The organism is Endozoicomonas sp. GU-1 (assembly GCF_027366395.1).
In the GTDB taxonomy this organism is placed as follows: domain Bacteria; phylum Pseudomonadota; class Gammaproteobacteria; order Pseudomonadales; family Endozoicomonadaceae; genus Endozoicomonas.
The window spans coordinates 57,672-173,014 of sequence record NZ_CP114771.1 but is presented as its reverse complement, the minus strand read 5'-3'; the positions used below and the strand labels follow the sequence as shown (position 1 = coordinate 173,014).

The window sequence follows — 115,343 nt, the reverse complement described above, 5'->3', positions numbered from 1 at the left end:
CATATCCAGGACCACAGTCGTTCATCATTTGCCCGGCCCTACCCCGGCATACTGTCACTGATCGGGGAACTTGAACGTCGGGATATCGCCTGGGGTATTGTCACCAATAAACCCAGACCCTATGCCCTCTCATTGATCCGGCAAATTGGTCTGCTGGAACGAAGTCATGCCATTGTCTGCCCGGAGGATGTCATAAAGCCGAAACCAGACCCGGAAGCCCTCTTTCTTGCCTGCCGACAGTCCGGCAGTTCACCGCAGCTCAGTGTCTATATAGGCGACCATATTCGTGATATCGAAGCTGGAAAACAAGCAGGCATGATCACCGTTGCCGCGCATTATGGCTACATTTCTGAGGGTGAAGATCCTGCACAGTGGGGTGCGGACCTGAATATCGACCATGTCCAGCAGCTGCACCGCTGGTTTGAACAGCACAACTGGCAAATCATCAAAGACAGGTCCCATGCCTGACAGGCTGTTTGAAAATCGCGCAGCAAACTAAAAACCAGGGAGTAACATCATGTTTACCTACCAGGCTCCGAAAGACCTGCTGAAGGATAAAGTCATACTGGTAACCGGAGCCGGCAGTGGTATTGGCCGGGTCGCCGCCCTTACCTATGCCCGCCACGGTGCCACCGTCATTCTGCTGGGCAGAAGCACGGAAAAACTGGAAGCGGTGTACGATGAAATTGAACTCAATCAGTGGCCGCAACCAGCCATCTATCCACTAAACCTGGAAAGCGCGGGTGATATCGATTTCAGTAATCTGGCTGAAACCATTGAGAACGAATTTGGTCGCCTTGACGGTCTGTTGCACAACGCCAGCCTTTTAGGTGAACTGAAACCCATCAGCCAGTTTCCCACAGAAACCTGGCTGCGCATCATGCAGGTTAATCTGAATTCAGCCTTTATCATGACCCGGGAACTGCTGCCCCTGCTCCGCCTGTCAGAAAAGGCGTCGATCATTTTTACCTCGTCCGGCGTGGGTCACCAGGGACGGGCGCACTGGGGAGCCTATAGCGTGTCAAAATTTGCCACTGAGGGTCTGATGCAAATCGTGGCAGATGAGGAAGACGGTATCAGCTCTGTGCGTGCCAACAGCATCAACCCCGGTGGCACCCGTACCTCAATGAGAGCGGCGGCCTTTCCGGGAGAAAGATCCTGAAACACTCCCCACACCGGAAGACATCATGCCGGTTTACCTTTACCTGATGGGGGACGAAAGTAAGGACATCAACGGCCTCGCTTTTCATGCCCAACAGTAAAAAACTCACTTCCTGGCCCTGACTGAACGTCGGGGCATCAAACGATGGTTTCAACGGCGTTGTCAATAAAAAAGAACTTATTCATCAGTACACTGAGAACAAACACTTCCATAGACTCTGTTTCTTTTCGTCTATTCTGATGCGGTCATTCTTATCTTAAATAGAATTATCACAATCAGAATTATGAAAATTCGACGTTTTAAAGAAAAGAAAATGGACATGAAAGTTTTGGCCGCCCTATTACTTTCACCATTACTCATACAGCCCCTATTTGCTGATAGCGTTGGTCAGAAAGCTTTAAACAATGAAGTTATCATTGCCGCAAACTGGCAACAGCATTCCGGGGAATACTGCGCTTACTTTTACCAGAGTTTTAACGGCGCAACTGATCAACTGGAAGCGCTTTTGACAAAGACGCCTGAAGGTAAAAAGCCTGCAATAATTACCGATATTGATGATACTCTGATATCAGGCACCCGCTATTTTACCAGTTTGGTTGACACCCATGAATCCCGAAGTATCGAGCGGTCCAGGTTCTGGTGGAATCATCAAGAGACGAAAGCACTGCCAGGGTCCGTTGAATTCCTGCAAAAAGCCAATAGTCTGGGCATTGAAATTTTCTATATCAGCGGCCGTTTTAACGATGTAAAAACCATTACTATTAATAAACTGAAGCAATTGGGTTTTCCGGTTATCAGTGAAAGAAATGTGATTCTCCAGGCAGAAAAAAACATGACCCTCAGCAAAGAGGACAAGCGCCAGCACATCATAAAAGCGGGCTACCACCCGATCATGCTGTTTGGTGACCAGCTGGAGGATCTTGGTGAGGTAGCTAAAGGCCTCTACCCTGAAAAGAAAAAGTGGGTCAGTCAGCATCAGGACAAACTTGGCCGCCAGTGGTTTATTCTGCCAAACACTGTTTACGGATTCTGGGAAGAAGCCATCAGCAAAGACTACCGAACACTGAGCCCGGCAGAAAAACACCGGGCTCGCATCCGCCAGGTTAACGACACAGAGTTACCATTGCCTGTTCCCGAGAGCTACCGGCAGCATATTATCATGGCCGATCTCTGGGTCAGAAAATCTGCAGATTTCGATGCCACCGCTATTCAAGCTTATAACCTGGCCAACAAGGCTCTTGAAGCCCCTGAAAACCGCCACGCCACTGATCGGGCAATTATTGTTGATATTGATGGCACGCTAATAGACTACTCTCCAAATCATTTAATCCCACCTCTTTGCAAAGCGTTCCCTGAACCTGAAGCGAAGATGAGGAACTACGAAAAACAGCTTCAATCCACCTCCATTCCCGGTGCCAGAGAGTTTTTAAACAAAGCGGCTGCCCTGGGTTATGAAATCTTTTATCTAACTGCCCGGGAGCACTCTTCTGGTCGCCACGGCCATAAAGGGGATGTAGAAAAATTCACCTTAAAACAACTGGCAGCCAATGGCTTCCCCAAAGTTACTCAGGCCAATTTGCTGAACCGCTCCAAATATTGTCCGGTCAATAAAAAAAGCTGTGATAAGGAGCACCAGCGAAAAGCCATTATGTCCGGGAGGATCAATGGAAAAAAATACGATGTCAGACTGTTTGTCGGTGACCTTCTGGATGACTTTGATTTAAAGGAGCAAGGGTTATCACCTTTTGACCGGGCTTCCGTTGAAAAAACCAGAAACCTGTACGGAAGAAAATATTTTATTATTCCCAATCCGGTCAACAAAACCTGGATGCGGCAGTACTATTCACAGATTGCAGGAAAAGATATTTGCCAGTTGAGTGATCAGGAACGTTCTGACATTCGCAAAAGCTTAATAGAAGATTGGCCTGAAAAAGATCTGCATAAAGCGGCACAGCGCTAGAACATGGTTTCAATGTAATTGATGGTTCTTTTATTGCCCCCCAAACTCCGTTCGTCTTGAGCGGAGTCGAAAGGCGTAAACCCCATACCCTGAATTCTGTGCCAATCACCCTTCGACCGTGCATCCTGAGCCGAGTCGAAGAGCGCTCAAGGTGAGCGGAGATTGTACACATCAAACTCATCGAACAAGGTTTGTCATTACCATTTGATCAAACTGCCGTTTTCCATTCGAAAGACCTGATCCATCTTTCCCAGGGCCGTTCGCTTATGGGTGATCATAATGATGGTACTGTCTTTGAATTGCCCTAAAACGGTATCCATCAATACCTGTTCACTTTGAACATCCAACCCTTCCCCCGGCTCATCCATCACCAGTACCGGGGCCGGTTTCAGCAAAGCCCGGGCAATGGCCAGACGACGCTGCTCTCCGCCGGATAAAGCAATGCCACCCTGCCCCAGCCAGATATCCAGCAGATCACCATCGTTTTCCCTGGCAGCAGCAAGCCCTTTCAGACCTGAATCGTTAACGACTGTTAACAGCTGTGCATCCGTTGCCGCAGGTGCAGCCAACAGCAGATTCTCCCTGAGCGTGGCACTGAACACATGCGTTTTCTGAGGGACAAACGTGATGCCACGGTAAAGTGCCTGTTCTGACAATTCCTGAATCAGCTGCCCATCCAGTAAAATCTTGCCACCAGAGGGCTCCAATCCACGGCTCAATAACTTGATCAGCGTTGATTTACCGCATCCGGTTTTACCGAGCAGAGCAATATGGCTGCCTGCAGGAATGCGAAGTGATAGCTTATTAATGACTGGTTGATTATTGGTACCGCTGTTACTGGCATAGCGACAGGAAACCTCAGTAAACTGAATCTCACCTTTTAATACTTCTCCGGTTGCCTTTTCCGGAAATACAACCACCGGCGACTTCACCACCTGTCTCAAACGACTGGCCGCCTGTCGTGTACGACTGAGAAACTGAAAAGCAACGGGCAACGGCATCAGCGCTTCAAAACTGGCCAGCATCCCAAACACCATCATAACCATAACCGGCCCACTGAACAGGCCTGCACTCATCTCACCACTGGCGATATACAATACCAGTAATGCCGCCGCACCGGAGCCGGAAACAAACAGGGCGGAGCCGAAGCCTTCCATCACGGCCATGCGGGACTGGTCGGCAACCAGTTTCTGTTCCGATTCAGCCATCGAGGCGCGACTATTGGCATCACTGCCATAGATCTGCTGTTCCGCCATACCCTGCAGATAATCCAATACCTCCTGGCGCAAACGTGCCTGCCTGACCCCCATTGACTCCCCGGTCCTGCGACCCAGGACATAAAACAGCAACGGCATGGAGATAATCCAGAGCATCATCACCAGCAACACCACCATGGCCACTGCAGTACTGAAAAAAGAGATAAACAGTGAAAACAGCAGAGCAACACTAACAGCAGACAGCAATGGGCTGACCAGCCTCAGATAGAGCTGATCCAGGGCATCAATATCAGCCACCAGCCGATCAAGCAGCTCGCCTTTACGGTACTGTCCGAGCTGCTCCTGGGAGAGTGGAATCAATTTACTGAAAAACCAGCTGCGCAGGCCTGACAACAGCCGGAACGTGGCGTCATGGCTGACCAGACGTTCTGCATAGCGGGCAGCGGTACGGGCAATGGAAAAGCCCCGAACACCCGCCCCCGGGGTAAAGAAGTTAAAGGTCTGGGCCGTGGTAAAGGTCAACCCGGCGATGGCGGTGGCAGTGATAAACCAGCCGGACAGTGAGAGCAGGCTGAGGCTCGCCAGCAGGGTAACTATTGCCAGCAGAATTCCCAATGACAGCATCCCCAGATGCTGACGGTACAATTTCAGGAAAGGCCACAGGTCATTCATCATCCAGACTCCCCTGATTACGATGCATACTGATAAACTGCTGATACTGAGCACTTTCCCTCGCCAGCGCTGCCGGAGAGCCGTCAGCCACCAACCTCCCTTTTTCCAGCATCAGGATCTGATCCATGGCCTTGAGCTGGCTGATTCGGTGAGTAATGGTGATAACAGTGCAATCGTCAGGTATGGCATCCAGGGCATCCAGCACCAGGCTCTCACTGACAGAATCCAGGCTGGCTGTCGGTTCGTCCAGAATTAATAACCGCACCGGCAACACCAGGGCTCTTGCCAGGGCAATCCGCTGGGCCTGACCAACCGACAGGTTACCGCCCTGCTCTTTAAGGACACTGTCCAGCCCATCCGGCAGGTTTGCCAGAATATCCATACCCTGAGCCCTGGCCAGGGCGTCGAGACAATGTTCACGGGAAACTGCGCGTCCAAAGGAAATATTGTCATAAACGGAGCCATGGATAATCAATGGCTGCTGGCCCAACCAGGCAATCGCTTTACGCCAGCTGTCGAGCCGGGTATCCGCCAGCGATTGCCCGCCTGCCTTTATTTCACCCCGGTAGTTCCAGAAGCCCATCAGCGTATTGATCAGCGTTGTTTTACCGGCACCGCTGCTGCCAATAATACCGACCCGGGTTCCGGGTTCGATCTTAAACGACAGACGATCCAGCAACAGTGGCTGTTTGTTGTCTGATGCGTTTGTCGACAGCGGGTTAACTGCGGACTTTATGGTTGCCGACACGGATAGCTCTTTTACCTCCAGAGTCAGCGGCATTGCCTCTGGCAAAGACAACCCGCCATGGTGTGCCTCCGATTCTTTCCGGGATAATATGTCCAGAATCTCTTCCGTCGCACCAACCGCTTTGGCCCTGGCGTGATAATAGGTTCCCAGCTCCCGCAGCGGCTGATAATACTCAGGAGCCAGCAGCAACAGAAACAGCCCGGTATACAGTGTCACTTCACCACCAAAGGTAATATGACCCAGAAAACTCATCCCCAGAAACACCGCCACCAGCGCAATGGACACCGAAGCAAAAAACTCCAGCACCGTTGATGACAGAAACGCCAGACGGAGCACCTGCATGGTCTTTATCCGAAAGTCTTCACTGGCATCGGCTAACTGTGTTTGTGCAAAACTTGTTCGCTGAAAGAGTTTCAGCGTTTCCAACCCTTGCAGCCGATCCAGAAAGAAGCCCCCCAGGCGTGAAAGTGCCTGAAAGTTTTTCCGGTTCGCCTGTGCGGCTTTCATTCCTACCAGAACCATAAAAACCGGAATCAGTGGCGCTGTTCCCAGAAAATAATGCCCACTACCCAACTTCGTGGGAAAGCAACCACCAGCATAATGGCCGGTAACATCACCGCCAGAGCCATCTGAGGCAGGTATCTGGCAATAAATTCCTGAAGCTCTTCCACCTGTTCCACAACAATCGCCGACCAGCTACCGGCAGGCCGCTCAGCAATCACCAGCGGCCCAAGGCGACGTAACTTATCCAGCAATAGTTTACGCACTTCTACCCGAACACAGGCACCTGCCCGAAAACCACAAAACTCACGCCCCCAGGTGCAGGCACCACGGGCAACAACCAACACCAGCACCCGGAAAAAATCGTCCGTCAGCACCTCCCGGGTGGCTCCCTCCATCACCAGCTGATGGATCATTCCTGCCATGATCGAAGCCTGAATAATCAGCAAGACGCCATTGAGCAAACCCAGGCCCATGGAGATCAGCAGCCAGTGCCGGGCCGCCCCGATCTGCCGTAACAACCAGCGATAGGCTTGCTTTTGTGTAGTTTGACTCATCTTTTCAATGTATTTCCCGGACTACTGACCACTGCGGCGCATTGTACATAACTCGATCGGTACTCACCACGAAGACTGGTTTTCAAGTACTTTCGCCCCCTATAATTACGGGTCAAATTTATTTTGTGGTTCAGCTCTTGCTAAAAGAGTGTCCAAAAGGACAGCCTCTTCTGTTATTCAACCATTGGTCACCATGCTTCAAAATATTCGCATCATCCTTATCAATACCTTCCACCCCGGCAACATAGGCTCCGCTGCCCGGGCCATGAAAACCATGGGCTTGAGTGACCTCTGCCTGGTAACACCGCAACGATTTCCCGCACCGGAGGCGGACTCCATGGCGGCCGGTGCCCTGGATGTGCTGGAAAACGCCCGGGTCTTTGACTCACTGGATGCAGCCATTGCCGATTGCTCCCTGGTCATCGGCACCAGTGCCAGAACACGCACCCATTCGTTTTCACGCCCGATGCTGGGGGCTGAAGCGTGTGCGGAGAAACTTCTCTGTGAATCCCGCCAATCACCCGTTGCCCTGGTATTTGGCCAGGAAACCATGGGCCTGACCAACAGCGAGCTGGAAAAGTGCCACTTCCATACCAGTATTGATGCGAACCCGGAGTACCCGGTACTTAATGTCGCCTCAGCCATTCAGATTCTCTGTTATGAGATCTTCAAGGCATCGCTGAATAAAGAGAACCACTGGCACGGTGCAACACCGGAACAGGAATACCCGCTGAATCAGGAGCTGGAAAAGTTCTACGAGCACCTGGAAACCACCTTGACCGACATCAATTTTATTATTCAACAGCACCCGGGGCTGGTCATGACCCGGCTGCGTCGCTTGTTCAACCGTGCCCGCCCCGAAGCCAAAGAGCTGAATATGTTGCGGGGCATTCTGGGAGCCGCCCAGAAAGCATCCGGAAACAGCCGTGACTGAGTGTGCTGTGCATACCGTTGAGGAACTCAGCCCCATTGCCTTTCCCCTGGTTAACCGCTTTTTTAAAGAGAACGGGCACAAGGGAAAAGCGTCGGGTGAGGAGCGGGTCTGGGTAGCCCGCTGTTTGAAGGGAAACATTATCGCAGGCCTGAGGGCCAGTCCAAAATCCAACGGTTATCTGTTGAGAAGCGTCCAGGTCGCCAGCCATGCCCAAAGAAAGGGTATTGGCTCGTTCTTTTTGAGCGAAGTCCTGAAGGATCTAAACGCTGTCAACTGCTGGTGCTACCCCTACGTTCACCTTACACTCTTTTACCAGAGAGCAGGCTTTTTCAGCCCGGAGCCGACCAGTGTACCTTCTGATATCCTGGCTCCTTACCTGAGGTACCGGCAACAGGGACACACTTTCTTATTGATGGCCCGTTGCCCGAAGCGGCCTGAAATTTCTTCGTCCCGAAGCAATCGATGCTATTCGATCAATATGCAATCCCGGCCTGCCATTAACCAGCACACACCCGCTTTCTATCAGTCGTGAAGCCTGCCGCCGTGAACAATAACCAGCATCCGCAATAAATTTGGAAAGGCGAATCATAAGTAATTTTCAGGTATTATCCGCCTTTTCAATCAATAACAATTCATAGATACGGATATGTTAAATCAGATTTTCAAGATTTCAGGCCTGCTCAGCATCCTGTTCACTCTGGTCATAACTTCGCTGCCTGCAGCGGCAACCATCAATGATGCAGAAGCCATTAACAAGGCAGGTCGCCAGCGAATGCTCAGTCAGAGGATCGCTAAAAGTTACATTATGATTGGCTCCGATGTAAATCCGGATCAAGCGACAGCTGACCTGGATACCAGTATGGCCCTGTTCGAGCAGCAATTTCTTGAACTTATGGATTACGCCCCTAACGATCAGATTCGCAACAGCTTGAATGATGCCGCCATCACCTGGCAGGAGTTCCGTTTAAAAGTCCTTGAGACCCCAACGCGCGAAAAAGCGTTGACCATTCTGGCACTGAGTGATGAACTTCTGGCTCGCAGTGAAACCGTGGTTAAAACCATTACTGAACACGCCGGACATAAAGCCGGTCAACTGGTGAATATTTCCGGCCGACAGCGAATGCTCAGTCAGCGTATCGCCAAGCTCTATATTACCCGGGCATGGGGCGTTAAGGATCTGTCGGTTGATCAATCTTTGGATCTGGCCATTGATGAATTTGGCAGCGCACTGACAACGCTCCGTCAATCAGAGTTGAACTCCAGTGATATCAAACAAAAGCTGGCGAAAGTCCAGAGCCAGTGGGATTTTACCAATGCCGGATTCAAAATCAGTCACCAGGGCCATTTTGTTCCCACCGTGGTCTCAGTAACAACCGAATCGATTTTGAAAAAAATGAACGCCCTGACCTACGACTATGAACAGCTAATGATAAAATCCAATGGCTGACAGAACATAACCTGCCTCCGGTTAACAACGGAGGCAGTTTCTCCAGTCTCATTGTTTACACTGCTGCCAGTAGCTCTCCATCTCTTCCAGCGTCAGCTGTTCAAAACGTTCCTCATGTTCCGTAGCAAGAGCTTCCATTTTCCGGAACCGATGATCAAATTTATGGCAGGCTTTACGCAATGCCATATCGGCATCAACACCGAGGTGCCGGGCAAGATTGACACAGGCAAATAACAGGTCACCCACCTCTTCCGAAATCCGCTCCTGACTTTCACTTCTGGCGACACGGATTTCATCCAGCTCTTCGTGAATCTTGTCAAACACCGGCTCTGGCTCCGGCCAGTCAAAACCCACTCTGGCCGCTGCTGCCTGAATTTTTTCAGCACGCTGCAAGGTTGGCAGCATTGTCGGCAAATCATCAGGCATGGCTGAGTGACTCTCTTTGGGGCCTTTCAGTGTTTTTTCTTCGGCCTTTATTTCCTCCCACGTCTGCTTGACCTGTTCAGGCGTCAGCTGTTGTTCGGTAGCAAACGACTCCAGACTTCCATCAGGAAAGACATGGGGATGTCGGCGCAGCAATTTTGCCAATATCCCCTCACTGATGTCGGCAAAGTCAAAAAAGCCGTTTTCTCTGGCCATCTGGGCATGGAAAATCACCTGAAATAACAGGTCACCCAGCTCTTCTTTCAGATTGTCGTAATCTTCCCGCTCAATGGCTTCGGCAACTTCGCAGGCCTCTTCCAGTGTGTAGGGGGCAATGGTGGCGAAAGTCTGTTTCAGATCCCATGGACAACCATGTTCTCTATCTCTGAGTCTGGCCATCAAAGTAATCAGATCATCAATGGAATGTGACAAACCCGGCTCCTTGAAGAGTGTAAAAGCATTAAAACGAAAGGGATCCCTACGTCAGGTGATGGTGCTTTAAAAGGCACAAAAGCCTTGAACCACAGAGGCACGAAGACACAAAGGAAGCCTTTTTGTTTGCTGAGCGTAGCTCAGGCAAGCCCGGAAAAAACTTTGTGTCTTTGTGGTTCCCTTCTTTTAAAGCCTTTGGCAACACCCTCCAAGCCTGGAAACCAATAGATAACTTAACTCATTTTACGATGACGAACAGCATCGATAACATTGGGCAACTGACTGACCTTGGCCAGGATGCGTCCCAGGCTCTCCAGACTGGGAACTTCCATAGTCAGCAGCATGCTGGCTAAATGCTCTTCCTTGCTGGTCCGGGTCTGCATAGACAGAACATTCACCTTATCGTTAGCCAATACCACGGTAATATCTCTTAACAGGCCCGGGCGGTCATAAGCCGTAATGATAACATCAACCGGGTAACTGTAGTCCGGACGGGTTCCCCAGTTAACTTCTATCAGGCGCTCCGGCTCACGACTGCGCAAAGAGAGCGCCGTGTTACAGTCTTCCCGGTGAATGGTTACACCACGGCCAACGGTGATATAACCGATGATCGGATCCCCCGGCACCGGCTGGCAGCAACCCGCCATCTGAGTCAGCAGATTACCGACACCATCAATGGTAATGGTGCTGTCCGATAACCGTTCCTGTTGTGGTTTGGTGCGAATTTCAAACGTCTTCTCCTCTTCCGGCGCAACCTGCTTCTGTGCCAGGGAAACCACATGGCGAAGTTTTATGTCACCGGCACCGATACCGGCAAACATATCATCCGGTGACAGGCAGTTAACCGCCTGGGCAAGCTCCGGGTAATTAACACTCTGCAACGCCTGACGCTTAAGCTCCAATTCCAGCAGGCTCTGACCATCGGCGATATTGGCGTCCCGATCCTGTTTTTTGAACCAGCTGGTGATCTTGGCCCTGGCACGACTGGTGGTGACATAACCAAGATCAGGGTTCAGCCAGTCCCGGCTGGGGTGGGCATTGGGAGCAGTAAGGATTTCCACCTGATCGCCGGTTTTCAGTTTATGGGTTAACGGGACAATACGACCGGCAACTTTTGCGCCTCTGCAGCGGCTGCCCACTTCTGAGTGAATCCGGTAGGCAAAATCGATCGGGGTGGCTCCCACCGACAGATCAACCACATGCCCATCTTTGGTAAACACATAGATTCGGTCTGGCTCGACATCCGCACGCCACTGACCACCCAGCTCACCCAGATCACCAAGGTCTTCATGCCACTCCATCACCTGACGCAGCCAGGAAATTTTTTCCTCGTAGCTGTCACTGCGGCTATTAACGTCAGTGCCCTTGTACTTCCAGTGTGCGCAAACACCCAGCTCTGCTTCCTCATGCATATCATGGGTGCGTATCTGAACTTCAAGGGTTTTGCCTTCAGGGCCAAACACCGCCGTGTGCAGGGAGCGGTAGCCATTCTCTTTCGGAGTGGCAATGTAATCATCAAATTCCTTGGGAATATGATTCCAGAGCGAGTGCACCACCCCCAGTGCCGCATAACAGTCACGGACTTCATTGGTGAGAATACGGACCGCACGAATATCGTAGAGATCACGGAAATCGACGTTTTTCCGTTTCATCTTCCGCCAGATACTGTAGATATGCTTTACCCGGCCACTGACATCCCCCTCAATCCGTGCATCCGACAGCGACGCTTTCAGGGCATCTACGACGTTGGTAATGTATTTCTGGCGATCCAGTCGTTTGCCATCCAGTAGCCTGGCAATTTTCTTATAGTCCTGGGGTTTAAGGTAACGGAAGGAGAGATCTTCCAGCTCCCACTTGATATAACCAATACCCAGCCGATGGGCCAGCGGCGCATAAATTTCAAACACCTCCCTGGCAACCCGCTGACGTTTCTCCTTACTGGCATGCTGAACAGCCCGGATAGCGCAGGTGCGCTCAGCCAGTTTGATCAGGGCAACACGGACATCGTCAATAATGGACACCAGCATCTTGCGAACTTTTTCCAGCTGGTCCTGACGATGATCGAGAACCTGCTTTCTCGGGTTCTGGATATTGCTGATGGCCGCCATGCCCTGAACGTCTTTGATCAGACCGGCAACCACCTTGCCAAAATTCTCTTCCACCTGGTCAAGAGAGAGCTTGGTTTCTCGGACAGCCCGATAGAGGACCGCAGCAACCAGGGTATCCATATCCAGTTTCAGCTCGGCCAGAATCTCGGCCATTTCCAGACCGGTCCGGAAACACCCTTTTCCCGTAGGCCAGACTGTTTCTTCAGATTCGAGAGACCGCTGCAATGCCAGCAGCTCAGCCTGTTGGGCCAGCTCACAGGCCTCCCTCAGACTATCCGTATCACCAACGCCGTAACGTTCCTGCAGGCGATTCAGCCAGGCACCCAGGTCGACACTGCCGTCGTAGAGCTGGGGCTGATCCTCTCTGACCTTGACCATCTATTCCATTCCATCTCTTTATTCAAAAATGATGCCCTGTCAGGCGTCGGGCTAGGAGCCTGTCCGAGAATAGCGCCCGTAGCGAGGATTGCGAGAAATTGAGGATAAAAATTTCTGATTCTGAGGAGAATAGCGGGGCTATTTGACGAAGAAGCAGGAATTTTTAGACCAATTTATCGCAACCGCAGTAGGGCAGTCTATTCTCGGACAGGCTCCAAGACTACTACCCCAAAGCAGCCATTAACAGGCTACTTTCCAATAAATTACTTTTTGACTATGACCTGACAAAAAGCGCCATGGACTCAACATGAGAAGTTTGCGGAAACATATCCATTACACACAAACGCTCAAGCCTGAAGCCATGGGAGACCAGACTGCCTGCATCCCTGGCAAGGGTTGCCGGATTGCAGGAAATATACAACAGTCGGTCAGGCAATAAACTGGCCAGTTGCTCAATCATAAAATCCGCACCGGCCCTTGGGGGGTCGAGAACCACTATATCGTAATGCTCTTTTGCCCAGGACTCAGTGGTGAAATCACTGGCCAGGTCTGCGCAGTGAAAACTTACATTACTCAAACCATTCAGACCGGCATTTCTTGACGCCTGGGCAACTGAACCCGGTGAACCCTCAACCCCCGTCACATGGCCTGACTTTTTCGCCAGTGGCAGAGAGAAATTACCCAGGCCACAGAACAGGTCAAGCACTTTATCGGATGCCTTCGGAGCAAGCCACTGGATAGCCTGCTCAACCATCGCCTGATTAATCACCCGGTTGACCTGGGTAAAGTCCTGTGGCCGGAAGTACAGCTGCACCCCCGGTTCAGGCAGCGAGTAATGCAATGCAACGGCGGCATCGTCGTCAGATCTGGCAGGATATAAAAGCCGGATGTTCTCCGGACTATCCTGCAGGTACAGCAACAGCTGATGGGCAGAAGCAAACGCTGTCAACAGGGTTTGGTCTTCCTGAGACAGAGGACGAATATGACGCAGCAGTAACCCGCGCCCCTGCTCTGCCAGAAAGCACTCCACGTGGGAAATGGCTTCCCGGCCGGTTAACGTTGGCAAAAATGACTTCAGCAGTACGGGCATATCCTGCAAAGGCTCTGCCAGTATGGGGCATTCATTAATGTCACAGATGGCATTACTGCCCTTTTCCCGAAAACCAAGGCTCAGTCTGCCTTTACGCCAGCGGATGGCAAAACGGCAACGATGACGATAGCCGTAGGGGGGAGAAACCAGTGGTTCTTCAATGTGCTCAGGCACAACCCGGGCAAATCGCCTTAACTGATCGAGAACGATGTACTGCTTGCTGTCAAGCTGCCCTTCGTGGGACCAGTACTGCAGGCTGCAGCCTCCGCACTGACGAAAATGGGCGCAGGCAGGCTCACGGCGCTCGGGTGATGCCGACAGCACTTCTGTGACACGGGCATTGATAAAACGACGTTTGTCTTCCAGAACCCGGACACGAACGGTTTCGCCCGGCAGTGCACCGTCAATAAAGAGGGTCTTCCCATGGTAGCGGGCAATCCCGCGACCATCATGGGAAAGCCCGTCAATACGCACATCCTCATGAATAATAACAGGGGTTGAGGCAGCACGTTTAAAGCGCATAGAGTACTTCCAACATTCTCTTGAAACCATGGCCCATGGCCGTTTAAAAGCGCAATGTTACCTTGGATATCGAGCACAACAAACCCGGATTCATACCTGCATACATGGAAATTCAATCATGGCCCGAGAAACCGTTGAACGGTTTTCCTATGGCAGAAATACGCCCGTGGAAAGATAACGATCACCACGGTCACAGATAATCGCCACAATGGTGGCATGCGCTACGCTTTTTGACAGTCTCAGGGCAGCAGCAACGGCTCCCCCTGAAGAAACACCGCAGAATATGCCTTCTTCCCGGGCCAGCCGCCTCATGCATTCTTCAGCTTCTGTCTGACCAATATCCATCACCTCATCAACGGCGGAACGGTGAAAAATCGCAGGCAGGTATTCGGGACTCCAACGACGGATGCCTGGTATCTGAGCTCCCTGTTCCGGTTGCAGGCCAACGATCTGAATGGCAGGATTCTTCGCTTTCAGATAACGGGAGGTTCCCATTATCGTCCCGGTAGTGCCCATGGAACTGATAAAATGCGTGACCGTACCCTGAGTCTGCTGCCAGATTTCAGGCCCGGTGGTCCCGTAATGCGCCAGGGGATTATCCGGATTGGCAAACTGGTTAAGTACTTTGCCCAGGCCCTGTTGCTGCATTTCCAACGCTTTATCCCGGGCACCCTCCATGCCATTGCTGACCAGAATCAGTTCTGCTCCATAAGCACTCATTGCTGCACGACGCTCGGCGCTCATATTGTCCGGCATAATAAGGATCATCCGGTAACCGCGGACGGCCGCTGCCATGGCGAGCGCTATACCGGTATTGCCACTGGTGGCTTCAATTAATGTGTCCCCCGGGCTGATGGCATTGCGGCGTTCCGCCTCGGCGATCATGGACAGGGCTGGTCGGTCTTTCACGGAACCGGCCGGATTTTGTCCTTCCAGTTTCAGTAGTATGGTATTTGAACTCTTCCCCTGCATACGCTGCAGACGAACCAGCGGGGTGTTGCCAATAATCGACTCTATTGTCGGATATTCCATGGACATATAACTTACGTAGACTTTATTATTCCGGCAATAATACAGAACAAAAGCCAAACAGGGAAAGGCAGTACCATGAAACAGCACCTTACGGCATTCCGCCAACGGATTCTTCTGCTCGCTTTTCTTCCGGGCATTGTTGTTTCCCTGCTGATGGGCGGTGTCTATCTGGTTAAGCGGTATCAGGAACTGGACAACCAGCTCATGGCCAAGGCATTGACTCAGTCTGAACGGCAGGCAGCCGCTGCCTCACTGCTGCTGGATAACACCCGACATGAAGAACTGCAAACCCTGATCAGCATGCTGCTGGATGACAGGGATATTCGTGCGGTAAGCATGATCGATGCGCAAGGCAAGGAGATTCTTCATGCAGGCCCAAAGCTCACGGCCACCGAAAACTTATCCTCGCTGTTGGAATCAGGCCAGAGCTGGTTCCGGAACGATCAGGTCATCCAGGTTGCCGATCCAATCATCAGTCCGGATACGACCAAAATTACTGGCTGGCTGATTACCGATTACGCCTACGCAGAAACTCATCTGACCCAATTTCGCTCTCTGGCGTTCAGCATTATTGTTGTTTCTATGGGGTTATTGGTGGCATTGATCACTAGCCTGAAGCTGGGCCACGGTGTTACCCGCCCCCTGGACCGTATGGCAAGGGTCATTGATCGTATCAAGGATGGCTTCTTCGATACCCGACTGCCGGACAATCCGGGCAGCCTGATGTATGAACTGGAATCGTCTATCAACGTTATGCTCAATGGCCTGCAGAGCAAACATCAGAAGATGACCAGTCATATTGCCCAGTACAACGATGAATTGCAGGAAACACTGGAAACCATTGAAATTCAAAATGTTGAGCTGGATCTCGCCAGAAAGGAAGCACTTGAAGCAAGCAGAAGCAAGAGCGAATTTCTGGCCAATATGAGCCACGAAATCAGAACACCGCTGAATGGCATTATTGGCTTTTCCAACCTAATGCTGAGTTCAAGGCTCACACCGCAACAATACGACTATGTCAGTACCATTGAGAAATCCTCTCAGGGACTGCTGACGATGTTGAATGACATTCTTGATTTTTCCCGTATGGAAGCCGGTAAGCTGGTGCTGGATCCCCAACCCGTCTGCCTACGGGAGATCGTTGAGGATGTTATGACGTTTATGGCACCTGCCGCCTATGGTAAATCGTTGGAAATTGTCCACTTTATCTACGACGATGTTCCTGAACATATCATCATTGATGGACTGCGGTTTAAGCAGATCCTCACCAACCTGATCAGCAACGCCATTAAATTCACCAGTTATGGTTCCGTTGCTGTGCGAGTGATGCTGGATCAGGAAGGCAAACCTGATCAGCAAGAAAGTAATGCCCCCCTGCCCCTGAGAGTTTCAGTGGCGGATACCGGCATTGGCCTTACCCGGGAGCAACATCACAAACTGTTCCAGGCTTTTGCCCAGGCAGACTCCAGCAGAACACGCAAGGCTGAGGGAACCGGGCTTGGCCTGTCGATTTGCAAAAACCTGGTTGAGCAAATGGGTGGCGAAATTGGCCTTGAGTCCGATCTGGGGCAAGGAGCAACCTTCTGGTTTACCTTTAAAACAACCCAGAATAACCAAAATGGTGAACCAGCTGTTGCTGATGGTTGTGAGCAGGAAGACCTGGTACCGACACCGCTGCACGGCCAGAAAGTACTGCTTATCGAACCCCATGAGCTGACCCGGCTATCTATTTTTCACTTACTGGATAAACTGGGCGCAACTATCACCGCAGCAGCCAGCATCCGACAGGGAATGTCAGCAAACAAGACACATGTCTCCTACGACTATGTTTTCATCAACCCTGATAATATTGAACCGGTTCAGGGAATCACGCAGTTAACAGCCTCCTATAGCAATGCCAACATTATTGTACTCAGTTCAGCAGGAATAACAGGTGCTATGGACCCTGCTCTTCCTGACGGTACTGATACGCTTCTGAAGCCCGTTGGACTGAACCGGCTGAAAGCACTGCTGACCCGTATAAACGGGAATCATGAAGACAAAAAAATTCAACAACAGATCAACAAATCCCTGAGTATTCTGGTCGTTGATGACAACCCGGTAAACCTGAAATTGCTGAAAACCATTCTTGGCAACCTGGAGCAAGATTTGCAAACCGCAGAAAATGGTTTTGATGCCATTGAACTGTGCAGGCAGTTCACTTTCGACATTATTTTCATGGATGTTCATATGCCGGTCATTGATGGACTCGAAGCCACAAAACGAATTCGCAGTGAAATCCCGAACCACCAGCGCACCCCAATTATTGCAGTAACTGCCCATGCGCTGCCCGAGGAGAAAAAGGTGCTGCTGCAAAGTGGCTTTGATGACTACCTGAGTAAACCGGTTAGTGAAAAACACGTCATCAGCATGATCAATCAGTGGGCAAAGAACCCTACCGAGACAATAGAGCATAGAGAATATTTTCCACCATCAAAGCCCGACATCTATCCGGCAATAGATCAATCGGAAAGTCCTGTGGATATCAACCTGGCGACGCAACTGGCTGCCGGAAACCGGGAACTGGCTCAGGAGATGCTAGTGATGATGAAAGAGGGACTTGATGACGATCTTGTAACTCTCAGAGATGGCTGGACTGCCAATAATTATTCGGCTGTACTGGAACGGGTACACCGATTACACGGTGCCTGTCGTTATTGTGGAGTGCCGGAACTGGAGCGTATTTGCAACCGGCTGGAAACACGACTGAAGAAATACAACACCCTGGCCCATAATCAAGTCACCGAAGACTTTCAATTATTGCTTCAGTCCATCACCCGTCTCAATCAGTGGGAAATGGAGAGTCTGTAAACGGCTGAGGAAGTATGATATCACGTTCAAAACCGTTTATGAGGGTGGTGAGTCTGCGATGAGCAAGAGAGCTGATTCAGCTCTCCAGTACTACAAAGGCAATCGCATTATCCTGCTCATCAGAAAGACTGAGGTGAAGCCGCTTAACCCCTCTTTGCTGCTGCAATTCAAGACCATAATCAGATAAAAACAACTCAGGTGCACCTGAGGCATTATTTCTTACCTCGATGTGCCGGAATGACAGTTTTCCGATTCCTGTACCAAACGCTTTGGCAACAGCCTCTTTCGCCGCAAAGCGCTTGGCCAGCCAGGCCGGTGAGGATGAACGTTGTTGCCATTGTGACAGCTCATGGTCCGTGAGAATTCTTCTGGCAAACGCCTCACCCAGCCGACTGAGTGAGCGCTCAATCCGATCGATACGGACAATATCTGTCCCTATGCCAACAATCACTTAAAACGCAGTCCGTGCAGCTGCCAACATAAGGGCTTTCATCTCACGCACCGCTGGTTTCAATCCCGTAAACAGGGCACGGGCAATGATCGAGTGACCAATATTCAGCTCATTGATACCGGCGATCAACGCAACAGGCTCAACATTCTGATAATTAAGGCCATGGCCGGCATTGACGATCAGTCCCTGTTCCAGACCAAATACCACCGCATTTCTAAGACGGTCAAGCTCATCCTGCATGGCTTCAGCCATCGAAGCTTCAGCGTAAGCGCCGGTATGCAGTTCAATTGCAGGCGCTCCGGCCCTGACAGCAGCTTCAATCTGATCCAGATCAGGATCAATAAACAGCGAGACTTCAATCCCCTGTTTTCCCAGGCGCTCACAGGCGGGAGCCACACTGTCAAACAGGCCTTTCACATCCAGTCCGCCTTCAGTGGTGACTTCTTCCCGCTTCTCCGGAACCAGGCAGACATGTTCGGGTTTGAGCTTTTCCGCAATGCCAACCATTTCATCGGTCACTGCCATCTCCAGATTCATTCTGGTCTGCAGAACGTCACGAATCCGGAATACATCATGGTCCTGAATATGTCGGCGGTCCTCGCGCAGGTGCAATGTGATGCCATCTGCCCCGGCCTCTTCAGCTTCAATTGCCGCCTGAACAGGATCAGGATAACGAATCCCCCTGGCCTGCCGGATGGTTGCAATATGATCAATGTTGACACCCAGCAAAATACGCTGATGAGGAATCATAAATACACCTGTTGTAGAAAATGTAGAAAATGGCGCAGTGAATTGTGCGACCGTTATCGGGGTTTGGAGAGTGCGCCATTTTCTACTAATGGCCTCTCCGGTGGCGTTTGAGGTTTTCTGCTAGTAAACAGCATGCGGCTCTGCATAGGCCTGTCTCCGATAAGCGGTTTCATGGCCTGCCTGGTAAAGCGCTTGAAACCAGGATAGAAATCAGCATTGGTGAAATCTCTGGCCGAAAGTGCTTGCAGCAACTCTGTGGTGTAGCAAAACGCTCGCTCATGGTAGCTGACTTGTCCATGGGTCGGTACCAGCCCATGCTCAGGTTCAAAGCGGTAGACCATGCCTTCTTTTAAAGGCGCGCCGCTGAACACGTCCCAGTCAAGCGGTGGAGCATAGCCGCACAGTTCCAGCAAATCCAGTTCAAAGGAACGGAGCAATGGCTCAAGAGGCACGTTCTGATGAAGATGGGCCAATAGGTCCCGGTATAAATCCGTCACGCCATCCACCAGCTGCCCCGGAATCATTGATCGCATCAACAACTCATTGGCATAGAACCCGCAATAAAGCCGTTCACCGGTCAGAAAGGTAAAGCGGTCAAGCTCCAGGTCAACCAGTGTTTTCAGCTCACTTCGCCCTTTCCAGCGCACCAGTACCTGATGAAAAGGCTGTAACAGCGAAGCCAGCCGGGACTTTGACTGCCGTACTCCCCGAACCACTATGGCCACACGGCCATGACCTGCCACTAAAAACTCAGCAATCACTGAACGCTCTTTATAAGAGCGCCGATGCAGCAACCAGGCTTTATGGAATTCATTACCAATCACAGGTTGTGATCATACCCCAGACTTTTCAGGGCACGCTCATCGTCAGACCAGCCTGCCTTGACCTTAACCCAAAGGTTCAGCATGACTTTTGAGTCGAACATGTGCTCCATATCTTTACGGGCCTCCTGTCCGATTTTTTTCAGTCGTGCTCCCCGGTCACCAATAACGATGGCTTTCTGACCCGCTCTTTCCACAAGAATCAAGGCGCTGATGGTCAACAGTGGACCTTTCGGCCGCAACTCATGCTTGAACTCTTCAATCTCCACCGTCACTTCATAAGGCAGCTCATCACCCAGCTGACGCATGACCTTCTCCCGCACCAGCTCAGCGGCAAGAAAACGGGAACTGCGGTCCGTCAGCTGATCTTCAGGAAAATGATGGACACCTGCCGGAATCAGCCGGGTAATCATTTCATCCAGCTGTTTCAGGTTATGGCCGTGCTGCGCAGAGATGGGCACCACCCCATGAAAATCCATTTTTGCCGACAGAGACTCAAGGTGCGGGATCAATTGCCCCTTATCCGTGATCTTGTCCACTTTATTAATCGCAAGAATAACCGGACAGCGGGCACCCTGTACCTTTTCCAGGACCATCTGATCCTCTTCATTCCAGGTCAGGCGGTCAACCACAAAAACAATGGCATCAATACCCGCCAGGGCACTGCTGGCCGCTTTATTCATATAGCGGTTGATCGCCTTTTTCTGCACCTTGTGCATGCCCGGCGTATCAACATAGACCGTCTGAACCTCCTGCTCCGTCTTGATACCCAGAACCTGATGGCGGGTAGTCTGGGGGCGGCGGGAGGTAATGGAAAGCTTCTGGCCGAGAAGGTGATTCAACAGGGTTGATTTGCCAACATTGGGTCTGCCAACAATGGCGACGTAGCCACAGCGGCTGTGTTCCGAAGCGGGATCGGAAAGGCTGAGTTCATGAGCAGCGGGCTCTTCACGATTTACATCAGATGTCATCTGTTTTCTGCGCTCTTAATGATCAACGCCAAGCAACTTCAATGCATTGCGAGCCGCCTGCTGTTCAGCACCACGACGACTCGACCCTTCCCCCTTCGACGGCTCATCCAGACATTCCAGTTCACAAATCACTGAAAAGTGCTGGTCATGAGCTTCCCCCTGAATATCTGTCACTTGATATTTTGGCAGTGACTGCTGCCGCGCCTGCAGATATTCCTGCAAGCGGGTTTTCGGATCTTTATTCTGCTCATCCGTCGTGGTCAGTTGATCCAGACGAGTGGTAAACCAGGTGCGAATTCGCTGGTGACAAACGGCCATACCGGCATCCAGGTAAATCGCACCAATAATGGCCTCAACCGCATCCGCAAGAATGGACTCCCGCCGGAAGCCACCACTTTTCAACTCACCGGAGCCAAGACGAAGAAAGTCGCCCAGTTCAAACTCCCGGCCAAGCTCGGCCAGGGTTACACCGCGCACCATTCGAGCCCGCAGGCGGCTTAACTGCCCTTCTTTGGCATCGGGAAAACGCTCATAGAGGGCTTCAGCAATAACAAAGTTGACAATCGAGTCGCCAAGGAACTCCAATCGCTCATTGTTACGACTGCCAAAGCTGCGATGGGTGAGCGCCAGCGCCAACAGGCTCTGATTGGAAAATTCATGCCCTAACTTTTTCTGCAGTCGGGCAAGTTCAAGCGTTTTCACTGAGTTCCAGCTTTCCAGTTATGTTCAAACGTTAATACCAGATCAACGTTATGGAAAAAATGAATCCGTCGCTCGTAGTCAATATCGACAGCGACAACACCGTTTTCGCGGGTGACCTTAACCTCATTGCGATCAAGCTTGATCAGGTTTAGCTGCAAGCCTTTATTTATCCAGGTTCTCACCTGGGTAACGGATGCAGTGGCAGAGCCTGGCCGGTCAGTTAATGAAGATACCACCTGCCTCACAGAGTGGTCATCCATATAAAAGGGCACAACCTTAACCGCAAAAGACAACAATAGTCCACCAATTAACAGGTAAAACAGCCAACTGACTGCACTACTGCCTCGTTGTCGGCTCTTCATACCATACATAAGATTCTCTCCTTGGACAGCTTATACCAATTCCACCTTCTAAATATGAACTGCGCAGCCATTTTGAACAGCTGGATCTTCGTTGGAATTCCTCGCAATAGCCCTGCTATTACTCGTCATTCCGCCTTGCCCAGCTGTCCAAAATGACTTGCTCGATCTCATATTTAGAAGGCGGAATTGGTATTACTCAATCACCCCGTTGTTCTTAAAGCCGGGAAGTTGAGTCCAGCTCGGCCAGTGCATCCAGATGTAAACCGCCTTACCCACAATATTCTGTTCAGGAACATAGCCCCAATACCGGCTGTCATTGCTTCGGTCACGGTTATCCCCCATGACGAAGTACATGCCGTCAGGCACAACCCACTCTCCTTCAGCCCGAAAATCATGACTGGTCAGCTCTTTTCGAACCTGGTAGCGCTTGCCTTCATCACCTTCGTTATAGAGACGATAAATGGATCGGGCATCACTGAGTTGTGCCACAAACTCTTCAGGAACCGCCTGACCGTTCACCGTCAGCCGCTTGTCCATATATTGCACAACGTCGCCAGGTAAACCGATCACACGCTTGATAAAGTTGATATTTTCTTTCCCTGGCTGTTTAAACACCATCACATCGCCACGATCAGGCTCACCGATGGCAAGCACCTTGGTACCTGACACGGGCAAACGCAAACCGTAACTGTATTTATTAACCAGAATAAAATCACCCACTTCCAGGGTCGGAATCATGGAGCCAGACGGAATTTGAAAAGGTTCGAACAAAAAGGATCGAATCACCAGAACAAACAGCAAAACCGGGAAGATAGACTTGGAAGTCTCAACCACGGCCGGCTCCCTGGCCAGCTTCTCAAGGGCGTCATCGTCTCCGCCCTCGGCACCGAGCCTGGCAACAGCAGCCTTTCGCCTTGGTAGCAAAAAAAGTCGGTCAATCAGTACGATGATACCTGTAACAACAACCGACAGTACCAATAGCAGTGGAAAGTTAAAATCCATGGCTGTTTTTCTCTTATGTAATCAATGGTGAATTATTTGTCGACCTTTAGAACTGCCAGGAAAGCCTCCTGAGGAATTTCCACACGCCCAACCTGCTTCATCCGTTTCTTACCGGCCTTCTGTTTTTCCAGCAGTTTACGCTTACGACTCACATCACCACCATAGCATTTCGCAGTGACGTTCTTTCTGAGCGCTTTTACCGTGGTCCGGGCAATAATCTGCCCACCGATGGCCGCCTGAATGGCAACATCAAACATCTGGCGATGAATGATCTCTTTCATTTTTTCCGTCAGAACCCGCCCGCGGGAAACGGCATGATCCTTGTGCACAATAACCGCCAGTGCATCGACTTTTTCACCATTGATCAGAATATCCACCCGAACCATTTTAGCGGTTTCAAAACGATCAAAAGAGTAGTCCAGGGAGGCAAAGCCCCTGCTCACCGATTTCAGTCGATCAAAGAAATCCAGCACCACCTCGTTCATCGGAATATCGTAGGTCAGTGAGACCTGACCACCCGTGAACTGCATATCTTTCTGCACGCCGCGCTTTTCAACGCAGAGAGAAATCACATTACCGAGATATTCCTGGGGTACCAGAATATTGGCCCGGGAGATAGGTTCACGAATTTCGTCAATACCTGCGGGGTCAGGCAGTCTGGAGGGGTTATCGACTTCCACTACACTGCCATTTTTCATATAACACTGGTAGATTACCGTGGGAGCCGTGGTAATCAGATCAAGGTCATATTCCCGCTCAAGTCGCTCCTGAATGATTTCCATATGCAGCATGCCCAGGAAGCCACAGCGGAAACCAAAGCCCAGCGCATCACTACTCTCCGGCTCGTAAAACAGGGAGGCATCATTGAGACTCAGTTTTTCCAGCGCATCACGAAAATCTTCAAAGTCATCCGCGCTGACTGGGAACAAGCCGGCATAGACCTGCGGCTTAACATGTTTAAAGCCTGGCAGCGCTGCGACATCCTGGGTTTTCAGATGAGTCAGGGTGTCACCGACGGGAGCACCGTGAATATCTTTGATACCGGCAACCACATAACCAACTTCACCGGCTTTAAGAACTCCGGTGGGCGTCCGCTTGGGCGTAAAGATACCGACATTATCCACAACATGAGACTGCTTGGTGGATTTAACGACGATCTTTTCTCCCTTGCGCAACGTACCGTTTTTCACCCGCACAAGAGACACGACACCCAGATAGTTATCAAACCAGGAATCGATGATCAGTGCCTGCAATGGCCCATTGATGTCACCTTCAGGGGCAGGAATAGTGGACACCAGTCGCTCAAGGACATCTTCAATGCCCAAACCACTCTTGGCAGAGCAGCGGACAGCATCGGTTGCGTCAATGCCGATAATCTCTTCAATTTCCTGGGAGACCCGGTCTGGCTCTGCCTGGGGCAGATCCATTTTATTCAGCACGGGCATGACTTCCAGCCCCTGCTCTATGGCGGTGTAGCAGTTAGCAACGGATTGCGCCTCAACCCCCTGGGCCGCATCCACCACCAGAAGCGCACCTTCACAGGCCGCCAGGGAGCGTGAAACTTCATAGGAAAAGTCAACATGCCCTGGTGTATCGATAAAATTCAGCTGATAGGTATTACCATCTTTGGCATGATAATCCAGCGTCACACTCTGGGCCTTGATGGTGATGCCACGCTCGCGCTCAAGCTCCATGGAATCAAGCACCTGGGCCTGCATTTCACGATCACTGAGCCCACCACAGGTTTGGATAAAACGGTCAGCCAGGGTTGATTTCCCATGATCAATATGGGCAATGATGGAAAAGTTCCTGATTAAGCTTAGGTCGCTCACGATAGTATCTACTATAAAAACGTCACAAAAAGCGATCCCCGCAATCGCGGGGACCGTCTTGAATTAGGGAATTGGCCTGCGGATCAAACTGACTTACCGGCTGTTAAACAGCATGAATCGATTTTATTCATGCCTGTGGCTAAAACTCCGGCAGCAATTAACAAGTGTCTGACCTGCATAAATGATTCCATAATATTCTATAACATGTCAGCACACTACTCCATGGTCATATACCGTGCTATCCACATTTGGTCACTCCTGTAACCGGAAGGTGATGTAGCCGGGATTCCCACCGCGAATAACCCGCATTGAAATTGAGCGGTTCCTGGGCAGTTTGGCGACCACTTTTTTGAATTCCGCTACCGTTGTCACACTGCTATTGTTCAGGTCCGTGATAACATCGCCCTGACGCAACCCAATGGAACGGCCAGCACCCCGGTTAACGCCGATCACCACCAGCCCCTGAACATCCTCATCCAGACGCAGCTTACTGCGATAATTCTCATCAAGCTCAGCTACCTGAACACCAAGAGGGTTCTTATCAGAAGGTGTCTTATCTCCCCTATGTTCAGGGGCACCACTATTTTCATCCGGCAGCTCACCCACTACAACATCTACGGTCTTGCGCTTGCCGTTGCGGATATATTCAAGCCTGGCTTTTTCGCCGGGTTTTATCACCCCCACCGACATTGGCAACACGCCTGAGCTGCTGATGACTCTTTCATTAAATCTGACAATAATGTCGCCGGGATGAAGCCTTGCCTTATCAGCCGGACCACCGGGAACCACCTGACTGATCAGCGCCCCCATGGGTTTTTCCAGACCAAACGATTCAGCAAGATCCCGATCCACATCCTGAATGGCGACCCCCAGCCATCCCCGGGTGACATAACCCTTCTCTTTCAATTGATCAACCGCCCACATAACATGATCAACCGGTATGGCGAATGACAGCCCCATAAAACCGCCAGAGCGGGTAAAAATCTGAGAGTTAATTCCGATGACTTCGCCGTTCATATTAAACAGCGGACCACCCGAGTTACCCGGATTGATAGGGACATCGGTTTGAATAAACGGGACATAGGAGTCACTGGGCAGGCTTCTATTCAGAGCACTGATAATGCCTTTGGTAATCGAGTATTCAAAATTAAACGGAGACCCAATCGCTGCTACCCACTGACCAGACTTAACACTCTCGGAATCACCAAGCTTAACGACGGGCAGACTGCGGTCATTGTTAATTTTTAACAGCGCCAGATCCGAACGCTTATCGGCACCGATAAGTTCTGCAGCACGCTCACTCCTGTCACTGAGTCTGACAATAATCTGATCAGCACCTTCGATAACATGGTTATTGGTCAGAATGTAACCGTCTGACGAGATAATAAAGCCAGAACCGAGTGACATCGGTTGAGAACGTCCGGAAGGGTTTTCATCAGGCAGCGGGATACCAAAGTAACGGCGGAAGATTTCAGGAATCTCCTCCCCGCCCGGGCCATATATTGACGGTCTTGCTTTTGGCGTGGCCAGAGTACTGATATTCACTACCGCTGGTGATGCCTGTTCAAACAATGTCGCAAAATCTGGCAAGCCGGAACCCCTGACGGAAGCACTTGCCAGTGTTGCGTAAAACAAAAGCAGGGAAAACCCAACGTTATAAAGTGACTTTTTGCAGAGAAAAAACACCCTACTCATATTATGTTTTCTCCAGTATTCGACTATTGAAAAAACTCACCGCAGCTATACGCTCCTGCGATATTATTTATAATTACGTGATAACAAGGCGACCCGGCAGCATCAGAAATAAAACAAGAAAACTCATTCCTGCCTGGAAGAAAGCGTTCGCCCGGAGAAGCTGCCTGATAACGACAAATTGTCAGAGGGTAATACCCTTACCACATCAACACGGCACATATCCGCTGACCTCTTCCCAAATAACTTTACTGCACCAAAGCCACATGCCAGGAGCAAACCAGCTGAGACAAGCAGCAGCCAATCTGCAGCCCCCATCACAGAGGACAACCAGATGCCAGCCATCATAAGCAGAAGCGGGAAGAGATAAATCAGAAAAGAAGCCTTTAGCAAGGAGCCCTCCGGAATACCGACCACAACCATGTCACCCTCTTTCACTACCCAGGGACAAAGCGCTTTGATATATGAAAAGGATGAGCCGACCCTATACTTTTCGGAGAGATGCTGCCCACAACCATTTCGGGCACTACAGCTTGAACAACCGGACTGTCTGATGGTTTCAACCCAGACAAAATCACACTCTACAGCCACAACTCGTCCCTGCTCTTCTATCATATTCCTGAAAACCTGATATAGATCGGTAACGAAATAATACAAAAAAAACCAGTCTTCAAGTCCAGCAAACTTACTTGATCATTACATCAAGGCTTCATTTTTACCGGACGAACAGATACAGCAACCCTTTCTGCCGTACTCAGAGGAATATCACCAACAACCGTCACATGGAAGTACTGATTACCCTCTCTGTAAATCTTTGAAACCGCCGAAAGAGCACCGATTTGTTCAGAAGCCTGACTTAGTACCCGAGTATCATCCTGCTCAACAAAGACAGAGAAACTGGCAATTCCATCAGAAAAAATCAAAGCATCTACATCGTGCTTGCTCACCGGAGAAGGACGGACGGTGCTGTTTTCCAGCACAAAGCCATCAGGCAGCCAGCCCGTTTCCCATTCCGGGGGCACATCAGGTTTCTCTGAGTGTTCCGGGTTGCTTTTTATCTGAATAGTTTCATCGACACCGGAGGGCTTGCGGTCCAGAAGTGCCAGAACATCATCTGACAGCTGACCAATATTCAGGGAAGTGAATTGCAGTCGCTCAATGATTTTACCCTGATCATCAACCAGCACTGATTTCAACAACAGTGAGGACACCCGATCAAGCCATAACTGATAGCCATAACGGAAACGATCTTTCGGCAGCACAAGCAACAGCACGGCTTCTCGACCAGCAACGCGGCCAATACCGACAATTTTCAAGTCATAGCTACGCTCAGATACACCAGACTGAAACTTGCTTACTACCGGCATCAATGAACCATGCTGAAACCTGGTCACCCCTTCGTGATAACTGGAAAAGAAAAGTTCATTTCCGGAGCGTATGACTTCCCGGGGAGCGCCATCCAGATAGAGGATACGTTCTTTTTCCGATATATTCTCAGCTTCAGCCTGATGAATAACACTTAATGTCTGCAGCTGCGCTCCCTGCTGATAAACAAACTCTCCCTGAAAGCTCAGACTTTTGGCAGAAGCAGCCATTCTTTCAAGCAGGTAACCTGCATCGGGTGATGTTTCTGCAGACACAAAGCCACTGACAAAAAAACACAGAACCAGTAACTTTCCGGTAATCCATTGCATCTGTTTCATAAATTTATTGGTTGTCAAAACTGGTCAATCTGGCAAATGACAAAATACTCTGGCCGCTTCCCATTGCAGAAAGCTCTGCATGCTGAAGTGCATAGGCATGAAAACGTTCCCTGGTTGCCCTGTCAGCAAGACTTTGGGCATAAGCAAGTTGTTCAGGGGTAATGCCGTCATGCTGCCTTGAGTTGTACCCGGCACGAATACCCAATGCACCGTAATCGTTATGACCCGATTGCGCCAGCTGCACTGGCTGAGTCAGGGTAACCGGTTCATTTTCAGCCAGAACCTGCAAATCAGGAGACGGATTACTGTTTCTGACCCCTACAACAATGGCAAAAGCCACCGAGGCTGCAACCGCAACCTTACCCAAAGAAGCCCAGACATCCTCAAAAAAGCGACCGGATACGGGGCTGATCGCAGAAGAACCTTCTGTTCCAGAGACATTCTGCGCACCGGTAGTACCGGCCTCTTCCTGCTCTATGGCATTCATCACGCCCCTGGAAATATCGACACTGGCAAATTTGCTGCTATTACCACGGAGTGTCTCACCAATCAGCTGATAACGACCCGCAAGCGCCCGGAGGTCATCGTCCTTGCCGATGCCATCAATCACTCGACGCAATTCCAGCTCACTGGCCTGCCCATCCAGAGAAACCGATAAAGATTCTTTCAAATGTTCTCTGGCACTGTTTTGAGAACTCTTTTCACTCATAGACAAACCTCTGGTATTCATGCCGACCTTCACTCTGTCGCACATGAGTTAAACCCTGTTTAACCACTTTGCCCTAATAACGGTCTGATCTCACGATCAATGGCTTCACGAGCCCTGAAAATTCTGGACCGTACAGTACCTACCGGGCAATCCATAACATCGGCAATTTCTTCATAGCTGAGGCCATCAAACTCCCTCAGCATTACCGCTGTTCTCAGTTCATCGGGTAAACGCTGAATGACATCATGGATAACCTGCTCGATTTCATTACAGTACAGGTTGCGCTCAGGGGTATCAACGACCCTCAAGGTTGTCGCTGTTTCCAGGAAGTCTGCATCATGAACATCGATATCAGACTCTGGCAATCTTCGCCCCTTGGATACCAGATGATTTTTGGCTGTATTGACAGCAATACGGTACAACCAGGTATAAAAAGAGCTGTCACCACGAAACTTATCCAGTGCACGGTACGCCTTTATAAAAGCCTCTTGCGTAACATCCTGAACTTCCTGAAAGTCACTGAGATAACCGCCAACCAGCCCAAGAATGCGGTGTTGATATTTAATAACCAACACATCATAAGCTCTCTTGTCACCCCGCTTTACACGATCAACCAACTGCTGATCAGTATCCGGACTATCAACCATTCAGGCATCTCCACCCATGCATGGCAGGAACACCATAAAAGGCACCATCGTGCAATAAAGGGTTTAGCTCAGCAGCAAGTATATAGACCATCAAAATGAAGAAAAGTTCCTGATATTTTCAATTTTTTACTTCAAAAGGTATCTGTCCACCACAACCCGGTTTATCCGGGTGTTGTAATTATATTGGAAAACCGACAGGTTATTTTTAGCACGTCAACGACACTACAGTAACTTCCAGACATTCTATATAATGCCCTGACAATGAACATTTCAGGTACCCGGCTGGCCCGGTGGAGAAAATACACAGGTCAGACAAGTTTACTCGGGCCTCTTGATTCAGGTCAGCAGCAATTTTAACATCGACCCGTAAAATAGCCTCTTTAGCCCGATGCACATAACCAGTAACTGTCATTAATCATACCGATAAATAGCTAAGCCACTCAATAAAGAACTCATCATGTTACTTATCCAGACATGTACAGTTCCACAGGCTAGCACATTAAACCACACTGCATTCATTTTCCTTTGGATTATAGGAAGGATAAAAGATGTCAGAGTGACTTGATGACCGGGGAGCCTTATGCAACAGCCCTACAATTACGATGTAATCATCATTGGCTCTGGCGCAGCCGGACTGACCACGGCACTGCAGCTGCCTGATGATGCCAGAATAGCCATTTTCAGCAAAGACTCATTAAGCGCTGGCTCAACCTATTGGGCGCAGGGAGGCGTGGCAGCAGTATTGGACCAGACCGGTGACAATATTGACCAGCATGTGAAAGACACCCTGACCGCAGGCGCAGGCCTGTGTAACGAGTCGGCTGTTCGACATATCGTGGAGAATGGCAGAGAGAGTATTGAGTGGCTGATCAGCCAGGGCGTACCATTCACACCGGATCATACCGTTGACCGGCCCTTCGACTACCACCTGACACGGGAAGGTGGACACAGCTCCCGCAGAATCATTCACTCCGCAGATGCCACTGGCCGGGCTATTTCAGATACCTTACTGGAACAGGCAAGGCTAAAGCCGAACATAGACCTTTACGACCATCACCTGGCTGTAGACCTGATCACCACCAGCAAACTGGAACCTCAGATTCACCAGCATGAACCGCGCTGCGTTGGTGTCTATATACTCGACCTTCTATCAGACCAGGTGCATGCCTTCAAGAGCCGCTGTACCGTGCTTGCCTCCGGAGGTGCCAGTAAAACCTACCTTTATACCAGTAACACCGATGGCGCATCCGGAGACGGCATTGCCATGGCCTGGCGGGCAGGCTGCCGGGTTGCCAATATGGAGTTTAATCAATTTCACCCGACCTGCCTCTACCACCCAAATGCCAAGTCGTTTCTGATTTCAGAAGCCGTTCGGGGCGAAGGCGGCCTGCTCAAACGGGCCGATGGCAGCCGGTTCATGCCAGACTACGACCACAGGGAAGAGCTGGCTCCCAGGGATATTGTGGCACGGGCCATTGACCATGAAATGAAGCGTTTGGGGTCAGACTGCCTTTACCTGGATATCAGCCATAAGCCGACGGAGTTTATTCGCTCTCATTTTCCAACCATTTACGAACGTTGCCTCGGCTACGATATCGACATCACCAGAGACCCAATCCCTATTGTTCCTGCTGCCCATTATACCTGTGGTGGAATACTGGTTGATAAAAACGGTCAAACCGACGTACAAGGCCTTTTTGCCGTTGGTGAGTGCAGTTTTACCGGCCTGCATGGTGCTAATCGGCTGGCCAGTAATTCACTGCTGGAGTGCTTTGTCACTGCCAAAAGCTGCGCCCGGATGATACGCGATACCATTGATCAATACCCACAACCACCCTCTCTGCCGAACTGGGATGAAAGCCAGGTAACAGATTCCGATGAAAATGTGGTTATCTCTCACAATTGGGACGAACTTCGCCGCTTTATGTGGGATTACGTGGGTATTGTCCGCACCACAAAACGTCTGCAAAGAGCAATGAATCGCGTTGAGCTGCTCCAATCGGAAATTCATGAGTTCTACAGCAATTTCAAAGTCAGCAATGACCTGATAGAGCTGCGCAACCTTGCCCAGGTATCTGAGCTGATTATTCGATGCGCCATGGCCAGGAAAGAGTCCCGCGGTTTGCACTACACGCTGGACTACCTTCATACGAATCCTGTTCCTGAAGACACGATTCTGGTTCCAGAGAACTTCAGGGGCTGTTGACGTTTTATCGATGCTCAGCGTATCCAACCCTGAAGAATAACTTCAGGGATTACAGAGGCCTTAGTTGATAAAGACAGCAATGTCACAATGAAGACATTCAGGCCGAACACGATGGGCATAAACTATACGTGCCCCTCGCCCTTGCCACCAAACAGAGAGTGAGACTCAAGCATCAGCCTCAGCCGGAAACCATGCAACTCAACCGGGTCAGCACTGTCTGGAAACAGAATCAGGCAGGAAGGGTGCCGCTTACCCTCAACTCTCAGCTTAAAGCAAATCAATATTGAGGTGACAACAATCTCACCCTCAGGCCAGGCGCGATACCAGGCACCGGCAAGATTCACCCGCCACTGATCTTCCAGCAAACGAATGACAGAAATACTGGTCGGAAGACTCTGAGCAATAAATTGAAGGTAGTGTCGATAGAAATGCAAGGCGAGAACCATGGCCAGGGCAAATTTGACAACAGGCCAGACTGAACAAAGCCACAGCGCAACACAAGCGGCACCGTGGCTGATAAGCATCAAAACAAGGTGGTAACGGGAACTTCTTACATTAACTTCACAAAGACTCGCCTTTGTAGCGCCCACGCTCCAATACTCTGTCAACCATGCGGCTAAGAGCCTGATCTTCAGGCCTTGTACCACTCATAAACCAACTGAAGAGGTCCGGATCTTCACACTCCAACAGGCGAACATAGGTTAGCTGATCAGCTTCACTGAGCTCGGACAGCGCCTCCCTGGTAAAAGGTTCCAAAAGCACGTCTAGCTCAAGCATCCCACGACGACTTCGCCACTGCAGGCATTTCAGCTCATTTTCACCCAGCATCTTAGAATAACTCCTATTATGGATTTTGCCGGTTATTATACCTTTAAATTCGCAGCAATAATCTTCTATTATGCCAGCAACTATTAAATGCAATTGCGGCAACCAGATAACAAGGTAATCAGATGGCCACCGACTGGAAGACCTACTTAACAACTCAGGGCGCTGTTTATAAAGAAGAGCGGTTGACAGGCTTTGCCGAAACACCACAGGCACTGGATGAAAATTCTGTCTCAGTACTCTCTGGCCACAGCATTATCAAAATCGATGGCACCGATCGCCAGAAGTTTTTGCAGGGACAGATTTCAACACATATGCTTCAGCTGGCTGCTCATCATTACAGCACCGGGGTGGCATGCTCCCCTAAGGGACGGATGTATACCAGTTTCAAAATCATGGACAATGGTGAAGACTACCTGTTGACCATGAACTCAGGTCTGACTGAAACCACTCTCGACACTCTGAAAAAGTACGCGGTTTTCTTTAAGGTTAATCTCACCAGTCAACCAGAGCACGTGGTTCTCGGCCTGTCCGGAGCCCATATAGACACCCTGCTGACCAAAATATTCCCCGACTCATCACTTCCAGAGCAAAACGAAGTCATTAAAGTCTCCGGCAATGGCTACCTTATAAAAGTCCCTGGTGTCAGGACTCGTTATGAGCTTTGGCTTCATCAGGATGACCTTCCTTTGTTATGGCCAGAACTGACCAAAGAGCTTACACCTGCAACGGAAGACTTCTGGACGTTACTGAATATTGAGTCAGTCATTCCAGAGCTTTGTCAGGAAACCATCGATAAATACATTCCCCAACATCTCAATCAACCCTCCCTTGGCGGAGTCAGCTTCAGAAAAGGGTGCTATACCGGGCAGGAAATTGTGACCCGAATGCAAAACCTTGGGCAGCAGAAAAGCCGGTGTTACTGGTTGAGTCTGGAAAGCGCCGAACAACCTGACATTAACACCCGACTTTACAACAGTGATGGCAAACCGGTTGGTGAAATCATTCAGCGTGCCCGTAATGTCGAAAACGGCAACATTGAATTACTGGCTGTCATCAGGATTGAAGCGGCTGAAGCCAACGATGTCTTTCTGGACACAGAAAAAAGCCATCAACTGCAGGTTCATGAAATACCCTATGCAATAGATCCAAAGGCCGAACTGCAAAAATAGTCGCCCCAGCCAATGCCATTCACCCAGAGTCATGACTGGGTGAGTGGCAAGCTATCCGCTGATATTCTTTTTGATTTCCACCAGCACCCCATAGGCTTCGTCAAAGTCATAACTGATAACAGCATCCTGAAGTAACGTCAGCTCTTTGTGGTCAATCTGATCTTGCAGCCCCTGAATGATCGTTGGTAGCAGAGAAACCACATCCACATCACCTTCACTGAGCTTTTGCTCCATCTCATCAAGCAGTTCATTCAGCTCACCAACGGCAATAGATCCCTCCCCAGCGGGTTCCAAAGCTTCTTTTACCGGAGGCAAATGTTCAAGGCCTTCCATCACCTGCTCAAAGGCCAGCACAAACGAGTCCATCAAGCTGTTGTCAGGCATTTCAAATTGTCTGCGTAAACTCTGCTCAAGTTGAGCAGCCTGATCATGCAGGCTGCTTGCCCCTAAATTACCGGCAACCCCTTTCAATGCATGCACCAACTGGCAAGCCTCATGCCATTTGCCGGTTTCCAGAAGCCCTTCTAATTGGATCAGATCTTCCCGCTGGCCATGATAGAAGTCAGTCAACAGCTTTTCATAAAGCGCCCGATTACCCTGAAGTCTCTGCAAACCATCGTCCACGTCTATTCCCGGCAGTTTCAGGCAGGACGTATTCTCTGATGCCTGTGGTAACGCAACAGTCTGATGCACATCGGTTTCTCCTGCCTGCAACCAATGGCGCACCATCTGCTTGAGAGCAGCAGGACTTAATGGCTTGGAAATATGATCATTCATTCCAGCCTGCAAACAGCGCTCCCGATCACCGGTCATGGCATGTGCAGTCATGGCAATAATAACCAGCTTATCCTTGCCAAGCTTTCGCCTGATCCTCCTTGTTGCCTGATACCCATCCATTTCAGGCATCTGAATGTCCATAAAGACCAGGTCAAAGTCTTCGTGCTTCACCCGCTCTACCGCTTCGGCACCGTTCGTGACCATGACGACCTCAAGCCCCATGCCCTGTAACAGCTCACGGGCAACCTGGCGGTTGATTTCATTATCCTCAGCCAGCAGTATGCGGCCTTTAGGCATAATCTCGCAAAATCGAGCTTCTTCGATGATTTCAGTTTTTGGATTATTCTGACACTGCAACAGGCGCAGAATAGTCTCTATCAAAACGCTATGATTGACCGGTTTAATCAGAAAAGCATCCACTGTACCTGAGGCTTTTGCCATCAGCTCTTCCCGACCGTAGGCCGAAACCATCATCAGTTTGGGTTCCGGGGCAAGATTGAGTTTATGAATGCGTTCTGCCAGTTCAATGCCATCCATATCCGGCATTCTCCAGTCAAGCAGCACCAGGGAAATGGCCTTATCAGCACTAAAGTTCTTCTCTTTCAGCAACGCCAGCGCTTCGTCACCATGGTCACTTTCCAGGGTTTCGCACCCGGATGTTTGCAAATGACTGATCAGAAGTGCTCTTGCTGCCGGGTTATCATCCACCACAAGCACACGAACCCCGGCAAGTGACTGCTCCAGTACCTGAGTCTGATGGGCAACACCCAGTTCAACGGTAAAGCAAAAAGTACTGCCCTTGCCGGGCTCTGAGGCAACAGAGATATCCCCGTTCATCATGTACACAAGGTTTTTACAGATAGCCAGCCCCAGCCCGGTACCACCGAACTTCCGGGTTGTTGATCCATCAACCTGAGAAAATGACTGAAACAACTTACTCTGCTGCTGTTTACTGATACCAATACCCGTGTCGGTCACCGAGAACTGCAGTCTGACCACATCCTGTCGGCTACTGACCAGCGTGACAGACACATTGACTTCGCCTTCACTGGTGAACTTGAGGGCATTATGGGTCAGGTTGATCAGTATCTGCCCAAGCCGGAGCGGATCACCCCGTAAATGTCTGGGCACATCCGACTGAATATCGTAAGTCAGTGTCAGGCCCTTTTCCCTGGCCTTGATGTTGCTGAGGTTATAGACATTGTCAAAAACGCCCCCAAGGTCAAATTCAATATTTTCCATATTGAGTTTGCCTGCCTCAATTCTTGAGAAGTCAAGAATATCGTTGATGATACCCAGAAGGTCATGGGCAGATGACTGAATTTTACTGATGTAATCCCGCTGCTGATAAGAGAGGCTGGTTTCCTGGACCAGATGACTCAAGCCAATAATGGCATTCATCGGCGTGCGGATCTCATGGCTCATGTTGGCCAGAAAGTTACTTTTCGCCTGATTGGCCTGGTCCGCCACTTCTTTCGCCTTGCGTAACGCTTCTTCAGTCTGTTTTCGATCAGTAATATTGCGCCCGGAAGCAAAAAGGTACCCTTCTCCCTCATACTCCATATAGTTCGCAGTAATCTCCACTGGAAAAACAGTGCCATCGGATGTTTTTCGCAGCGTTTCGTAGGTCATACCTTTTCTCAGCACCAGCTGCTCCCAGAGCTTTTTCCAGGAACTCCGGGTAACCGCCGGGTTAATGTCCATGATGGACAGTTTCATCAACTCTTCCTGGGAAAATCCCAGGGCTTTACAGGCAGACTCATTGACATACTTGTGGTAACCATCCCTTCTGAACCAGTGAATATGATCACCGGCACTATCGAGGGAGAAACGGGCCATCGACAGCTCACGTTCCCGTTCAATCTGGTGCGTAATATCCACGGTTGTACCGATGACCCGCACGGGTTTCCCAAGCTCATCCCTGAACACCACCTTCCCTTTGCTGCGAACATTACAATAACTGCCGTCTTTCCTGCGGATACGGTAAACAAACTGGAACGAGTTATCGGAAGTCTCCAGCTGTTGTTCAAAAAAATGAATGGTGGAAATTTTATCCTCTGGATGAAGCTGCTGTCGCCAGGTCCGGATATTGCCCAACAGTTCCCCGGGCTGGTAACCCAGCATGCTTTGATATCGGGGGCTTAAATACATGTTATCCCTGAGGACATCCCAGTCCCAGAGACCATCGGAAGCCGCGTCCATTGCCAGCTGGTAACGTTCCTCACTGACTCTTAAGGCATCTTCCGCATGTTGACGATCACGGGCAACCGCCACCAGCTCACCCATTCGATGCAGCAAATCCATTTCATGGATATAGACCTGATATTTTTCCGGCGTATTGATCAATCCAATACCACCAACCACACGACCAAACAGCAACATAGGGGCATAGACCGCGATGGAAATCCCCAAATCATCCAGAATGGCAGCACCTTCAAGGTCCCCCTTCTGCAATATTTCATCACGAATAAGAATGTTGCCCTGATCCTTTTTCACCTCGCCATAAACACCGGTAAAGTCATGGTCAAACAATGACTCAAAGGCCGCAGGATCAGAATCAGGCTGGATGACCAATAATGTTCGATACGAGCCCGGGGCTCCCAGGAGAAGATACAGACAGCTTCAGCGTTGAGATGGAGCCCAAGCCGACTCAGAAAATAGTCATTGGCCCGATGCACCGGCTGGTCCATGAAATGCCTGGAAATATCACTCAGCAGCCGGTCCAGTTCGGAACGAATCCGCAGCCCTTCTTCTGCTTTTTCACGGTCAGCAATCTCGATGGTTAAACGACGATTCCAGTAAACAATGAGAATCAATGTCACAAGAATCAATACCAGACCAATAAACAACTCTTTATTAGGCCGCCACATGCCTCCCTGAATCGATAGCCAGCTGCTTTCAAGAGCCTCCCGGTCTTCCGGAGTAATGGTATCCACCGCTTTTTCCAGGATAGAGGCCAGTTCAGGAGAGTTGTTTCTCGATGCCATACTGAAGTCATAGTTAAAACCCGCTTCAGCAACCACCTGCAAGTTGGTGATTTTCATGCGCTCTATTTCATAACTTGCAGAAGCCAGGTTGACCACCATGGCATCAAGAACTCCGCTGGCAACCTGATTCAAGCCTGTGGCGATATCCGGCATCTTGACAAAATTGATACCCGGGTAGTTCTGTTGAAAGATTTCATAAGTGACATAACCTGGCGTAAAGCCAACCCTTTTCCCATTTAAATGGCCCGGAGAACGGATGCTTTTGTCGGAAACACGGGCAAGGATCACGGCCGGCACACTGACAAATGGTTTGGTAAAATTCAGATAACGGCTGCGTTCTTCCGTTTTCTGTAACATCGCAACGGCGTCAACATCATGCCGATACGCCTGAATCAGGGCATTGGTCCATACGGGATCCTGATGAAGCTGAAAGGTGATGCCCAACCTGTCTTCCAACAACTTGAGGTAAGCTATGGTCATTCCCTGCCATTGGCCCCTTCTATCAACATAAGAAAATGGCGGTTTATTATTATCAACCAGAACACTGATGACCGGATTTTCACCTAACCAGCGGCGCTCGGAATCACTCAGTTCAACCGCTGAGCCGCTGTGGCGAAAATAGCGGTCTCGGCTACTGATAATCCAACGGTTTTCAATGGCACGGTACTCATCCGGAGTGATGGCCCGAAAGCCATTATTCAACTCCGGCAATAAGTCCGCCGACCTGTTCAGCAAAAGACCAGCCCCAACTGCCTCATTCAGATTAAAGTACTCGCTGGAGTTCACCTCACCCACCAGACCATGGCGATTCAGGGCGGACTGGACAATCACCGGTTCGCCAAGAAATGCGTCTATTTCTCCGGAGAACAGGCTCTCAATCATCTCGGAGACAGTATCATGTTCAATGGGATACGCATCGGGTAACCAGCGGCGAACGAATTCCTCAGGGCTTGAAGAACCGATCACACCCAGCTTTTTACCACTTAACTCCGACCCGGGATCACTCAGGTTGCTGTCAGGGCGAAAGTAAATTCGGGTATTCAATCCATAATAGGGATTTGACAGCGCCATCCACTGACTTCGTTCCATCGTCGGAGACACGGCAGCAATAACGTCGACCTTACCTTCTTGCAAAGCATCTATGTTTTCACCGACAGGCCCCATTCTGAATTTAATTGGCATGCCTGTTTTTCTGACCATAAGTTCCAGATATCAACAAACAGGCCTGAGGGTTTACCCAGTGCATTGATAAAAGACAGCGGGGAAAGGTCGGTCTCCAGGGCAACGACCAGACTTTCAGGGTGACAATGCGTAAACCTGAACAGCTCTTCAATAAGATCCAGTCTGTCCTGATCAGGAATTTTCGCCACCCCATGTTCAATAACACGCACAAGATCCGGTCGACCCGGGGCAACAACGGCCTTGACTTCAACGAGCGGCAAAGGCGTTGGCACCACCTGAAATTCATCGTTAACACCCAGATTATGCAAGTAGTAGCTCAAGCTTGTACGACCCCCAAGTATCGCGTCGACCTCATGTTTGGATGCTGCTATGGCCATTGATGAGCTTGAAGTGAAGGGCACATTAACAGCGTCTGCATTAAAGCTTGTGAGACAGGGCTGACAGTTATAACCTTTGATATAGCCAACCCGGAGTTTTGCAAGCACCTCCTCAAAGCTACTTATCTGACTGCTTTTTCTGACAAAGAGAACTGGAGTAAACGAGTGAATCGGTACACTCTCCAGACCAGTCTTGCGCAACTGATCCTCCATGCCCGATGGCGTGTAAGCCAGAACATCAACTTCGGAACCCTTAAGCTGTGCCTCAATTTTTTCCGGAGAAGACACCACAAACTGGATATCAACGTTGCTTTTTTCCGACCACAGTTCCCAGAGGTCATGCAACACACCGTCGGCCACTCCCTCATTATTGGTAAACATCCAGGGCGCATCATCGGCAAAATAAGCAATTCTGATCGGCTTTTTATTATCCTCTGCATAAATCCCCGTGCTGATGGGCAATATCAGGAAAAACAGCAGGAGTGATATCAAAGTCCGGGAAATCGTTCGGGAATAACGGCTCGGTGAGAAGGGCATAGTAATTCGGGATAAGTCAGGGAACCGGAAAGCGGGCTTATCTTACCCTGTATCCAGACAATCACCTATCAAAGAAAAGATAAATTCGGTTATTTGCTAAAATAATCGTGAGAATAACTATCAGGTAAACACCATGGCCACCGAACAATTTTCCACCGAACAACTTGATGCCAGTAAAAAAGCCATTGCCCGGGCTGAATCATTGATGGATTCAATGAAAATGCTGAAGAAAAAACTGCATCTCAGTGAAGGCTGCGGGCAACGCTTCCTGCAAAAGACCAATCCTGACCTCGCGCTGTTACAAAAAGCCGAACAGGAAATTAATCAATCCTACAGCGGCAAACCGGGGAATAGTCAGCAGACCAGCGCAAAAAATAAAACGGGGTTGTTAAACAATATTCTCCGCCGGGGACAGGCTGAGTTTCCACCAATTCGGTTGACAGCATGGTGGATAGCGCCGACAGTAGCCTTATCTATCGGTTAATGACGACGTTTCCCTGTGCTGACCATATACCATTCCAATCATCTGGATGTGCTTAAAGACCTTCTGGTCGAGCTTTTTCGCCAAACCCCTCCGAACAACCCCCTGGAAGATGAACAGATTCTGGTACAAAGCCCCGGAATGGCCCAGTGGCTCAGGCTGGAACTGGCTAAAGGGCTGGGTATAGCCGCCGGTGTCAATTTTCCCCTGCCGGCCAGTTTCCTCTGGCAAATGTATACCCGCATCCTGCCGGATGTTCCACGCAGATCCGCGTTTAATAAGGAGTCAATGACCTGGAAGCTGATGGACCTCCTTGACTCCCTGAAACACGACCCGGACTTCTATTCATTAACCCAATACCTGGCAAGCGATGATGACGAGATTCGGAAATTTCAGTTGTCCGGAAAAATTGCTGATATTTTTGACCAATATCTTGTCTATCGCCCTGACTGGATTCTGGACTGGGAACAGGGGAATGATACCAGCACAGTCACCTCTGACCAGCCCTGGCAGCCCAAACTATGGCGTGCCCTGGTCTCAAGAACCGCTGAACTGGAACAATCCCCCTGGCACAGGGCCAATATGCACCACCGCTTTCTTGAGGCTATAGCCAATAATGATTGCAGCTCACAGCTGCCACGGCGGTTGTTTGTCTTTGGTATTTCTGCCCTGCCACCGCATTTTGTCGAATCCATCGAGGCAATGTCCAGCCAGTGCGATGTGCATTTGATGGTCGCTAACCCCTGCCAGCACTACTGGGGAGATGAACGGGATCCAAAATATCTGCGCAAGCTGGCAGCCCGTAAACTGCTGGATCGACAGAAACAGAAAAACAATAAACATCAGCAGGAGGATAGAGGCTGGTTCAGTAAGGAAGGACTCTCTCTGGAGAACCTGGACTCCATTGGCAATCCGCTGCTGGGCTCAATGGGCAAGCTTGGCAGAGACTACTTCCACCAGCTCCACGGCCTGGATGCTTTTGATATCGATGTCTTTGTCAGCGACCACAAGGATACCCTGCTGGGCAATCTGCAAAGGGACATCTTCGAGCTGCACGACCGGACAGCCCAGGGCCAGAAAACGGCGATGCCAAACGACCAGTCCCTGCAATTCCATAGCTGCCATAGTCCACTCAGAGAGGTGGAAATACTGTATGACCATCTGCTTGATATGTTTGAACAGAACCCGGAGCTGACCCCCAAAGACATTGTCATCATGCTGCCGGATATCGACAGCTATACCCCGTGGATTCAAGCCGTATTTGGCAGCATGGATGACCAGCGTCGTATCCCCTGGGCCATTTCAGATGTCAGTGCAAAAAACGAGCACCCTGTCCTTTCCGCACTTCTTAAACTGCTGGAGCTGGACAAAAGCCGCTGCTCCGCCCCGGAGCTTATGGAGCTGTTGGAAGTACCCGCCATTCAATACCGTTTCAACCTGAGCACCGGTGATCTGGACATTCTGAGACAGTGGACCCATGAGTCGGGTATACGCTGGGGTTTAACCCCTGCCCACCAAACCCGGTTTGACCTGCCAGAACTGCAGGCCAACTCCTGGTCATTCGGGCTCAGAAGGATGCTGCTGGGCTATGCCATGCCAGAAAATACCGGCGTCTACGATGATATTTTGCCGATGGACGCGGTTCAGGGCATGAATGCAACACTGGCAGGCTATCTGGCCAGTTTTATTGATAGCAGTGAGCAATTACTGAATGATCTGGACAACACACGAACCATTGAACAATGGATCCAGTTCACTCATCAGCTGCTGGATCGCTTTTTCCTTACCCGCTCGGAAGAGGATGAAGCAGCGCTCACACTGGTCAGGGATACCCTGTCCCACCTCTACGAACAGCTGCAGGAAGCAGGGTACCAGCAACCATTATCACGCAGTGTCTTTATCAGTTATCTGACCGAACGTTTGACTCAGGAGCGCAGCAGTCAGCGCTTCCTCGCTGGCCAGGTCAATTTCTGCACATTAATGCCCATGCGCTCCATCCCGTTCAGGGTAGTCTGCCTACTGGGTATGAATGACGGTGCCTACCCCCGCAGTATTGCCCCGGCCGGATTTGACCTGATCGCCCGCCATGGCAGGCGTGGTGACCGCTCACGTCGGGTAGACGACCGTTATCTGTTCCTGGAGGCTCTGCTGTCTGCCCAGGACACCCTTTACATCAGCTATGTTGGCCGACGGATACAGGATAACAGTGAGCGCATACCTTCCGTGCTGGTCACCGAACTCCTCAACTACTGCGAACAGGGTTTTGACCTGAAATCAGAGCAGTTGGTTATCGAACACCCTCTGCAGCCGTTCAGCCACAGAAACTTCTTGAATCAGCCTGAGCCTGACCAGATAGGACACTCTTTTCACAGTTACATTAAAGAGTGGTTACCGGCAGCCAGTCGCACTGAAGAAAGGCCAGGCCAGTTTATTCAGACACGCCTGCCGGATGAAGAGGGAGTTAACCTCAATGACGTGGAGCTTGCCGAGCTGTTGAGATTTTACAGCAACCCCAGTCGCTACTTTTTTAATCGCCGCCTGAAAGTCTATTTCTCCGTTCAGGACCAGGCCCTGGAGGAGACCGAAACATTCGCCATGGAGCCGCTGGAGAACTACCAGCTGAAAGCCGGGATTCTTGACAGTCTGATTAGCAAAGAAGCACCCGAACGGCTGGTCAGTCGGCTGCACTCTTCCGGCAAGCTGCCACACTCCGCTTTTGGCCAGATTCTGCTGGACGAGCAGATAACAGACCTTACCCCAATGGCTGACAGATTAAGCCTACAGCTGGAAAATAGCGCGGAAGACCGGGAAGTGAACCTGCAGCTCCCCCACCTCGAACGCCAGCACCCTCCGGCTCATCTGACCGGCTGGCTGAAAGGCTTTTCTGCGTCCGGTATGCTTCGTTACCGCCCCGCCAGTTTTAAAGGTAAAGATCTGATCAGAAGCTGGATTGAGCACCTGTGTCAGTGCACGACCGAAAATCCAACCGTGACCCGGATTCATGACCCGGAGAAAGAGCGCTTGTTGCCGGTCATCCCAAAACAGGAAGCAGAACAACACCTGTCCACACTGATCCATTACTTCCAGATGGGTCAGAACCTGCCGCTGCCCTGGTTCCCGGAAACGGCCTACAGCTGGTTGAAGGCCGATCCGGATGATAACCCGGACAAGGCAGAAAAAGCCGCCGAAAAAGCCTTTGCCGGGGATGACTTCCATGTGCGGGGAGAGTGCAGTGATGACTATATACAGCGGGTCTACCCTGAGCTGACGCCGGTATTTACTGAAATGACCAGCCTTACCAGAGAGATTATGGCTCCTGCGTTTGACTGTTTGCAGGAGGAACAGCCATGAGCCAGTCAACAGCCATGAGCCAGTCAACAGCAACTGACCAGAACCACCTGGTTCCGGAAACACTGGACCCACACGCGCTGCCACTGCACGGCATCCGCCTGATCGAAGCCAGTGCCGGCACGGGCAAAACCTATACCATTGCCAATCTCTATCTGCGCATACTGCTGGGCCATGGCAGCGATAAAACACAACATGAAACCCCGTTGACTGTTGATCAGATACTGGTGGTTACCTTTACCGAAGCGGCCACCGGCGAATTGCGGGATCGTATCCGGGCCAGAATTCACCAGACCCGGGATGACTTTATTGCCGGCAAATCCAGCGACCCGTTTATTCAGCAGCTGATTGAGGATATGGATCAGCCAGAACAGTGTCAGGCACTGCTGCTGGCGGCAGAACAGCAGATGGATGAGGCGGCGATTTTCACCATCCACGGCTTCTGTCAGCGCATGCTGAAACAGCATGCGTTTGAAAGTGGCACACTGTTCTCCAGTGAGCTGATTACCGATACCGAACCCATGTTGCAGCTGAGTGCTGCGGACTACTGGCGTCGGCATTTCTATCCCCTGGAAAAACCGCTGGTAAAACTGATCCGCAATCTCTGGAAAACACCCAATGACCTGCTGAGTCATGTGCGCAGCTGGCTACCCCTGTCAGATCTGAAACTGGCCGGAGACCAGGTGCCGGAATCCATGGAGGAGTTCAACAGGGTTTATCTGTCACCTGCCAGTGAGTTGAAGACACTCTGGCAAAACGATCAGGACACCATCGCCGACCTGTTGCGTAACTGTGGCCTGCGTAAAGACCGCAAACCGCTGAAACGTCTTGGCCAAATGAACAGTTTTCTTGCCTCTGACGATCTGATTCCCAATCTGGAAAAAGACAGTTGGGAGATCTACGGCACCGAAGTATTACAAAAGAGCCTGTTAAAAACCGGCAAGCTGCCCGAGCACCCCATTTTCCGGAAAATTGATGAATTCCTGGATTTGCCACTCTCTCTCAAGGAGGCGCTTCAGGGCCTGATTACCCGGGATGCACTGCAACATATCAAACACCAGCTGACACAATTGAAAGCCAGCCGCTATCAACTCTCCTTTGATGACCTGCTGACCAACCTGGCCAATGCCCTGTTTCCTGAAGGCAATCCTGAAGGCAATCTTGAAGGTAATTGCGAAGAGAAGGCCGGTGACGGCGAGCTGCTGGCCCAGGCGATTCGCAGCCAGTATCGCATTGCCATGATTGATGAGTTTCAGGATACCGACCCTCTCCAGTATCGCATTTTCAACAAGATCTACATGGAAGGCGGTGACCCCGGCGTCGGCCTGTTTATGATCGGTGATCCCAAACAGGCCATCTATGCCTTCCGTGGTGCCGATATCTTCACCTATATGCAGGCCAGGCAGCAGGTACACAGCCATTACACGCTGGCTACCAACTGGCGTTCAAGCGATGCCATGGTGTCTGCGGTGAATACGGTATTCCAGCATTCACCGTCCCCCTTTATCTATAACGACAGCATCCCTTTTGAACCCGTTCACCCATCCCCGGAGGCCGCGCAGAAGCGCCTTTATCATAAGGGAGAAGCACTACCGGCAATGACCCTGTGGCTACAGCAGCCCGTTGATGGACCCACCATCAATGCCGAGCGCTATCTGGATACCATGAGCCAGGCAACCGCCACTGAGATCAACCGCCTGCTCACCGCTGCAGACCGGGGCAACTGCCAGATTCACAACGGCGACCGGCAAACACCTCTTCAACCTGGTGATATTGCCGTACTGGTTCGCAGTGGCCGCCATGGCCAGAAGATTCGCGAGGCCCTGGCCGCACAGAATATCGCCAGTATCTACCTGAGCAACCAGGACTCAGTATTGGCTGCACGGGAAGCGTCTGACCTGGAAAAAGTCCTTCAGGCCTGCCTGCAACCCACCAGCGAACGGGTGTTGAAAGCGGCGCTGGCCACCACGCTTTTCCATCTTGATGCCCGGGCCCTGGATGCACTCAATGTGGATGAGCAAGCCTGGGAAAGCGCGGTAGAAGAGTTCACTCACTATGGCGAACTCTGGCAGAAAAAGGCATCCTGCCCATGTTACGCCAGCTTGTCTTCCAACGGAAAATCGCCGAACGACTGCTCTCATTCCAGGATGGGGAACGGCGTCTGACCGACCTGCTGCACCTTGGCGAGCTGCTGGCGGCCGCCAGTCTTGAACAGCAGGGAGCATCCGCCCTGGCTCGCTGGTTTTCCGAACAGGTCATCAGACCTAATCAAAACGCCGATGATCAGCAGCTGCACCTGGAGAGCGAGCGGAACCTGGTCAAGATCATTACCATTCATAAATCCAAGGGGCTGGAATACAAGGTGGTCTTTATCCCCTTTCCATGCCATCTGCGCAAAGCGGATTCCCCCCTGTACCATGACCCGCAAACCAGTGAAACCTGGCTGGCATTAACACCCTCGGAGCAAGCCTCCGTGCTGTCAGAAAAAGAGCGTCTGGCGGAAGACCTGCGCCTGCTCTATGTTGCCCTGACACGCTCGGTCTACTGCTGCTACCTGGGGATGGCACCCTACAAATCGGGGAAAGCCGGTAAAGAGGGTAAAACTGATCTGCATCAGAGCGCGATTGGTTACTTGCTTAACCAGGGTTCAGAGATCATCAGTCAGGATCTGAACCTGTTGCTGGAGCAAGTGGCCAAGCAATGTGATCAGCAACAGATCGTGATTTCTGCGCCACCAGCCGACTCTCTCCCACCCTATGCTCCAGTGAATACACAAGAAGCGTCGTTAAGCCCACGGAATTTCACAGGAAATATTGAGAGAAACTGGTGGACCACCAGCTACTCGGCACTTTCACGGCATGCATCACATCGCGCTGAGACTCCGGCCGTTGCCAGTAATGAATCGCCAGGGTTTGATACTGATGCCATCAATGAACAACATACAGCCCCGGATAACCCGCAGTCTGAAGACAACCCTTTAAGCCTGTTCAACTTTCCTAAAGGGGCTCAACCGGGAACGTTTATGCACAGCCTGTTTGAAGAGCTGGATATGAACGCATTGCGCTGTGCAGACAATGACGCCTATCTCGACAGCTTTCTGGTGGATAGCCACGCCCGGGCCGGTTATGGCGAAGAGTGGCTGCCTGCCACCAAAGATATGTTGTTAACTTGCCTCAACGCGCCGCTGGATAAAGACAATCTTCGTCTTATAAATCTGCCAGATTCCGCTCGACGGGTTGAAATGGAGTTTTACCTGCCCATCGAACAGCTTAACCCCCAGAGCCTTAATCGGTTGATTGCTCAACACGATTCGCTGAGCGCCAGGGCCGGAGAGCTGCAGTTCCACCGTATGAAGGGCATGCTGAAAGGCTTTATTGACCTGACCTTTGCATATCAGGGGCGCTGGTATGTGCTCGATTACAAATCAAACTGGCTGGGAAATAACATCAGTGATTATTCCAGGGAAGCCATGGAGAAAGTCATGATAGAGCATCGTTACGATCTGCAATACCAGCTGTACTCTCTGGCATTGCACCGACTGCTCAAACATCGTTTACCGGATTATGACTATGACCGGCATTTCGGTGGTGTTATCTATCTGTTTCTGCGCGGCGTGCAGATGAATGATCCTGAGCAACATGGCATATTCAGCCACAAGCCTTCCTTCCAACTCATTAATGGTCTGGATCAGCTGTTCCGGGGTGAAGATGGCAAAGATAATCAAACAGAGGAGCTGATAAGATGTTAAATCAGCTGCAAATACTGGAACAGCAGGGGATTATTCGTGCCCTGGATTACCAGTTCGCCAAACTGATCCACTCCTTGAATCCCGATCCATTGCTGACTCTGGCCGCCGCCAATGTCAGCTTTGAGCTGGGCCAGGGCAATGTCTGCATGTCTCTGGCATCGGACTTCAGCCTTTTTGGTCTGGATGGTCAGGAAAGTTCCGAACTGATGGACACCGTTGCCGTTCCAAAAGACCAGTGGCTAACCCGCCTCAAAGGGACTCAGGTTGTGGGTGAAGGCAGTGAACCAACACCCCTGGTTCTGGATGATGGGCGTCTGTACCTTTATCGGTACTGGCAATACGAACGCAGTGTCGCCGGTTTTCTCAACAGCAGAAGCACCGAAACACTGGATACCGATGAAGCCCGGTCGATTTTGCAGAGACTCTTTAACAGGGATTACCACTTTGTACTGCAACAGTGTCAAGGGAAGTCCGAAGCCGGTCAGAAAGCTGAACTTATCAAATGGCTGGATATTGAGTACGTTGATACGCTTGACTGGCAAGCCATTCTAAATTCGGTTAACCACGGCGCTGATACCGATACCCTTAATTCACTGATTCCCGAGTCAGCGTGCCTGAACTGGCAGAAAATTGCTGCGGCACTGGCCGCCAGTCGCTCATTTTCCGTGATCAGTGGTGGCCCGGGAACCGGAAAAACCACAACCGTTACCCGACTGCTTGCCCTGCTTACAGAGCTGGGCCTGAAACGCCAATCCCCTCCGGACATCAAACTGGTTGCCCCAACGGGTAAGGCAGCAGCCCGTTTAACCGAGTCCATTGGCGGCGCACTGGCAAAAATAAACTGCAGTGACACGGTAAGAGAAAAGATCCCGACTCAAGCCGGAACACTGCACCGTTTACTGGGCGTCATTCCCGGAAAAACCGGTTTCATCCACAATAGAAACAATCGGTTGCACCTGGATATTCTGGTTGTGGATGAAGCTTCCATGATTGACCTGCCACTGATGAGCCACCTGCTGGAAGCACTGCCAGATCATGCCCGGTTAATTCTGTTAGGTGACCGTGATCAGCTTTCGTCAGTGGAAGCTGGCAGTGTCCTCGGTGATATCTGTGCAGCCGCCAGCTTTGGATACTCAAATGAACAACGCAATCTGTTGGAAAGGTTAACCGGGCATGATCTTGCTAAAATGGAACCTGCACAGACTACGGCAAACCTCGCCGTTTCCGACAGCCTCTGCCTGCTGCGCAAAAGCTACCGCTTTGATGCCCATTCCGGTATAGGGAGTCTGGCCAAAGCCGTGAACAACAATGACCTGCGATCTCTGCAGTCGGTATTTACCTCAGGCTTTGACGATATTGAGCGCTTTTCCATCGCCGGGGACTCTGATTATCAGCAATTGATACAGCAGTCCGTTGAATCCTACCGACACTACCTGGAACTTATTCAACAGACATCAGCACCGCACCATATTCTTGATGCCTTTAACCGGTTTCAGGTGTTATGTGCCCTGCGGGAAGGTCCCTACGGTATTTCAGGGCTGAACGAAGCAATACAAAAAGCCCTGCAAGAAAAAGGCCTGATTGACGTGACTGGACAATGGTATGAAGGCCGCCCCGTTTTGATCACCCGCAATGATCACGGGCTTGGCCTGTACAATGGTGATATCGGGATTACCATCAGAGGCCCTGATGGCCAGCTCCGGATCGCTTTTCAGTTGCCCGATAAACAGGTCCGTCAGTTTCTACCCAGCCGACTTCCTGAGCATGAAACCGTTTTCGCCATGACCATTCACAAAAGCCAGGGTTCTGAGTTTGCCGATGTTGTCATGGTGTTACCGGATAAAGACAACCCCATCATCACCCGTGAGCTTGTCTATACGGGGATTACCCGGGCCAAATCCAGGCTTACGCTCTTTGCCGAAATGGATATCCTGATCAAAGCTGCAAAGTCACCCACCAAGAGGCAGTCGGGCCTTTATCAGCGGCTGGTTCAATAACAACCAAAACCACAGAGATCACACAACCCGAAAAGTACGAGACAAGCTTTTCACAATGTGCTTCATGATCTCTGTGGTTCCATCAAGCCACACTGCTTTCAGGCTCCTGCTTACCATCCTCATTGCCATCATCACCGTTAAGGCCAAGCCTCTGGCACAGCCTTGAAAATACAATGGCGAAAGCACCATTTCCGCTAACATTCATAGCGGTACCAAAGGGATCAAATATCATATAAACGGCGGTAATTAACCCCAGCATCTCATCTGAAAAGCCCATCAGACTCTGTAAGATTGGCCCTACCACAAGAATGACACCCCCGGGCACAGCCGCTACCGAAAACTTGGCCAATGCATAATAAAAGCCAAAGATGGCAAAACCCGCCAAATCAGGCATTGGCATATGGAAAGTATTCAGTGTCACCAGCGCCAGAATGGTCAAACCAATCGCACTGCCAATGGTATGAATATTGACTGTGGCAGGTACGATGGTTCTTGCCATGATGGGATTACCGATATTTCTTTCGGTACTGTCGATTAACACCGGCATCGTGGCGGCGCTGGAGACCGTGCTTAAACCCGTTAACCACGCAGGAAATACATTGCCCACGTAGGTAATAAAAGCCCGAAATGAACACTTTGCAGCCACAAAAAAGTAGATAAAGAGGTAAGCCAGCTGCGAAACAATAACCAGCAGCAAAATCCTGCCATAAGCGGAGATAGCCTGGCTCAAAATCCCATCAGCATGGAGTTTGTAAGCAAATCCGAGGATAAAAAAAGGCAGTATCGGAATAAAGAAATGTTTCAGGAACCCGCTGCAAACATCACCGGCTCTGCAACAAAGCGCCCTTAGCGGTTGCATATCCAGCAGGTTCACCAGCAGGCCTGCAATGAATCCCACAATCAGGGCATTCATATTTGTAAATAGAGGGGGTAATTCAAACACCCACATGGTCGCCAGACCACTGCCATCGAGAGCATCAAGGGTGATCGGCATGGATATCAGCGGCACCATGATACTGCCAATGGTATACCCGGTGAAAATGGCCGTGATGTTGGATGCAAATACCATCATGATCAACAACAGGGCAAACAGCAGAGCATTCTTCCCCATTCTGGCGAGACAGGAGACCACAAAGCTGAACACAATAAATGGCAGGACAAAAACCAGCAGTGACTTAATGGTCAGGCTCAGGGTGAAAAAAAATGACTTAACGTCATAGCTCATCCAGGGATCTGTCAGAAAAGGGATCAACAACACCACCAGAAGCGCGGCCGGCAGTTTAATGTTGGCAAGATGCTCAATAATTTTCACGAATCTCCTCTTTCCCGGTAATAAAACTGACTGTGATGAAAACATAGACTTTTTTTCTGCATCGTCAAAATGTGACCGCGCTCTCAGCCTGAAAACTCACAATTCCGAACATATGTTCCAAGAAAAAATTGTCCCAGCTCATTATTTTTCGCTTTTCCGAAGGGACTGTAAGGATTCGCTGTCATTTTCTGACACAGATCAAAAAATATACTTGCCAAACCATTAGGATATGCGCGTTCGATAGCGCATTGATTAAATTAATAACCCCTCGGAGCTCATTCATGGAGCAGAAGATCACGTTACCTTCTATGGGACAAGTGTCCCTGGTATTAGGTGCCTTTCTGGTTCTCGCTTTTGCGTTTACCGCCAAACTGAACCTTCCTATTCAATTGGCACTCTGCATCGGCTGGTTCCTGGCCATGGGACTGGGTGTCAAACTGGGCCACCAGTACAAAGATCTTGAAGCGGCTGCCGCAGAAGGTATCTTCAAAGGCACCGGTGCGATCCTGATTCTGATTGCCGTAGGCGCACTGGTAGGCACCTGGATTGCCGGAGGTATCGTTCCATCGATCATTTACTACGGCCTGAAAACCATCCATCCTTCCATCTTCCTGCTGGCCACCATGGTGATCTGTTCCATGACCGCCCTGGCAACGGGTACCTCATGGGGTGCAGCCGGTACTGCGGGTATCGCCATGATGGGAATTGGTCAGGGTCTCGGCGTTCCTGCGCCGGTTACTGCCGGTGCCATCCTGTCCGGTGTTTACTTCGGTGATAAACTCTCTCCCCTGTCGGACAGTGTTATTCTGGCTTCCTCAATGTCCGAGGTTGAAATCGTTGACCACATCAAAGGCATGCTGCCCATCAGCCTGACTGCTTATGTCCTGACAGCCATCGCTTTCACCGTGTACGGTTTCCAGTTTGGCGGCAGTGCTGATATGGCCCAGGTGCAGGAAGTTATGAACCTGATGGATGAGAACTTCAGCATCTCCGTCATGGCTTTTGTTCCGGTAGTTATCATTCTTTTCCTGCTGGCCAAAAAGTTCCCGTCCTACCCGGTTATCATGCTGGGTGCTGGCCTGGGCATGGTCTGGGCAGTTCTGTTCCAGGACCGCACGCCCATCGACGCCGTGAACGCCCTGTGGGCACCGTTGACGGTTGATTCCGGCAACGCTTTTCTGGACAACATCCTGAACCGGGGCGGTATGGTGAACATGCTGGGTTCCGTTGCGGTTATTATCTTCGGCCTGGGCTTTGGTGGCCTGCTGGATAAGGTGGGCATCCTGGAAACCATCGCCCGCACCTTTGCAAACCGTATCACCAATGAAGGCAACCTGACTGCCTACACTGTGGCTACGGCATTCCTGGCCAACGTATTCGGTTCTGCCATGTACGTATCCCTGATCCTGACCCCCAAGATCATGTCCGGAAACTACGACCGTATGGGTGTTGACCGTCGTATGCTCTCCCGCAGCTCGGAATTTGGCGGTACTCTGACTTCAGGTATGGTGCCATGGTCTGACAACGGTATCTTTATGGCGGGCCTGCTGGGGGTCTCTACTTTCGCCTACGTGCCTTACATGTGGATGAGCTTCATCAGTATCGGCCTGGTTGTTGCCTTTGCTTACCTGGGTAAATTCCGCCCGGTGGATAACAAGTATGTGAAACAAGTGGAAGATCATTCAGTCCACGGCCAGATGGCTACCGCCTGATTACTCGCTTTATCATTCATTCCCAGTGCCGCCCGGGTTGTTATCAACAGGGCGGCGTTTTTTTTCAGCCTCTGCCATGCATTGAAGTGATAGACTTGATCAAAGCCCATCACCCAATGACAATCGCCGTTTATACTGTGAGGCTGATCTTAATCAGGAAAATTCATGAGCAAGAAAATCTACGTTGCCTACACCGGTGGAACCATTGGTATGCGCCCTTCAGATTCCGGCTATGCGCCCGGGGATAACCTGATGGGGCTGCTGGAAGAGAAACTTTCTCCTGATGTGATGGCCAGCCTGCCAGCGTTCGAACTGTTTGAGTACCCTCAACTGATCGACTCCAGCAATATCCGCCCGGGTAACTGGCAGCAAATCGCCGCTGATATCGCCAGCCGCTATGAGCAGTTTGATGGTTTTGTCGTTCTGCACGGTACCGATACCATGGCTTATTCCTGCAGCATGATCTCCTTTATGCTGCAAAACCTGCAGAAGCCGATCATCTTTACCGGCTCCCAGATTCCTCTGTGTGAAGCCCGCACTGATGGTCTGGAAAATCTGGTTGGTGCCCTGACCGTGGCGACTGATGACCGAATCAAAGAGGTTTGCCTGTATTTCAACGGCCGCCTGTTGCGCGGCAACCGTGCCCGTAAACTGAACGCCTACCTCTTTGATGCCTTTGACAGCCCCAACTACCCCTGGCTTGGCCGGGCAGATATCCATGTAGAACTCAATGAAACGCTCCTGTGGCGGCCAAAGGAAGCTGAAAAGTTTCAGCTTGATTGCGACGGTGAAACCCATGTCGGCATTCTGCAGCTGTTCCCGGGCATTACTGCCCGGTGGATGGAGTCTGCGCTGAGTCAACCCATGGATGCCTTTATTCTGCGTACTTATGGTACAGGCAATGGCCCTGATGCTGACCACGCCCTGCTGGACACCTTTGCCAGGGCAACCGCGTCAGGCAAATTGATTGTTAACCTGACCCAGTGTCACCGGGGCACAGTTCATCAGGGTAGCTACGCAGCAGGCTCAGCACTGGCCAAAGCGGGTATTGTGGGAGGCCTGGATACCACTACCGAAGCCATGTTCTGTAAACTTCATCATCTTTACTCTCTGGGTCTCGGCACCGACGCGGTTAAAGCCCTGCTCAGTGACAGTCTGGCTGGTGAAGTCTCTATCTGATTGCCATTTCTTCTTGTGATAAGGGTGTCCAGACCACCCTTATTCTTTCCTGCCTTTTCAGCTATCTCCTTCTCCTCAAAAATATCAGTGAACTCTTGCCAAAAAATTCTGTCTACATGGACATTAAATTCAGAATTGCGATGAGGAAGCAAGATAATGCTGGCAGCACCTACTCCACAAACTATCACCGAAAGAGTGACCGGGCCAAAAGTCTGCTGCGATGGAGGTTTCCTCTGCGGGTTTGATACTGGCGGGGGTTTAGGCCTTTTCACAGGCGTCAAAGTCACTTCCTGTACTTGCACGAATTTTGTCAAAGACTGTTGCTGCTTTATTGGAAATCTGAAAAAAGCAGACTGCTGTTTCAATTGCTGTGTAATGACCGGCAAAGTGTGCGCTATCACCGGCATTTCCGGAGTAATGGCAATAGTCGGCAGTCTGGCAGGGGCGTTGACTCTGGGGTCTTTGGGGTACACGTGTGCAACTCAGGAACAGCGATCACTCTACTTTTCCAAAGATGGCTGCAGGCTGGCCAAGGCACTGTATCATCCGAAAGGCCCTTTCTCTGAAAGACATTCCAGTCGTGCGGAAGATCAGGAGCAAACAGCGCCAGACGATTCTCCAGTGATTGTTGTCGAGCCCTTACTGCACGAAAATCGTTTGCCTGCTTCTCCGGATTCAATGGCACCCCCTCCCTATCCACCAATCTACGAAAACCTGAACCATGCCCCTCCCGCTTATGATGACGCAATTAACCCAGTGCGTGACGTAGCATGATTCAATAGCCATACGTGACAGCGCATACACTGCCTGTTGTTTTTAAATCCGTTAAGCGGAGTAAATCGCAAAATGCCTAATGCACCCACTGCACAAACCATCACCAGATACGTCACCGACCCCATCACCGACCCGGCTGTCAACCGTCGTAATTGTTCGGTCTTCGGCACCACTGCTGGCCTTGGCGCTGGTAGTTACCTGGGGTCCACAATCACCAATTGGAACGTCAAAGATTGCATGTACTGCTTGCAATATGGAAATGTAACTGATTGCGACAAATGTGTTGCTGCAACAGGCTTTTGTTCTCTAACCACTGTGGGAATAACAATTGTCACTGGGTTGGCTTTCGGCGGTGCGGGATATTTGTGCGCGAAACAAATACAGAAATCATCATGTCTTGCTAATAATGACTCCGAGGAAGACAATTTGCCTCCTGATCAGGACGATACACCTGCCAGAGACATTACCGGCACAACAGACCAGGAAACAACACAACCGGTAACAACAGCCCCGGTTACGGCCACTGGAATGATTGACAAGAAGTCCTTACCTAACAATGCTGGTTGTGCATCTTCGGGCTCAATGGATCCCCTTAACGTTCCACCATCCTACAAAGACCTGTTCCCGGATCCCCCCAATTATGAAGAAGCCATGAAATTACTGCGAGACAGTGCCCGCGAATGACACTGCCCATATCGCATCAAAAATCTGTTTAAGGTTATAATCCCCACCGGTATTACCGGGAATGATCATAACAATGAATATGGGGAACACCTTGAAACCGGTCAAAGTAGGTATCTGTGGACTTGGTACTGTTGGTGGTGGCACCTTCAATGTACTTCAGCGTAACGCCAGAATTATTACTGCCCGGGCCGGCCGTCCTGTGATTATTGAGCAGGTTGGTGCCCGCCGTGATAATTCTGACTGCGACACCGGGGACATCAACGTTACCCGGGATATTTTTGCAGTCGCTCACAACCCTGAGATTGATATTCTGGTAGAAACCATTGGTGGCTATGATGTCGCCAAAGAGCTGATTCTGACGGCAATCGACCAGGGAAAACATGTGGTCACTGCCAACAAGGCCCTGATTGCCGAACATGGTAACGAGATCTTTCAGGCGGCCCGTGATAAAAATGTCATTGTCGCCTATGAGGCGGCGGTTGCCGGTGGCATTCCGATCATCAAGTGCCTGAGGGAAGGGCTGTCGGCAAACAGCATCAGCTGGCTGGCAGGTATTATTAACGGTACCGGCAACTATATCCTGACGGAAATGGGTGACCGTAACCGTCCGTTTGCCGATGTTCTGAAAGAAGCACAGGCACTGGGCTACGCTGAAGCAGACCCAACCTTTGATGTCGAAGGTATTGATGCCTGTCACAAGCTGACTATTATGGCGTCCATCGCTTTTGGTATCCCTTTGCAGTTCACCAAATCCTATACCGAAGGCATCAGCAAAATCACGCCCATTGACATTCAGTATGCGGCTTCTCTTGGCTTTAGAATCAAACACCTTGGTGTTGCCCGCAAGGCCGCCAATGGCATTGAACTGCGGGTTCACCCGACCCTGATTCCTTCTGATCGTACACTGGCCAACATCAATGGTGTGATGAACTCGGTTGTGGTTCAGGGAGATGGGATTGGCCAGACCATGTACAGTGGCCCCGGGGCTGGAGCTGAACCCACGGCATCTTCCGTGATCGCCGATATCGTCGATATTGCCAGAACCATTGACGCTCCAGACGCTGCTGTTCATGCCCTGGGTTTCTCAGCAGAAAGCCTGAGCGATACCCTGCCGGTACTGCCGATTACCGAGACAGTGTGCAGTTTTTATCTGCGCATCCATGCCGACGATCACCCCGGAGTAATGAATGCCGTTACCCGGGTGCTGAGCAGCCACGGCATTAATATCGATGCCATTACCCAGAAAGTCACTCGTGAAGATGATGGTTGTGCGGATATCGTTATTCTTACCCACCGTACGCTTGAAGGCACCATGAATAAAGCGATCTCTGAACTCGAAGCGTTGGAGGATATTAAATCCCCCATCACCCGAATTCGTGTTGAAACCATGGCCTGAAGCTACTTATCCACCCGCTTACCCTATGAGGGTGTTGCGAAAGGCCTTAAAGAGAAGGGAACCACAAAGGCACAAAGACACAAAGCTTTTCCGGGATTGTCTGATCCAGGCTCGGCAAACAAAAAAAGGCTTCCTTTGTGCCTCCGTGCCTTTGTGGTTCAAGGCTTTTATACCTTTTGCAGTACCCTCCAATGGCTGGTAAGTGGTGCTGTCAGAGTTTTCATAAACAGATATACGGAATTCCCAGTGAAATACATCAGTACCCGAGGACAGGGACACACCAAAGATTTTCAGGATGTTCTGCTGGCCGGGCTGGCGGATGATGGTGGTCTGTACGTACCAGAAACCCTGCCACAGTTCAGCGCTGAGACCATTCGGTCACTGAAGGGACTCCCCTACCATCAGCTTGCCTTTGAAATCATCCAGCCTTTTGTCGGCGGAACCATCCCGGATGATAAACTCAGGCAGATGATTGATGACAGTTACGCCGGGTTCAGCCATCAGGCTGTCGCACCACTTCAGCAACTGGGTGCCAATCAGTGGGTTATGGAACTTTTCCACGGCCCAACCCTGGCCTTCAAAGACTTTGCACTGCAACTGCTTGGTCGCCTTCTGGACCACACACTGACAGAGCGTAATGAAAAGGCCATAGTACTGGGTGCAACGTCTGGTGATACCGGATCGGCCGCCATCGAAGGCTGTCGCCACAGCGATCATCTGGACATATTTATTCTTCATCCGTATCAACGGGTATCAGAAGTTCAGCGTCGCCAGATGACGACGGTTCTGGACAGCAATGTTCACAACATTGCCATACAGGGCAATTTTGATGACTGCCAGGATATGGTGAAAAGATGTTTTGCCGACCAGTCCTTTCTGCCGGAAAATACCCGGCTCGTTGCCGTTAACTCCATCAACTGGGCCAGAATCATGGCCCAGATTGTCTATTATTTTCACGCGGCCCTGGCCCTTGGTGCGCCGGATCAACCTGTCAGCTTTGCAGTGCCTACCGGCAACTTTGGCGATATCTTTGCAGGCTATATCGCCCGGGGAATGGGCCTGCCCATAGAAAAACTGATTGTTGCCACCAATCACAATGACATTCTCCACCGTTTCTTCCAGAACAATGATTACCGCAAGGAAGCACTGCAGCAGACACTGTCGCCCAGTATGGACATCATGGTTTCCAGTAACTTTGAACGCCTGCTGTTTGATATGCATAACCGTAATGGCGACACCCTGGCGGGATTGATGTCTGGTTTCAGGGAAACAGGAAATATCCGTGTTGATAATGATGTATGGCAGGCCATCAGAGCACTGTTTGATAGCAGCCGTTCTGATGATCAGCAGGTCTGCGATACGATCAGTGCCCTGTATAATAACACCGGGTATCTTGCGGACCCCCATACAGCAACCGGTATCCGGGCAACCGAAGAAGTTGGGTTGGCCAGAGAAACGCCAGTGGTCACCCTGGCAACCGCCCACCCGGTGAAATTCCCTGATGCGATCGTCAAAGCGGGCCTGGATGCACCAGCACTGCCCGCTCATATGGCTGATTTGTTTGAGCGGGAGGAGCGTTACGATATTCTTGACAACGAACTCTCATCTCTCAAATCTTTCATCCAAAGCACCTGACGTTCAAAACCATCATGCCTGCAAAGTGCATGCTGGTTTCGCCTTCAAGCAGTTGTGATTCTGCCGATCCAGAACAGGGAGTGTTCTGGAAACTGTCACCAATGAAACCCGATAAAATTCCCCCCTCCGCAAATTCACCCTCGCCATCGGACACTTCGACGCAAGAGCCCACAGGGCATCATCAGGGACACCAGGTAAAACGGTCTCTTGGCCAGAAGCTTACCCGGTGGATGTCATTATTGAAGATGAACTTCAAGGCAGGAATGGCATTATTGCGTCGATCAATACGCCAGATTCCGGCAATAACCCCACCACTGATGAGTGGGCTGTACTGGGAGCAAGTGCCTTTGCCCAATAATCCGGAGCAACTAAGAGAGCTGGCTATCGACTCAGCCGTTGCCCAAATCCCGTACAAACTCAACCACGACCCGATCCGTTGCTGGGAAATAGTCAGGGAAGCTGAAAACATTCTGATGGACAGTGCTGATACTGATCGATCAGAGGCATTGCACCATAAAATTGAGCCCCGTTTTTTCGAAGAAATCCTCAGTTGTGCCAAAGAAGGCCATTGCCCGGAACAAAAAAAGAGTTCACTTACTCCTGAGCAGCAAGACATGGCAAACAGCGAATGCTTTCGGAATATAACCCTGCTGCCCTCTGGCATGATCATTGATCATACGACAGGGCTGATTGCGGTTATGGCGATTAATCAAGTCACCCATAAAATAACGCTGGTTTTTGGTGGAACCAATTCCGCCAATGGCGCAAGCAAACTGCTTGATGAAAACGGTCTGAAAACAGGAACAAAGCCAGGTCGGCTTCGGGCCCAACTCAAGGCTGACTGGCAAAACCTGTTGGGATATAAAATCCCTGACTGCTACCGCCAGGCATCCAGACTGGTGGAGTTAATCAAGAGTATGACCCATTCCGAAGCAACGCTGAAAGCCATGGGGCTTGATGACTCTCTGGGTATGCTGTTCTTAGTCGGACACTCTCTGGGAGGCGGCCTGGTTCAATACAGCGCCGCAAAAAACAGGGTTCCGGGTCGAACATTCAACCCGGTCGCACTGGGCCGCAAAGCAATAGAAAATCTGACAATAGATGACAAGGAGCTGGCCAAAAATGGACTGATTGATAACTATCTGGTGCACAATGACTTTGTTAACACACCCGCTGGCTATAAGCTATGGCACAAACGCCTGACTCCAACCATCCTTGGTCGACGGACCATAATTCACGCTCATAAAGCCACGGGAAAAAATACATTGTATGGCCGTCATAGTCGGTCACATGTGCATTATATGGCTGAACTGAGACGGAAGATAAACGCGTCAAAGTAATCCATTACGGTACTTTGCAGGCTCTCTATTTATCGCCCCCGCTAAACGGAAACTGTGTTACCCTGACACTTCCTTTCGCTTCATCGCCTGTTGTTTCATTTATGCCTGTGAATATAATCCGCCGCACCTACGACCTCTCAACCTGTTGCTTCACGCCCGAGATGGATCCTCTGCTGGCCAGAATATACAGTGCCCGGGGCGTTAAAACTCAGGATGAACTGCCACGTCAGCTGCAACAGTTAAGCGACTACCGGCAACTCAGGGATATCGATAAAGCCGCTGACATTCTGGCTGCGGCTATTATCAACCAGCAACGCATGCTCATTGTTGGCGACTTCGACTGTGATGGTGCCACCAGCAGTGCTCTCGCGGTTCTGGCGTTGAGGAGCATGGGTGGCCATGCCGATTTTCTGGTGCCCAACCGCTTTGACTATGGTTATGGCCTGACCCCTGAAATTGTGGAAGCCGCCCTGCCCTTTCAACCGGATGTATTAATCACCGTCGATAATGGCATCTCCAGCCTTACCGGTGTCCTGGCAGCAAAAAACAAAGGTATGAAAGTGGTGGTTACCGACCACCATCTGGCTGGTCGCGAACTGCCCGAAGCCGATGCGATTGTTAACCCTAATCAACCAGACTGCCCGTTTCCCGGCAAAAATACTGCCGGGGTAGGTGTTATTTTCTACCTGATGTGTGCCTTGCGAACCCTGTTGCGGTCACGGGGTTATTTTCAGGATAAGACAGAGCCCAATCTGGCTGAACTTCTCGACCTTGTTGCCCTCGGCACGGTGGCTGATGTGGTCAAGCTGGACAGCAATAACCGCATACTGGTTTTCCAGGGACTTGCCCGTATCCGCTCCGGCCGCTGCCGACCGGGTATTACAGCGCTGATTGAGGTATCCGGTAGAAATGCTGAAAAACTGGTCGCGTCTGACCTGGGCTTTGCTCTGGGTCCAAGACTTAATGCGGCTGGACGTCTGGATGATATGTCGATTGGTATCGAACTGCTCCTTTGCGACGATATAAACCGGGCGAGGGAGTTGGCCGTTGAGCTGGACGGTCTTAACCGTGACCGAAAAGCCATTGAGGGCAGTATGCACAGCCAGGCCATGGCCGAGTTGGAGAAAATCCGCTTTAACCAGCAAACAGACCTGCCATGGGGCGTCAGCTTGTTTCAGGAAAGCTGGCACCAGGGCGTGGTTGGCATTCTGGCGTCCCGGGTAAAAGAGAAACTGAACCGTCCGGTGATTGCTTTTGCCGAAGCCGATAATCCTGTGGGGGAGCCAGAACTGAAAGGCTCTGCCAGGTCGATTCAGGGACTGCACATGCGTGATGCACTGGACAGTATTGCCAGGGATAACCCCGGACTTATCATTAAATTTGGTGGTCACGCCATGGCCGCGGGGCTGTCTATACCAAAAGCAAAATTCAACGAATTTCAAACGGCTTTTGACCTTGAGGTCAGAAAACAACTGACCGCTGAAGACCTTCAGGCAGAAATGCACACTGACGGTGAACTGATGCCCGGTCAGGTAACCATGGCAACCGCCTATACCCTTCGCGAGGGCGGGCCATGGGGACAAAGTTTTCCTGAGCCCTGCTTTGATGGCCAATTCCAAATCATTCAGCAGAAACTGGTGGGAGAAAAGCACCTCAAGATGGTACTCAAACTACCCGGCAGCGAGCTCTGGCTGGATGCCATTGCCTTTAATATTGACAACAGGGTGTGGCCTGATCCCAATATTCGTCAGATCAAGGCTGTCTATAAACTCGATATCAATGAATTCCGTGGTCAGCACAACCTGCAGTTGATGGTTGAACATTTTGAACCGGCATGAAACAGACCCATCATGATTGCCAAGCTGACAAACGTCGCTCCTTAGATCAAACTGAGCTATCAGAATCTATTCCTTATTAATAAGAACAATGAGGTCGTTGATGACAGCTTCCAGATGGCTACTCACGCTGATGATAATCACCTCCCTTTGCCTGCTGATTCCGGGAGTGACTCAACCCATGATGACCATCAAGGCCGATCTTGATCGTCAGGCAATGCTGAATGAGGCAAGGCATATCGTTCAGCAGCAGAACCTTCATCCTGCCATGGCGGGTCTGGCTACCCAGTTCCTTGATCGTCTGGAAGTTAAAGGGACATCCACTGTTTATGAAAAGAAGCGTTCCATTCTTGGTACCGCTGGAGACCTCTGGAACAGTGGCTATTATTTTGTGGCAGTACTGATTGTCACCTTCAGCCTGGTGATACCGGTAACAAAACTGGGTTTCCTGTTGCTGGCTAATTTTGTCAGGGAAAACCAAAGACTGCTCAGGCTGAACAGTTTACTGGGCAAATGGTCCATGGCTGATGTGTTTGCTATTGGTGTGCTTATCGCCTTTCTGGCGGCCAATGCCACTACGGCTGGACATGACGATTCCAGGCAGATTGTGCAATTTGATGCAGCATTGCACTCTGGCTTTTATTGGTTCGTGGCTTATTGTCTGGTCAGTAATGTAATGGGACCGCTGGCAGAAAAAAACGGGAGGCTAGGGCCTGTTGACGTTTCGTTGCGTGCTCAGCGTATCAGGGCGCTCCTATGACGAGGCGCGGCATTGCAGGAAGGCTGGTTGCCTTTCAAAATGCCGCAACGAAGTCATAGGGGCGCCCTGATACGCCCGAAGGGTGGCTCAGAAAGGCGCCATCTGCTTTGTCAGACTTGCTTGGCGTAGAATAACTACGCGCTGCACAAGTCTTTCGCGCATCTGACGCCTTTCTGAGCCACTGAGCACGCAACGAAACGTCAACAGGCCCTAAGCCAGCCCCATAATTTTCTTTTCAAAAAGCTCCAGCTGCTCAAGCGCTCTTTCTTCACGGAGATCCACAAGCCTGACCCCTAAGCCAAGAAGCCTGACCGGACGACCTCCCCGTTCCCAGGCTCTTACCAGCAACTGAGTAAAATGCTCCTTAACAGTTTCACCGGTTGTCGGCAGACTCTCCTCAAGGGTGGTCTGGGTAAAATCAGCAAACTTCACCTTAACAAAGTGCTTATGCACCTCATAATCCTTTTCAATACGCTGGTAACGTTCCTGAAGTTCTTCAAGCAACGGGATAACCTGTGCAGTAATATCCGCAAGCCCCGCCAGGTCTTTATCATAAGTATGCTCAACAGAAAGGGACTTCCTGCGCCGACTGGTCTGCACCTCACGATCATCCCGCCCCCGGGAAAGCTCCCACAACCGTTCACCAAAACTGCCAAACCAGCGACTTAACTCAAGAATGGAGTACTGGCGTAATTGCCCGCAGGTATTGATGCCTTTTTTGTGCAGTTTCCCGGCGGTAACCCGTCCTACCCCATGAATTTTTTTCACAGGCAGATCGAAAATAAAATCATCCGCCTGTTCCGGCGTGATCACAAAAAGGCCATTGGGTTTATTCCAGTCACTGGCAATCTTGGCCAGAAACTTATTCGTGGCAACGCCGGCAGAGACGGTGACATGCAATTGTTGAAAAATTTTCTGCCGGATTTCCTCGGCAATCAAGGTGGCACTGCCTCGACAAAGATGAGTTCCGGTGACATCGAGATAGGCCTCATCCAGGGACAAAGGTTCAATTAAATCAGTATATTGGCGAAAAATGGCATGAGCTTCAGAAGACGCGGCACGATAAACAGAAAAGCGGGGAGGAATGATCTTCAGCTCCGGGCAGAGCCGCAGCGCCTGGGCTGAAGACATGGCTGAGTGTACGCCAAACCGACGCGCCTCATAGTTACAAGTGGCAATCACCCCTCTGCGATCCGGAGCCCCCCCGACAGCAACCGCCTTTCCTGACAACCTCGGATTATCACGTATTTCAATACTGGCAAAGAAGGCGTCAAAATCGATGTGTATGATTTTTCTCTGGACCACCTTTTGCTCAAGAATGGCATTACTTTCCATCATGTTCCAATTAGCTCCGGGATAAGCACTGTATATACATACAGAATGCTTTTGGCAAGCAATTCCTTGCCTGTTAACCAGTCCCCGGATGTTTTTTTTGCAGCAGACTTCATGCAGCCAAAAAGGATCGTTAAGGCTGCATACATTCATTTTCTGTTATGAAGCTGTGCTCAAAGCGATCGCTCTTTTGATAGCTTTCAACACCGCTTCCTGTAAACGGGATAGCAAGGCACCCTCTGAACTATGCAAATCACAATTTTCAATACACCCATTGTCAGCCAGACCCTTTCTATATTCGCAAAACTGTTTCTCAAAGTGATGGGCTGGAGGATTCAGGGGAGAGCCCCACGCCTGGCCAGGTACGTGCTTGTTGGTGCTCCCCATACCAGTAACTGGGACTTTGTCTATGGCATGGCGATTGGCCTTGCTACCGGTGTACAGTGTTACTGGGTGGGCAAACACACCCTGTTCTGGGGGCCGTTCAACTGGGTTATGCGCTGGATGGGAGGGATTCCACTGGATCGGAATGGCAGATGCAGAAGAGGCAGCCTGGTAGAACAGGCGGTCTGTACTTTCAAGCAACACAGAAAGCTGGGCCTGGTGATATGCCCTGAAGGTACCCGGGCACGTGGCGAGCGGTGGCACACAGGCTTCTACCATATGGCAAAAAATGCCGGCATCCCCATTGTACTTGCCTTTCTTGATTTCAAGAACAGAACCGGAGGATTTGGTCCTGTTATCGAGCCAGGGGAGGACATCGAAAAAGACCTTTCGGAAATACAGGCATTTTACTCAGACATTTATGGCAAACATCCGGAATGCTTTAGTCCGGTATCACCAAAATGCACAAAGCAAAGCCTTCATGGGCCATACCAGGCACCGACTTCATAATGCCTGTGATTAATTTTCGTTCTGCTGAGAATGGGTATAGTGCTTTGCAACAGGCGTTATTGAGCGCCTGTAAAGCAGTCGGGGAAATGAATGCCCTTTATCATCAGCCAACCAGGTCTGCCAATTCCTTGATAGAAACCTGCTCGGCAACCACTTGAGCTGCAATTCGATCATGAAGAGCTAAAGGGGTTCTTTTAATGCCCGCAGCCCAATCATCAAATTTTTGCCATAAATAGTGTTGTGCACTGAGCTTGACTGAAAAATTTCCCGGACCATCGATGAAATGCTCGACATTATTGGATTTATTATGTTTAAAGTCATTGTAAATCAGTGGGGACAATAAAGTGCCTGCTGCCAGACCGCCGAGGATGATATTCACAGGTTCCACAACCGCAACCATAAGCCCGAAACCCACAACATATCGACAGGCAAGGTCGGTAACCCGGTTATAGATAAAATTACTCAGTATGTTTGCTGGAGTAATCGTATATTCCAGGAACGATCTGGTGTTTTCTCTCCCCCGAAAGATGATCCACAGCCTTCATAAAGGGTGCATAAACACAAAAGCCGAAAATTCCACCCACAAGGGCAGATGGGAGCGCAAAGACGGTATGACCAAAAATGCTACCAACCAGTTGTCCGAGCTGGGAAACTGCCGCAAGGGAAGAAACCGCAACCGTCTTGACTGTATTCCATCCAGGACTCTTTTCCCGGTCCTCTTTTAAATCAGCCAGGCTTTGAGCCTTTGATTCATAATCTTCAAAATATTCCTTAGTGTATTTACCCTGATCAACAGCAACTGGAACTGAAGAAAAATTGACCGAACCAACCATTTAGTGCCCTTATTTCAGTAGATATCCACTAATTATGACCGCCCCAACAGAGAATAGTTCCATCATATGAAATCGATTTACTTATACTTTAATAAACCTCTGAGTCTTTGAAGGGTTCACAGAGGTTATTTAATTGACCGATCAAACAGATAATGGCAACCTCAAAAAATGGACTACACAATAATAATTGCCGATGACCACCCCTTATTCCGGACTGCTCTCAAGTCCTCTGTTGGTCACGCACTCAAGGAGCCTGCGATCCACGAAGCTGGTTCAATCGCTGAACTGCAAATGCTTCTGGACAACAATGCCTCACCGGATCTCATCTTGCTGGATCTGCACATGCCGGGAGCGCACGGGCTGTCCGGGTTGATATTTCTCAGAGGGCAATATCCGGATGTTCCTGTTGTCATTGTTTCAGCTTCTGATGACCAGCAGATCATACAGAAAACCAAAAACCATGGAGCCAGTGGTTTCATTCCAAAGTCTACGCCGCTGGATGACCTGAAAGCCGCCATTATCAAAGTTCTGGATGGAGAAAACTGGTGGCCTGATAATTTCCAACCTGTCGACTCTAAGCAAAGCAGTGATATGGAAGCCAGACTGGCAACCCTGACACCACAGCAGTTCAGGGTTCTGGGCATGATCAGTGAAGGCCTGTTGAATAAGCAGATTGCCTATGACCTGAATGTATCGGAAGCGACGATCAAGGCCCATGTGACCGCCATTTTCAAAAAACTGGGGGTTAGAAGCAGGACCCAGGCGGTCATCGCCATCAAAGCGCTGGAAATTGAGATGCCCGGTCAGGTCACAGAAGATCATAAAACCGCAGACTAAACCGTCTCTAACGGGTGTTTTTCAACATCATATCGGTTCAGAATGGCCCTCATGGCAGCTGGCTTGACGGGCTTTCTCAAATAGCTGATATTCAGTTCCCGACATTGCTGCCGCAGTTCATCCTGTTGATTCGCGGTGACCAGAACAGCACCTGTTTGATAACCTGACCTCTTACGGATACGTTCTATCAACTCAATACCGCTGGCCTGATCGCCCATCTGGTAATCCACCATCAATAAATCAGGCGTCATGACCTTAAGCGACTGAATGGCTTCATGATGACTTTGTGCAGTCTCCACCCGACACCCCCAACGAGTTAACAGACTGGCCATACCTTTGATAATGTCCGGTTCATCATCCACGCACAGAACCTTCAACCCCATGCTCCCCTGATCAGGATCACAAGGTACCACTGCGGGATCCACAATACTTCCAGAGACCAAAGGAACCACAACGGAAAAAACAGCCCCCTCTCCCGGCGACGATGACAAGGAAATTTTTGCCTCAAGGATCTGAGCTATACCTTTAGCAATGGAGAGTCCAAGCCCCAGCCCATTCACGGCGGTCGATAAACGCTCAAATTCTGTGAAAATCAGTGCCTGCTTGTCTTGGGGTATGCCCTGCCCATTATCCCTTACCTCAAGTCTAAGCTGTTGATTGTTCTCAAAACGACAACCCAGCAGCACTTTTCCTGTTTTATGGGTGTTGCCAACATAACGAAACGCATTGGTCAGAAAATTTTGTAAGATTCTTCTTAGGAGCACCGGATCGGTTTTAATGCGCCGATCAGAACTGACCACCCTGAACATCAGCCCATTCTCTTTCGACAACAGCGAAAATTCGGACCTCAGGGGCTCTAACACCTCCATTACAGGCACATCCCGAAGATTCACCGCCACCTTACCGGCTTCGATTCGTGACATATCCAGCAAATCTGTCAACAAATGCTCCGCAGACCTTAATGAGTTGCTGATATTTTGCGCCAGTTCTTCATGCACGGTGCCTTTTGCTTCCAGTTCCATGGAAGCAGTAAATAGTCGAGCCGCATTCATTGGCTGCATAAGGTCATGGCTGATTGCCGCAAAAAAACGTGAGCGCAAGTTGTTCGCTTTCTCTGCCTGTGACTTTGCCCCTAAAAGTTGCACATTTAACAATGACAGCTCTTTTGTCCGCTCCTGCACCCGATGCTCCAGGCTTTCATTTGCTTCTTTCAGGGCCTGCTCAACCTGACGGAACCCGGTGATATCGGTGAAAGCCATAACAAATCCACCACCGGGCATGGGATTCCCCTGAATCTGAATCACCCTGCCATCCTGTCGCCGCCTTTCTGAGCGATGGGCTGTTCCATTCCTCATATATGACAGTCGTTTATTGACGTGATGGTCTACATCTCCGACTCCGCAAAGTCCATTCAGGGCATTATGCCGAATCACATCTGCAATGGGACGACCCACCTTAATCAGATCATTCGGGTAGTCAAACAACTGCAGATATTGCTGATTCCAGGCAACCAACTCCAGGTTACGATCAACCACACTGATCCCCATGCTGATATGCTCAATCGCTCCCTGCAGCAGTTCCCGGTTGAACTGAAAGACTTCCGAGGCCTCATCCACCATAGCCTGAACTTCTTCAAGCGCGACATTCCCATGTGCCAGAGACTTCATCACAATACGGGCCGATGACGCCCCCAGCGTTCCTGCCAGCAACCGTTCAATCGCGGCCACCAGTTCTGGCCCTGCCTGCTTATGACCATTCAGCGCTCCGAATAGCAGCCCTCTATCCCCGGACTCAAAGCGCTGAATAACACCCTGCACCCGGTTTTTACTGACAAAGCGGCTGGCCAGCTGTTCAAGCTCTTCTACCGTAATGGCTGCATTCGGGAAAACACCATCTTCAGACAGGACCGCATCAACAAACTTCCGGGACTGCCTTCTCTCTTCAATACCCGGCCTCAGGTAAAGACAGCCACAAAGATAAACAAAGGTATTCAGCGACAGCGCAACCAGTGTTGCTCCGGTGACCGTATCGGTAACACCCAGACCAAAAAGATTATCCGGCTTAAGCCACTCATAACCAAAAACACCTTGCTGAACAACACTGGTGCCCAGCCATGAAACATCAACCAGCACAGGTACTATCAGGCAGAAAAACCAGACCATAAAACCCACTAACAGGCCACCGGCAGCTGCCCGGGCATTGCTTTCCCTGATGTAAAGACTACCCAGCAACACCGGGGCGAGTTGAGCAACGGCCGAAAATGACATCTGACCGATAGCAGCCAGAGAGCCAGCGCCGTCCAGCAGTCGATAAACAACCCATGACAACATCAATAAAATGACAATCGTCGTACGTCTTACCGTCAGCAACAGGCCACTGAACCGGTAAAAGTCATTACTGTCGCGGTAACTGTGATTATTTCTGCGCAGCAGTAATGGCATTAAAATTTCGTTGGATACCATGGTGGTCAAAGCCAGTGTTGCCACAATCACCATGCTGATGGCAGCAGACACGCCCCCCAGAAAAGCCAGCACAGCCATGGGTAAGTTGCCCATCAGCTTTGGCAGTTCAATCAAATAGGCATCACCGGGCACAGTGCTGCCCAATAGCTGATTGCCAGCCAGCGCCAGTGGTATCACAAACAGAGCCAGTAACAACAAATAGGCAGGAAACAGCCATCGAGCCTTATGGAAATCATCAATGCTGCTGTTTTCTACCACCGTGACATGAAACTGCCGGGGCAGACACAGTATGGCTGCCATGGCCATTACCGTAGGCATGATAATACTATCAAACCAGCTGATCCCGGCACTCCCGTCACCCGGCTGGATGATGGCATCAAGATTAATATGATCCACAGCTGCCCACGAAACCCAGATTCCCACCAGCAGAAAAACCGAGAGCTTAACCAGAGACTCAAAGGCAATAGCCGTCATAATGCCATTCTGGTGCTCGGTAGCATCCAGCTTTCGGGTACCAAACATAATGACAAAAACACTCAGGGTTAAGGTGATGGCTAATGCCAGATCTTCCCGAGACCATCGGCCAGACCCTGGACTGTCATCCGTCAGCTGAGCAAAGCCCATCACAATAGCTTTTAGCTGCAGCGCTATATAGGGAAGCACGCCAATGACCAGAATGAGGGTCACCAGAATTGCCATAAAGTGGGAACGACCATGACGGGAAGCGATAAAGTCGGCAATTGACGTAATGTTCTCCAGTTTACTGACAGTAATCAGCTTGACCAGAAGCTTCCAGAAAAGAACAAAAACCAGGATGGGACCAAGATAGATGGGAAGAAATGACCACAGGTTTTCACTGGCCTGCCCCACGGCACCGAAAAAAGTCCAGGAAGTGCAGTAAACAGCCAGAGAAAGGCTGTAAATCAAGGGCTGCCAGCGTTTTCTGAAAGCAGCCCCCCGATAATCACCAAACCAGGCGGCAATAAACAGACAGGCGACGTACACTGTGGCAATAAGGGCCAGTATCCATCCAGACATAGCTATTATTCTTATAAGTCATCCTCAGCGAAATATACACCGGTGCCTGCGGAATGTCGCCCTTGATCGTACGTTAGTCAGAAGGCTGATACTTTCGATATCAGTCAAAATAGTGATAGGGTTATTAAATGCACAAAACCGGGACCAGATACTTTATCTGATAGAAGTTAAGACCAAAGTCTAATACCAGAAATCCCTGCAAATCCTAAACTGAGAACACTTCAATAAATACGTTCACAGTCGTTTTATTGAGCAATCACCCAACCTGAACAAAATAACAACCGCCCTGAGTCATTTTGAACTAAATAATAATAACAACACTAAGGGAAGTGATATGTCTGACACCTCCGTTTATCCAGTAAAACCTGCTACTCTTGAGAACACACTGGTTAACAACGACCAGTATCTGGAAATGTATCAGCAATCCATCATTAACCCTGAAGGCTTCTGGCGCGAACATGGCCAACGCATCCACTGGTTCCAGCCGTTCTCCAAAGTGAGAAAAGTCTCTTTTGACGACCACTTCGTCAGTATCAACTGGTTTTATGATGGTACCACCAATGCGTCCTACAACTGCCTTGACCGGCACCTGGAAGAGCGAGGTGACCAGCTGGCCATTATCTGGGAGCCGGATGATGAAGGTGAAGCCAGAAAGGTCACCTACCGGGAACTGCATGAACTGGTATGCCGCTTTGCCAATGCATTGAAGAGTCAGGGTGTTCGCAAAGGTGATGTGGTAGCGATCTATATGCCCATGGTCATCGAAGCCACCGTTGCCATGCTGGCCTGCAGCCGTATCGGGGCGATTCATTCCGTGGTGTTTGGCGGATTCTCACCGGAAGCACTGGCAGGAAGAATCATTGACTCAAAAGCAAAAATTGTCGTGACTGCCGATAAAGGTGTTCGAGGCGGGCGCACAATCCCTCTGAAAAGCAACGTCGATGAAGCACTGACACACCCTGACACACACACCATTGAGAAGGTCATTGTTCTCAAGCACACAGGCGCTGATATTGCCTGGCATCGTCACCGTGACGTCTGGTGGCAGGAGCTAACGGCACTCACTTCGCCACACTGCGAAGCCAGGGAGATGAATGCTGAGGATCCACTCTTTATTCTGTATACCTCAGGCTCTACCGGAAAGCCAAAGGGTGTCATGCATACCACAGGTGGTTACCTGGTATACGCTTCCATGACCCATCAATATGTATTTGACTATCAACCCGGCGAAGTCTTCTGGTGCAATGCTGACATTGGCTGGATTACCGGACACTCATACGTCACCTATGGCCCTCTGTTGAATGGCGCAACCATTGTGATGCATGAGGGAGTGCCTAATTATCCTGAAACCAATCGCATCAGCAAAATCATCGATAAACACGCTGTGAATATTCTTTATATCGCACCAACGGCTATCCGCTCATTAATGGCCGAAGGTGATGCGGTGGTCAAAGGCACTCATCGAAACTCACTGAGATTGCTGGGCTCTGTCGGGGAGCCCATTAACCCGGAGGCCTGGAGCTGGTACTACTCAACCATTGGTGAGCAGCGCTGCCCAATCGTCGACACCTGGTGGCAGACCGAAACAGGCGCTGCGATGCTGACGCCACTTCCGGGAGCCACTGACCTTAAGCCGGGTTCAGCCACGCGCCCATTCTTTGGTGTACAACCTGCCCTGGTAGATAACATGGGTCGTCTGATCCATGGCCCCGGAGAAGGCAATCTTGTTATCCTGGATAGCTGGCCCGGACAAGCGAGAACCGTCTATGGAGATCATGAACGGTTTGTTCAAACCTACTTCTCATCGTTTAAAGGTATGTATACAACAGGTGACGGAGCCCGAAGGGATGAAGATGGCTATTACTGGATCACCGGTCGTGTGGATGATGTCATTAATGTTTCCGGCCACCGTATGGGAACGGCAGAAATAGAATCGGCAATGGTAGCCCATCAGCAGGTGGCGGAAGCTGCGGTTGTCGGTTTCCCACACCATATCAAGGGCCAGGGGATCTATGTTTATGTCACGCTCAATAGCGGCACAGACAGCAGTGAAGACCTGAAAAAGAACCTGAAGGATTGGGTAAGAAAAGAAATTGGGCCGATTGCTACCCCGGATATTATTCAGTGGGCCCCGGGACTTCCCAAGACCCGGTCTGGAAAAATCATGAGGCGAATTCTTCGGAAAATAGCTGCTGACGAGTTCGAAAACCTTGGCGATACATCCACACTGGCAGATCCTGAAGTCGTGAACCAGTTAATCGCGAATAAATCGGTGGCCAGCTAATAATTGTCAATTGTCGTGCGGTATTCCTGTATAACCAATACCGCACTCACTTTCACCCTCTCCTTTTGCCGCAGGTAATCCTTGACATTATAACCAGCGTCCCTATAATTCGCCTCTCTTTCGACGCGGGATGGAGCAGTCTGGTAGCTCGTCGGGCTCATAACCCGAAGGTCGTTGGTTCGAATCCAGCTCCCGCAACCACTTTTGTAAAGCAGTTGATGTTTCTTTTTTTGAAAGAATCAGCTGAACAGTTTTGTCGCGGGATGGAGCAGTCTGGTAGCTCGTCGGGCTCATAACCCGAAGGTCGTTGGTTCGAATCCGGCTCCCGCAACCACTTTTGGAAAGCAGTTGATGTTTCTTTATTTTTAAAAGAATCAGCTGATCAGTTTTGTCGCGGGATGGAGCAGTCTGGTAGCTCGTCGGGCTCATAACCCGAAGGTCGTTGGTTCGAATCCGGCTCCCGCAACCACTTTTGTAAAGCAGTTGATGTTTCTTTTTTTTGAAAGAATCAGCTGAGCAGTTTTATCGCGGGATGGAGCAGTCTGGTAGCTCGTCGGGCTCATAACCCGAAGGTCGTTGGTTCGAATCCGGCTCCCGCAACCATTTTTTTTGTAAAGCAGTTGACGCTTCTTTATTTTTAAAAGAATCAGCTGAACAGTTTTGTCGCGGGATGGAGCAGTCTGGTAGCTCGTCGGGCTCATAACCCGAAGGTCGTTGGTTCGAATCCGGCTCCCGCAACCATCTTATTTCAATCAATAACCTCAACACTCCAACCATGCAACACATCGCCCCCTCCTCATCCATAAAAAGAGCGCTGGTTGTTGAAGGTGGAGGTATGCGTGGTATTTTCACCGCTGGTATTCTGGACGCTTTTCTTGATAAAGAGTCAAAGCTTTCGATGGCTACTATGGCGTATCGTCTGGCGCACTGAATCTCAGTTCATTTATTGCGGGTCAACGTGGACGCAATCTGGATATCTATACCAAGCTAGTTCTCGTCCAAAAACGCATCAGCCAATCATAATCGGACTATACGTACGTTTTAATATTTCCTGAAATTCCAGCGATCCAGAAAAAAACCTCCTTTTTTTTCTCTAATCTGGGACGGATATTGGAGAAAAACGCAAAAAGCAGGCAGAAAACATCCTCCCACCATGCTGGAAAGGTACTTTGATGTAGCGTGGAGGTGGCTATCAGGATGGTGCCGGGTGCCTGGCCAGAATCACCAGGTTGTAACAGACCACCGATAACCAACAATGAGAGTCAAAACGCTCAGAACCCTTGCAGTGGCAACGTGATAGCCCAAAACATCTCTTTAGCCACGAAATTCCCGCTTCAATACCTGCCCGGAAGCGAAAGAGCGTTTTATACACATACTGACTTTTAGTCATCTCTTCGACTTCAAGTCCGCGCTTCTTATTAAAAGCCACATCGCTGATTCCCATAGCCTTGGCTTTTTCCAAATTTACTCGACACGCGTATCCACCGTCACCGCTTGTCTGGCGAGGTACACGACCATAAATTTCTTTTTGTCTTTCCATCATCGGAATGAATCGGTCCGAATCCGCTGGGTTACCTTCCTCAATAACCAGGTCCAGGATCAATCGACTTTTTCCCTGAACCAGGTTCAGTTTATGGCCGTACTGCACTTGTCGCCTGTCTTTTACGATGATATCCGTATGGGGTTCATACAGGCTAACCACTTTCTCCTGGGCTGGCACCTTTTCACCCTTAAAGACCCTGCGCTCTGTCTGGGAGACTATTACATCCACCAGGGGTAACAGGTGATCCACATCGGCCTGCCACTTGTCGGCATCATCAGCCAGGAGACACTGCCCCTGCTGACGGGCGTCTGCAAGCTTGACAGTGGCTTCGATAAGCACCTTCCGGGATTTTCGGGTCAACTGCAGCAGTTTTTTATAATGCTGTTGCCGCTCTTCTTTACCAGAGTAGATGCATTTTCTGGCCGCATCTTTTACGGCTCGGTTGTGATGGGTATATTCATAAAGCGGTGTCGCTGTCAGTGTTTGTCCCCGTTCCAGCAGACGACAAATTTCTTTAACGGAACTGGCTAAAAGATCACTGTCGCAGGGAGGTTTGATATCCGATTCGGTGACTGTGCTGTCAATAGCCACAGTACGCCCTTTTTCAATACCCTGATCTTTAGCGGTCATTAGCTGACAGTTATTAATCCGCTCCCATGTAGATGCAGTAAGAAGGCTGATGAGCCCATGCAAACTGGAGCGACTGGGGCGCTGGTTTGGTTCGAGGCGACAAAAGTCTCGAAAGAGCATGGAGTCCATCAAAACAAACGACAAGTAGTCATAATCACAATTCAAATACTGTTTCAGAAGTGCCGCACGAAGAACGGATTCTGCTGATAGTCCGTTCCGCCCAGTGTTCTGTTTATCACCAGAACTTAAGTCCTCATAAATCCAGTCATTGAACTGTGGATGGGCATCAAGCCATTGCGAGATACCGGAAAGCTGGGAGCAGATTTCATGAGGTACGTAATGGAGTTCCATACTACACTGCAAATTGCGTTTTTTGCGCATTTGGAGCCCTCTGTTTTTGGCAATCCCTTATGTTTCTTGGTCTTGGGAAGTTTAGTCGCCAGATAGCAGTAGGGCTCCACTTAATTTTTCAGAATAAAATCTACAGTTTTCAATTGGTTGTGTTTTTGGACGAGAACAAGCTATGCCTTGACTCTGAGTTTATCAGTATTCTGCGCCATATCAGGGGCGGGGATCTGTTTGATCTTGACTGGTTTTTCCAAAAGCTTTCACAGCAAAACGCTTTAAACTTTGACCGCACTGTACACGACAATTTTCATGAGGCTCTCTCCCACCTGGTCTCAAAGAGCAGTGCTACAGCCCCAAATAGCTCTTCCAGCCACGTATCAACATGATTCAAAATCCGGGCAAGATAATCCAGCCCTGCTCGGAAGATAGATTGTGCTTTTCGCCCATGGCTTTTTACCTTGATGGGCGTTGTTTCATTTATCCACTCACCTGTCTTATATGCCCAGCAAAAGGCTAATGCCAGAGTGCATAGCAATTTCGATATTTTATCTCGATCCTTCAGATGCGTGTCCTCAAGGTTAAAGCCCCGTCCTTTCATAGCCTGGAACATGGTTTCTATCTGCCATCTCTGGAGATAGTCACTAATGGCACGCCAGGGTTCGGCGTTACAGATCACCACCATCGGATCGCTCCCTTTTTTGGAGGCGGCAAGGTATACCATTTGCCCCCAGACTTTTCGTGGCTGCCGGATTGCCATAGTTTCGCCTGTTGACAGTGAAAATATTCTGGTTACTGGCAGTAACCTGTTTTGATGCTTATTGGGAACAAGCGTATTGTTGGGAACTCTGATGCAGAAGGGCCAGTTACCATGAACCAGATATTTCAGCCATTGTTTTCCTTTAAACTCTCTATCCATTAACAGGCGCTGTATGGCTTGCTCAGGGAAAATTTTTCGGAACCTCTTCAGCAGCTCAACGCGTTCAGTCGTATTCGAGCAACCTTTTTTGGGCAGGAGTGTCCATAAAATCGGGATAGACATTCCCTTGTAGTTTATTGCCAGAAACAGGATGTTGATTTTGAATATTCCAAACATCCAGTTAGTCCGATCCATGCTGAGCTGCCACCTGCCTTCCGGGGCGAACAGACTGGCAATTAATGTGGCCATGATGCTTTCATCAAAAACCACCTCGAGAAAAAAACGCTGAATCCTTCGGTAACAGGAAAGGGTCTGCGACCTTCCGGGGAAGGTGGTTGCAAGACTTGTGAAGTTTACGGTCTGTTTTTCCAGCAGCCCAAGTACGAGGAAAGCAAGGACGTTCAGGCGACACTTGTTCCATTTCAAATAGGTTCTAAACTGCGTGATGAGTAAGTCGGCGGGTTCCATTGTCGTGGGTCTTTTGAGCTAAAAAACTCAAGATAGTGAATCCTGCTGGCTTACTCCTAATTTAATTTTTGTCGTGTACAGTGCTTTGACCGTTTCAGAAAGAGGCTGAACACTCAACGCTTTACCGTTGTCAGCACATGCATTGAAAGCGGAAAACCCGTTTATCATAGCATAGACAGCAACACTCCAAATGAGGTGATCAACGACACATTGAAGGCAAGCAGCGCCTTACCCATGATTTATCGGAAGCCGGTATTGGTTAATGACCACGCCCTGACCGATGGCAGTTTATCAGACCCCTTGCCAATACAAAAAGCGATTGATGACGGCCATAATCAGATTGTTGTACTTAGAACCAGGCAAGCAAACTTTCGTAAAAGCTCAGCGACCGGGTCAAAAATTTATGCCTGGCAAAATCGTCAAATGCCAGCCGTGTCAACGTTGATCAAAGATCAGAACATCATTTACAACCAGGCGGCAGATCTTGCGGAATCAGTTGCACAAGACTCAAGCGTACATCTGGTTCATATCTCGCCACTGAAGCCACTGAACACCTCCAGAGGAACAAGACACAGAAACCATCTTGTGTCTGATTACCACAGTGGCTACACCCTCGGCTACAACCTTGCCGGGCAACTGGCATAATACCAATTCATTATCAAATTTATCTCACCAGCCCTAACTATCTGCTAGATTAAAATTCTGTCGGCATAAGAGCCTGTTTAAATATCTTAATGCGAACTGAAAGCGACGATAAAACAATCCTGTTATTCATTTTTTCTCATTTTGTAGTCTGATTCTGTGCAGAAGAGAGCCAATATACAGAAGCTTTATCTCTCAGTTTTAACTACCCGCACAAGATCCCATACGGCCTTAAGCTGCAGACATTTACTTAACACCCCACCTTCTAAATAGGGTCTACCATGCCAAGACAGGTTCTCATCCCAATTGCTGATGGCTCTGAAGACATTGAAGCTGTGACCATCATAGATACACTCAGGAGAGCTGGCGCACAGGTCACCATAGCCAGCTGCCTTCCTGATGGCAAACAGACCATCACCACCTCACACAAAACACAGATCACAGCAGATGTGCATATAGAAGCCTGCACAGGCAAGCCGTTTCACCTGATCGCCCTTCCTGGTGGCATGCCCGGTGCCGACAACCTGAAGAACTGCAAAGCGCTGATAACACTGCTGCATGACCAGCAAAAAGCCGGAAAATGGTATGCCGCTATATGCGCCTCGCCTGCGGTTGTTCTTGCTCATCACGGTTTACTGGATAACGTCCACGCGACTTGCTACCCCAGCTTAATGGAGCAAATGGAAGGTGCCCTGACACATCCCGGAAACACCGTAGTGGTGGATGAAAAGAAACGGGTTATAACAGCCCAGGGCCCGGGCAATGCCATGGGATTTTCATTTAAATTAGTTGATGCACTCTATGGAAAAGATGCTTTTCGGCCGATAGCCAAACAGATGATTGCTGACTGGGCCTTGTGATCCTTCTCCAGTAAAAACCCCAACCTCATCAGCGATGTTAATTGAACATAGTTGTACAAATGCGTATAGAATACATATAAGGGTTTTCCGAAGCCGCAGGGAAGCCCAGTGCATTAACCCACGAGGTATGAAAAATGGAAAGCTTTATCCTGATTGTGGCTGGCATTTTTGCACTGTATTACCTGAGTCAAAAACAGGACATTATGGCAAACAAGTTGTTTGGTCACGAATTCAACCGTTTCGAGCGGATCTACCAAAACACCACCTACTCTTGTCAAAATTCCACCATTGTCAGAAAGCAACTAACCAGTGGAATGCCCCTGCCCTTCATTCCAGCGACCAGCTATTCAGTAAGAGCCTTATGTCTTACCGAAGACAATCACTGGTTCTGGTTTGATGCCTCTATACATCGCATGAAACTGGATCGAACCAGCATCACACCCACCGATGCCAAAGACGCATTTAACGCCTTGAAAGACGACCCTGAAATACTGCACCGTTACTTCTCAAACCATGACCAGCAATCAGCATAACTGACTGCCAGAAACGCCTTGACCTATAAACGACAGATAAAAAATATCCTGTAACCCTGATTCCAGGGATTACAGGACTTGTGATAAAGAGAGCACCCTTCCGAATGGATCCCACCAAACCATGACAGGTTAACTCACAACCTCTGACTACCGGAGGTCTTTGCGCAAAATCTTGCCAACCGGTGTCATCGGCAATTCATCACGAAATTCACACACTTTGGGCACTTTATAGGCCGTCAGATAATCACGACACCAGTTTAATAACTCGTCAGCTGTAAGACTGTCATCTGACTTGATAACAAACAACTTGACCTTCTCCCCGGTGTTCTCATCGGGCACCCCAATGGCTGCACAGTTTGCCACCTTCGGATGGCCGGAAACAACATCCTCAATTTCATTCGGATAGACATTAAAACCGGAAACCAGAATCATATCCTTGATGCGGTCAACAATTCTGACAAACCCATCTTCCTGGATCACAGCGACATCACCGGTTTTCAGCCAACCATCCGTACTGAGCACTTCGGCTGTTGCTTCAGCTCGCTGCCAGTATCCGGACATAACCTGCGGCCCCCTGACACAAAGCTCGCCAGGCTCACCTATCGCAGTCTCACCACCATTCTCGTCTATGGTTTTCAGCTCTGTGGAAGGTATTGGCAGGCCCGCAGTACCTGCCTGTGACAAATCACCGGCAGGATTCATACAAACGGCGGAGAACACTCTGTTAACCCATAAGCTTCTGAAATAATACACCCGGTCTCTTTATGCCACCTTTGAGCCGTTGTCTCCTGCAGTGCTGTCCCTCCGGATAAAGTTACCTTTAAACCTGAGAGATCACATTCTTTAAATTTGGGATGATTCAGCAAGCTGGCAAATAGGGTATTCAGGCCAATAAAAGCAGTAAAACGCCACGGTTTAATAAACTTAATAAATGTATCGGTATCTCTCGGGTTAGCTATCAGAATACTGTGATTCCCCATAAACGGCATACACATTAAATGCACTGTGAAGGCATATATGTGATAAAGCGGTAAGGGTGCAATAAGTGTTTCGTGCCCTGTTTTTAAAATTTTCTGGCCCTGTTCATCCACTTGAGACAGCATCTCTTTGGACTGAAGCATATTTGCTATCAAATTCCTGTTAGTCAGAATGGCACCTTTGGCCACCCCGGTAGTACCACCAGTGTATTGAAGTACCAGTGGATCAGAGAGCTTACCCTCCGGAATCGGTTGATAGTCAGAGACTTTTGCAGCCCTGAAGGCGTCAAGCAGCGGAACGGCTTTGGGCAAGGAATACCGTGGCACCATTTTCTTAACATATTTGACCAGGAAATTAACCACCTGCCGTTTCGGAGCCGGAACCATATCAGCAAGCCGGGTCACAAAAAGATGCCTGATTTCTGTCTGACCAACCACCTCCTCAACGAGATCACCAAAGTTTTCAAAAAATACTAGCGCCTTTGCTCCCGAGTCCTTGAACTGGTGCAGCATTTCCCGGGCAGTATAAAGCGGGTTGGTATTTACGATAACCAATCCGGCTCGCAACGCGCCATAAACGACAATCGGGTACTGTAGAAGATTGGGCATCTGAATCGCAATTCGATCCCCCGGTTGCAGATCAGTATTTCTTTGGATGTATGCTGCAAACCGCTGACTGTAAAGATCAATATCAGCATAAGTCAGTGTATGTCCAATGCCCGTAAATGCGGGGAGCGAGCCATTCTCATGTAAAAAAGCATTGATCACAGATAAAGCACTGGAATACTCATCAGGGTTAACAGAATCACCAACCCCAGCAGGCCTTTTACCATTCCAGAATGATGCATCCATAACACTGCGCCTCTTATTTTATGGTTATTGTTATCAGGGCTATTTAACCTTTTCAGGGAATTTTACCCAACATTTTATCGACAGGCATCTAATTAGTGACGAATTTGCCGAATAATTATCATGTAATCTCTGGCAATGACGTTTTTTTTACCTTAATCTATTTTTTAAGACACAATTTACGCAGATAGTCAGAGCACGTAAAGACACCAGCAATAACTACGGACAGAATCAACAGGATGTTGACCATAAAACCGTCTACGAGCCCAGTCAGATCATTTTCTGCTTTACCATGGCAGGAGGTCATTGATGACTGAATTTTACCTGAAAATACTCTCCGGCAACCATATTGGTGCCGAGATCCCCATCGAGCCGGGCAGGTACTCCCTGGGTAAAGATGATGGTTGTGACCTGGTATTAACCGACGACAACCTGAATGATATCGAGCTCATTATTGAGATTTCCAATGATGGCCAGGTCAAAATCCAATCGAGCACGGCGGATACTCCTTTATATGTAAATGGTGAGCCCGCAGGCTCAAGTATTCACTACCGCCACTTTGATATTGTTACCTCAAGCAGCCTGTTCATAGCTATCGGCCCCGCTGATGCAGAGTGGCCATCTCTGGCACTGCCGAACATAGCCCCTCCCCCAACACAGGAACTGACTGTCAGTGAGGAAGAGCTGCCATCCCCTGCCCCAGATGAGCTGGATCTATCTGGATCTGACTTTCAGCAGCCACTGCCAGATGTGGATGAAGAGGATGACGAAGAAGATGAGGACGATTTTGATGATACATCCTTTATAGCAAGTATTGATAAAAGATGGCTCGCTGCTATTCCAGTCGCACTGCTGATTGTGATAGCCGGCGTGAGTCTGATGATTTCCAACACGGATACCGAAGTACAAAAAGTAACAAACATCCCGGGAGTTCTCGAAATCTCGGCAAAGGCCAGGGACCAGCTTGGACTTAAAGAGGTAAAGTTCAAACAGCTACCCGATCAATCATTACTCGTGTCGGGTTATACACCAACGCTTCAGGACCGACTTGAACTGCAAAAATTTCTCAGAAAGCAGGGCATTCCTTTTAATTTGCAGATCATTGTTATGAATGAAATGCGTGATAACGCTGAACTGCTTCTCAGAGACCGTGGTTATGACAAACTTGAGCTGGAGCTGGATAACACGCCCGGATCTCTGGTGATCACCGGATATGTTTCAACTTCTGATGAGCTTGATAACATTATCAGCATGCTCAAACAGGAGATCTATGGGCTTACGTCAGTTGTTGATCAGGTTGAGAACCAGATTAGCCGGGTCAATACCCTCAAATCCATGCTGCGGGAAAAAGGGTTGATACCAAGAATTCATGTCGTCACCCGGGATCAAACGGTGATCCTGAAAGGGCACCTGCTGGATGAAGGACAAGTTTATGACCTGCAAACGGTAGTAGCCAAATTTCAGAAAAAATACGCCAACAAACCATCCATTGAATTAGCTACCAAGTATGCAGGAGGTACAATAACGGACAGTCAATCACCTTTATCGTTAAATATACGCGGTATCAGTATGGGCAAAGTGCCTTACGTGATACTGATAGATGGTTCCAAGTATCTCATAGGAGCAAAACTTTCTAATGGGTATATAATTGAAGATATCAACCTTGAGTATCTTTTATTAGCTAACGGAACTGACAGAATCAAATACCGTCTTGGAGGGAACCGTGACGGACAAACCGAAAAATAAAGAGAATATTCTTCTCTCAACAACTGAAGAACAGTTGATTCAAGATAAGGACGGCTCTTACCGGGATCAGATCCTTAACCATTTACTCTCTGAAGCGACTCGCCTGAAAGGATTAAAAGATAAAGGCGCAGCTCCGGAAGATTTTTCAAAAATCGACAGCCTGCTCACCGCTGTAGTTGCGGCTATGGAGGTCGTTGATAAGAGCTGGAAACAGCATCACGGTCAATCAAAAGCCTGAGAGGGAACTCAGCCATGGCATACCAGGATACCTACAACCCGAATTACAATCAGCCAGGAAGCGCCGGTTTCAGCTTTGACAAAGTATCTGAAACATTCGGAAGCCAGGCAGAAGCGCTCGATACAGCACTGAAAACCCGTGTCGCCAATATGGATCCTAACAGTACCAAGGATATGGTTGAGTTCCAGGTAGAGTTCAACAAGTACATGATTGTTGAAGGTCTTCGTTCAAGTATCGTCAAATCCATCAAGGATACGATACAGAGTATTATTCAGAAGCTCTAAACTAATTTTATGGATGGAGATAGTCAGCAATGATTGATGACAAGCTTTTAAAAACTCTGGCGGATATTGGTTTTATGGCCAGCGGAACCGGACTGCCAAAACATGCTTTTGGCATTTTCAACGGTATTGAAGCTGCCAGGCCTGACAGCCCGCTTAGCACCATTGGCTTTGCCCTTGAGTTTATGAATCGAAAACGCCATCAGGAAGCTATTGACCTGTTGCATAAGGAAGGTCTGGCAAAGCACCCTGAGGATCCTACTATCAAGGCTTTTCTGGGATTAGCTTTGATGTTTGAGGGACGTAATAAAGAAAGTGAAGACTATCTTAAACCACTGCTGTCTTCAAAAGAGGCAGAACCCGCTGAAATGGCCAGAGAACTTCTTGCCAACATCCACGGCCAATAGCTTATTCCGGAAGCTTAGCTCGCAAAGCTTCCGGGAAGTTTTTCCCCGGCACCGCTTTCTCAATCATCCACTGCTTGACCACCGCCGTAAGAAAGATTAGAAATTGCTCCAGTTGCTGAGGGTTCTCAGCCATAGTCTGCACCAGACGGACAGACTTGCTTAACGTATCAACTGAAAAATAATGGTCAGAAACTACCCTTTCAGATAGCCCGGAACCAGACTCACTGAATACCCCCTTCCCTCCAACTTCACGCCTGAACTCAGTAATTGAGCCAGAAAGCAAATTCTTCACCAACTCATCTGACAGTGTTGTTGCAGGTTCAAACCACTCAGGTTCACCCCAGCGTTGAATCTCTTCTGCCCCCTGACATAATCGACTTGCCACCCTGTCAAAATAACCCTTGAGACGCTTTCCTGAGAATGCCTGAAAGCCATGAAAGGTCCATAGGTTCACTTTCTGTTGCCAATAGAACTCCTGATCTAAACGGGGTAAGTGGCAAACGGTCATTCCTTTACACCGTTCCAGAAGCACACACCAATCATCGTGATGATCCACAACAACCCTGAACGTAGCATCAAGGCCTTTTTCAAAAGCGCCGGCATATTGACTGCAAAGGAAAGGCTTGATGTTCGATAACGTGTCACTCGCACCGGTCCGGACCCAATTATTGGTCACCAGACTCTCTTTCACCGGCGGCATCTCAATCAATTCGCCATTAACCAACTGGAAGAGGCAATCCCGATAACCATTAAAGTGGAAATGTTCAACAACGCTCCAGAGAGACGTGAGCATAAAGCTGTTATCCGTGCCACAGAAAGCTCTCTGTGGATCATTCAACTCAGACTCGAACGCTTTTATAACACCAGGGCAGAAAGCAGCTTTAACATCCACAAGATGAGGTATGCCATTTCTGGATACGACATTCCGATTATGAACATCTCCCATTCCCAACAGGATCGATAAACCAGCAATAACTCCCAGGCGCTGGTAATAATCATTTATCTGCTGATCATCCAGAGCCTCACTGGGACCTTTATCAACAAACTCACAATAACCGTAAGCGCCATCAAACGATCCTGACATTATCCTCAGGGTCGCCAGCCCGGGCTGCCCACCCAGCCACTGGTTAAGCTTACCGGCGATATTACTGTTATCAGCAGTATGTCCGATAATCTGCCGCTCGACAGCCAGATCCCTGTTTTTATAAACCAGCTTCTCGCCATTATCGCAAACGATAATGGCAATCATGCAAGAAGACGAAGTACTTAACGGAAAATCAAGGCGGGCAATGCTCTGCGCTGGCTGTTGCCAACAATCAGAAAACAGTTGATTGATACCCCCAAGATCTCCGTAAAACCGGGCAAAAAATTGTTTAAAGTCTTTCAGTGCACGGATAATCCATAAGCGATTCAAACGATACCACAAAGGAAATTCAGCACTCAGGAATACCAGCCCACCCTGCTCAACGACAGAGTCCAACACATCGGTATATTGCACAGTCCCTTTCATCTCAGCGACCCAGCCAATTGCCTGCAACAGCTGACCATCCAGCTTTGCAGCAAAGGGCTTGAGCAGGCTTGCTCGAAATTCAGGGCTCTCTGACTGGTTATGGTAGAACGCCAGCTGCACATCCAGCCAACAGAGCAAAGGCTCCAGAAGTCTGAACCGATGAGGCTCGACACAATCCAGATGCAGCATCACCTCAGCTGGTAGCCTTTGCTCTTCAGGCCACCATCTTGTTTGCTGGTCAGCCTGCTTTATTGACGGTTTATCGGTCAGGGCCAGCAGTTGATATTTACACATCCACATAATATTCAACAGAAGTGCCGGTTCCTGAGGAAACTTCACCTTCAGGTCCGTCACATGGCAACCGGATAGACAAAGACGGGCTACCTGGTCAATCAGGTCCGTTTTTAACAATGAATCCATTTCGGTATAGTGAACAAACTGCTCGGATCTCAGCAGCAATCTAACACCTCGATCCGTTGTCGTAAGGAACTGGTCATCGGCCAATTGACTGGCTGGGTAATGCTCAAATATCTGATGATAAGGAAGCCCCACTGGCCTTTTATTTAATCGGGAAATCTGATCAGCGTCTTTATTCAGACCACTCACCAACTGATGATACTCATCAACAACGACTTCCCATCGATAATTCTCAAATACTCTCTGCCTTCCCTGCTCTCCCATGCCAGACAGAAGTTCAGGCTCCTGAATCAGCTGATGAATTTTCTCTGAACATTGGCTCAAATTAACCGCTGTCCCCTGGGCTTGGAGCAAATGGGCATGGTCCGTCAATAATGAACCAAGCGGACGGGCGAGATCATCCAAATCTGTCGATACAGTTTCAACCAAACAGCCACTGACCCCATCCTCAACCAATTCCGAATAACCATTCCAGTCGGATAAAACAACAGCCTTGCCATTAACCATTGCTTCCAGAGGAACGATGCCAAAACTTTCCTGAATATTATCCGAAAGCGTCAAAACCAGATCACAGGCTGACAGCCATTGATGTTTACGGTCATCTGCAATTTCCAGCTCAAAGCGGACACTGCCTTCAAGGTTTAAATCATAAGCTTGTTTTAACAGGGACTGCACAGCTGGATTGCCAGCATCTCCTGCACCCGCAATAATCCACTTGATATTTCGGTGCCCATAACCCTCCACCAGATCATTCATGACCAGCAATACCGGATGGAGGTCCATCTTGTTTGAAGGAGCAATCCGGCCAAGGGTTAAAATGACAAAAGATTCCTGAGCAACACCCAATACCTCTCTGGCTTCCTCTTTACTTCCAGCATAACGCTCTTCAGGATCTATCCCCAGGGGCAGCTTTGCAACGCTCCCCTTGTAAGGTATAGCCACACCAATATGATCTGAAATACTGGAACTTGCAGCAGACAACAGACGCATCATCACTTTTTTCTGCGCTTCGCTGCTGCATAAAATTGCGTCACAACTCTTTAGCGGTGACAACAATAAATCACGGGTATTTGACATATTTGAGTCTGTACTCAGCGTATGAGCCCGACCCGTAATAGGAAATGGTTCCACACAGTAGGCATCACGAAGCGCTGCGAGATGACCAACCCAGGGATCCCCCTGATGAAAAACCTGGTACCTGACCCTGGAAAAATACCGGTTTAACTCATGAGCCGGCAAGAAATGGATGGCTTTATCACTGCCATAATGCTGAAGAAAAGATTCCCAGCCGGATCTCAACTCCGGCAATAACGACTGAGGGGAAAATATATGTATCTCTTTGAATCGACTGTAACGAATGATGGCTTTCAGAAATCCGTCATTGGCACGCCGGAGTCCATTGAAATAGGCAGATTCAGTACTGGCAACCAGGCAACCAAATATTGAGGAACCAGTGGATTGCTGCTTTTTCAAAGGCATATCGAACAACTCTAATCATTGACATACCTTATATATCGAACTGACAGTAGCTTCTATTAGGACATGAACATCATGGCTGGGCCAGGGGGGGCACTTTGCTCAACCCAATTGACAAAAAGTGCATGATTATTGGCCAATGCTGCAATGACCTCTTCAATACCATCAACATTCAGGCTCTTTATCGGAGCAGAAGCATATAGAGCCAGAGCATCGACATCAGGGTCGATACACAATGAAACACGCTCATGGGCAACCAGAGCCAGGTTTTTTCCCAGTAGCCTGATCAACAATTCTTCACGCTTACTATTATCCCCGGGCAGCCTGGCAATGATGCTATAAGCATAAAAGCGACCATTGGCCTGAAAACAGGCAACCTCTATCCGACCATCAACCAACAGAGAATATCTGTCGTTTTCATACTCCAGCTCACCTATCTGCTGACGAGCAGCGTATGAATTCATCAATTGTTCAAAGCTCATAGCATCCATGCTCTTGATTTAAATAAGTTCAAAAAGGCATCCCTGCCTCTCCTTAAGCATAGTGCAGCTTAATTACTTGGCCAGATGACCGGAAGCGGGTGCCAATAAGCGGGACTTCAAAGAAATCCTTCTGAACAGAATAATAAGACCTGTAAACGCCACAAGTGATGCAACAAAGCCTATGGAAATCGAGTGAGTAATCCCCATTACCAGATACCCGAACATGGCTACAGCCGCTATGCCAAGCGCGTAAGGAAGCTGAGTATTGACGTGATCCATGTGGTGACAGGATGCCCCGGTGGACGAAAGAATTGTGGTATCAGAAATCGGGGAGCAGTGATCACCAAACACGGCACCCGCCAGCACAGAGGCCAACATAGGCAGCATCATGGCTATGTCCGCTGCAGCCGCCATATCTCCGGCGATGGGCAGCATGATACCAAAGGTGCCCCAACTGGTTCCGGTAGCAAAAGCCATCACACCAGAGACAATAAAAAGCATCATGGGCAAAAAGCTGGGGGAAATATTCCCACTAACCAGACCAGCCAGATACTTACCGGTCTCCAGCTGGCCAATTATTCCAGTCAGAATCCAGGCAAACACAAGAATATAAATAGCTGGCAACATTGACCTGCTGCCCTCAGCGATCGCCTTCTTCCAGGTGTTTACGGAAATATTTCGACCCAGCAACCGGGCTATCGCAAACAGAAGACCAATCATACCGCCACTGATCAGTGATAACGTAACATCGGTATTCTCAAAGGCACCCAGAATGGAAAATGCCTGATCATCACCAGCAAGAGCGGTATACCCCGTCCAGATCATGGCAGCCATCGTTGCCAGCACCAACACCAGAATCGGTGACACCAGATCCGCCACACGGCCATTTTCATCTTCTTCCAGAGTTGGAGCGCCCGGAGGGTTACCCTTATTGGCATCAAACAGATTGCCAGCAAGCGCTGCACTCTCATGTCTGGCCATAGGGCCAACATTAAGATCCATGGCTGCGGTAAAGAAAACCAGCGCCAGCGCAAAGATTGCATAAAGGTTCATGGGAACCATGGCCAGGAATGAAAAGACCGGGCTCTCACCACCAACACCGTGGGTCGCCATAATAGTACCCACCAGAGCAATGATATAAGCACCCCAGCTTGAAATTGGCATAATTACGCAGATTGGGGCAGCGGTCGAATCAATCAAATAAGCGAGCTTGGCTCTTGAGACTTTGTGCCGGTCAGTGAGTGGCTTACTGATACTCCCCACGGCAAGGCTGTTGAAATAATCATCAATAAAAATGATAACACCGAGAAAGACCGTCAGTACCTGCGATCCCTGACGTGTCTTGACACGCTCACGAGCCCACTCACCAAAGGCCCTGGCTCCACCAGAAATACTGATCAGACTGGTGATCACACCCAGAACCAGCAAAAACAACAGAATATAGAGATTGCTGAAATTAAGGCCTTCATCCCAAAACACACCAACAAACCCATCAAAAATACGGTGAATGGTGATAAGCGGATTCAAGCCGGTCAGCAGTAACGCACCGGTGACTATACCAGCGCCCAGAGACCATAATACTTTCCGGGTTATGACTGCCAGAATAATTGCAATGGCTGGAGCCAATAATGATAACGACGAATCACTGAAACTGGTTAATTCCATAAAAACTGATCTCGTTTATTGATCACCCATGCCCGTTATTCCAGTGCTTATCAGGATGAGTGAACCAGTTGTAATCAGATCAGGAGGCAAGCGTACATGGAGGAAGCGCGAATAAAGAAAACCTCATCAGCGCTCTCTGGTACCCGTTAGCTCTCCACAGTAAAAACTGTGACAGTAGTACACCTGTTCGATGCACTACCAGTGAGGCAGGTTGACCACCAGACTCACTTCGGCGCCATTTCCTTTCAATCGGACTACGGACGTCACCCTATTCCGATTTACTGATAAACAGCGCGCCTCTAACTAGGGAAAGAGGATCACAGGCAGGAATGTAGCAAGAGGATACTCGCTACATCACCCCTGAATGGGCGCATTATGCACCATTGCTCCCGATATAAATACCCAAAGCAAGTATAAGTAAAGGAATCAGATATTACATTTAGTAATAACTGTATCACTCCCACTCAATCGTAGCCGGTGGCTTACTGGATACATCATAGGTCACCCTGGAAATATGCTCAATTTCATTGATGATCCGATTAGAGACTTTTTCCAGCAGATCATAGGGCAAGTGAGCCCAGCGAGCGGTCATAAAGTCTATGGTTTCCACCGCTCGCAGGGCAATCACATACTCATAACGGCGACCATCACCCACCACGCCAACGGATTTCACCGGCAGGAAAACAGCAAAAGCCTGGCTGGTCTTTTGATACCAGTCGGCCTTACGCAATTCTTCAATGAAAATAGCATCCGCCTGGCGGAGAATATCCGCATATTCCTTTTTGACCTCACCCAGGATACGAACGCCGAGGCCCGGCCCCGGGAATGGGTGACGGTATACCATGTCATAAGGCAGACCCAGCTCCAGACCAATGGTTCGAACCTCATCCTTGAACAGCTCACGCAGCGGCTCAACCAACTCCATCTTCATCTCTTCCGGCAGCCCGCCCACATTATGATGGGACTTGATGACATGGGCCTTACCGGTTGTTGAACCAGCAGACTCAATAACATCGGGATAGATGGTGCCCTGAGCCAGAAAAGTGATGTTGTCCAGGGCACTGGCATGTTCATCAAACACTTCGATAAAGGTATTGCCAATAATCTTGCGCTTGTCTTCAGGGTCCTGCACACCGTTCAGACGACCCAGGAACAACGCTTCAGAGTCCGCACGAATAACCCGAACCCCCATATTTTCTGCAAACATGGCCATCACCTGATCGCCTTCATGGAGGCGGAGCAGACCATTATCAACAAAAACGCAGACCAGCTGGTCACCAATAGCCCTATGCAGCAGGGCCGCTACGACACTGGAATCAACACCACCGGACAGCCCCAGCAACACCTTCTGTTCGCCCACCTGCTCACGAATACGGGCAATAGCGTCATCGATGATCTTGCCTGGCGTCCACAGTTTCTGACACCCGGCAATATCAACCACAAAACGCTCAAGAATTCGTAATCCCTGGGTGGTATGTGTCACTTCAGGGTGGAACTGGACGCCATAATACTGCCTTTCTTCGCAAGCCATGGCTGCAATCGGGCATGAGCCGGTGGAAGCAGCAACCACAAAGCCTTCAGGTATGGCGGTCACTTTATCACCATGACTCATCCAGACATCAAGAGTCAGACGGCCACCTTCACAAACATGGTCTTCGATGCCATCAAAAAGGCGCACTTTCTCTTCCAGCTGAACCTGGGCATAGCCAAACTCACGCAGATCAGAGGTACTGACCTTGCCACCCATCTGCTCTGCCATGGTCTGCATGCCGTAACAGATACCCAGCACAGGCACACCGAGTTCAAAAACAATATCTGCGGCTTTTGGAGAGTTATCACCGGTAACGGATTCAGGGCCGCCGGACAAAATGATCGCTTTCGGGTTGAACTCCCGGATAGCGGCAGCATCCATATCGTAGGGATGAAGTTCACAATAAACACCGATCTCACGCACTCTTCGGGCGATGAGCTGGGTGTACTGGGAACCAAAATCAAGAATCAGAATGCGGTCTGAATGGATATCCTGGGACATGATTAATCTCTAAGTCCTGTGATCAGCAAGGCTGGAAGGCTTACCCTTACTGAAAGTAAACAGCCGGTCAGAAGCTATCTCATTTCTGCCCGGCTGCAGGTGTCAACATGAACAACGCTGTGAAGCAATCTTAACCAACACGGTAGTTAGGCGCTTCCTTGGTAATCGTGACATCGTGAACGTGGGATTCGGCCATACCGGCATTGGTCACGCGAACGAACTTTGGCCGGGTGCGCATGATTTCCATATCAGCAGAACCGGTATACCCCATCGCGGCACGCAAGCCACCCACCATCTGATGAATAATGGCATGCAGAGGCCCCTTGTACGGTACACGCCCTTCAATACCTTCCGGAACCAGCTTTTCAGCACCCGCTTCGGCACTCTGAAAATAACGGTCACTGGAACCGGAAGCCTGGGACATTGCCCCCAGAGAACCCATGCCACGATAAGCCTTGTAGCTACGCCCCTGGTAAAGCTCCACTTCACCCGGCGCTTCTTCAGTACCCGCCAGCATACTGCCCAGCATGACGGTACTGGCACCGGCAACAATCGCTTTTGCCATATCACCGGAAAAACGGATACCGCCATCAGCAATAACAGGCACTCCGGTATCTTTCAGCGCTTCAACCACATTGGCTACCGCAGTGATCTGAGGCACACCAATACCGGTCACAATACGGGTAGTGCAGATAGAACCCGGACCGATACCCACTTTAACGCCATCAGCGCCCGCTTCGACCAGGGCCTTGCCAGCCTCGGCGGTGGCAATATTACCGCCGATCACCTGAACCTGCGGGTAGTTTTCCTTCACCCACTTCACTCGCTCAATCACACCACGGGAATGACCATGAGCAGTGTCGACGATAATGACATCAACGCCGGCAGCCACCAGGGCAGCGACACGATCAGGCGTTTCCGCTCCGGTACCCACCGCGGCCCCGACGCGCAACTGTCCCTGACTGTCTTTCGATGCATTCGGGTACTGCTGGGCCTTTTTAATGTCCTTAACGGTCATCATACCGGTGAGATTGAACTGATCATCCACCACCAGCACCTTTTCAATACGATGCTTATGCAGAAGCTTGCGAACGGTCTCCGGATCAGTACCTTCCTGAACCGTCACCAGACGCTCTTTCCGGGTCATGATCTCGGAAACGGCTTTATCCAGATTAGAGACAAAGCGGACGTCACGACTGGTAACAATCCCCACCAGATCACTGCCAGAAAGCACGGGAACACCGGAGATATTATGTCTGGAGGTCAGCTCCAGAAGGTCTCTGACAGTGGCACTGGCATCAATGGTAATCGGGTCTTTGACCACACCACTTTCGTGCTTCTTGACCTTGCGCACTTCAGCGGCCTGCTGCTCCGGCGTCATATTCTTGTGAATAATCCCGATTCCGCCTTCCTGGGCCATGGCAATAGCCAGAGACGCTTCGGTAACGGTATCCATCGCCGCAGAAATCAGCGGAATATTCAGCTCAATACCGCGGGTCAGTTTGGTTTTCAGGGAGACATCTTTGGGGAGGACTTCGGAGTAGCCGGGCAGGAGGAGGACATCATCGAAGGTGAGTGCATCTTGTGCAATTCTCAGCATTGCCTGTTACCAAGAGTTTATTTTATGGGAAAAAAATTCGAACAAGTATACCCTATATTTCAACTTCAGCTAAACCACTTATTCAGGCAGAATACCAAAAAAACCGACAATCCCCCTGCCAGGCTTGATCCATGCACCACTTTACAGACAAACCGACGCAAAACGCTGAGGCATCCGCAAAAGCCCTCTCTGTTACGGAGTTAAATGGTAAAGCCAGGCGATTGCTGGAGATGAATTTCAATAATGTCCGTGTTGAGGGCGAAATATCCGGACTGGCCCGTCCCAGCTCCGGGCATTGGTATTTCACCCTGAAGGACAAACAGTCACAGATCCGCTGCGCCATGTTCCGCAACCGTAACCAGGCGCTTAAGTTTGTCCCGACTGAAGGCATGCTGTTGATGGCCAGGGGGCGCGTAAGCCTGTATGAAGGAAGAGGCGACTATCAACTGATTGTTGAACACATGGATAATACTGGCACCGGTAACCTGCAGAAAGCCTTTGAGGTTCTCAAAACAAAACTGGCCGCTGAAGGCCTGTTCGACATCACGCGCAAACAACCCCTGCCCTCTCATCCAAAACATATCGGGGTGATCACCTCACCCACCGGCGCAGCCATCCGGGATATCCTCACCGTACTGAAGAGACGCTTTCCCGCCATACCAGTCACCATTATTCCCAGCTCGGTTCAGGGAGAGCAGGCGAAACACGAACTGGTCAGTGCGTTAAAACTGGCAGCAAGTGCCAACCGGTTTGATGTACTGATTATTGGTCGCGGCGGTGGTTCACTGGAAGATTTGTGGCCATTCAATGAAGAGTTGGTGGCCAGAGCCATAGCAGGCTGCCCTATCCCCACAGTCAGTGCCGTTGGTCATGAAATTGATTTTACCATTGCCGACTTTGTAGCTGATCACCGGGCCGCAACCCCATCAGCAGCGGCAGAAATCCTCAGCCCGGATCGCCAGGCCCTGTTAAATCAGCTCAACCTGATCAGCAGAAAGCTCACAACACTGACTCGTCACAAGCTGCTGTTAAGCCAGCGAGAGCTTGATAACCTGCAAAAACGGTTAAGACACCCCGGAGATCGCCTGAGAGACAACAGCCAGCGGCTGGATGATCTGGAAATCCGGTTAAAGCAGGCCATTACGCTGAAACTGGAGCGGACTCAATCAAGCCTGAGCCGACTCAGAGACCGGGCAAATCAACAGAACCCCCAACGCAAATTGGAACTGCTGAAAAGCCGTAATGAATATATGGGGCAAAAGCTGATCCAGCTCATATCCAACAGCCTGGAAAGACGTCACCTGAAACTGGAGAAAGTGTCTGGCGAATTGAACGCCGTAAGCCCTCTGGCAACACTGTCAAGAGGCTATGCCATAACCATGGCTGGCGATGCCATTATCCGAAGCAGCCAGCAGCTGCGGGAAGGCGATCGGGTGACCACACGATTCTTCGAGGGCGAGGCGATCTGCAAGGTGGAAAAAATCACAAATTAATATGAACCGCTAACCAGATGGTATCAACATCGGGTTGAGTCCACGCAACCCGATGCCGGCACCCGGAAGGCAGCATAATATAATCACCGGCATGGAGAGTGACAGGGGCTCTTTCCCCATCAAACTCCAGTACAGCTGAACCGCTTAACAACACCACCCACTCATCCCAGGACTGATTATACCAGTCCCCTGTTGGCGTCGCATGACCACGGGAAACAATCCGCTCTATTTTCACGCCACCGGATGCCTGCAGAGTCTCAAACAACTCTTCAGGTAATTCTTCAGGTATGTGTTCGAACAGATTGTTTTTCATTGACTACCCACCTGAACCACTCAGGAACGTTTTGACTTACGCTTCTCTTTGGCAAACTGCGCCGATTTTTCAACTCTGCGCTTACGGTGAGCCTGCCTCTGATCAACCTCTTTGGCTTCCGCATAAGGGTTATCACCTGAGCGGAACTCAATTCGAATAGGCGTTCCCATAATCTTCAGCACTTTACGGAAGGTATTTTCCAGATAACGTCGATAAGCCGCTGGCACCCGCTCAGTCTGGTTACCATGAATAATAATCGTTGGCGGATTCATGGCTCCAGCATGGCAGTAGCGCAGCTTAATACGGCGATTATTGACCATGGGCGGCTGATGCTCCTTAACAGCATCTTCCAGAATTCGCGTCAGACGATTGGTGGACAGTTTACTGGTCGCCGCTTCATACGCCTCTTCAATAGAGTCATACAGATTGCCAACACCGGTACCGTGTTTTGCCGAAATCATGTGAATGCGGGCATAATTGATAAACCCGAGTCGACGCTTCAGCTCTGTCTTTACCTGGGTTTTCTGCTCTTCTTCCATGCCATCCCACTTGTTCAGTGCAATGACCACAGCACGACCGGCGTCCAGGACAAAGCCCAGCAGGTGCAGATCCTGCTCCACAATACCTTCCCGGGCATCCAGCACCAGAACCACCACATTGGCATCTTCAATCGCCTGCAGCGTCTTGATGACCGAAAACTTTTCAATGGATTCGGACACCTTGCCTCTTCTGCGGACACCTGCCGTATCAATCAGCGTATAGTCCTGACCAAAACGCTCATAGGGAATGTAAACACTGTCACGGGTCGTTCCCGCCTGATCGTAAACAACCACTCGTTCCTCGCCTAACAGGCGGTTAACCAGGGTAGATTTACCCACGTTAGGGCGACCAACGATACCAATCTTGATACCTCTGGGCCTGGTTGACAGCTCATCAAACTCTTCTGCCTCACCGTCAGTACACTCCAGCAGCACGTCATTGATCATGTTACTGACGCCCCGACCATGCACGGCAGCAATATGATAGGCTTCGCCGATACCCAGGGAAGCAAAATCCGCCTCGGCCTGCTCAGCATCCACCCTGTCTACCTTATTCAGCACCAGATGATACTTTTTGCCCTGTTTGCGCAGATGCAAAGCAATCATTTCATCAGCAGCTGTCAACCCGGCTTTAGCATCCACCAGAAACAGGACAACATCCGCCTCATTGATGGCCGCCAGCGACTGCTCTGCCATGGCAGAGTCAATCCCCTCTTCATCACCGGAAATACCGCCGGTATCCACGACAATATAGGGATGCGAACCAATTTTGCCCTCACCGTATTTCCGGTCGCGGGTTAACCCGGCCACATTGGCTACCAAAGCATCCCGGGAGCGGGTCAGACGGTTAAAAAGGGTGGACTTGCCAACATTTGGCCGACCCACCAGGGCAATTACAGGAACCATAAGATTTACCAAAATTACAAAGTACGCAGCGGGGAAATCATTCAGAACACGCTTTCCCAGCGCATCGGTCATCAGACCGAAATTGAAAACGGGCTGAATCCTTTTAAAGATTCAGCCCGACAACATTCTAAAAAGTCAGAAACCAGCTTCCATTACCCGGAAGCTTTTTCCTTCAAGGCAACCAGCTCACCATCAGCAGACAAGACCAGGATCAAGTCACCATCCACCAGGGGCTGGGCTTTAATTGCAGAAGAGTCAGCCTTGAAACGTCCAGCCTGACTGCCATCAACCTGCGACAACAGGTGCACATAACCCTCACCATCGCCGACCACAACATAACTGCTGAACGCTGCGGGTGCCGACAGCTGACGGAACTCAAAATCTTCCTGTCGCCAGTTAGCGGCACCGGTTCTCTGGTCAATGGAGCTGACATAACTCTCTTCACTGGTCAGGTAGATAGCACCAAACCCTTCTGCCATGGATTCATAACTGGACAGCTCTTTTGCCCAGCGCACCCGGCCACTGTAAAGGTCCAGCCCGGCAACATTGCCCTGGAAGCTGACAAAGAAAACGGAATCTCCAAGGATCAGCGGAGCCCCCTTGATATCAACCATCCGTTCCAGCTCAGTACTGCCCTTGGGGGCGGCAATCCGGGAACTCCACAATGGCGCACCGTTTTTCAGACGAAAGGCTTTTGCTTCGCCGCTGGCAAACCCGGCAAACACCGCTTCGCTGAAGATCAGTGGCGCAGCTGAACCTCTTAACGTCAGTGCCGGCTGCAGCGCTTCCTGACGCCAGAGATACTGCCCGCTCTCAGCATCAAGCACGGTCAGACGGTCATCAATACTCTGCACAGCAACATAGAAACCATCAGTTATCGGCGCACTGAGAATCTCGCTACTGACCCGCTCTCGCCAGAGTTCATCGCCATTTTCCTGGCTCAGGGCAATCACTTCACCATCCAGCGTCCCCAGCAACACCATACCCGCTGCGGCACTGACGCCACCACCAACACGGGTATTGAGTTTTTTCTTCCAGACTTCCTTTCCGGTATCACGCTCAAGGGCAAAAACCGTACCTTCTGCGCCAGAAACAAAGACTTTATCGCCATCCAACGCGGGCTTCAGGCTTTCGAATCGCTTGCCAACCCCTTTGCCAACACCCCTGGACCACACTTCAACCAGCCTGACCTTTTCCTCAGCAATCGTCTGGAGAGGTTTGGCCGTTCTCACCTCCTCTTCATCCGATGAAAAAAGACTGCATGCAGAAAGTCCCAGCATCAGCAGAAGAATCAAAGAGCCTTTCAATAACCTCTCCATTTTGTTATCCCTCCTGAGGTGCCAATGCGGCCAGATCGTCCAGCTTGAGTTGCAGCAACGGACGGTTCAGACCGGCAGCATCGACTGCTTTGCGATAAGCCGTCTCGGCCTGCTTACGATCACCAAGGGCGAGGTAAGCATCGCCTTTTGCTGACTCTACGGTTGCCTCATAGGATTTGCCAGCATTCAGTCGGGTCAGGATATCCAGCGCCTGCTGACCATTCCCGGAAGACTCACTGATCAGTACCCTTGCCAGCCGGACACTGGCCATTGTCTGAATTTCAACTGAGGGTTTCTGAGCCAGAACCCACTCCAGGGAAGCCCGGGCGGCACTTAACTGGTTATCCTGCACCTGCTGCTGAGCCAGAAAAAGCGTCGCAAACGCGGCATACTGACTGCTGCCATGATCCTTTTGCAATGAAGATACAACGTGGCTTACCGTTGCTTTTTGCTCTTCAGTCACAGGCGCTGACAACTGGGCCTGTTGCTCCAGAGAGGATCCATTGGAAATAGTATCCAGTAAGTTCTGATAAAGCGATGAAGCTTCAGCAATTTCCTGCTGCTGCGTCTTCTGCCAGTACTGGTAACCGGAAACCGCTGCCAGTGTCATGGCAACACCCAGCACAACCGGCTGACCATAGTCTTTCCATAGATTCTTGAGCAGTTGGACCTGCTCTTCATCAGATTGGTAACTCACCCTTTACTCCTGACTTCTTTCCTGAAGCTGTTAACAGTACGACCGCATCAACGATGCGGTTTACTGAACAGCAGTATTCTATAGTACTTTTTGCAAATGTCCGGGCACATCGGCGATTGGCAGCTGCTGCTGGGCTTCATCCGTCCTCAGGGATTTCACAGTAACCATCCCCGCACCCAACTCATCTTCGCCGAGAATGAGAGCATAGGCAGCACCGCTGCGATCTGCACGTTTCATTTGTGCTTTAAAGCTGCCACCGCCGCAATTCATCAGAATCTTCAGTTCCGGCAATCCATCACGCAGTCTTTCCACTAACGGAAGTGCCCGGTGGCCAACACCCTCACCGACAGCAACCACCGCTACATCCACCCGATTTGAAACGGATTCCGGCAGTAACTGAAGCGTTTCCAGCATCAACACCAGACGCTCAATCCCCATGGCAAAGCCCACGGCAGGTGTCGGCTTGCCACCTAACATCTCAACCAGCGCATCATATCGACCGCCGGCACACACAGTACCCTGGGCACCCAGGCTTTCTGTCACCCATTCAAAAACGGTTCTGCCATAATAATCAAGGCCACGCACCAGTCTTGGATTCACGCGATAAGCAACACCCGCCTCATCCAGAATCTGCTTTAACTGCGCAAAGTGTTCCTGTGACTCTTCATCCAGATAGTCAAACAGCTCGGGGGCACCGGCAACAATTTTCTGTGTGTTTTGATCTTTACTATCAAGAATTCTCAGCGGGTTGATGGTCAGGCGACGACGGCTGTCGTCATCCAGCTCTGACTCATAATCCCTGAGATAAGTCACCAGAGCTTCACGATAACGGATACGGGCTTCTATGGTACCCAGAGTATTCAGCTCCAGCGTGACATGCTTTGTCAGACCAAGCTTCTGCCAAAACCGTGCCGTCATCATGATGATTTCCGCATCAATATCCGGACCTGTCATGCCATAGGCTTCAACACTGATCTGGTGAAACTGGCGATAACGGCCTTTTTGCGGACGCTCGTAGCGGAACATCGGACCGGAAGTCCACAACCGCTGAATCTGGTTGTAAAACAGGCCCTGCTGAATACCTGCGCGAACAACCCCGGCAGTGGCCTCAGGACGAAGGGAGAGCTTGTCACCATTGCGATCTTCAAAGGTGTACATCTCTTTCTCAACAATATCCGTACCAGAGCCAATACCCCGGCTGAACAGAGCAGAGCTTTCCACAATCGGAACCCGGATTTCCTGATAACCATAAGTGCTCAGGACAGAGCGTACCTGCTGCTCAAGGTACTGCCAGACAGGGGTCTGTTCGGGAAGAATATCATTCATCCCACGGATGGCTTGAAGCTGCTTGCCCAAGTTCAAATGTCCTCTACCAAAAACACCACATAACTTCACCCGGTTCGTCAGGAACAGGCGATTTGGCGGTTCGCAATAAAAAGTAGGCAACTATAACCGTTAACGCCTTTGTGTGACAATCCCACAGCCCTCCCATTAAAGAATGCCCATCGCTGCCGGGAGTTTCTTCACTGAAAGGACATAGTTTTAAGGACTAAGTAGCTAGCCATATGGAATCATATATTTCTGGCTACTTGGGCAGGTGCTATGCGAGGCACAACGGAGGGAGCATAGCCGTAGCTATGTGACCGGAGTTGTAACGAAGCAGAGTGCCTGAACAAGGAGTCAGAAATATATGATTTCATATGGTTAGCTACTTATTGATTTACCCCTGACCACTGCCTGTTAACAAGACACTGGCCACCCGGGTATTCGAGCTGGGTTTGGCTACCGGCTCGCCATCCAGCAGGATACTGTCAACACCGGGGGTATTACCGAACCGCAAATTCACTGGGGGAAAAACATCAAGATTAATGGAAGACCCGGCTCTCTGCACGGTTGAAATCAGCACTTCACCGGTGGCATCCTTGATTTCAACCCAGCAATCTTCTGAGAAATTAATAACAAGAGGCTGAATCAGATCAACAATCGGTGAACTGGACTCATCTATCGTATCAACAACCTCAGAACCGGCCATGGCAATTGGAAGTCCCTCTGACACAACCTCTTCCAGAACAGGTTCATCTTCCAGACTTGGGTCTTCTTTTAAAATTGTGGTGTCATCAGCTGGAACAGCCTCTTCCTCCACGCTCTCACTAATTTCCGCAACAGAGGGGACAGAGACAACACTGGCATCAGTCACCAGAGGCTCAGACACATCCTCAGATACGTCTTCAATAATGGCCACCTCGACCACTGGTTCGATACCCAGCAAGCTATTCCAAAGGTAATAACCAAACCCTCCCAGCGACACAAGCAGCAAAAGCGCAAGCGCATACACTGGAGAAGGTGCACTGTGAGCTCGCAGCGGCTTCAACTTCTTAGAACCCTGTAAACGCGGAGATTCCAGCCCATCGACCCCCATAAAATGGTCAAAGTCCCTAACCAGATCTTCGCCATTAAGCCCCACCAGTTTCGCATAATTACGAATATAGCCACGGACAAATGCCGCCTGCGGCAGGATATCAAACGTGCTCTCCTCAATGGCCTTAACATAACTTTCGGTAATTTTCAGGCTTTCAGCCACTTCAAGGATAGATAGCCCCTGACTGTCACGGGCCCGGGCAAGCACAGCACCGGGAGCAAACGTCTGAATAGCTTCTTCCTGCTGAGTATCCTGTTCACTCATGACCCAATCGACTCCGATAATGCTTCAGCTCCACAGAGCCGGGATACAACCTTTCCAGCTTCAAAGCATAACCTGCCGCTTTATCCTGAGCCCGGTTTGCCCTTGCCAGCTCAATACCCAGTAGCAAGCTGCGAGGACTCTGCTCAGCCGACCCGGCAAAGGCCTGGTAGTGCTGCCACCCTGTATAGAGATTGCCCTGCTCTTTGTAGATAGCGGCAAGCTCCAGATTGGCCCTTGGCAAGTTACTGTTCAGACGAAGAGCCCGGGTAAAGTGATCAACCGCCAGGGAAGACCGGCCCATCCGCAAAGCAACAATCCCGAGGTTTTCAAAGGTTCGACTGCGCTGGGAATAAGCAACATCCCCGGAAGCCAGTTGAAACTGACGATAAGCGTCCTGAAGCCGGTTTCTGGAGAACAGGAAAGCACCAAAGTTATTGCGTATGTCCGCGGCATCAGGGTCAATGGCCAGCGCCTTATTGAACGCCTGCTCGGCCAGCTGATCCTCCCCCTGACGCTGATAAGCCATACCCAGCATGCCATGGACACTGGCCGAATAGGGCTCGATCTCAAGCGCTCTTTCCAGCGGCCTTACCGCTTTTTCCGAGTAACCTTCCTGAAGATAACCCCTGGCCAGATTCATATAGTCCACCACTGCCCTGTTCTCGTTAACAGGCCGACTGTCCGTGGTGACACAGCCTGTCAGTGCCAGAGATACAGAAAACAGTAGTGCAATGGGCCTCAATTTGACTCCCATGCTGATCCCCACATTTGCAATTTATAAATATATCCGGGACGCCGTTGAGAGTAGCAACCTCCGGGAGCCTGTCGGATAACAGATGCATCCCGGACAGCTTATACCTGTCTGGCTGCTATGTAGCGCTCACTGCGCCGGGTCTTATCCATTACATTGCCCACTAACTGACCGCAGGCAGCGTCAATATCATCACCTCTTGTCTTTCTTACGGTGACATTAAAACCAGCCAGCTGCAAACTCTCCTGAAACCGTCTCACTGCATTATTGCTGGGTCTTTCATACCCTGAATGAGGAAATGGATTGAACGGAATAAGGTTTATCTTACAGGGCAGATCTTTCAGCAAAGCAATCAGCTGCTGTACCTGTTCAGGTTGATCATTCACACCGGCAAGCAACGTATACTCGATCGTAACGACCCGTTTACTGTCCGTCAAACTGTTCATGTAATGATGGATGGCATCCAGCAGCTGATCCAGCGGATACTTCCGGTTGATCGGCACCAGCTGGTTTCTCAGCTCATTATTTGGTGCATGCAGTGACACTGCCAGGGAGACATTAGACACCTCACTTAACTTTCTCAGCGCAGGCACAACACCGGATGTACTTAACGTCACCCGACGCTTGGAAAGCCCATAGCCAAGGTCGTCCATCATCAGGTCCATGGCATCAACGACATTATCGAAGTTCATCAATGGCTCGCCCATACCCATCATGACCACATTGGTAATGGATCGATCCATCCTGGCCGGCACGTTGCCAAAATGACGGGCTGCAACCCATACCTGGCCAATGATTTCCGCCACCGTCAGGTCAGAGTTAAAACCCTGCTTGCCCGTAGAACAGAAACTGCAATCCAGGGAACAGCCTGCCTGGGAGGAGACGCACAGCGTTCCGCGGCCATTTTCAGGAATAAATACCGTTTCAACACAGCTGCCACTGGCCACCCGCACAACCCACTTACAGGTGCCATCCTCAGAAAAATGGCTGCTGACCACCTCTGGACCGCGAATTTCAGCATTGGCCTTAAGCCGCTCACGAAGGGATTTACTGATATTGGTCATCTCATCAAAATCATCAACCCGATGATGATGAATCCACTTCAAAACCTGCTCAGCACGGAATTTTTTCTCACCAATAGTAAGAAAGAAGGCTTCCATTTTTTTTCGTGAAAGCCCCAGCAAATTGACTTTGGCTGCCTGAGTGGGCAGCTCGCCAGCCAGTTCACTGGCCTGATCGATAGATGGCTCGATCAATTCTGACATCTTATTAATACCTCAAAGCCATCAGAAGGCCTGCCTCCTGATGGCTTATATTCTCATGTTCACCCCGAACACGGTCAGGTCAGGGCAAACTGACAATTTGTCAGCGGGCTGATTCCGTTAACGTGTTCTGGGGCAAATCTCCGAACCTTCGAAGAAGTAGGCCACTTCACGCTCAGCAGATGCTACTGAGTCAGATCCATGAACCGCATTTTCATCGATGGTCTCTGCAAAATCAGCCCGAATGGTGCCTTCAGCAGCTTCCTTCGGGTTAGTAGCGCCCATCAGTTCACGATTCAGGGCTACGGCATTCTCGCCCTCAAGGACGGATACCACAACAGGCCCTGACGTCATAAACGCAACCAGGTCCTGATAAAATGGACGCTCTTTGTGCTCAGCGTAGAAACCACCCGCCTGCTCGTCAGAAAGATGGATCATCCTGGTCGCTACAACCTGCAAACCAGCCTGCTCAAAACGAGCAAGAATTTTACCGATGACACTCTTGGCTACTGCATCAGGTTTTATAATGGATAAAGTGCGCTCTACCGCCATTACGATCTCCAGATTGTCATTTTCGTGCCCTTTCGGGATTGTTATTACTTATTAAAAACGTACGACTCTCTCAGCTTTCCATGTCTTGGAGCCTGTCGGACTTAAGCGTCCGTAGCGAGGATTGCGAGAAATTTAGGATAAAAATTTCTGTTTCTGAGGAGAATAGCGGGGCTATTTGACGAAGAAGCAGGAATTTTTAGACCAATTTATCGCAACCGCAGTAGGACAGTCTTAAGTCCGACAGGCTCCCTGGCTCAGGCTGTCCTTAGCAGGAGTTCTGGCAGCATTGTATACAATAGAGTCGATAGTGTCAGTTCTTTCAGCCTCAACGCCAAAAAATCACTCTTCCGACTCTTCAATCCAGGCCATCTGAATGGCCTCAAGCACCTTTTCACCACAACGCTCAGGATCATCTTCAAAACTGTCCAGCGCCAGAACCCAGCTTCTCAGATCGACAAAATTGACATACCGGGGATCCACATCCGGATAAGCCTCATAAAGCTCAATGGCAATATCATAAACATCTGCCCACTTTAAACTCATTGCCCCACTCCATGATCATTGCGCTGTCTGTTTCGGGCAAACCCCAAACAGACCAGCAACCGACATCAACGACGTTCAGAAACCTGGTTAATGGTGTACCTGGGAATCTCTACCACCAGCTCCTCATCACCCACCACAGCCTGACAGCTCAGCCGGGACTCAGGCTCAAGCCCCCAGGCCTTGTCCAGCATATCTTCTTCGAGCTCATCCGGCTCTTCCATGCTGTCGAAGCCTTCCCTGACAATGACATGACAGGTGGTGCAGGCACAGGACTTTTCACAGGCGTGTTCAATTTCAATACCATTCTGCAAAGCTGCGTCACACACCGTAACTCCGGGCTCTACTTCGAGAACAGCACCTTCCGGGCACAACTCATCGTGCGGTAGAAAAACGATACGAGTCATTCAGAACTCCTCCAAATCATCTAACTTCTGTCCGGAAAGAGCCTGACGAATACCCTGGTTCATTCGACGGGCAGCAAATTCTTCACTGGACTTGGCAATACGTTCAATTTCACGGGCAATGGACTTGGCATCACCGGTTTCACGGCACTGTTTCAGCGATTCAACATCTGCCAGCAATGCACTGTATTCATCTTTATCGAGCAGTGTCTGGCCATCCTTATCCAGCGCAACTACCAGCGCTTCAACAACCCGATCAGCCTCAACCTGCTGCTCAAGCAGCGCCCTGGCATCACGATCATCACCGGCATGGGCAAACGAATCTTTCAGCATTCGGGAGATATCAGAATCACTGAGACCATAAGAAGGCTTCACCTGAATGCTGCTCTTGACCCCGGTGGACAATTCCTCCGCAGCAACACCCAGCAAACCATCCGCATCCACCTGAAAGGTCACCCGGATTTTAGCACCGCCCGCAGGCATGGCAGGAATTCCACGCAACTCAAACCGGGCAAGGGAGCGGTTATCACGAATCAATTCTCGCTCCCCCTGGAAGACATGAATAGCCATGGCCGTCTGACCATCCTTGTAGGTGGTAAATTCCTGAGCCCGACTGACCGGAATTGTGGTATTGCGATGAATCACCTTTTCCATCAGACCGCCCATGGTTTCCAGCCCCAGGGAGAGTGGAATAACATCCAGCAGCAGCATATCTTCTGCCGATTTATTACCCGCCAGAACATTAGCCTGAAGCGCTGCACCAACGGCCACCACCCGATCAGGGTCAATGGAGGTCAACGGTTGCCTGCCGGAAAATTCCTCAACCCGTTCACGCACCCTTGGCATGCGGGTAGAACCACCCACCATAACCACTTCATCAATCTCATTCGCCTTCAGCCCGGCATCCCGAAGGGATCGCTTGAATGCCCGAAGGGTACGATCAATCAAGGGGTCTACCAGTTCGCTAAACTGCGTGCGGGAAAGCGTACCACGCCACTCACCAAAGTTGACTTCCACTTCAGATCCGTCGGTCAACCCTTCCTTAACCCGACAAGCCTCAACCATCGCTTCCCGAAGCTGCAACGGGTTAATTGAGGACTCATCAACCCCCGCTTCACGAAGCATCCAGCGTGCCACCAGACGGTCAAAGTCATCACCACCCAGGGCAGTATCACCACCGGTGGCCATCACTTCAAACACGCCCTTTTCCAGACGCAAAATTGAGATATCAAAAGTACCACCGCCAAGATCGTAGACAGCGATAATGCCTTCGCCACCCTGATCCAGACCATAGGCAACGGCTGCCGCAGTGGGCTCATTCAGCAGACGATAGACCTTCAGCCCCGCAAGCCTGGCGGCATCTTTGGTTGCCTGTCGCTGGGCATCATCAAAGTACGCCGGTACAGTAATCACGGCACCATCCAGATCACCACCCAGCGTCTCTTCTGCACGACCAACCAGGGAACGGAGAATCTCGGCAGACACTTCAACCGGGCTGACATCACCACGCCGGGTTTTGATAAACGGCATTCCTTCGCTTTTTCCCGAAGCGTCGGTTACAAACCGGTAAGGCAGCACACCGCCAAGGGCATCAACATCCTCAAGCCCGCGCCCCATCATGCGCTTGACAGAGACAATGGTATTGCCCGGGTCAATCAGCGCACTGGCTTTTGCGCTGTGGCCAACATCAATTCCCTGCTCGCCGTAGTGAACAACAGAAGGCAAGGTATGATGGCCATCGATATCAGGAAGCGTCTCAGCAGCACCTGATCGAACAGCTGCAACCAAGGAGTTGGTGGTTCCCAGGTCAATGCCTACAGCACGCTTGTATTGATGAGGTTCCGGAGCCTGTCCCGGCTCGGAAATCTGCAGTAACGCCATATCTGCCTCTTCTCTTCCTGATTAATCGTCCAACAACTCGGATTCCAGCTGTTCCAGTTCAGCCGCCAGCTTTACCATGAACTGCATCTTTCTGACAACCGTTTCTGCCTGTTCAAGATCCTGCTCTGTTCCAGATGACCAGAAGCCTTCAAACCGCTGAAGATATCGAAGAATATCAGCATCCACCTGACCGGCCAGCCTCTCAACTTCCTGCTCAGGATTGGATGCAGACCTGATATCCGCGACAGCCTCACGCAACTCCATCTGCTCCATCAGAAATCCGGGATCCATAATGGTGTTGCGCTCCATATCCACATCACGGCCTGCCAGCTTCAGCAAATAGATCACCCTTGGCAATGGCTGTTTCAACGTGTCAAAGGCCTCATTAACATGGGAAGCATACTGGATAGAGATACGCTGCTGACGCTCATCATCGCCGGCAAACCGGTCAGGATGAACTGCCCGCTGCAACGCACGGTACTGACTGGACAGGTGTTGCAAGTCAACCTGGCAGGAAACAGGCAACTCAAAAAGCTCAAAATAGTTTTTGGTTAAATCAACCACAATGCAATCTATTCCCAAGTCAGAAATGACAAACCCGGAGCATTCAACAGCAAAAACGAACACCCCTTAAACAAATAAGGCCCGACCAGTGAGAACCAGCCGGGCCGGAAGGCAGATCAAAAGTGTCAGCCAACTTCTTGAACAGTATTAACGAAGCCGGAAAGCTTCAAAATTACCGTCAGCCAGCATCAGCAACGTTAAAGCTTTCACCGCAACCACACTCACTGGCAGCATTCGGATTGTTAAACTGCAAACCTTCGTTGAGCCCTTCCTTTACCAGGTCCAGCTCTGTGCCATCCAGGTAAACCAGACTTTTCGGGTCAACAAACACTTTGACTTCGTGATCTTCAAAAACCAGATCATCCTCATCAACTACATCCACAAATTCAAGGACATAGGCCATACCAGAGCATCCCGAAGTACGTACACCCAGCCTTATGCCGAGTCCCTTGCCTCTGCGGGAAAGCTGCCCTTTGATGTGACGGGCAGCCGCAATGGTTACGGTAATTGCCATTTAAAACTCCATCCACTTCCGGGAAACCAAACGATTCCACCGGCTATATTCCTGCACTATTTAAAGACAGCACTTCCGCACATGAATACCCGGAACCGCATCAGGCAGCTGGAGCTGCATCATCATGCTTCTGCTTGGCCCGATAGTCATCGATTGCCGCCTTAATGGCATCTTCAGCCAGCACCGAACAGTGGATTTTAACCGGTGGCAGTGCCAGCTCTTCGGCAATATCGGTATTCTTGATGGTTGCCGCTTCATCCAGCGTCTTGCCCTTCATCCACTCGGTTGCCAGAGAACTGGAAGCAATAGCAGAGCCACACCCATAGGTTTTGAAGCGTGCGTCTTCAATAACGCCTTCATCATTAACCTGAATCTGAAGACGCATAACATCTCCACAGGCTGGGGCACCGACCATGCCAGTGCCCACGCTTTGAGAATCCTGGTCAAGCTTACCTACGTTGCGTGGATTCTCGTAGTGATCGATAACCTTTTCGCTGTATGCCATTTTTCTCTCCTCTGAAGTTTTGTTTGTGGCAAAACTTCATAAAAATCAGTGTGCGACCCATTCAACCTGACTGAGGTCAACGCCATCTTTGTACATATCCCATAGCGGTGACAGCTCTCTCAGTTTTGCAACCGCTTCTCTGATCTCTGCTACGGCATGATCCACTTCAGCCTCTGAAGTAAAGCGCCCCAAACTGATCCTCAGGGAACTATGGGCCAACTCATCACTCAAGCCCAGGGCCCTCAGCACATAAGATGGCTCAAGGCTGGCGGAGGTACATGCCGAGCCAGAGGAGATCGCAAGGTCTTTCAGGGACATCATCAGAGACTCCCCTTCAACAAAGGCAAAGCTGATATTCAAAATCCCCGGAACCCGCTGTTCAAGAGAACCATTCACATGGACTTCTTCCAGGTCAGACAGCTGGGAAAGCACTCGATCTTTCAACACCGCCAGACGCGCTCTTTCTGAATCCATCTCCGCCGCAGCAATACGGCATGCCTCACCCATACCAACGATCTGGTGAGTGGCCAGAGTACCGGAGCGCATACCTCGCTCATGACCGCCACCGTGCATCTGGGCTTCCAGACGAATTCGGGGCTTGCGGCGCACATAAAGAACACCGATTCCTTTAGGGCCATAGAGTTTATGGGCAGAAATGGACAACAGATCAACTTTCATCGTTGCCATATTCAGCGGAATTTTGCCGACGCTTTGTGCCGCATCCACATGAAAGACAATCTTGCGTGAACGGGTCAGATCACCAATGGCTTCAATATCGTTGATCACACCAATCTCATTATTGACGTGCATCAAACTCACCAGAATGGTGTCATCACGCAAGGCATTTTCCACCATTTCCGGCGTGATCAGGCCATCGCTGTCAGGCTCCAGGTAGGTGACTTCAAACCCTTGCCGCTCCAGCTGACGGCAAGGGTCCAGTACCGCCTTATGTTCAATTCGGGAGGTGACAATGTGCTTGCCCTTTTTGCTGTAAAAATGAGCAACACCTTTAATGGCCAGATTATCGGATTCAGTAGCACCGGACGTCCAGACAATCTCTCTTGGATCAGCATGAATAAGATCGGCAACCTGACGACGGGCATCTTCAACAACCTCTTCAGCACGCCAGCCAAAGACATGGGAGCGGGAAGCCGGGTTACCAAAATTACCTTCAAGAGAGAGGCACTGAATCATCTTCTCAGCCACTCGCGGGTCAACTGGCGTTGTTGCGGAATAATCGAGATAAATAGGTAATTTCATCTGGTACATCTCCAGGCGGTCAGTACGCTCAATACCCTTGATTCGCAAAGGGTTAAAATCATCATGCCACTACACACGCATCTTGAAAGCTCTGTAAAAAGATGCCTTACAGGATGGTGTCAGCGGCAATTTTGTTGTCTTGCTGCTCATCCTGACGAATAGCAACACTTTGCACTTCCCTGCGCGCAACAAGATCAGCGAGGCTGATCCCTCCAAGAAACGAATGAATCTGCTCACTCAGGTCCTGCCACAAGTGGTGGGTCAGACAGGTTACACCTTTCTGGCAACCGCCTGCCCCCTTGCACTTTGTAGCGTCTACGGACTCATTAACAGCATCGATCACCTGGGCAACATAAATAGCTTCAGTACCACGACTGAGTCGGTAGCCTCCCCCGGGCCCCCGCACACTGCAAACCAGATCACCACGACGGAGCTTGGAAAACAGCTGTTCCAGGTAAGAGAGAGAGATTTCCTGACGATCCGATATATCTGCGAGAGAAACCGGCCCCTGATCGGAATGAAGTGCCAGATCCAGCATGGCGGTCACCGCATAACGTCCTTTGGTCGTCAATCTCATACAGCATCTCTCTTGCTATTCAGGCAGAGTTATCACTCTTTATCCGTTCATGATCACCTTAAGCCCAGGATTCTTAACTGTGACTCCCCGGACAGCAGAATATTTACAGACTCAAGGTACTTGCGAAGCATTATGAAATACCTTAGCAAAACAGTCAACTATTAGCGATAAAACTTAAACAAATTGTCAAATAAATCGGAGATGAAAAAGATGTTAAAAAGCAGATTCATATATTTTTTCGGCATTTTATAGAAAGCAGTTCCAACTTTCAAAGACACTTTTCCCAGTAGCTGGCACACCACAATTGACCAGCAAATTCCCCTCCTGCTGAGTTAGTTTCACTGACAACAGCGTTAACCGGGGATCTTTTAGAGAAAATACCTGTCTAGAAACTGCGACTCCCTCACAAAGGAATCAACCGAGAACCATTAAGTAATCGTATATTTCTGGCTAAGTGGGCAGTTGCTATGCAAGGCGCAACGTAGGGAGCATAGCCGTAGCTATGTGACCGGAGTTGCAACGCCGCAGAGTGACTGCCCACTTAGCCAGAAATATATGATTTCATTTGGTTAACTACTTATTTACCCAAGGATTGCAACAATGGATACTCAACTCTACACAGCCCTGATCCAAAGCTTTTCTGCACAACTCGAGCAACGCCTTTTAGACGATACATATCGACTGGACACTGAACACACATGCCTGATAAGCAATAGAAGAAGGGTTATCTGCATTGTCAACGAAGAGATTGGCGAACACAAAAACAGCCCACTCAATCTAGCGCTTGCGAAGGCATTTTACGACAAACTCCCTCCACAGATTAAAAGCCTCGCGCAACTCAGGGTTGCACCGCACAACGCCAGCAAATCCCTGGTCAGGCCAGCCAATGATGCAACACTAAAAGAAAAATACCCGGCTCCTGACCCACGAACGGCATCAGCCAATGCATCATCCAGATCTGAAAACCTGCTGACGGATGAACACTACAAAAGACTTAAAAGCCTTCTGGAAAACCAGACAGATAGTGCGTACTTTAACGATGATGCCGAAGCCATTACATCGCTGGATGGGCAAATTCACTACATGCCCGGAAAAAATGGTGAGTTCAAAATAGATTTAACCTGTGCCAAACTACCATATTACAGAGCCATAAAAGAACATTACACTGAATGGACAAAAGCAACATCTGCCGCCCAATGGGATAAACCTGCGTTACGGGGCAAAGATAAGACCTTTCCCAAGAATCATGCCAAGGCAACACCAGGTTTGCTAAAAGCATCTATACCGCACACGCCTCACAAAAAACCTCTTGCAACACGCAAAAGCTCACCCATCAAACAAAAGCCCCTTGAACCGCGTGAATATCAAAGCGAAAAAAAACTGACACAACCAACAATAACTGCTGCACAACCCCCTTCAGGGAAGGTGCAATGGCAAATCCAACAATTCCTGGACAATATCGATGCTGAAATTGATCTGATAAACATTCCCGGCCCTGATAATGCTTCTCGCTGGGCCCCCAAGACAAAATCACGTATTCGCAGCGCACTCAAAAAAACATTTGCTCTCTACCGCGAGCAATTCAAAAGCGGTCAATGGTGCAATAACACCCAGAAACTGCAGAATGATTTAGACAAATTAAAAGAAATGCAAAGAAGCATGTACCATGCAGCCAGATCACCCGACGCAAAACCAGAAGACCTTCCCCTGAAAGGCATTAAAAACAGATACTATGATTGCCTGCCAATCTCACAAAATCAGTGTGAAATACATAACCAGACTTATCTCTTTTTCGTCACTGCCTACCAGCTTATTGGCGAGGATGCTCTTCGCCCGGAAACACACCCTATAACGAACGAAGAGATTGAAGAAAAACGTAAAATTCAAAATAGCCTTATACATCTTCGTAAGGAACGGGCAGATCTTGAAAGTCTAATAAGACAAACAGCCATCGACAATAAAGAAAAACGTGCCACTATTGAAGACCTAAAAAAGGAAGACCCAGAAGCCCATAAAAAAAAGATAAAGGAGAAAGCGGAGTCTATTTTTCTTAATGAACTACTCCTACAGGGACATAAAGAAGATTTAGCCAAGTTGCAAGATCAATTGCATCGTGAGGAAGAAAGAATACAAGATATAGAAAGCAAAGAACGTGCAAAAGCTATTAACCTGGCCAAGGACTGGAGCAGCTTCTATAAATACCAACTATCAACAAAACAAACAGACAATCGCACCAGACACCTTCCAGAGGAATTTAATAATCCCATTGATCGTGGAAACACTTTCCCTTCATGGTTATTTGGTATTCCAGATGAGCTACACGTAAATTATGACATCATTCCCAAATCATCAATGGCAAAGGTATTGCAACAGAATTGGACGGCTGTCTGTGTCGACCAGAATGCTAAACATTTCTGCACACTGGTAAAACGAACCGATGGATCAATAGCCGAGCTCAATGACAGTTGTGTCAACCCAAAAAGATTTCCAAATGTGCAAGCGATGATTGCGTACTTCATGGACCCAGACTGCAAATTTGGAATACGAATCCAAAAGGATTGAGAATAGACAACACGAAGTTAAGATTAACAATGCCAATCGTCAAAATGGCCATCGCTGGCAATGCAGAATATTACTGAGGAGAGATAAAAATCTGGTAGTCGGTACTGGACTTGAACCAGCGACCCCCACCATGTCAAGGTGGTGCTCTACCAACTGAGCTAACCGACTGAAGTGCCGCGCATATTATCAACACTTCTAAAAAATGCAATACCTTCAGTTTAAATTAACTCACAGCTACGGTAGCGATGAAGTAATTTCCTCTTTCACAGGTGCAAAGTCTTCTTTCTTTAACTCTGGCAATGGCCGCACCTTGCACTCAAGACCATGGTCTTTTAACACCTGGCACAAAGTATCAAAGCGGGAATCCACTTCATGCAGATGATCCAGCATAGCCGAGATGGCATGGGCGGTAGGGTCAGGCATTTCAGATGTGACGGCATAGGCATCAAAACCCATTTTCTCCGCCATCTTTTCCGCATTGGCATGACGGCGTTCACCATTGCTATCCGTCACCTCCGACTTCTTCACAATCCTGCCGGGAATACCAACAACGGTTGCCCCCGGCGGAACTGCACGCACAACCACCGCATTTGACCCAACTCTCGCTCCTTCTCCTACCACAAATGGTCCAAGCACTTTTGCGCCAGCTCCCACAACGACGCCATTAGCCAAAGTCGGGTGCCGCTTACCCTGGTTCGCCGGATGCTCCTTGCCCTTATTGGGAGAAGTACCTCCCAGCGTCACACCATGATAAAGAGTGACATCATCGTGTATGACCGCCGTTTCTCCAATAACAACCCCCATACCATGATCGATAAAAAAGCGTCGACCAATGGTAGCGCCCGGATGTATCTCAATACCGGTTAACCAGCGATTAAATGTTGACAGCATGCGCCCCAGCCAGAAAAACCCCGACGTCCAGAGTTTATGCGACACTCTGTGCAGCAATAACGCGTGCAGCCCGGGGTAGTTGGTAACCACCTCGAAGGTGTTCCGTGCCGCCGGATCCCGGTCCATTACTGTTTTAATATCTTCTTTTATTCGCTCAAACATGGTCTGCGCCTGTCTGTTATTATCCCTGCCCTGCTCATTCTGTTTCTTTCGTGGCAAGACATCGCTGGGTTTCTGACAGAACCCCCCGAAGAATACTCAGCTCCACACGATCCGGACGAACCCGCCCATAAAGGCGACGCAATTTGGCCATAATCTTCTCGTGACTGCTGTGATCGAGAAAACCAATCTCCAGCAACACCTGGTACAGATGGTCATAGTAACGCTCCATATCCTCCATATTTGCCAACTCATGGCTGCGGGGCTCGGGCATCTCAAGGGCATCGGCACTGAGCAACTGCATCATCCGCAACTCGTAACAGAGTACCTGTACCGCCGCCCCCAGATTGAGAGAGCTGAACTCTTCATTGGTTGGGATATGAACCTGCAGATGACAGCGTCGCAACTGATCATTGGTCAGGCCTTTATCTTCCCGGCCAAAAATCAGGGCAACCTTATGGGTCACTGCTTCGTCAATAATGCTCCGGGCACATGTTCGGGGGTCCACCAGCGGGAGAGAAACGCCTCTTACCCGGGCGCTGGTACCCACCACAAACTGACAATCCGCCAGGGCCTCATCCAATGTTGCACAAACCCTGGCATTTCTCAGGATATCGTCAGCGCCAGAAGCCAGCGCTGTTGCGGTGCCGGATGGAAACTCATCCGGCGCGACCAGACATAACTGGCTTAACCCCATGGTTTTCATGGCACGGGCGGCAGCCCCGATGTTACCGGGATGGGAAGGATTGACCAGTACTATGGAAATATTCTCGGAAAAATTGTCGAGCACCGCAGGAATCTCTAGCTTCGTAGTATCAGCCAGTCAGTGTACTCAAATTACGGCCAATGCCAAGCTTATAGTAAAACTACCGACCGGCAGGCGCACATACTCCATTGCAAGTTAAAGGGCATCCTGTCAGAATGCGCCCCCACTTTTTCGTGAAAATGTTGCCTCCTCTGAAAGACGGTCATTTTCACAGTCCAGGATACAATCGGATCGTTGAATCCGGTACAATCCCACCCCCATACGATCTTTCACATTTCAGATGTAACTAAGCCTATGCAACCGATGGTTAATATGGCGCTGCGTGCAGCACGCCAGGCTGGCGAAATCATAGCCCGCGCCTACAAAGATCTCGATCACGTTAATATCGAATTCAAAAGCCGTAACGACTTTGTAACTGAGGTGGACAAGGCTGCTGAGAAGGCCATTATCGCCTCTCTGAGCAAAACCTACCCTGACCATGGCTTCTACGGTGAAGAAAGCGGACACCGTGAAGGCAAGGGTGAAGGTAAAGATTACCTCTGGATCATCGACCCGCTTGACGGCACCACCAACTTCATCAATGGCATCCCTCATTTTGCGGTTTCCATTGCGGTTCAATACCGCGGACGCCTTGAGCACGCCGTTATTCTCGACCCGCTCAAGGAAGAAGAGTACTGCGCCAGCCGTGGCCACGGTGCCACCCTGAACAGCAAACGCATTCGCGTTGGCAACCGGAGAAATCTGGACGGCGCACTGATCGGTACCGGCATCCCATTCATGCAACCGGGCATCAACCACCTGGACAGCTACCTGAACATGATGAGAACCCTGCTGGGGGATACTGCTGGTATCCGTCGCGCTGGCTCTGCGGCCCTTGACCTGGCTTATGTGGCTGCCGGTCGTCTGGATGCATTCTGGGAAATCGGCCTGCAGGACTACGATATGGCCGCAGGCGTACTGATGATTCAGGAAGCGGGCGGACTGGTTGGTGACTTCAAAGGTGGTCATACCTACATGAAGAACAACCAGATCGTTGCCGGCAACAGTGGCTGCTTCAAAGAAGTACTGAAGCGCATCAGACCTTTCGTTACCGAAGGCATGTTCCGCTACTGACTCCATGTAGAGTGAGGCTATTCCGCCTCACTTCTCCCTTACCTCAGTCAGATCTTCCCTGCCCATGATCAGCAGGCAATATATTTTCCAGCTTCTCCTTACCGATCGTTTTGAACACCAGATCGTCGGGAAACAGGCGGGAAAGAAAATCCCCCCCTCCCTCTTCATGCGCTGTCGCGGTAACGAGCGTGAGCAATTTCCCTCCCTCCAGCCCCTGCAAAGATTGCTTGGTATGAGCATCCAGCACAGACACCATGGCACGGTCATAGAAAGCACCATCGTAGTTAATCATGGTATCAAAATCGTCAATAATCACGACATAATGACAGTCAGGATTGGTCTGATGATTACGCCGCTGTGCAAATACATCATTCAGCGGTCTGGTGCGTTCCCTGGATTTGACCACATCGGTGGCCGACACATAGCTGCAAAAAGAACCAAACTCATGGTTCGCCAGGGCAGCCAGTGTTGATTTACCACTACCCTGAGGACCGGTAATAAGAATACGCAGGGTAGAGCGGGAATCATCCCGCTTAAAATCAGCCAGCGTCGTCTTAAGCTGACTGACCATTTCTGGTAAATAGCCATCATACTCGAAGCTTTTCCCCGCCAGGGACATGAAATTACTTTTCCCAAACTGCGGCTGAACCCGGGTAAAAGCCCATTTGAAATCAGCCGTGCAGACATCCAGTGTCGCTAATTGACTGAGCGCCTGAGGACAAAAAAAAGTGTCACTCTCTGCCAGCCCCTGCCCCCTGCGCAGAGCAGATTGCATCGCCTTCTCCACCAGGGATCCCAGTTCAGCACCACTGAAGCCAGCGGTATTTTTCGCCAGCTCTTCAAGAGAGACATCCGGATTCAACATCCCGCCATCCGACAGATTCCTGGTCTGAATCTTTAAAATCTGAAGACGCTGGTCGCCTTCTGGCAAATTAAACTTCATCTGCATATCCATGCGCCCGGGGCGCATCACGGCCGGATCAATCAGGTCTGGCCGATTGGTTGTGCCGAAAACAATCAGGCCACTTTGCTCCTCAATTCCATCCAGGCAGGTCAGAAACTGATTAACGACTTTATCCCCGGTGCCATTATCGCCCGCCCTCCCCCTGGCCGGCAGCATCGAATCGATTTCGTCAATTAACACCAGACGAATACTCTGTTTATTTTCCGGACCATCATCTGAAAAAATCGCTCTGACCCGTTGCTCTGACTCACCGACATATTTGTTAAAAACCTCCGGCCCGGAAATAATCCGGGTCGATACGGTAAAGCCATTTTCCTTGAGTAAGGACTCAATAACCCGGATAAACAGCGTTTTACCCGTACCCGGAGGCCCCGAAAGAATCCCACCCCTGGTCAGTTGGCATTTCATGGTATTTTTCAGCTTATCCGGCACCAGTCGTGGACTGATAAACGCATCTATAAACTGTCGAATGGCCTCATTCGCACCACCAATACCGTAAGCTTCACCATTGTAGTCAAACTTTTCGGCAAGCTTCCCGATATTGATGGCCGCAGGAATATCAGTAATGTTCAGTTTTTTTCTTAAACTGGCATTAACGGTAATACTCGAAACCCGGGCATCCCTGGCCAGCAGGCCAACAGTCGACTCCCGGACATCGCCAGTGGATCTGAGCGTTACACTGGCCACCAAAAAATGATCACCATCCTTGAATAAATAGGATCGGGAGTCTTGCAGTGGACAACCGGAACGGTGACACATTTGCAGAAATGCCCCTGAAATAGCTTGCCAGGTCTTGGTCACTGGCTCGCGCCCACCGGAGGCCCGGGGGGCACTTTTGGCAGTCGTGAGAAGCTGAATATGAAGCGCCACTGAATCCCAGCAGTCATCA

The 115,343-nt window shown here is 50.0% G+C and carries 92 protein-coding genes, 6 tRNA genes, 4 pseudogenes and 1 riboswitch (2 of these 103 cut by a window edge); of the genes and pseudogenes, 41 read left to right on the top strand and 61 right to left on the bottom strand.

What is annotated here, in order from left to right; all coding sequences use genetic code 11:
• The 3 genes and pseudogenes from O3276_RS00830 to O3276_RS00820 all read left to right on the top strand — a co-directional run.
• Positions 1-468, top strand: partial view of an HAD family hydrolase gene (locus O3276_RS00830; RefSeq protein ID WP_269675914.1) — the 3' portion only. 210 nt of this gene lie to the left of the window's left edge; only the last 468 of its 678 coding nucleotides appear in the window; its start codon lies off the left edge, out of view; it ends in the stop codon at positions 466-468.
• 49 nt (positions 469-517) lie between these two features.
• Positions 518-1,262: pseudogene (locus tag O3276_RS00825) on the top strand (YciK family oxidoreductase).
• Positions 1,263-1,475: 213 nt separating this feature from the next.
• Positions 1,476-3,122, top strand: a complete 1,647-nt coding sequence (locus O3276_RS00820) for an HAD family acid phosphatase (RefSeq protein WP_269673935.1) — start codon at positions 1,476-1,478, stop codon at positions 3,120-3,122.
• 197 nt (positions 3,123-3,319) lie between these two features.
• On the opposite strand, the gene cydC is transcribed toward O3276_RS00820, so the two are convergent.
• From cydC to O3276_RS00805, 3 genes are read right to left on the bottom strand one after another with little or no spacing between them, the layout of a single operon-like run.
• Positions 3,320-5,014 (bottom strand): heme ABC transporter ATP-binding protein/permease CydC, encoded by a 1,695-nt coding sequence (cydC, locus tag O3276_RS00815; protein WP_269673934.1) that lies wholly within the window; start codon positions 5,012-5,014, stop codon positions 3,320-3,322.
• Positions 5,004-6,281, bottom strand: coding sequence for an ATP-binding cassette domain-containing protein (locus O3276_RS00810; protein WP_269673933.1), 1,278 nt, complete (start codon positions 6,279-6,281; stop codon positions 5,004-5,006). The genes cydC and O3276_RS00810 overlap by 11 nt, the downstream gene beginning before the upstream one ends.
• A gap of 11 nt (positions 6,282-6,292) precedes the next feature.
• Complete coding sequence (locus O3276_RS00805; protein ID WP_269673932.1) at positions 6,293-6,817, bottom strand: ABC transporter transmembrane domain-containing protein; 525 nt, start codon at positions 6,815-6,817, stop codon at positions 6,293-6,295.
• Positions 6,818-6,965: 148 nt separating this feature from the next.
• Here O3276_RS00805 and trmJ point away from each other — a divergent pair, with 148 nt between their 5' ends.
• Positions 6,966-7,751 carry a tRNA (cytosine(32)/uridine(32)-2'-O)-methyltransferase TrmJ gene (trmJ, locus tag O3276_RS00800; protein ID WP_347710319.1) on the top strand — a complete coding sequence of 262 codons (786 nt, stop codon included), beginning with the start codon at positions 6,966-6,968 and terminating at the stop codon, positions 7,749-7,751.
• Positions 7,744-8,283 carry a GNAT family N-acetyltransferase gene (locus O3276_RS00795; RefSeq protein WP_269676065.1) on the top strand — a complete coding sequence of 180 codons (540 nt, stop codon included), beginning with the start codon at positions 7,744-7,746 and terminating at the stop codon, positions 8,281-8,283. Before trmJ ends, O3276_RS00795 begins: the two co-directional genes overlap by 8 nt.
• Here the strand turns inward: O3276_RS00795 and O3276_RS00790 are convergent.
• Positions 8,284-8,340 (bottom strand): annotated as a pseudogene (locus O3276_RS00790) (hypothetical protein); the annotation flags it as partial.
• A 57-nt stretch (positions 8,341-8,397) separates the two neighbouring features.
• Here O3276_RS00790 and O3276_RS00785 point away from each other — a divergent pair.
• Positions 8,398-9,198, top strand: a complete 801-nt coding sequence (locus O3276_RS00785; RefSeq protein ID WP_269673931.1) for a type IV pili methyl-accepting chemotaxis transducer N-terminal domain-containing protein — start codon at positions 8,398-8,400, stop codon at positions 9,196-9,198.
• A gap of 48 nt (positions 9,199-9,246) precedes the next feature.
• Here O3276_RS00785 and mazG read toward each other — a convergent pair whose 3' ends face one another.
• The 4 genes from mazG to cysM form a co-directional block, all read right to left on the bottom strand.
• Positions 9,247-10,053 (bottom strand): nucleoside triphosphate pyrophosphohydrolase, encoded by an 807-nt coding sequence (gene mazG / locus O3276_RS00780; RefSeq protein ID WP_269673930.1) that lies wholly within the window; start codon positions 10,051-10,053, stop codon positions 9,247-9,249.
• 233 nt (positions 10,054-10,286) lie between these two features.
• Positions 10,287-12,539 carry a GTP diphosphokinase gene (gene relA / locus O3276_RS00775; protein ID WP_269673929.1) on the bottom strand — a complete coding sequence of 751 codons (2,253 nt, stop codon included), beginning with the start codon at positions 12,537-12,539 and terminating at the stop codon, positions 10,287-10,289.
• A 274-nt stretch (positions 12,540-12,813) separates the two neighbouring features.
• Positions 12,814-14,151, bottom strand: a complete 1,338-nt coding sequence (gene rlmD / locus O3276_RS00770) for a 23S rRNA (uracil(1939)-C(5))-methyltransferase RlmD (RefSeq protein ID WP_269673928.1) — start codon at positions 14,149-14,151, stop codon at positions 12,814-12,816.
• 147 nt (positions 14,152-14,298) lie between these two features.
• Positions 14,299-15,183: a cysteine synthase CysM gene (gene cysM, locus O3276_RS00765; protein ID WP_269673927.1), complete on the bottom strand. Its 885-nt coding sequence runs from the start codon at positions 15,181-15,183 to the stop codon at positions 14,299-14,301.
• A 75-nt stretch (positions 15,184-15,258) separates the two neighbouring features.
• On the opposite strand from cysM, the gene O3276_RS00760 reads away from it, so the two are divergent.
• A complete protein-coding gene (locus O3276_RS00760) occupies positions 15,259-18,033 on the top strand; it encodes a response regulator (protein WP_269673926.1) in 2,775 nt (924 codons plus the stop codon).
• Between the two features lie 76 nt (positions 18,034-18,109).
• Here the strand turns inward: O3276_RS00760 and acpS are convergent, their stop codons facing one another.
• The 13 genes from acpS to rpoE all read right to left on the bottom strand — a co-directional run bounded on the left by acpS (position 18,110) and on the right by rpoE (position 29,675).
• Positions 18,110-18,484, bottom strand: a complete 375-nt coding sequence (gene acpS, locus O3276_RS00755) for a holo-ACP synthase (protein ID WP_269673925.1) — start codon at positions 18,482-18,484, stop codon at positions 18,110-18,112.
• The gene (pdxJ, locus tag O3276_RS00750) at positions 18,485-19,234 is read right to left on the bottom strand and encodes a pyridoxine 5'-phosphate synthase (RefSeq protein WP_269673924.1); all 750 of its coding nucleotides are present in this window, start codon (positions 19,232-19,234) and stop codon (positions 18,485-18,487) included.
• 53 nt (positions 19,235-19,287) lie between these two features.
• Positions 19,288-20,058: a DNA repair protein RecO gene (gene recO, locus O3276_RS00745; protein WP_269673923.1), complete on the bottom strand. Its 771-nt coding sequence runs from the start codon at positions 20,056-20,058 to the stop codon at positions 19,288-19,290.
• Positions 20,055-21,026: a GTPase Era gene (era, locus tag O3276_RS00740; RefSeq protein WP_269673922.1), complete on the bottom strand. Its 972-nt coding sequence runs from the start codon at positions 21,024-21,026 to the stop codon at positions 20,055-20,057. Before era ends, recO begins: the two co-directional genes overlap by 4 nt.
• Positions 21,027-21,041: 15 nt before the next feature.
• Positions 21,042-21,728 (bottom strand): ribonuclease III, encoded by a 687-nt coding sequence (gene rnc, locus O3276_RS00735; RefSeq protein WP_269673921.1) that lies wholly within the window; start codon positions 21,726-21,728, stop codon positions 21,042-21,044.
• Positions 21,725-22,099, bottom strand: a complete 375-nt coding sequence (locus tag O3276_RS00730) for a DUF4845 domain-containing protein (protein WP_269673920.1) — start codon at positions 22,097-22,099, stop codon at positions 21,725-21,727. The genes rnc and O3276_RS00730 overlap by 4 nt, the downstream gene beginning before the upstream one ends.
• 183 nt (positions 22,100-22,282) lie before the next feature.
• Positions 22,283-23,092: a signal peptidase I gene (gene lepB / locus O3276_RS00725; protein ID WP_269673919.1), complete on the bottom strand. Its 810-nt coding sequence runs from the start codon at positions 23,090-23,092 to the stop codon at positions 22,283-22,285.
• Positions 23,093-23,124: 32 nt separating this feature from the next.
• Complete coding sequence (lepA, locus tag O3276_RS00720) at positions 23,125-24,924, bottom strand: translation elongation factor 4 (RefSeq protein ID WP_269673918.1); 1,800 nt, start codon at positions 24,922-24,924, stop codon at positions 23,125-23,127.
• 252 nt (positions 24,925-25,176) lie between these two features.
• On the bottom strand, positions 25,177-26,619 hold the full coding sequence (locus O3276_RS00715) for a DegQ family serine endoprotease (protein ID WP_269673917.1): 1,443 nt from the start codon (positions 26,617-26,619) through the stop codon (positions 25,177-25,179).
• Between the two features lie 123 nt (positions 26,620-26,742).
• Positions 26,743-27,231, bottom strand: coding sequence for a SoxR reducing system RseC family protein (locus O3276_RS25590; protein WP_442876553.1), 489 nt, complete (start codon positions 27,229-27,231; stop codon positions 26,743-26,745).
• A gap of 86 nt (positions 27,232-27,317) precedes the next feature.
• Positions 27,318-28,310: a MucB/RseB family sigma factor regulatory protein gene (locus O3276_RS00710; RefSeq protein ID WP_269673916.1), complete on the bottom strand. Its 993-nt coding sequence runs from the start codon at positions 28,308-28,310 to the stop codon at positions 27,318-27,320.
• Positions 28,311-28,323: 13 nt separating this feature from the next.
• Positions 28,324-29,049, bottom strand: coding sequence for a sigma-E factor negative regulatory protein (locus O3276_RS00705; RefSeq protein WP_269673915.1), 726 nt, complete (start codon positions 29,047-29,049; stop codon positions 28,324-28,326).
• Between the two features lie 38 nt (positions 29,050-29,087).
• Entirely contained in the window at positions 29,088-29,675 is a 588-nt protein-coding gene (rpoE, locus tag O3276_RS00700) for an RNA polymerase sigma factor RpoE (protein ID WP_269673914.1), read from the bottom strand.
• 580 nt (positions 29,676-30,255) lie between these two features.
• On the opposite strand from rpoE, the gene nadB reads away from it, so the two are divergent.
• On the top strand, positions 30,256-31,881 hold the full coding sequence (gene nadB, locus O3276_RS00695; protein WP_269673913.1) for an L-aspartate oxidase: 1,626 nt from the start codon (positions 30,256-30,258) through the stop codon (positions 31,879-31,881).
• Between the two features lie 122 nt (positions 31,882-32,003).
• Here the strand turns inward: nadB and O3276_RS00690 are convergent, their stop codons facing one another.
• On the bottom strand, positions 32,004-32,471 hold the full coding sequence (locus tag O3276_RS00690) for a protein YgfX (protein WP_269673912.1): 468 nt from the start codon (positions 32,469-32,471) through the stop codon (positions 32,004-32,006).
• Positions 32,443-32,709, bottom strand: coding sequence for an FAD assembly factor SdhE (locus O3276_RS00685; protein WP_163370676.1), 267 nt, complete (start codon positions 32,707-32,709; stop codon positions 32,443-32,445). Before O3276_RS00685 ends, O3276_RS00690 begins: the two co-directional genes overlap by 29 nt.
• 122 nt (positions 32,710-32,831) lie before the next feature.
• On the opposite strand from O3276_RS00685, the gene ygfZ reads away from it, so the two are divergent.
• Positions 32,832-33,878: a CAF17-like 4Fe-4S cluster assembly/insertion protein YgfZ gene (gene ygfZ / locus O3276_RS00680; protein ID WP_269673911.1), complete on the top strand. Its 1,047-nt coding sequence runs from the start codon at positions 32,832-32,834 to the stop codon at positions 33,876-33,878.
• Positions 33,879-33,929: 51 nt separating this feature from the next.
• Here ygfZ and O3276_RS00675 read toward each other — a convergent pair whose 3' ends face one another.
• Genes O3276_RS00675 through O3276_RS00665 form a run of 3 tightly spaced genes read right to left on the bottom strand, consistent with a single transcriptional unit; the run spans position 33,930 to position 39,693 of the window.
• Positions 33,930-37,229 carry a response regulator gene (locus O3276_RS00675; RefSeq protein WP_269673910.1) on the bottom strand — a complete coding sequence of 1,100 codons (3,300 nt, stop codon included), beginning with the start codon at positions 37,227-37,229 and terminating at the stop codon, positions 33,930-33,932.
• The gene (locus O3276_RS00670; RefSeq protein WP_269673909.1) at positions 37,148-38,824 is read right to left on the bottom strand and encodes a transporter substrate-binding domain-containing protein; all 1,677 of its coding nucleotides are present in this window, start codon (positions 38,822-38,824) and stop codon (positions 37,148-37,150) included. The genes O3276_RS00675 and O3276_RS00670 overlap by 82 nt, the downstream gene beginning before the upstream one ends.
• A complete protein-coding gene (locus tag O3276_RS00665; protein WP_269673908.1) occupies positions 38,782-39,693 on the bottom strand; it encodes a substrate-binding periplasmic protein in 912 nt (303 codons plus the stop codon). The genes O3276_RS00670 and O3276_RS00665 overlap by 43 nt, the downstream gene beginning before the upstream one ends.
• A gap of 178 nt (positions 39,694-39,871) precedes the next feature.
• Here O3276_RS00665 and O3276_RS00660 point away from each other — a divergent pair, with 178 nt between their 5' ends.
• The 5 genes from O3276_RS00660 to recD are packed head-to-tail and all read left to right on the top strand — an operon-like array spanning position 39,872 to position 49,312.
• Positions 39,872-40,222 (top strand): hypothetical protein, encoded by a 351-nt coding sequence (locus O3276_RS00660; RefSeq protein WP_269673907.1) that lies wholly within the window; start codon positions 39,872-39,874, stop codon positions 40,220-40,222.
• A 15-nt stretch (positions 40,223-40,237) separates the two neighbouring features.
• Positions 40,238-43,570: an exodeoxyribonuclease V subunit gamma gene (recC, locus tag O3276_RS00655; protein ID WP_269673906.1), complete on the top strand. Its 3,333-nt coding sequence runs from the start codon at positions 40,238-40,240 to the stop codon at positions 43,568-43,570.
• Positions 43,567-45,732 carry a UvrD-helicase domain-containing protein gene (locus O3276_RS00650; protein ID WP_269673905.1) on the top strand — a complete coding sequence of 722 codons (2,166 nt, stop codon included), beginning with the start codon at positions 43,567-43,569 and terminating at the stop codon, positions 45,730-45,732. Before recC ends, O3276_RS00650 begins: the two co-directional genes overlap by 4 nt.
• Positions 45,657-47,315, top strand: a complete 1,659-nt coding sequence (locus tag O3276_RS00645; protein ID WP_269673904.1) for a 3'-5' exonuclease — start codon at positions 45,657-45,659, stop codon at positions 47,313-47,315. Before O3276_RS00650 ends, O3276_RS00645 begins: the two co-directional genes overlap by 76 nt.
• A complete protein-coding gene (gene recD / locus O3276_RS00640; protein WP_269673903.1) occupies positions 47,309-49,312 on the top strand; it encodes an exodeoxyribonuclease V subunit alpha in 2,004 nt (667 codons plus the stop codon). The genes O3276_RS00645 and recD overlap by 7 nt, the downstream gene beginning before the upstream one ends.
• 82 nt (positions 49,313-49,394) lie before the next feature.
• Here the strand turns inward: recD and O3276_RS00635 are convergent, their stop codons facing one another.
• The gene (locus tag O3276_RS00635; protein WP_269673902.1) at positions 49,395-50,624 is read right to left on the bottom strand and encodes a cation:dicarboxylate symporter family transporter; all 1,230 of its coding nucleotides are present in this window, start codon (positions 50,622-50,624) and stop codon (positions 49,395-49,397) included.
• A 281-nt stretch (positions 50,625-50,905) separates the two neighbouring features.
• Between O3276_RS00635 and nhaC the strand changes: the two genes are divergently transcribed.
• The 9 genes from nhaC (at position 50,906) to O3276_RS00590 (ending at position 61,939) form a co-directional block, all read left to right on the top strand.
• A complete protein-coding gene (gene nhaC, locus O3276_RS00630) occupies positions 50,906-52,336 on the top strand; it encodes a Na+/H+ antiporter NhaC (RefSeq protein ID WP_269673901.1) in 1,431 nt (476 codons plus the stop codon).
• A 165-nt stretch (positions 52,337-52,501) separates the two neighbouring features.
• Positions 52,502-53,515: a type I asparaginase gene (locus O3276_RS00625; RefSeq protein WP_269673900.1), complete on the top strand. Its 1,014-nt coding sequence runs from the start codon at positions 52,502-52,504 to the stop codon at positions 53,513-53,515.
• A 375-nt stretch (positions 53,516-53,890) separates the two neighbouring features.
• On the top strand, positions 53,891-54,289 hold the full coding sequence (locus O3276_RS00620) for a hypothetical protein (protein ID WP_269673899.1): 399 nt from the start codon (positions 53,891-53,893) through the stop codon (positions 54,287-54,289).
• 72 nt (positions 54,290-54,361) lie between these two features.
• Entirely contained in the window at positions 54,362-54,973 is a 612-nt protein-coding gene (locus tag O3276_RS00615; RefSeq protein ID WP_269673898.1) for a hypothetical protein, read from the top strand.
• 73 nt (positions 54,974-55,046) lie between these two features.
• A complete protein-coding gene (locus O3276_RS00610) occupies positions 55,047-56,369 on the top strand; it encodes a homoserine dehydrogenase (RefSeq protein WP_269673897.1) in 1,323 nt (440 codons plus the stop codon).
• Between the two features lie 246 nt (positions 56,370-56,615).
• A complete protein-coding gene (thrC, locus tag O3276_RS00605) occupies positions 56,616-58,004 on the top strand; it encodes a threonine synthase (protein WP_269673896.1) in 1,389 nt (462 codons plus the stop codon).
• A gap of 101 nt (positions 58,005-58,105) precedes the next feature.
• Positions 58,106-59,344: a Tle-like phospholipase domain-containing protein gene (locus O3276_RS00600; protein ID WP_269673895.1), complete on the top strand. Its 1,239-nt coding sequence runs from the start codon at positions 58,106-58,108 to the stop codon at positions 59,342-59,344.
• Between the two features lie 101 nt (positions 59,345-59,445).
• A complete protein-coding gene (recJ, locus tag O3276_RS00595) occupies positions 59,446-61,182 on the top strand; it encodes a single-stranded-DNA-specific exonuclease RecJ (RefSeq protein WP_332328162.1) in 1,737 nt (578 codons plus the stop codon).
• A 100-nt stretch (positions 61,183-61,282) separates the two neighbouring features.
• On the top strand, positions 61,283-61,939 hold the full coding sequence (locus tag O3276_RS00590) for a paraquat-inducible protein A (RefSeq protein WP_269673894.1): 657 nt from the start codon (positions 61,283-61,285) through the stop codon (positions 61,937-61,939).
• Between the two features lie 210 nt (positions 61,940-62,149).
• Here O3276_RS00590 and dinB read toward each other — a convergent pair whose 3' ends face one another.
• Positions 62,150-63,277 (bottom strand): DNA polymerase IV, encoded by a 1,128-nt coding sequence (dinB, locus tag O3276_RS00585; protein WP_269673893.1) that lies wholly within the window; start codon positions 63,275-63,277, stop codon positions 62,150-62,152.
• A gap of 240 nt (positions 63,278-63,517) precedes the next feature.
• Here dinB and O3276_RS00580 point away from each other — a divergent pair, with 240 nt between their 5' ends.
• Positions 63,518-64,165 (top strand): lysophospholipid acyltransferase family protein, encoded by a 648-nt coding sequence (locus O3276_RS00580; protein ID WP_269673892.1) that lies wholly within the window; start codon positions 63,518-63,520, stop codon positions 64,163-64,165.
• 103 nt (positions 64,166-64,268) lie between these two features.
• Here O3276_RS00580 and O3276_RS00575 read toward each other — a convergent pair whose 3' ends face one another.
• Both O3276_RS00575 and O3276_RS00570 read right to left on the bottom strand, forming a co-directional pair.
• On the bottom strand, positions 64,269-64,565 hold the full coding sequence (locus O3276_RS00575; RefSeq protein WP_269673891.1) for a hypothetical protein: 297 nt from the start codon (positions 64,563-64,565) through the stop codon (positions 64,269-64,271).
• Between the two features lie 58 nt (positions 64,566-64,623).
• A complete protein-coding gene (locus tag O3276_RS00570) occupies positions 64,624-64,998 on the bottom strand; it encodes a hypothetical protein (RefSeq protein ID WP_269673890.1) in 375 nt (124 codons plus the stop codon).
• 168 nt (positions 64,999-65,166) lie between these two features.
• Between O3276_RS00570 and O3276_RS00565 the strand changes: the two genes are divergently transcribed.
• Positions 65,167-65,835 carry a response regulator gene (locus O3276_RS00565; protein ID WP_269673889.1) on the top strand — a complete coding sequence of 223 codons (669 nt, stop codon included), beginning with the start codon at positions 65,167-65,169 and terminating at the stop codon, positions 65,833-65,835.
• On the opposite strand, the gene O3276_RS00560 is transcribed toward O3276_RS00565, so the two are convergent.
• A complete protein-coding gene (locus O3276_RS00560; RefSeq protein ID WP_269673888.1) occupies positions 65,832-69,335 on the bottom strand; it encodes a PAS domain-containing hybrid sensor histidine kinase/response regulator in 3,504 nt (1,167 codons plus the stop codon). The genes O3276_RS00565 and O3276_RS00560 overlap by 4 nt on opposite strands.
• Before the next feature lie 334 nt (positions 69,336-69,669).
• Between O3276_RS00560 and acs the strand changes: the two genes are divergently transcribed.
• The 6 genes from acs (at position 69,670) to O3276_RS00530 (ending at position 72,360) form a co-directional block, all read left to right on the top strand.
• Positions 69,670-71,619: an acetate--CoA ligase gene (gene acs, locus O3276_RS00555; protein WP_269673887.1), complete on the top strand. Its 1,950-nt coding sequence runs from the start codon at positions 69,670-69,672 to the stop codon at positions 71,617-71,619.
• A 124-nt stretch (positions 71,620-71,743) separates the two neighbouring features.
• A tRNA-Met gene (locus O3276_RS00550) sits at positions 71,744-71,820 on the top strand.
• Positions 71,821-71,876: 56 nt separating this feature from the next.
• Positions 71,877-71,953: transfer RNA gene (locus O3276_RS00545), tRNA-Met, on the top strand.
• A gap of 58 nt (positions 71,954-72,011) precedes the next feature.
• Positions 72,012-72,088: transfer RNA gene (locus O3276_RS00540), tRNA-Met, on the top strand.
• A 57-nt stretch (positions 72,089-72,145) separates the two neighbouring features.
• Positions 72,146-72,222, top strand: a tRNA-Met gene (locus O3276_RS00535).
• A 61-nt stretch (positions 72,223-72,283) separates the two neighbouring features.
• Positions 72,284-72,360 (top strand) — tRNA-Met (locus O3276_RS00530).
• 451 nt (positions 72,361-72,811) lie between these two features.
• On the opposite strand, the gene O3276_RS00525 is transcribed toward O3276_RS00530, so the two are convergent.
• Positions 72,812-74,173, bottom strand: a complete 1,362-nt coding sequence (locus O3276_RS00525; RefSeq protein ID WP_269673722.1) for an ISNCY family transposase — start codon at positions 74,171-74,173, stop codon at positions 72,812-72,814.
• 274 nt (positions 74,174-74,447) lie between these two features.
• Positions 74,448-75,482 carry an IS4 family transposase gene (locus O3276_RS00520; RefSeq protein WP_269671929.1) on the bottom strand — a complete coding sequence of 345 codons (1,035 nt, stop codon included), beginning with the start codon at positions 75,480-75,482 and terminating at the stop codon, positions 74,448-74,450.
• A 141-nt stretch (positions 75,483-75,623) separates the two neighbouring features.
• Here O3276_RS00520 and O3276_RS00515 point away from each other — a divergent pair.
• From O3276_RS00515 to O3276_RS00505, 3 genes and pseudogenes are all read left to right on the top strand, one after another.
• A pseudogene (locus O3276_RS00515) lies at positions 75,624-76,169 on the top strand (patatin-like phospholipase family protein); the annotation flags it as partial.
• Between the two features lie 278 nt (positions 76,170-76,447).
• Positions 76,448-77,026, top strand: coding sequence for a DJ-1 family glyoxalase III (locus O3276_RS00510; protein ID WP_269673885.1), 579 nt, complete (start codon positions 76,448-76,450; stop codon positions 77,024-77,026).
• 134 nt (positions 77,027-77,160) lie between these two features.
• Positions 77,161-77,559, top strand: coding sequence for a hypothetical protein (locus O3276_RS00505; RefSeq protein ID WP_269673884.1), 399 nt, complete (start codon positions 77,161-77,163; stop codon positions 77,557-77,559).
• Between the two features lie 147 nt (positions 77,560-77,706).
• Here the strand turns inward: O3276_RS00505 and O3276_RS25355 are convergent, their stop codons facing one another.
• Both O3276_RS25355 and O3276_RS00500 read right to left on the bottom strand, forming a co-directional pair.
• Positions 77,707-77,991 (bottom strand): AMP-binding enzyme, encoded by a 285-nt coding sequence (locus O3276_RS25355; protein ID WP_332328236.1) that lies wholly within the window; start codon positions 77,989-77,991, stop codon positions 77,707-77,709.
• A gap of 174 nt (positions 77,992-78,165) precedes the next feature.
• A pseudogene (locus O3276_RS00500) lies at positions 78,166-79,388 on the bottom strand (AMP-binding protein); the annotation flags it as partial.
• A gap of 306 nt (positions 79,389-79,694) precedes the next feature.
• Here O3276_RS00500 and sctD point away from each other — a divergent pair.
• The 4 genes from sctD to O3276_RS00480 are packed head-to-tail and all read left to right on the top strand — an operon-like array spanning position 79,695 to position 82,057.
• Positions 79,695-81,131: a type III secretion system inner membrane ring subunit SctD gene (sctD, locus tag O3276_RS00495; protein WP_269673883.1), complete on the top strand. Its 1,437-nt coding sequence runs from the start codon at positions 79,695-79,697 to the stop codon at positions 81,129-81,131.
• Positions 81,109-81,369: a hypothetical protein gene (locus tag O3276_RS00490; RefSeq protein WP_269673882.1), complete on the top strand. Its 261-nt coding sequence runs from the start codon at positions 81,109-81,111 to the stop codon at positions 81,367-81,369. Before sctD ends, O3276_RS00490 begins: the two co-directional genes overlap by 23 nt.
• A gap of 14 nt (positions 81,370-81,383) precedes the next feature.
• Positions 81,384-81,653: an EscF/YscF/HrpA family type III secretion system needle major subunit gene (locus O3276_RS00485; protein WP_101746242.1), complete on the top strand. Its 270-nt coding sequence runs from the start codon at positions 81,384-81,386 to the stop codon at positions 81,651-81,653.
• A 29-nt stretch (positions 81,654-81,682) separates the two neighbouring features.
• Positions 81,683-82,057, top strand: coding sequence for a tetratricopeptide repeat protein (locus O3276_RS00480; RefSeq protein WP_101746243.1), 375 nt, complete (start codon positions 81,683-81,685; stop codon positions 82,055-82,057).
• Between the two features lies 1 nt (position 82,058).
• Here the strand turns inward: O3276_RS00480 and O3276_RS00475 are convergent, their stop codons facing one another.
• From O3276_RS00475 to guaB, 5 genes are all read right to left on the bottom strand, one after another.
• On the bottom strand, positions 82,059-85,463 hold the full coding sequence (locus tag O3276_RS00475; protein ID WP_269673881.1) for a glycosyltransferase: 3,405 nt from the start codon (positions 85,461-85,463) through the stop codon (positions 82,059-82,061).
• A gap of 56 nt (positions 85,464-85,519) precedes the next feature.
• Positions 85,520-85,942, bottom strand: a complete 423-nt coding sequence (locus O3276_RS00470; protein ID WP_269673880.1) for a CesT family type III secretion system chaperone — start codon at positions 85,940-85,942, stop codon at positions 85,520-85,522.
• Positions 85,943-86,014: 72 nt separating this feature from the next.
• A complete protein-coding gene (locus tag O3276_RS00465; RefSeq protein ID WP_269673879.1) occupies positions 86,015-87,607 on the bottom strand; it encodes a Na+/H+ antiporter NhaC family protein in 1,593 nt (530 codons plus the stop codon).
• Positions 87,608-87,746: 139 nt separating this feature from the next.
• A riboswitch (Lysine riboswitch) is annotated at positions 87,747-87,917 on the bottom strand.
• 144 nt (positions 87,918-88,061) lie between these two features.
• On the bottom strand, positions 88,062-89,639 hold the full coding sequence (gene guaA / locus O3276_RS00460; RefSeq protein WP_269673878.1) for a glutamine-hydrolyzing GMP synthase: 1,578 nt from the start codon (positions 89,637-89,639) through the stop codon (positions 88,062-88,064).
• Between the two features lie 130 nt (positions 89,640-89,769).
• Positions 89,770-91,239, bottom strand: a complete 1,470-nt coding sequence (guaB, locus tag O3276_RS00455) for an IMP dehydrogenase (RefSeq protein WP_269673877.1) — start codon at positions 91,237-91,239, stop codon at positions 89,770-89,772.
• 131 nt (positions 91,240-91,370) lie between these two features.
• Here guaB and xseA point away from each other — a divergent pair, with 131 nt between their 5' ends.
• Positions 91,371-92,732: an exodeoxyribonuclease VII large subunit gene (gene xseA / locus O3276_RS00450; protein WP_269673876.1), complete on the top strand. Its 1,362-nt coding sequence runs from the start codon at positions 91,371-91,373 to the stop codon at positions 92,730-92,732.
• Here the strand turns inward: xseA and O3276_RS00445 are convergent.
• From O3276_RS00445 to iscR, 17 genes are all read right to left on the bottom strand, one after another.
• Positions 92,722-93,045, bottom strand: a complete 324-nt coding sequence (locus tag O3276_RS00445) for a cupin domain-containing protein (protein WP_269673875.1) — start codon at positions 93,043-93,045, stop codon at positions 92,722-92,724. The two genes, xseA and O3276_RS00445, sit on opposite strands and share 11 nt — an antisense overlap.
• A gap of 20 nt (positions 93,046-93,065) precedes the next feature.
• Positions 93,066-94,490 carry a ribosome biogenesis GTPase Der gene (der, locus tag O3276_RS00440; RefSeq protein WP_269673874.1) on the bottom strand — a complete coding sequence of 475 codons (1,425 nt, stop codon included), beginning with the start codon at positions 94,488-94,490 and terminating at the stop codon, positions 93,066-93,068.
• Between the two features lie 152 nt (positions 94,491-94,642).
• Positions 94,643-95,809, bottom strand: coding sequence for an outer membrane protein assembly factor BamB (gene bamB / locus O3276_RS00435; RefSeq protein WP_269673873.1), 1,167 nt, complete (start codon positions 95,807-95,809; stop codon positions 94,643-94,645).
• Between the two features lie 4 nt (positions 95,810-95,813).
• Positions 95,814-96,506: a YfgM family protein gene (locus O3276_RS00430; protein ID WP_269673872.1), complete on the bottom strand. Its 693-nt coding sequence runs from the start codon at positions 96,504-96,506 to the stop codon at positions 95,814-95,816.
• Between the two features lie 78 nt (positions 96,507-96,584).
• Positions 96,585-97,862 carry a histidine--tRNA ligase gene (gene hisS / locus O3276_RS00425; RefSeq protein ID WP_269673871.1) on the bottom strand — a complete coding sequence of 426 codons (1,278 nt, stop codon included), beginning with the start codon at positions 97,860-97,862 and terminating at the stop codon, positions 96,585-96,587.
• 364 nt (positions 97,863-98,226) lie between these two features.
• Positions 98,227-99,189 carry a RodZ domain-containing protein gene (locus O3276_RS00420; protein WP_269673870.1) on the bottom strand — a complete coding sequence of 321 codons (963 nt, stop codon included), beginning with the start codon at positions 99,187-99,189 and terminating at the stop codon, positions 98,227-98,229.
• Positions 99,182-99,943, bottom strand: coding sequence for a type IV pilus biogenesis/stability protein PilW (pilW, locus tag O3276_RS00415; RefSeq protein ID WP_163371854.1), 762 nt, complete (start codon positions 99,941-99,943; stop codon positions 99,182-99,184). The genes O3276_RS00420 and pilW overlap by 8 nt, the downstream gene beginning before the upstream one ends.
• 98 nt (positions 99,944-100,041) lie before the next feature.
• Positions 100,042-101,205 carry a dual-specificity RNA methyltransferase RlmN gene (gene rlmN / locus O3276_RS00410; protein WP_269673869.1) on the bottom strand — a complete coding sequence of 388 codons (1,164 nt, stop codon included), beginning with the start codon at positions 101,203-101,205 and terminating at the stop codon, positions 100,042-100,044.
• 117 nt (positions 101,206-101,322) lie between these two features.
• Positions 101,323-101,754: a nucleoside-diphosphate kinase gene (gene ndk, locus O3276_RS00405; RefSeq protein WP_101746258.1), complete on the bottom strand. Its 432-nt coding sequence runs from the start codon at positions 101,752-101,754 to the stop codon at positions 101,323-101,325.
• Positions 101,755-102,093: 339 nt separating this feature from the next.
• The gene (gene iscX, locus O3276_RS00400; RefSeq protein ID WP_209199592.1) at positions 102,094-102,297 is read right to left on the bottom strand and encodes a Fe-S cluster assembly protein IscX; all 204 of its coding nucleotides are present in this window, start codon (positions 102,295-102,297) and stop codon (positions 102,094-102,096) included.
• A gap of 65 nt (positions 102,298-102,362) precedes the next feature.
• Positions 102,363-102,701 (bottom strand): ISC system 2Fe-2S type ferredoxin, encoded by a 339-nt coding sequence (fdx, locus tag O3276_RS00395; protein WP_101746260.1) that lies wholly within the window; start codon positions 102,699-102,701, stop codon positions 102,363-102,365.
• The gene (gene hscA / locus O3276_RS00390; RefSeq protein ID WP_269673868.1) at positions 102,702-104,579 is read right to left on the bottom strand and encodes a Fe-S protein assembly chaperone HscA; all 1,878 of its coding nucleotides are present in this window, start codon (positions 104,577-104,579) and stop codon (positions 102,702-102,704) included.
• A 21-nt stretch (positions 104,580-104,600) separates the two neighbouring features.
• Entirely contained in the window at positions 104,601-105,143 is a 543-nt protein-coding gene (gene hscB, locus O3276_RS00385; protein WP_269673867.1) for a Fe-S protein assembly co-chaperone HscB, read from the bottom strand.
• Between the two features lie 178 nt (positions 105,144-105,321).
• Positions 105,322-105,657: an iron-sulfur cluster assembly protein IscA gene (iscA, locus tag O3276_RS00380; protein ID WP_101746263.1), complete on the bottom strand. Its 336-nt coding sequence runs from the start codon at positions 105,655-105,657 to the stop codon at positions 105,322-105,324.
• A gap of 100 nt (positions 105,658-105,757) precedes the next feature.
• Positions 105,758-106,162, bottom strand: coding sequence for a Fe-S cluster assembly scaffold IscU (gene iscU / locus O3276_RS00375; RefSeq protein WP_066016291.1), 405 nt, complete (start codon positions 106,160-106,162; stop codon positions 105,758-105,760).
• Positions 106,163-106,207: 45 nt separating this feature from the next.
• Positions 106,208-107,422 carry an IscS subfamily cysteine desulfurase gene (locus tag O3276_RS00370; protein WP_269673866.1) on the bottom strand — a complete coding sequence of 405 codons (1,215 nt, stop codon included), beginning with the start codon at positions 107,420-107,422 and terminating at the stop codon, positions 106,208-106,210.
• A gap of 106 nt (positions 107,423-107,528) precedes the next feature.
• Positions 107,529-107,999, bottom strand: a complete 471-nt coding sequence (iscR, locus tag O3276_RS00365) for a Fe-S cluster assembly transcriptional regulator IscR (RefSeq protein ID WP_269673865.1) — start codon at positions 107,997-107,999, stop codon at positions 107,529-107,531.
• A gap of 600 nt (positions 108,000-108,599) precedes the next feature.
• Between iscR and O3276_RS00360 the strand changes: the two genes are divergently transcribed.
• A complete protein-coding gene (locus tag O3276_RS00360) occupies positions 108,600-110,561 on the top strand; it encodes a hypothetical protein (protein ID WP_269673864.1) in 1,962 nt (653 codons plus the stop codon).
• Positions 110,562-110,653: 92 nt separating this feature from the next.
• On the opposite strand, the gene O3276_RS00355 is transcribed toward O3276_RS00360, so the two are convergent.
• The 3 genes from O3276_RS00355 to O3276_RS00345 form a co-directional block, all read right to left on the bottom strand.
• Positions 110,654-110,729, bottom strand: a tRNA-Val gene (locus O3276_RS00355).
• Between the two features lie 66 nt (positions 110,730-110,795).
• On the bottom strand, positions 110,796-111,614 hold the full coding sequence (gene cysE / locus O3276_RS00350; protein ID WP_269673863.1) for a serine O-acetyltransferase: 819 nt from the start codon (positions 111,612-111,614) through the stop codon (positions 110,796-110,798).
• A gap of 34 nt (positions 111,615-111,648) precedes the next feature.
• Complete coding sequence (locus O3276_RS00345; RefSeq protein ID WP_269673862.1) at positions 111,649-112,401, bottom strand: RNA methyltransferase; 753 nt, start codon at positions 112,399-112,401, stop codon at positions 111,649-111,651.
• A gap of 270 nt (positions 112,402-112,671) precedes the next feature.
• Between O3276_RS00345 and O3276_RS00340 the strand changes: the two genes are divergently transcribed.
• Positions 112,672-113,490, top strand: coding sequence for an inositol monophosphatase family protein (locus O3276_RS00340; protein ID WP_269673861.1), 819 nt, complete (start codon positions 112,672-112,674; stop codon positions 113,488-113,490).
• Between the two features lie 43 nt (positions 113,491-113,533).
• On the opposite strand, the gene O3276_RS00335 is transcribed toward O3276_RS00340, so the two are convergent.
• Positions 113,534-115,343 carry the 3' portion of an AAA family ATPase gene (locus O3276_RS00335; protein WP_269673860.1) on the bottom strand. The gene runs 584 nt beyond the window's last position, so only the last 1,810 of its 2,394 coding nucleotides appear in the window; the start codon falls outside the window, past its right edge — the gene reads right to left on this strand; the stop codon is at positions 113,534-113,536.

Bases quoted from the DNA above. Each gene is read 5' to 3' on its own strand.
- relA (WP_269673929.1), bottom strand. From the start codon at position 12,539: ATGGTCAAGGTCAGAGAGGATCAGCCCCAGCTCTACGACGGCAGTGTC.
- iscX (WP_209199592.1), bottom strand. From the start codon at position 102,297: ATGAGTTTAAAGTGGGCAGATGTTTATGATATTGCCATTGAGCTTTAT.
- O3276_RS00420 (WP_269673870.1), bottom strand. From the start codon at position 99,189: ATGAGTGAACAGGATACTCAGCAGGAAGAAGCTATTCAGACGTTTGCT.
- rlmD (WP_269673928.1), bottom strand. From the start codon at position 14,151: ATGCGCTTTAAACGTGCTGCCTCAACCCCTGTTATTATTCATGAGGAT.
- acs (WP_269673887.1), top strand. From the start codon at position 69,670: ATGTCTGACACCTCCGTTTATCCAGTAAAACCTGCTACTCTTGAGAAC.
- sctD (WP_269673883.1), top strand. From the start codon at position 79,695: ATGACTGAATTTTACCTGAAAATACTCTCCGGCAACCATATTGGTGCC.
- O3276_RS00705 (WP_269673915.1), bottom strand. From the start codon at position 29,049: ATGAATACCAGAGGTTTGTCTATGAGTGAAAAGAGTTCTCAAAACAGT.
- fdx (WP_101746260.1), bottom strand. From the start codon at position 102,701: ATGACTCGTATCGTTTTTCTACCGCACGATGAGTTGTGCCCGGAAGGT.
- O3276_RS00575 (WP_269673891.1), bottom strand. From the start codon at position 64,565: ATGGTTGCGGTTGTGGAACCTGTGAATATCATCCTCGGCGGTCTGGCA.
- O3276_RS00810 (WP_269673933.1), bottom strand. From the start codon at position 6,281: ATGGTTCTGGTAGGAATGAAAGCCGCACAGGCGAACCGGAAAAACTTT.
- der (WP_269673874.1), bottom strand. From the start codon at position 94,490: ATGGTTCCTGTAATTGCCCTGGTGGGTCGGCCAAATGTTGGCAAGTCC.
- cysE (WP_269673863.1), bottom strand. From the start codon at position 111,614: ATGTTTGAGCGAATAAAAGAAGATATTAAAACAGTAATGGACCGGGAT.
- O3276_RS00710 (WP_269673916.1), bottom strand. From the start codon at position 28,310: ATGCAATGGATTACCGGAAAGTTACTGGTTCTGTGTTTTTTTGTCAGT.
- O3276_RS00465 (WP_269673879.1), bottom strand. From the start codon at position 87,607: ATGGAATTAACCAGTTTCAGTGATTCGTCGTTATCATTATTGGCTCCA.
- O3276_RS00615 (WP_269673898.1), top strand. From the start codon at position 54,362: ATGCCTAATGCACCCACTGCACAAACCATCACCAGATACGTCACCGAC.
- O3276_RS00580 (WP_269673892.1), top strand. From the start codon at position 63,518: ATGCAAATCACAATTTTCAATACACCCATTGTCAGCCAGACCCTTTCT.
- bamB (WP_269673873.1), bottom strand. From the start codon at position 95,809: ATGGAGAGGTTATTGAAAGGCTCTTTGATTCTTCTGCTGATGCTGGGA.
- O3276_RS00590 (WP_269673894.1), top strand. From the start codon at position 61,283: ATGACAGCTTCCAGATGGCTACTCACGCTGATGATAATCACCTCCCTT.
- nhaC (WP_269673901.1), top strand. From the start codon at position 50,906: ATGGAGCAGAAGATCACGTTACCTTCTATGGGACAAGTGTCCCTGGTA.
- O3276_RS00645 (WP_269673904.1), top strand. From the start codon at position 45,657: ATGTTACGCCAGCTTGTCTTCCAACGGAAAATCGCCGAACGACTGCTC.
- O3276_RS00445 (WP_269673875.1), bottom strand. From the start codon at position 93,045: ATGAAAAACAATCTGTTCGAACACATACCTGAAGAATTACCTGAAGAG.
- O3276_RS00670 (WP_269673909.1), bottom strand. From the start codon at position 38,824: ATGCCAATTAAATTCAGAATGGGGCCTGTCGGTGAAAACATAGATGCT.
- O3276_RS00620 (WP_269673899.1), top strand. From the start codon at position 53,891: ATGACCGGCAAAGTGTGCGCTATCACCGGCATTTCCGGAGTAATGGCA.
- O3276_RS00600 (WP_269673895.1), top strand. From the start codon at position 58,106: ATGAAACCCGATAAAATTCCCCCCTCCGCAAATTCACCCTCGCCATCG.
- O3276_RS00470 (WP_269673880.1), bottom strand. From the start codon at position 85,942: ATGAGCTTTGAACAATTGATGAATTCATACGCTGCTCGTCAGCAGATA.
- O3276_RS00560 (WP_269673888.1), bottom strand. From the start codon at position 69,335: ATGTCTGGATGGATACTGGCCCTTATTGCCACAGTGTACGTCGCCTGT.
- O3276_RS25590 (WP_442876553.1), bottom strand. From the start codon at position 27,231: ATGATAGAAGAGCAGGGACGAGTTGTGGCTGTAGAGTGTGATTTTGTC.
- O3276_RS00480 (WP_101746243.1), top strand. From the start codon at position 81,683: ATGATTGATGACAAGCTTTTAAAAACTCTGGCGGATATTGGTTTTATG.
- iscR (WP_269673865.1), bottom strand. From the start codon at position 107,999: ATGAGATTGACGACCAAAGGACGTTATGCGGTGACCGCCATGCTGGAT.
- O3276_RS00340 (WP_269673861.1), top strand. From the start codon at position 112,672: ATGCAACCGATGGTTAATATGGCGCTGCGTGCAGCACGCCAGGCTGGC.
- pilW (WP_163371854.1), bottom strand. From the start codon at position 99,943: ATGGGAGTCAAATTGAGGCCCATTGCACTACTGTTTTCTGTATCTCTG.
- dinB (WP_269673893.1), bottom strand. From the start codon at position 63,277: ATGATGGAAAGTAATGCCATTCTTGAGCAAAAGGTGGTCCAGAGAAAA.
- O3276_RS00730 (WP_269673920.1), bottom strand. From the start codon at position 22,099: ATGTATGGTATGAAGAGCCGACAACGAGGCAGTAGTGCAGTCAGTTGG.
- pdxJ (WP_269673924.1), bottom strand. From the start codon at position 19,234: ATGATTCCTCATCAGCGTATTTTGCTGGGTGTCAACATTGATCATATT.
- O3276_RS00510 (WP_269673885.1), top strand. From the start codon at position 76,448: ATGCCAAGACAGGTTCTCATCCCAATTGCTGATGGCTCTGAAGACATT.
- rpoE (WP_269673914.1), bottom strand. From the start codon at position 29,675: ATGGTTGATAGTCCGGATACTGATCAGCAGTTGGTTGATCGTGTAAAG.
- O3276_RS00650 (WP_269673905.1), top strand. From the start codon at position 43,567: ATGAGCCAGTCAACAGCCATGAGCCAGTCAACAGCAACTGACCAGAAC.
- O3276_RS00610 (WP_269673897.1), top strand. From the start codon at position 55,047: ATGAATATGGGGAACACCTTGAAACCGGTCAAAGTAGGTATCTGTGGA.
- iscU (WP_066016291.1), bottom strand. From the start codon at position 106,162: ATGGCATACAGCGAAAAGGTTATCGATCACTACGAGAATCCACGCAAC.
- O3276_RS00685 (WP_163370676.1), bottom strand. From the start codon at position 32,709: ATGCTGGGTGAAAATGAGCTGAAATGCCTGCAGTGGCGAAGTCGTCGT.
- O3276_RS00505 (WP_269673884.1), top strand. From the start codon at position 77,161: ATGGAAAGCTTTATCCTGATTGTGGCTGGCATTTTTGCACTGTATTAC.
- rlmN (WP_269673869.1), bottom strand. From the start codon at position 101,205: ATGTCAGAATTGATCGAGCCATCTATCGATCAGGCCAGTGAACTGGCT.
- O3276_RS00785 (WP_269673931.1), top strand. From the start codon at position 8,398: ATGTTAAATCAGATTTTCAAGATTTCAGGCCTGCTCAGCATCCTGTTC.
- O3276_RS00660 (WP_269673907.1), top strand. From the start codon at position 39,872: ATGGCCACCGAACAATTTTCCACCGAACAACTTGATGCCAGTAAAAAA.
- O3276_RS00805 (WP_269673932.1), bottom strand. From the start codon at position 6,817: ATGAGTCAAACTACACAAAAGCAAGCCTATCGCTGGTTGTTACGGCAG.
- O3276_RS00525 (WP_269673722.1), bottom strand. From the start codon at position 74,173: ATGCGCAAAAAACGCAATTTGCAGTGTAGTATGGAACTCCATTACGTA.
- cydC (WP_269673934.1), bottom strand. From the start codon at position 5,014: ATGATGAATGACCTGTGGCCTTTCCTGAAATTGTACCGTCAGCATCTG.
- ndk (WP_101746258.1), bottom strand. From the start codon at position 101,754: ATGGCGGTAGAGCGCACTTTATCCATTATAAAACCTGATGCAGTAGCC.
- O3276_RS00715 (WP_269673917.1), bottom strand. From the start codon at position 26,619: ATGAGTAGGGTGTTTTTTCTCTGCAAAAAGTCACTTTATAACGTTGGG.
- O3276_RS00475 (WP_269673881.1), bottom strand. From the start codon at position 85,463: ATGCCTTTGAAAAAGCAGCAATCCACTGGTTCCTCAATATTTGGTTGC.
- O3276_RS00760 (WP_269673926.1), top strand. From the start codon at position 15,259: ATGAAACAGCACCTTACGGCATTCCGCCAACGGATTCTTCTGCTCGCT.
- recJ (WP_332328162.1), top strand. From the start codon at position 59,446: ATGCCTGTGAATATAATCCGCCGCACCTACGACCTCTCAACCTGTTGC.
- O3276_RS00360 (WP_269673864.1), top strand. From the start codon at position 108,600: ATGGATACTCAACTCTACACAGCCCTGATCCAAAGCTTTTCTGCACAA.
- lepB (WP_269673919.1), bottom strand. From the start codon at position 23,092: ATGGATTTTAACTTTCCACTGCTATTGGTACTGTCGGTTGTTGTTACA.
- recD (WP_269673903.1), top strand. From the start codon at position 47,309: ATGTTAAATCAGCTGCAAATACTGGAACAGCAGGGGATTATTCGTGCC.
- cysM (WP_269673927.1), bottom strand. From the start codon at position 15,183: ATGGAATATCCGACAATAGAGTCGATTATTGGCAACACCCCGCTGGTT.
- O3276_RS00820 (WP_269673935.1), top strand. From the start codon at position 1,476: ATGGACATGAAAGTTTTGGCCGCCCTATTACTTTCACCATTACTCATA.
- ygfZ (WP_269673911.1), top strand. From the start codon at position 32,832: ATGGCCACCGACTGGAAGACCTACTTAACAACTCAGGGCGCTGTTTAT.
- O3276_RS00565 (WP_269673889.1), top strand. From the start codon at position 65,167: ATGGACTACACAATAATAATTGCCGATGACCACCCCTTATTCCGGACT.
- hscA (WP_269673868.1), bottom strand. From the start codon at position 104,579: ATGGCGTTACTGCAGATTTCCGAGCCGGGACAGGCTCCGGAACCTCAT.
- O3276_RS25355 (WP_332328236.1), bottom strand. From the start codon at position 77,991: ATGATTCTGGTTTCCGGTTTTAATGTCTATCCGAATGAAATTGAGGAT.
- iscA (WP_101746263.1), bottom strand. From the start codon at position 105,657: ATGGCAATTACCGTAACCATTGCGGCTGCCCGTCACATCAAAGGGCAG.
- nadB (WP_269673913.1), top strand. From the start codon at position 30,256: ATGCAACAGCCCTACAATTACGATGTAATCATCATTGGCTCTGGCGCA.
- guaA (WP_269673878.1), bottom strand. From the start codon at position 89,639: ATGTCCCAGGATATCCATTCAGACCGCATTCTGATTCTTGATTTTGGT.
- O3276_RS00370 (WP_269673866.1), bottom strand. From the start codon at position 107,422: ATGAAATTACCTATTTATCTCGATTATTCCGCAACAACGCCAGTTGAC.
- O3276_RS00625 (WP_269673900.1), top strand. From the start codon at position 52,502: ATGAGCAAGAAAATCTACGTTGCCTACACCGGTGGAACCATTGGTATG.
- guaB (WP_269673877.1), bottom strand. From the start codon at position 91,239: ATGCTGAGAATTGCACAAGATGCACTCACCTTCGATGATGTCCTCCTC.
- O3276_RS00485 (WP_101746242.1), top strand. From the start codon at position 81,384: ATGGCATACCAGGATACCTACAACCCGAATTACAATCAGCCAGGAAGC.
- xseA (WP_269673876.1), top strand. From the start codon at position 91,371: ATGCACCACTTTACAGACAAACCGACGCAAAACGCTGAGGCATCCGCA.
- era (WP_269673922.1), bottom strand. From the start codon at position 21,026: ATGACATCTGATGTAAATCGTGAAGAGCCCGCTGCTCATGAACTCAGC.
- O3276_RS00570 (WP_269673890.1), bottom strand. From the start codon at position 64,998: ATGGTTGGTTCGGTCAATTTTTCTTCAGTTCCAGTTGCTGTTGATCAG.